This is a genomic window from Microbulbifer sp. A4B17 (assembly GCF_003076275.1).
Classification (GTDB): Bacteria; Pseudomonadota; Gammaproteobacteria; order Pseudomonadales; family Cellvibrionaceae; genus Microbulbifer.
On record NZ_CP029064.1, the window covers coordinates 3,343,841 to 3,459,183 of the forward strand.

90 protein-coding genes and 4 tRNA genes (2 of these 94 running past the window's edge) are annotated in these 115,343 nt (G+C 48.2%); 35 read left to right on the forward strand and 59 right to left on the reverse strand.

The features are described from left to right. Together BTJ40_RS14785 and BTJ40_RS14790 are read right to left on the reverse strand one after the other, a co-directional pair. Positions 1-472, reverse strand: partial view of a hypothetical protein gene (locus BTJ40_RS14785; RefSeq protein WP_108733815.1) — the start only. The gene continues 635 nt to the left of window position 1, outside the view; 472 of the gene's 1,107 nt are visible here — the first part of the coding sequence; the start codon lies at positions 470-472; its stop codon lies off the left edge, out of view. 212 nt (positions 473-684) lie between these two features. After that, positions 685-1,389: an alpha/beta hydrolase family protein gene (locus BTJ40_RS14790; protein ID WP_108733816.1), complete on the reverse strand. Its 705-nt coding sequence runs from the start codon at positions 1,387-1,389 to the stop codon at positions 685-687. A gap of 1,071 nt (positions 1,390-2,460) precedes the next feature. Between BTJ40_RS14790 and BTJ40_RS14795 the strand changes: the two genes are divergently transcribed. Then, on the forward strand, positions 2,461-4,038 hold the full coding sequence (locus BTJ40_RS14795) for an NAD(P)/FAD-dependent oxidoreductase (protein WP_108733817.1): 1,578 nt from the start codon (positions 2,461-2,463) through the stop codon (positions 4,036-4,038). A 2,135-nt stretch (positions 4,039-6,173) separates the two neighbouring features. Here BTJ40_RS14795 and BTJ40_RS14805 read toward each other — a convergent pair. Continuing rightward, the gene (locus BTJ40_RS14805) at positions 6,174-7,715 is read right to left on the reverse strand and encodes a hypothetical protein (protein ID WP_108733819.1); all 1,542 of its coding nucleotides are present in this window, start codon (positions 7,713-7,715) and stop codon (positions 6,174-6,176) included. Positions 7,716-8,304: 589 nt separating this feature from the next. On the opposite strand from BTJ40_RS14805, the gene BTJ40_RS14810 reads away from it, so the two are divergent. The 3 genes from BTJ40_RS14810 (at position 8,305) to BTJ40_RS14820 (ending at position 11,481) form a co-directional block, all read left to right on the forward strand. Continuing rightward, the gene (locus tag BTJ40_RS14810) at positions 8,305-8,820 is read left to right on the forward strand and encodes a hypothetical protein (RefSeq protein WP_157954097.1); all 516 of its coding nucleotides are present in this window, start codon (positions 8,305-8,307) and stop codon (positions 8,818-8,820) included. A 1,356-nt stretch (positions 8,821-10,176) separates the two neighbouring features. Continuing rightward, positions 10,177-11,154: a serine protease gene (locus tag BTJ40_RS14815; protein WP_108733821.1), complete on the forward strand. Its 978-nt coding sequence runs from the start codon at positions 10,177-10,179 to the stop codon at positions 11,152-11,154. 105 nt (positions 11,155-11,259) lie between these two features. Continuing rightward, positions 11,260-11,481, forward strand: coding sequence for a hypothetical protein (locus tag BTJ40_RS14820; protein ID WP_108733822.1), 222 nt, complete (start codon positions 11,260-11,262; stop codon positions 11,479-11,481). Positions 11,482-11,691: 210 nt separating this feature from the next. Here BTJ40_RS14820 and BTJ40_RS14825 read toward each other — a convergent pair whose 3' ends face one another. From BTJ40_RS14825 to BTJ40_RS14840, 4 genes are all read right to left on the reverse strand, one after another. After that, complete coding sequence (locus BTJ40_RS14825) at positions 11,692-12,657, reverse strand: IS30 family transposase (RefSeq protein ID WP_108733823.1); 966 nt, start codon at positions 12,655-12,657, stop codon at positions 11,692-11,694. Positions 12,658-12,849: 192 nt separating this feature from the next. Beyond that, complete coding sequence (locus tag BTJ40_RS14830) at positions 12,850-14,172, reverse strand: phenylacetate--CoA ligase family protein (RefSeq protein WP_108733824.1); 1,323 nt, start codon at positions 14,170-14,172, stop codon at positions 12,850-12,852. Positions 14,173-14,191: 19 nt separating this feature from the next. Next, complete coding sequence (locus BTJ40_RS14835; protein ID WP_108733825.1) at positions 14,192-15,049, reverse strand: TauD/TfdA family dioxygenase; 858 nt, start codon at positions 15,047-15,049, stop codon at positions 14,192-14,194. Next, positions 15,046-16,467, reverse strand: coding sequence for an aromatic amino acid lyase (locus BTJ40_RS14840; RefSeq protein ID WP_157954098.1), 1,422 nt, complete (start codon positions 16,465-16,467; stop codon positions 15,046-15,048). Before BTJ40_RS14840 ends, BTJ40_RS14835 begins: the two co-directional genes overlap by 4 nt. 175 nt (positions 16,468-16,642) lie before the next feature. On the opposite strand from BTJ40_RS14840, the gene BTJ40_RS14845 reads away from it, so the two are divergent. Both BTJ40_RS14845 and BTJ40_RS14850 read left to right on the forward strand, forming a co-directional pair. Next, positions 16,643-17,506: a LysR family transcriptional regulator gene (locus BTJ40_RS14845; RefSeq protein WP_108733827.1), complete on the forward strand. Its 864-nt coding sequence runs from the start codon at positions 16,643-16,645 to the stop codon at positions 17,504-17,506. A gap of 525 nt (positions 17,507-18,031) precedes the next feature. After that, positions 18,032-18,304, forward strand: coding sequence for a hypothetical protein (locus tag BTJ40_RS14850; RefSeq protein WP_108733828.1), 273 nt, complete (start codon positions 18,032-18,034; stop codon positions 18,302-18,304). Positions 18,305-18,914: 610 nt separating this feature from the next. On the opposite strand, the gene BTJ40_RS14855 is transcribed toward BTJ40_RS14850, so the two are convergent. The 4 genes from BTJ40_RS14855 to BTJ40_RS14870 form a co-directional block, all read right to left on the reverse strand. Further along, positions 18,915-19,457, reverse strand: coding sequence for a hypothetical protein (locus tag BTJ40_RS14855; RefSeq protein WP_108733829.1), 543 nt, complete (start codon positions 19,455-19,457; stop codon positions 18,915-18,917). A 430-nt stretch (positions 19,458-19,887) separates the two neighbouring features. Beyond that, entirely contained in the window at positions 19,888-20,118 is a 231-nt protein-coding gene (locus BTJ40_RS14860) for a hypothetical protein (protein ID WP_157954100.1), read from the reverse strand. 908 nt (positions 20,119-21,026) lie between these two features. Next, positions 21,027-21,206: a carbon storage regulator CsrA gene (csrA, locus tag BTJ40_RS14865; protein ID WP_108733831.1), complete on the reverse strand. Its 180-nt coding sequence runs from the start codon at positions 21,204-21,206 to the stop codon at positions 21,027-21,029. A 1,353-nt stretch (positions 21,207-22,559) separates the two neighbouring features. Next, positions 22,560-23,183: a hypothetical protein gene (locus BTJ40_RS14870; RefSeq protein ID WP_108733832.1), complete on the reverse strand. Its 624-nt coding sequence runs from the start codon at positions 23,181-23,183 to the stop codon at positions 22,560-22,562. 486 nt (positions 23,184-23,669) lie between these two features. On the opposite strand from BTJ40_RS14870, the gene BTJ40_RS14875 reads away from it, so the two are divergent. Further along, positions 23,670-23,993 (forward strand): hypothetical protein, encoded by a 324-nt coding sequence (locus tag BTJ40_RS14875; RefSeq protein WP_108733833.1) that lies wholly within the window; start codon positions 23,670-23,672, stop codon positions 23,991-23,993. Positions 23,994-24,973: 980 nt separating this feature from the next. On the opposite strand, the gene drt3b is transcribed toward BTJ40_RS14875, so the two are convergent. The 13 genes from drt3b to uvrB all read right to left on the reverse strand — a co-directional run bounded on the left by drt3b (position 24,974) and on the right by uvrB (position 38,694). Then, positions 24,974-26,941 carry an antiviral reverse transcriptase Drt3b gene (drt3b, locus tag BTJ40_RS14880; protein ID WP_108733834.1) on the reverse strand — a complete coding sequence of 656 codons (1,968 nt, stop codon included), beginning with the start codon at positions 26,939-26,941 and terminating at the stop codon, positions 24,974-24,976. Next, positions 26,934-28,175, reverse strand: a complete 1,242-nt coding sequence (drt3a, locus tag BTJ40_RS14885) for an antiviral reverse transcriptase Drt3a (RefSeq protein WP_108733835.1) — start codon at positions 28,173-28,175, stop codon at positions 26,934-26,936. Before drt3a ends, drt3b begins: the two co-directional genes overlap by 8 nt. Before the next feature lie 224 nt (positions 28,176-28,399). After that, positions 28,400-28,476: transfer RNA gene (locus BTJ40_RS14890), tRNA-Pro, on the reverse strand. 114 nt (positions 28,477-28,590) lie between these two features. After that, positions 28,591-28,959: a MerR family transcriptional regulator gene (locus BTJ40_RS14895; protein WP_108733836.1), complete on the reverse strand. Its 369-nt coding sequence runs from the start codon at positions 28,957-28,959 to the stop codon at positions 28,591-28,593. Continuing rightward, on the reverse strand, positions 28,940-29,245 hold the full coding sequence (ihfA, locus tag BTJ40_RS14900) for an integration host factor subunit alpha (RefSeq protein ID WP_108733837.1): 306 nt from the start codon (positions 29,243-29,245) through the stop codon (positions 28,940-28,942). Before ihfA ends, BTJ40_RS14895 begins: the two co-directional genes overlap by 20 nt. A gap of 129 nt (positions 29,246-29,374) precedes the next feature. Continuing rightward, positions 29,375-31,750 carry a phenylalanine--tRNA ligase subunit beta gene (gene pheT, locus BTJ40_RS14905; RefSeq protein ID WP_108733838.1) on the reverse strand — a complete coding sequence of 792 codons (2,376 nt, stop codon included), beginning with the start codon at positions 31,748-31,750 and terminating at the stop codon, positions 29,375-29,377. Positions 31,751-31,879: 129 nt separating this feature from the next. Then, on the reverse strand, positions 31,880-32,893 hold the full coding sequence (gene pheS, locus BTJ40_RS14910; protein WP_108733839.1) for a phenylalanine--tRNA ligase subunit alpha: 1,014 nt from the start codon (positions 32,891-32,893) through the stop codon (positions 31,880-31,882). Positions 32,894-33,086: 193 nt separating this feature from the next. Next, positions 33,087-33,446, reverse strand: coding sequence for a 50S ribosomal protein L20 (gene rplT, locus BTJ40_RS14915; protein WP_108733840.1), 360 nt, complete (start codon positions 33,444-33,446; stop codon positions 33,087-33,089). 36 nt (positions 33,447-33,482) lie between these two features. Next, positions 33,483-33,677: a 50S ribosomal protein L35 gene (gene rpmI, locus BTJ40_RS14920; RefSeq protein WP_020413351.1), complete on the reverse strand. Its 195-nt coding sequence runs from the start codon at positions 33,675-33,677 to the stop codon at positions 33,483-33,485. Positions 33,678-33,823: 146 nt separating this feature from the next. After that, positions 33,824-34,363 (reverse strand): translation initiation factor IF-3, encoded by a 540-nt coding sequence (gene infC / locus BTJ40_RS14925; RefSeq protein WP_108733841.1) that lies wholly within the window; start codon positions 34,361-34,363, stop codon positions 33,824-33,826. A gap of 29 nt (positions 34,364-34,392) precedes the next feature. Further along, a complete protein-coding gene (thrS, locus tag BTJ40_RS14930) occupies positions 34,393-36,321 on the reverse strand; it encodes a threonine--tRNA ligase (RefSeq protein ID WP_108733842.1) in 1,929 nt (642 codons plus the stop codon). Positions 36,322-36,431: 110 nt separating this feature from the next. Continuing rightward, positions 36,432-36,508, reverse strand: a tRNA-Val gene (locus BTJ40_RS14935). A 176-nt stretch (positions 36,509-36,684) separates the two neighbouring features. Then, positions 36,685-38,694, reverse strand: a complete 2,010-nt coding sequence (gene uvrB, locus BTJ40_RS14940; protein ID WP_108733843.1) for an excinuclease ABC subunit UvrB — start codon at positions 38,692-38,694, stop codon at positions 36,685-36,687. Between the two features lie 240 nt (positions 38,695-38,934). Between uvrB and BTJ40_RS14945 the strand changes: the two genes are divergently transcribed. Further along, a tRNA-Asn gene (locus BTJ40_RS14945) sits at positions 38,935-39,010 on the forward strand. A 46-nt stretch (positions 39,011-39,056) separates the two neighbouring features. Then, a tRNA-Asn gene (locus tag BTJ40_RS14950) sits at positions 39,057-39,132 on the forward strand. A gap of 122 nt (positions 39,133-39,254) precedes the next feature. Here the strand turns inward: BTJ40_RS14950 and BTJ40_RS14955 are convergent. The 13 genes from BTJ40_RS14955 to gyrA all read right to left on the reverse strand — a co-directional run bounded on the left by BTJ40_RS14955 (position 39,255) and on the right by gyrA (position 55,565). Further along, complete coding sequence (locus tag BTJ40_RS14955) at positions 39,255-41,207, reverse strand: nucleoside-diphosphate sugar epimerase/dehydratase (RefSeq protein WP_108733844.1); 1,953 nt, start codon at positions 41,205-41,207, stop codon at positions 39,255-39,257. Positions 41,208-41,262: 55 nt separating this feature from the next. After that, entirely contained in the window at positions 41,263-42,144 is an 882-nt protein-coding gene (locus BTJ40_RS14960; RefSeq protein WP_238152222.1) for a glycosyltransferase family 4 protein, read from the reverse strand. Between the two features lie 348 nt (positions 42,145-42,492). Continuing rightward, positions 42,493-42,801, reverse strand: coding sequence for a helix-hairpin-helix domain-containing protein (locus BTJ40_RS14965; protein WP_108733846.1), 309 nt, complete (start codon positions 42,799-42,801; stop codon positions 42,493-42,495). Between the two features lie 140 nt (positions 42,802-42,941). Next, positions 42,942-43,661: an orotidine-5'-phosphate decarboxylase gene (pyrF, locus tag BTJ40_RS14970; RefSeq protein ID WP_108733847.1), complete on the reverse strand. Its 720-nt coding sequence runs from the start codon at positions 43,659-43,661 to the stop codon at positions 42,942-42,944. Positions 43,662-43,714: 53 nt separating this feature from the next. Then, positions 43,715-44,908, reverse strand: a complete 1,194-nt coding sequence (lapB, locus tag BTJ40_RS14975) for a lipopolysaccharide assembly protein LapB (protein ID WP_108733848.1) — start codon at positions 44,906-44,908, stop codon at positions 43,715-43,717. A gap of 1 nt (position 44,909) precedes the next feature. Continuing rightward, positions 44,910-45,218 (reverse strand): lipopolysaccharide assembly protein LapA domain-containing protein, encoded by a 309-nt coding sequence (locus BTJ40_RS14980; RefSeq protein ID WP_238152018.1) that lies wholly within the window; start codon positions 45,216-45,218, stop codon positions 44,910-44,912. A 95-nt stretch (positions 45,219-45,313) separates the two neighbouring features. Further along, positions 45,314-45,622: an integration host factor subunit beta gene (gene ihfB, locus BTJ40_RS14985; protein WP_108733849.1), complete on the reverse strand. Its 309-nt coding sequence runs from the start codon at positions 45,620-45,622 to the stop codon at positions 45,314-45,316. A 141-nt stretch (positions 45,623-45,763) separates the two neighbouring features. After that, a complete protein-coding gene (rpsA, locus tag BTJ40_RS14990; protein ID WP_108733850.1) occupies positions 45,764-47,443 on the reverse strand; it encodes a 30S ribosomal protein S1 in 1,680 nt (559 codons plus the stop codon). A gap of 168 nt (positions 47,444-47,611) precedes the next feature. Beyond that, a complete protein-coding gene (gene cmk / locus BTJ40_RS14995) occupies positions 47,612-48,301 on the reverse strand; it encodes a (d)CMP kinase (protein WP_108733851.1) in 690 nt (229 codons plus the stop codon). A gap of 74 nt (positions 48,302-48,375) precedes the next feature. After that, positions 48,376-50,607, reverse strand: coding sequence for a bifunctional prephenate dehydrogenase/3-phosphoshikimate 1-carboxyvinyltransferase (locus BTJ40_RS15000; RefSeq protein WP_108733852.1), 2,232 nt, complete (start codon positions 50,605-50,607; stop codon positions 48,376-48,378). Continuing rightward, positions 50,607-51,710: a prephenate dehydratase gene (pheA, locus tag BTJ40_RS15005; RefSeq protein ID WP_108733853.1), complete on the reverse strand. Its 1,104-nt coding sequence runs from the start codon at positions 51,708-51,710 to the stop codon at positions 50,607-50,609. Before pheA ends, BTJ40_RS15000 begins: the two co-directional genes overlap by 1 nt. Before the next feature lie 46 nt (positions 51,711-51,756). Then, positions 51,757-52,836 (reverse strand): 3-phosphoserine/phosphohydroxythreonine transaminase, encoded by a 1,080-nt coding sequence (gene serC, locus BTJ40_RS15010; protein ID WP_108733854.1) that lies wholly within the window; start codon positions 52,834-52,836, stop codon positions 51,757-51,759. A gap of 167 nt (positions 52,837-53,003) precedes the next feature. Beyond that, the gene (gyrA, locus tag BTJ40_RS15015) at positions 53,004-55,565 is read right to left on the reverse strand and encodes a DNA gyrase subunit A (RefSeq protein ID WP_108733855.1); all 2,562 of its coding nucleotides are present in this window, start codon (positions 55,563-55,565) and stop codon (positions 53,004-53,006) included. 192 nt (positions 55,566-55,757) lie between these two features. Here gyrA and BTJ40_RS15020 point away from each other — a divergent pair, with 192 nt between their 5' ends. From BTJ40_RS15020 to BTJ40_RS15035, 4 genes are all read left to right on the forward strand, one after another. Next, entirely contained in the window at positions 55,758-57,083 is a 1,326-nt protein-coding gene (locus BTJ40_RS15020) for a TRZ/ATZ family hydrolase (RefSeq protein ID WP_108733856.1), read from the forward strand. Between the two features lie 66 nt (positions 57,084-57,149). After that, the gene (gene ubiG / locus BTJ40_RS15025; protein WP_108733857.1) at positions 57,150-57,851 is read left to right on the forward strand and encodes a bifunctional 2-polyprenyl-6-hydroxyphenol methylase/3-demethylubiquinol 3-O-methyltransferase UbiG; all 702 of its coding nucleotides are present in this window, start codon (positions 57,150-57,152) and stop codon (positions 57,849-57,851) included. A 12-nt stretch (positions 57,852-57,863) separates the two neighbouring features. After that, positions 57,864-58,523 carry an HAD family hydrolase gene (locus tag BTJ40_RS15030; RefSeq protein ID WP_108733858.1) on the forward strand — a complete coding sequence of 220 codons (660 nt, stop codon included), beginning with the start codon at positions 57,864-57,866 and terminating at the stop codon, positions 58,521-58,523. A 51-nt stretch (positions 58,524-58,574) separates the two neighbouring features. After that, the gene (locus BTJ40_RS15035) at positions 58,575-59,333 is read left to right on the forward strand and encodes a YciK family oxidoreductase (RefSeq protein WP_108733859.1); all 759 of its coding nucleotides are present in this window, start codon (positions 58,575-58,577) and stop codon (positions 59,331-59,333) included. An 82-nt stretch (positions 59,334-59,415) separates the two neighbouring features. Here BTJ40_RS15035 and BTJ40_RS15040 read toward each other — a convergent pair whose 3' ends face one another. Further along, entirely contained in the window at positions 59,416-59,724 is a 309-nt protein-coding gene (locus BTJ40_RS15040) for a hypothetical protein (RefSeq protein ID WP_108733860.1), read from the reverse strand. Between the two features lie 280 nt (positions 59,725-60,004). Here BTJ40_RS15040 and BTJ40_RS15045 point away from each other — a divergent pair, with 280 nt between their 5' ends. From BTJ40_RS15045 to BTJ40_RS15055, 3 genes are all read left to right on the forward strand, one after another. Further along, positions 60,005-60,427: a hypothetical protein gene (locus BTJ40_RS15045; protein ID WP_108733861.1), complete on the forward strand. Its 423-nt coding sequence runs from the start codon at positions 60,005-60,007 to the stop codon at positions 60,425-60,427. A 192-nt stretch (positions 60,428-60,619) separates the two neighbouring features. Beyond that, positions 60,620-61,768 (forward strand): RNA polymerase sigma factor RpoD/SigA, encoded by a 1,149-nt coding sequence (locus BTJ40_RS15050; RefSeq protein WP_108733862.1) that lies wholly within the window; start codon positions 60,620-60,622, stop codon positions 61,766-61,768. A gap of 99 nt (positions 61,769-61,867) precedes the next feature. Continuing rightward, entirely contained in the window at positions 61,868-62,452 is a 585-nt protein-coding gene (locus BTJ40_RS15055; RefSeq protein ID WP_108733863.1) for an acyloxyacyl hydrolase, read from the forward strand. Between the two features lie 56 nt (positions 62,453-62,508). On the opposite strand, the gene BTJ40_RS15060 is transcribed toward BTJ40_RS15055, so the two are convergent. Then, entirely contained in the window at positions 62,509-63,606 is a 1,098-nt protein-coding gene (locus BTJ40_RS15060; protein ID WP_108733864.1) for a glycosyltransferase, read from the reverse strand. 178 nt (positions 63,607-63,784) lie between these two features. Between BTJ40_RS15060 and BTJ40_RS15065 the strand changes: the two genes are divergently transcribed. Continuing rightward, complete coding sequence (locus BTJ40_RS15065) at positions 63,785-64,675, forward strand: TraB/GumN family protein (protein ID WP_108733865.1); 891 nt, start codon at positions 63,785-63,787, stop codon at positions 64,673-64,675. 139 nt (positions 64,676-64,814) lie between these two features. Then, positions 64,815-66,089, forward strand: coding sequence for an OprO/OprP family phosphate-selective porin (locus BTJ40_RS15070; protein ID WP_108733866.1), 1,275 nt, complete (start codon positions 64,815-64,817; stop codon positions 66,087-66,089). Between the two features lie 52 nt (positions 66,090-66,141). Here the strand turns inward: BTJ40_RS15070 and BTJ40_RS15075 are convergent, their stop codons facing one another. Then, positions 66,142-69,699: an indolepyruvate ferredoxin oxidoreductase family protein gene (locus tag BTJ40_RS15075; RefSeq protein ID WP_108733867.1), complete on the reverse strand. Its 3,558-nt coding sequence runs from the start codon at positions 69,697-69,699 to the stop codon at positions 66,142-66,144. Positions 69,700-69,976: 277 nt separating this feature from the next. On the opposite strand from BTJ40_RS15075, the gene BTJ40_RS15080 reads away from it, so the two are divergent. After that, entirely contained in the window at positions 69,977-70,447 is a 471-nt protein-coding gene (locus BTJ40_RS15080) for an Lrp/AsnC family transcriptional regulator (protein ID WP_020413378.1), read from the forward strand. A gap of 63 nt (positions 70,448-70,510) precedes the next feature. Here the strand turns inward: BTJ40_RS15080 and BTJ40_RS15085 are convergent, their stop codons facing one another. Together BTJ40_RS15085 and BTJ40_RS15095 are read right to left on the reverse strand one after the other, a co-directional pair. Continuing rightward, complete coding sequence (locus BTJ40_RS15085; protein ID WP_108733868.1) at positions 70,511-71,026, reverse strand: shikimate kinase; 516 nt, start codon at positions 71,024-71,026, stop codon at positions 70,511-70,513. Positions 71,027-71,327: 301 nt separating this feature from the next. After that, the gene (locus BTJ40_RS15095; protein ID WP_108733870.1) at positions 71,328-72,050 is read right to left on the reverse strand and encodes a DapH/DapD/GlmU-related protein; all 723 of its coding nucleotides are present in this window, start codon (positions 72,048-72,050) and stop codon (positions 71,328-71,330) included. A 116-nt stretch (positions 72,051-72,166) separates the two neighbouring features. On the opposite strand from BTJ40_RS15095, the gene BTJ40_RS15100 reads away from it, so the two are divergent. Further along, positions 72,167-72,784 carry a class I SAM-dependent methyltransferase gene (locus tag BTJ40_RS15100; protein WP_108733871.1) on the forward strand — a complete coding sequence of 206 codons (618 nt, stop codon included), beginning with the start codon at positions 72,167-72,169 and terminating at the stop codon, positions 72,782-72,784. Here the strand turns inward: BTJ40_RS15100 and BTJ40_RS15105 are convergent. From BTJ40_RS15105 to BTJ40_RS15140, 8 genes are all read right to left on the reverse strand, one after another. Then, positions 72,713-73,825, reverse strand: coding sequence for a prenyltransferase/squalene oxidase repeat-containing protein (locus BTJ40_RS15105; RefSeq protein ID WP_108733872.1), 1,113 nt, complete (start codon positions 73,823-73,825; stop codon positions 72,713-72,715). The genes BTJ40_RS15100 and BTJ40_RS15105 overlap by 72 nt on opposite strands. Beyond that, entirely contained in the window at positions 73,822-74,583 is a 762-nt protein-coding gene (locus BTJ40_RS15110; protein ID WP_108733873.1) for a class I SAM-dependent methyltransferase, read from the reverse strand. The genes BTJ40_RS15105 and BTJ40_RS15110 overlap by 4 nt, the downstream gene beginning before the upstream one ends. Continuing rightward, positions 74,583-75,926, reverse strand: a complete 1,344-nt coding sequence (locus BTJ40_RS15115; RefSeq protein ID WP_108735286.1) for a glycosyltransferase family 4 protein — start codon at positions 75,924-75,926, stop codon at positions 74,583-74,585. The genes BTJ40_RS15110 and BTJ40_RS15115 overlap by 1 nt, the downstream gene beginning before the upstream one ends. Before the next feature lie 469 nt (positions 75,927-76,395). Continuing rightward, complete coding sequence (locus tag BTJ40_RS15120; RefSeq protein WP_108733874.1) at positions 76,396-77,781, reverse strand: glutamine synthetase family protein; 1,386 nt, start codon at positions 77,779-77,781, stop codon at positions 76,396-76,398. Between the two features lie 117 nt (positions 77,782-77,898). Then, positions 77,899-79,248 carry an aspartate aminotransferase family protein gene (locus BTJ40_RS15125; RefSeq protein ID WP_108733875.1) on the reverse strand — a complete coding sequence of 450 codons (1,350 nt, stop codon included), beginning with the start codon at positions 79,246-79,248 and terminating at the stop codon, positions 77,899-77,901. A 229-nt stretch (positions 79,249-79,477) separates the two neighbouring features. Then, positions 79,478-80,143 carry a GntR family transcriptional regulator gene (locus tag BTJ40_RS15130; protein WP_108733876.1) on the reverse strand — a complete coding sequence of 222 codons (666 nt, stop codon included), beginning with the start codon at positions 80,141-80,143 and terminating at the stop codon, positions 79,478-79,480. A 2-nt stretch (positions 80,144-80,145) separates the two neighbouring features. Further along, the gene (locus BTJ40_RS15135) at positions 80,146-81,249 is read right to left on the reverse strand and encodes a hypothetical protein (RefSeq protein ID WP_108733877.1); all 1,104 of its coding nucleotides are present in this window, start codon (positions 81,247-81,249) and stop codon (positions 80,146-80,148) included. A gap of 56 nt (positions 81,250-81,305) precedes the next feature. Then, positions 81,306-81,746 (reverse strand): VOC family protein, encoded by a 441-nt coding sequence (locus tag BTJ40_RS15140; RefSeq protein ID WP_108733878.1) that lies wholly within the window; start codon positions 81,744-81,746, stop codon positions 81,306-81,308. A 75-nt stretch (positions 81,747-81,821) separates the two neighbouring features. Between BTJ40_RS15140 and BTJ40_RS15145 the strand changes: the two genes are divergently transcribed. Further along, complete coding sequence (locus tag BTJ40_RS15145; protein WP_108733879.1) at positions 81,822-82,988, forward strand: aminotransferase class V-fold PLP-dependent enzyme; 1,167 nt, start codon at positions 81,822-81,824, stop codon at positions 82,986-82,988. A 161-nt stretch (positions 82,989-83,149) separates the two neighbouring features. Next, positions 83,150-83,860 carry an SIMPL domain-containing protein gene (locus BTJ40_RS15150; RefSeq protein WP_108733880.1) on the forward strand — a complete coding sequence of 237 codons (711 nt, stop codon included), beginning with the start codon at positions 83,150-83,152 and terminating at the stop codon, positions 83,858-83,860. Positions 83,861-84,076: 216 nt separating this feature from the next. Here the strand turns inward: BTJ40_RS15150 and BTJ40_RS15155 are convergent, their stop codons facing one another. Further along, positions 84,077-85,441: an amidohydrolase family protein gene (locus tag BTJ40_RS15155; protein ID WP_108733881.1), complete on the reverse strand. Its 1,365-nt coding sequence runs from the start codon at positions 85,439-85,441 to the stop codon at positions 84,077-84,079. 90 nt (positions 85,442-85,531) lie between these two features. On the opposite strand from BTJ40_RS15155, the gene BTJ40_RS15160 reads away from it, so the two are divergent. Further along, positions 85,532-86,143 carry a glutathione S-transferase family protein gene (locus tag BTJ40_RS15160; RefSeq protein WP_108733882.1) on the forward strand — a complete coding sequence of 204 codons (612 nt, stop codon included), beginning with the start codon at positions 85,532-85,534 and terminating at the stop codon, positions 86,141-86,143. A gap of 42 nt (positions 86,144-86,185) precedes the next feature. On the opposite strand, the gene BTJ40_RS15165 is transcribed toward BTJ40_RS15160, so the two are convergent. After that, the gene (locus BTJ40_RS15165) at positions 86,186-89,002 is read right to left on the reverse strand and encodes a pitrilysin family protein (RefSeq protein WP_108733883.1); all 2,817 of its coding nucleotides are present in this window, start codon (positions 89,000-89,002) and stop codon (positions 86,186-86,188) included. A 218-nt stretch (positions 89,003-89,220) separates the two neighbouring features. Continuing rightward, positions 89,221-90,309: a Glu/Leu/Phe/Val dehydrogenase dimerization domain-containing protein gene (locus BTJ40_RS15170; protein ID WP_108733884.1), complete on the reverse strand. Its 1,089-nt coding sequence runs from the start codon at positions 90,307-90,309 to the stop codon at positions 89,221-89,223. A gap of 529 nt (positions 90,310-90,838) precedes the next feature. Between BTJ40_RS15170 and BTJ40_RS15175 the strand changes: the two genes are divergently transcribed. The 3 genes from BTJ40_RS15175 (at position 90,839) to BTJ40_RS15185 (ending at position 95,372) form a co-directional block, all read left to right on the forward strand. Next, positions 90,839-92,806 carry a VacB/RNase II family 3'-5' exoribonuclease gene (locus tag BTJ40_RS15175; protein ID WP_108733885.1) on the forward strand — a complete coding sequence of 656 codons (1,968 nt, stop codon included), beginning with the start codon at positions 90,839-90,841 and terminating at the stop codon, positions 92,804-92,806. Positions 92,807-92,929: 123 nt separating this feature from the next. After that, positions 92,930-94,402 carry an aminoacyl-histidine dipeptidase gene (locus tag BTJ40_RS15180; RefSeq protein WP_108733886.1) on the forward strand — a complete coding sequence of 491 codons (1,473 nt, stop codon included), beginning with the start codon at positions 92,930-92,932 and terminating at the stop codon, positions 94,400-94,402. A gap of 172 nt (positions 94,403-94,574) precedes the next feature. Then, complete coding sequence (locus BTJ40_RS15185) at positions 94,575-95,372, forward strand: class I SAM-dependent methyltransferase (RefSeq protein ID WP_108733887.1); 798 nt, start codon at positions 94,575-94,577, stop codon at positions 95,370-95,372. On the opposite strand, the gene BTJ40_RS15190 is transcribed toward BTJ40_RS15185, so the two are convergent. Genes BTJ40_RS15190 through BTJ40_RS15200 form a run of 3 tightly spaced genes read right to left on the reverse strand, consistent with a single transcriptional unit; the run spans position 95,365 to position 98,259 of the window. Beyond that, on the reverse strand, positions 95,365-96,264 hold the full coding sequence (locus BTJ40_RS15190) for a polysaccharide deacetylase family protein (RefSeq protein ID WP_108733888.1): 900 nt from the start codon (positions 96,262-96,264) through the stop codon (positions 95,365-95,367). The genes BTJ40_RS15185 and BTJ40_RS15190 overlap by 8 nt on opposite strands. Further along, positions 96,264-97,148, reverse strand: coding sequence for a GNAT family N-acetyltransferase (locus BTJ40_RS15195; RefSeq protein ID WP_108733889.1), 885 nt, complete (start codon positions 97,146-97,148; stop codon positions 96,264-96,266). The genes BTJ40_RS15190 and BTJ40_RS15195 overlap by 1 nt, the downstream gene beginning before the upstream one ends. Before the next feature lie 31 nt (positions 97,149-97,179). Continuing rightward, positions 97,180-98,259 carry a linear amide C-N hydrolase gene (locus BTJ40_RS15200; protein WP_238152019.1) on the reverse strand — a complete coding sequence of 360 codons (1,080 nt, stop codon included), beginning with the start codon at positions 98,257-98,259 and terminating at the stop codon, positions 97,180-97,182. A 355-nt stretch (positions 98,260-98,614) separates the two neighbouring features. Between BTJ40_RS15200 and BTJ40_RS15205 the strand changes: the two genes are divergently transcribed. The 7 genes from BTJ40_RS15205 to rdgC all read left to right on the forward strand — a co-directional run bounded on the left by BTJ40_RS15205 (position 98,615) and on the right by rdgC (position 106,640). Continuing rightward, a complete protein-coding gene (locus tag BTJ40_RS15205) occupies positions 98,615-99,013 on the forward strand; it encodes a VOC family protein (RefSeq protein WP_108733890.1) in 399 nt (132 codons plus the stop codon). Positions 99,014-99,445: 432 nt separating this feature from the next. Then, positions 99,446-100,540, forward strand: a complete 1,095-nt coding sequence (locus tag BTJ40_RS15210) for a hypothetical protein (RefSeq protein WP_157954102.1) — start codon at positions 99,446-99,448, stop codon at positions 100,538-100,540. A gap of 114 nt (positions 100,541-100,654) precedes the next feature. Then, positions 100,655-101,155 carry a hypothetical protein gene (locus BTJ40_RS15215; protein ID WP_108733892.1) on the forward strand — a complete coding sequence of 167 codons (501 nt, stop codon included), beginning with the start codon at positions 100,655-100,657 and terminating at the stop codon, positions 101,153-101,155. Between the two features lie 10 nt (positions 101,156-101,165). Next, positions 101,166-101,504, forward strand: a complete 339-nt coding sequence (locus BTJ40_RS15220) for a hypothetical protein (RefSeq protein ID WP_108733893.1) — start codon at positions 101,166-101,168, stop codon at positions 101,502-101,504. Positions 101,505-101,805: 301 nt separating this feature from the next. Then, positions 101,806-104,163 carry a TonB-dependent receptor domain-containing protein gene (locus tag BTJ40_RS15225; RefSeq protein WP_108733894.1) on the forward strand — a complete coding sequence of 786 codons (2,358 nt, stop codon included), beginning with the start codon at positions 101,806-101,808 and terminating at the stop codon, positions 104,161-104,163. A 172-nt stretch (positions 104,164-104,335) separates the two neighbouring features. Next, positions 104,336-105,460 (forward strand): alkaline phosphatase family protein, encoded by a 1,125-nt coding sequence (locus BTJ40_RS15230; protein ID WP_108733895.1) that lies wholly within the window; start codon positions 104,336-104,338, stop codon positions 105,458-105,460. Positions 105,461-105,647: 187 nt separating this feature from the next. After that, a complete protein-coding gene (gene rdgC / locus BTJ40_RS15235; RefSeq protein ID WP_108733896.1) occupies positions 105,648-106,640 on the forward strand; it encodes a recombination-associated protein RdgC in 993 nt (330 codons plus the stop codon). Between the two features lie 60 nt (positions 106,641-106,700). Here the strand turns inward: rdgC and gndA are convergent, their stop codons facing one another. After that, on the reverse strand, positions 106,701-108,221 hold the full coding sequence (gndA, locus tag BTJ40_RS15240; RefSeq protein WP_108733897.1) for an NADP-dependent phosphogluconate dehydrogenase: 1,521 nt from the start codon (positions 108,219-108,221) through the stop codon (positions 106,701-106,703). A gap of 1,219 nt (positions 108,222-109,440) precedes the next feature. Here gndA and BTJ40_RS15245 point away from each other — a divergent pair. Beyond that, positions 109,441-109,923: a hypothetical protein gene (locus tag BTJ40_RS15245; protein WP_108733898.1), complete on the forward strand. Its 483-nt coding sequence runs from the start codon at positions 109,441-109,443 to the stop codon at positions 109,921-109,923. 267 nt (positions 109,924-110,190) lie between these two features. Here the strand turns inward: BTJ40_RS15245 and BTJ40_RS15250 are convergent, their stop codons facing one another. Both BTJ40_RS15250 and BTJ40_RS15255 read right to left on the reverse strand, forming a co-directional pair. After that, positions 110,191-113,178, reverse strand: a complete 2,988-nt coding sequence (locus tag BTJ40_RS15250; protein WP_238152020.1) for a TonB-dependent receptor — start codon at positions 113,176-113,178, stop codon at positions 110,191-110,193. 320 nt (positions 113,179-113,498) lie between these two features. After that, positions 113,499-114,014, reverse strand: coding sequence for an RNA polymerase sigma factor (locus tag BTJ40_RS15255; protein ID WP_108733900.1), 516 nt, complete (start codon positions 114,012-114,014; stop codon positions 113,499-113,501). A 1,021-nt stretch (positions 114,015-115,035) separates the two neighbouring features. On the opposite strand from BTJ40_RS15255, the gene BTJ40_RS15260 reads away from it, so the two are divergent. After that, positions 115,036-115,343, forward strand: the 5' end (the start) of a protein-coding gene (locus tag BTJ40_RS15260; RefSeq protein ID WP_108733901.1) for an alpha/beta hydrolase-fold protein. Its footprint extends 319 nt past the window's final position; the window shows 308 of its 627 coding nt (coding positions 1-308); the start codon lies at positions 115,036-115,038; its stop codon lies off the right edge, out of view.

A 115,343-nucleotide genomic window follows, 5' to 3' on the forward strand; every position in this document is an offset into this window, starting at 1 on the left:
CAATGGGTTCGACATTATAATGTACCGAAATTTCCAGCAAAATAGCTTCAAGCAGATTACCAAGTATATTGGAACCACCCATACCACTATTGAACCAGTCTGATGTATTCCTTCCAGAACTAATATACCAAGGGGCTCCACCAACATAACCGCGACGAATCTGGCCGGACTTAAGGATTTGGGCAAACCTACCTCTTGGCTTAGCTGGAAATGGCGTTACCTCCGGATTCGGCAGGCAATCTGCTTGATTCACTATGTATTCCTTTGCATCAACGACACCTGAAACAGGCTCATCGAATCCAAGTATTATTTCCCTGTATTTACCACTCTCAACTACCCTAACCCATGCAGCATCAAATGCATCCACCAGCTGATCATAGCCAGAATTCTTATATCTCTGATCAGCTTTAACTTGACTAATAGATAGTAATGCAACTATAAAAACAGACTTTACTAAAGTAATTTTTTTCATATCTACCCCATTAAACTTTTCTTTAAGAAATTATTATTGAGTTGACTTATCAAGTTTAAAGCAAACTTTACATCGCCAATATCTCAAATACTCTATAGGGAAACACAACCAAGGATTCAATAATCAACAAAAAGACGACAACTACTATCACCAACCTCCGAAGGCTCTATTACGAAGAGCCAGGAAAGCTCACTTGAAGGAATATAAAATGATCATATTAAAGAAATTAAAATTTTCGCCAAATCCTTAGGCATATCTATCATCACATCATGTCCACATGGTAAAGAAAATACCCGCCAACTCTTTTCCTCATGAAAGCACTTAAAAAATGGCTTCCCAATACCGGGGCTCCAACCAGTAGCGTAAATATATATGTATCGATGAATCAACTTCCAATTATCTTTCAATGAAACTGGCTGTTCAAAGCTTCTAAATGGATGATCAACACATCGTCTATCCACCCATGTTTGATTTTCAATACTGACCCCAAACGCCTCTGCCGACCCCGGTGGTACTCGACTCCCACCCTCACCTTGAGCGCTTTTTCGTAATCCAGTTGCAATCTTTGTAGGTAATAGGTCTAGCGCACTCTGGCCATTAGCTGGCACTAAGGCATCAAGATAAACAAGTGAGTGGATCTGGTCTGGCACCTTATCTGCAACACCTGTAATCACCACTCCGCCATAACTATGGCCACACAAGATGATATCGCTGAGTTCTTCACAATAGATAACCCCCAGAACGTCTTGGATATGCGTATCCAGATCGATCTTTTCGTCAAATAAATGTGCCCTCTCCCCCAACCCTGTTAAGGTGGGAGTAAAAACCTCATGGCCAGCCCGTCGCAATACCGCTGCAACCCGCTTCCAGCACCAACCTCCCTGCCAGGCTCCGTGAACCAGAACAAATGTAGTCATATTGCTATCACCTATAAGCCAGACTCCTAATTGTATAAATTATCGCCTATTTTGATTTCCTCAAGTATATAAATTGGTAAACTGTTTCCACCAATGGGACCATTGACTTGGAGTTACAGCAACCAGGCCAATTATCCCAACCCCAAAAATTCCATTAAAAAGTGAGTCAAGCATGGGGGATTTACTCCCCCCCTTCAATTTAATGGGTCTTCTATTTTCCAATCCCATCATTATGGTACTGATGATACGTAATCCAACTGTTAAAGTAGGATAGTGACGCCAATATAGTTACTAACTACCAGCAACAGGCAAGTACAGACCTGATCATCACTTAGTCACCCCCTATCTTCACCACGGTATTGGATATCCTGGATACCGGATATCTACATCATAGAGTTGTTACAGCCTGCAGGAAGTGCAATATTTACGATGTAGATGAGAAATGCCAGGCCTGCTTGTCCACCCGCCCCAGCCCAAATAAAAACCATAAAAGGTCTTTTTCGAAGACGGCATAAACCAGATATGTTTCCAGATTGACACATACAAAATGAAAGAATATATAGCTACTTACAAGGAATGGTCAGCATAGTTCATGTTTCTAAGAGCGGCATAATGTTATTTTCCAGAGAGCGCTGGAATAAGCTGACGGTGATATGTTGAGGTATTTGCAGATTATACAACTTCAACTTCGAAAGTAAGGAATCGAACAGGAGCTTTTTCAGTAAAGAGTAAATTAATGCTTCAATATCTAGGTCCACTATATAGGATATTCGAGTTGTTCCATTATTATTGATGGGCTCTTATAAAAATAATCTCTCTAGAACACCCTCCCGTTTCATACTTAAAGTAAATAAACACTTAGTCCTTCTCCAAACATTATCTGTATAATTAAGTTTACCTACCCAATAACAACCAGCACAGGTATCTAACCTCACTTTAGCCTTATATTATGAAGTCCGCAGATACCATATAAGGCTATAAAATATACGATTAAACCATTTATAAACCCTTTATTTTTTGGTATTTTTTTGTAAATATCCATATTGATCCTTATCCACATAGAGAATAATAATGAAGGATTTTTTGATTATTGGTGGTGGCCATAACGGCCTGGTCTGTGCTTGCTATTTGGCAAAAGCTGGAAAGAAAGTAACGATCCTTGAACGCCGGTCTATCGTTGGTGGCGCTGCGGTTACTGAAGAGTTCCACCCCGGCTTCCGAAACTCCGTCGCAAGCTATACTGTGAGCCTGCTCAACCCGAAAATCATCGAAGAGCTTCACCTTCGTGAGCATGGCCTGGAAATCAAGTTACGACCACAATCTAACTTTTTCCCACTTTCCGGTAGTGAAAGCCTCTCCTTCCATAAGAATCTCGTAAATACACAAGCTGAAGTCGCCCGCTTTTCCGAAAGGGATGCAGCAACCTTGCCTGACTTTTATGCCATGCTGGAAACTGTAGCGGATATTTTACGCGAGGAGCTGCTGCGCTCTCCACCTAATGTGGGTGGTGGCTTAGTGGACCTGGTTCGCGCTGGCGGCTTTGGCTTAAGGGCTAAAAAGCTGAGTATGGCATCGCGCCGTGATGCATTGGATTTGTTCTCTAAGAGTGCTACCAACGTGCTGGATGCCTGGTTTGAAAATGATCATGTCAAAGCTGCTTTTGCCTTCGATTCTATTGTCGGCAACTATGCCTCTCCAAACACCCCCGGCTCCGCCTATGTATTATTACACCATGTATTTGGCGAAGTTAATGGCGAGAAAGGCGCTTGGGGCCATGCTATGGGCGGTATGGGTGCTATCACCCAAGCCATGCGTAAAGAGGCGGAGCATCTCGGGGTCACTATTCACACAGATGCAGAGGTTATAGAGATCTTGGTGGATAGCGGTCGTGCTAGCGGAGTGCAGCTCAGTGACGGGAGAACAATTGCCACTGACAAAGTAATTGCCAATATCGGCCCCAAACTACTCTATTCGCGAATGATAGATGAGCAACATCTAGAGCCGGAGTTCCGTCGCCGTGTACGTGGCTTCAGGGTGGGCTCCGGTACTTTCCGTATGAATGTGGCACTATCTGAACTGCCAGATTTCATCTGCAAACCAGGAACTCACTTACAGCCGCATCACCAGTCCGGAATAGTCATTGGCCCCACAATGAAATACCTGGAGCAAGCCTATGTGGATGCGACACAACGCGGCTGGTCAAAGAATCCCATTGTGGAGATATTGATTCCCTCCACCATCGACTCTTCTCTTGCCCCCGAAGGCCAACATGTCGCCAGCCTATTCTGTCAGCAATTTTCCCCAGAACTGCCAGAAAATAAGTGTTGGGACGACTATCGTGAGCAAGCAGCGCAAACCATCATTGAGACAGTCACCGACTATGCCCCCAATTTTCGTGACTCCATCATCGCCCAACAAATTCATTCGCCGTTAGATTTAGAGCGCAAGTTTGGCTTAATAGGGGGCGATATCTTTCATGGTGCTCTAGGACTGGACCAACTGTGGAGTAACCGCCCCTTTATGGGCTTTGCGGATTATCGTACACCGATTAAGGATTTATATCTTTGTGGTTCCGGTAGTCATCCAGGAGGTGGAGTAACTGGAGTGCCTGGGCATAATGCTGCAATGGAAATTCTGAGAGATAAATAAGACTAGCCGCTAAAATACAGGATCTTATTAACCCTATGCTCAGCTTTTTCTCACCTTCAGATAGAGGACCGAGATAAAAGTAGAACCGGAAGTGATCCTCTAATACAAGTAGGATCAATGTCCCCCAAATTTGAGAACCTGACTTACTATATGTTGACAATATCGGTCCACAATCTAAAGAAATTGTAGAGGTTCATGCTCGCATAATTATTGGAATAAATTGTTCATAGATCGCATGGTATAAAAAGGTAGGTGCTCGGAGCGAACCAGAATTAACCACTGATAATTGAGTTCTTAATATAGTCCATACAAAAACTCAATTTATAGAATTTAAGCCCTTTTAAAAGTAGCGCACATATCCACAATACCAAAACTGAAAAGTGTGGCAAAATTGCATATACAAACAGGAAAAATTATATGGTTACTGTGATCTTCGGGGGCTCAGCTTTTCAGTGAATAAAATCAGGTCACGTGGAGAACTGCCGTCCAACAGCCACTTTGAAAGCAGCTTCATCAGTTATCTTATCTACATTTGGGGTTAAACCTGCGGCATTAAAGCAGAGCTGGCACCGTACAAACGCCATATAGTCTAGGCCAGCGCCAGTAACTACCGTACACCTGTGGGTATCACCTCTCTAACTTTGTGGGTTTCCTTACCAAGCCACTAATTAGCTCAACAACCTCGGCCATAATGGCAGCATCATAGCCGAGGTATTATAAATGACTAGTTAACTACCAGGGCGAATGATGCCTCTACTATTGCTTCCATGTAAAGTGAATCACTCCAACTCCATCAAGCTTTGTTATAGATAACTATTTCTGGACAACAAGTTAAGTTTTTCTTACCGTTTTGCAGGCGCTGCTCCATCATTGTTTTGCTGGGGATGCTCCAAGTTTTAGTGAGTCATCAAGTAATGGCTAATGTCTCGGATTGCTTCTGCGATTGAGGTGTAACCGAGAGAGAGGATTTACTCACTCTTCAGACTCCGAAACAGTCTTTTCGTTGGTGTATTCTCCCAGTAACTTCCATGTCGATTCATACTCTGGGCCATCCGGTAGAGCCACAGCTGTTGATGGAACTGATGACCGGCATACTGACTACCTTGATCCGAGTGAAACATAACTCAATCGGGCTTTCTTCGCTGCTCCCAAGCCATTTCCAATACTTTTATAGTTAATTCTGTATATGATTACCCTGAGAGAGCCAATCCAACGACACGGCGAGCATTCAAATCTATAACGGTAGCTAGGTAACACCAGCTTGAACCAACCCCAATATAGGTAATATCGCTGCATATAATTTGATTGAATTTCTCTACATTAAACTGGTGGTAAAGCTTATTTGATACATCTAGGTGCTCTACGATTGCTCTCTTATACCTATGAGCATCAAGTTGCTTACACACCAAGTCCGCCTTACACATGAGTCTTCGGACTTTAAAGCGTCCGGTTGATATCCCCTGCTCATAAAGTAAACCTACGATTAAACGGCTAACTGAAGAAATAGCTGTATTTGAATAGTTCAATGACTTTGAAGCGAAGCTCTACTATGGGCACATCAATGGATGTCTCAGTTTATCTGGCGAACATACTGCTTCAGTAATTGAATGGCCCTGATCTACTACCAAGAAAGCAGTAACTAATTTAAATCCAGAAGAAAAGGATCGACGTTGTCTACTCCTTGAACATCTCTATTTTTAATGGCAACTTTACCACCTAAATTGGTATCCGAGTTTAGTAGACCACTACAGCCTATATCAAAAGCACTTTTAAAACATAGATAAGGGAGGGTGGCATACTCAGCGGCAATGGATCTATTGATATTCTACAGGATGAAGTAAATCTCTTAATAGAGTAATTAAGGAAACCACCGACAGACCCACTTTTTAAAAGCCTATTAAATTCTTCAAAATGTTCTAAATTCTATGAGCACAGTGAAGTTATAGATTTAATTATATGATTAGAAAATAATTATGAGAGCCAAACCAAGGGTTAAAAACTATATAATTTGATGTAAGAGATGGGGCCGCCATATGAACAACAGCCCCACGTAAATATAGTAACCCAGCAAAGGGATATATAAATACCTATCAAATATATACGATTTAATTATTTTAATTTACTAAATCCAAGAGTCAAAGAGTACTCCAGACAAGCTCTCCATTTATAAATTTAAAGTGCTGCCCCCCATTAGGGTTAAACTCAGGAATAGTATACTCTGTAGGCGAATTCTTAGGACATCCATACTCTTCCAATTCGTCAGAATCTACACCAAAACCCGAAATAAGATCACAGGCAGAAAAGAAAGCATTTAACATTGACCACTGAGTATACGGCTTCTGTCCACCAAAAACTGGCAGCAAAGTACTATCACCCTCCGATAGCCCATAGATACCACCTAACCCCACTGAAAATTCATAAGGAGATAAGTTCTCGTATGTAACAGCAGCTACGACAGCACAAGAATTATTAGCTTCAATCCTCATTTCATTTTCACCAATAAATGAACCATCGTACACATGTGAAAATGAACCGGTTACCTCACCTTGAAATCTCCATTTATACTCAAACCCGCTCCACCCTTTGTCATAAAGCTCAACTGTAGCAGGTCTTCCATTAAGGCCAAGAACAATACCGGACGTTTCATTAACTACATTTTCTGCGATAAAATACCCAGAACCATACTCCTCGCCTTTCCTATAGTTAAGAATATCAACAGATTTGTCTATTTCTAAAGCGTCCATGATTGTATTTTCTTGCAAGCTGCTCTTTAAGCGATCAGTATCAATCGGGCTAATCGCAACTTCACCATCCGAAAAAACATATCCCTCTTCAGTGGAGTACACTATATGGTCATTCTCAATCGAGATAAAAAAAGTTATATCTGAACTTGAAATGGGAATGTAAGTAGATTCCTCTGAAACAACAACTACCTGTGAAATCTTTCCATTGCTTTCAGAGTATAAATTTTCGACTTCAGATCCTGTTAGCAAGTAATCTGTATCGGGGGAATAGTATAACTCCCCATCAGCCATGGTTAACAACCCACCATTATATGAGCTAACCGCCTCTACAGTCTTAGAGGAAGTCTCAATAAACTCTGCTCCAGACCAGCTTATTATATCTGCTATAGATTCAAATGAATAAATATCTCCTTCAGTTGTTTGGGAAATAACTTTACCATTAACAGAACCGATAAAAATCAACCCACCGTGATTAAAAGAAAATACAATGCCTGATGAATCAAAAACATCAATACTAGTACCACCAAAAGAACTTCTTTTCTGAACTATTACCTTTTCCTCATCCTCAACCTCTACAACATATGGTTTTTCAGAAAAGTCATCGAAGCTTCCTACATTACCTAATGATACAGTACTACCGCCACCAGCCATATTTAATCCATCAGGACTATAATATACATCACCATTTTTTAGTACTGAAACGATCCCAGTCTCACCCAAAGAAGACATTCCATATAAATATTCGCCTGGCCCCAACATCTGTACAGAACCCGCCCCACGCAAATATTGAGGGGCAGCGGAGAAGTTAACGCCGCAATTATTTACACTACCAAGAACGCCGCCATTATACTCAGCCAATACTTGATCGTAAGTTGTAGCCTTAACTCCAGACGCTAAGAAAGGGAGCAAAATAGTGAGGAGTGATTTTTTCATATTAAATTATATTTACCATTTTGACTTAGGATATCCTTACCTAAGGGTAAGAGTCGTAAAGAAGTAAAATAACTGGTGTAAAAACCGACAGGTTAAATGAATGTAGCTATTTTTATTTCTACTTTTAGTATAACCTTATACTGATAGATTAAGGAAGCAAAATTTTAACTTGAATTTTCTTCCCTCAAATAGACACTCCAACAAATACGTCATCAACTATATTACGAATGTTAGATACATCAGGGTGGACCGTGTAAAAAGTCCAAGGAAGAATCATAAAACCAAAAAAACTGAATGGTACAGAGATGTTGCATCCAAGACTTAGCTTGAATGATCGAACAAAAAGAGAGAATTCCTCTATGGCTATATCAGCCTGATATCAGTAATAGTAAATGTAATCAGGGACACCTATCAGCAATACCGCTTCTCGCTCCACCTCCATTCAGCATTTACATAGCCAATACAGCCTGTAAAAATATCTTGTAATAGAAAATATGCTGAATTTGTTATGCTCTCCGCCCAATGTCAGCGATTACTTCGTGGACTTGGTTCACGCTGGTGGCTTTGGCTTAGGGCTAAAAAGCTGAGAATGGCATCGCACAGTGATGCACTGGACCTACTCACCGAGAGTGCTAGCAACGTGTTGGATGTCTGCTTTAAAGAGGTTATAGAAATCATGGTGGACGGCGGATGTGCTAGCGGAGTACAGCTAAGTGACGGGAGGACAATTGCCACTAACAAAGTAATTGCCAATATCAGCCCCAAACTATTCTACTCGAGGATGATTGATGAACATCTAGAGCCAGTGTTCCGTCGCCGCGTACGCGGATTCAGGGTGGGTCCCGGTACTTTCTCTATGAATGTGGCACTATCTGAACTGCCAGACTTCACCTGCAAACCAGGAACTCACTTACAGTCGCATCACCAGTCTGGAATAGTCACTGGTCCCACAATGAAATACCTGGAGCAAGTCTATGTGGATGCGACACAACACGGCTGGTCATGGAATCCCATTGTGGAGATATTGATCCCCTGCACCATCGACCCTTCTCTTGCCCCCGACGGCCAACATGTCACCAGCCTATTCTGTCAGCAGTTTTCGTAACGCCATCATCGCCCAACAAATTCATTCACCGTTAGATTTAAAGCGTAAGTTTGGCTTAATGGGGGGCGATATCTTTCATGGTGCCCTAGGACTGGACTAACTGTGGAGTAACCGCCCCTTTTTGGGATTTGCGGATTATCGTACACCGATTAAGGATTTATATCTTTGTGGTTTCGGTAGTCATCCAGGAGGTGGAGTAACTGGCGTGCCTGGGCATAAAACTGCAATGGAAATTCTGAGAGACAAATAAAAGTGGCCTGTGGAGTGCAGGCTCCTTTTCGCTCTACTACCAATCATTCTAACTTCCGACGAAGTCACTTATCCCAAAGAAGCCGCTAATTTAGAACATCCTATTGAAAAATAGTTAATTTACTTGTGAAGGCTCAAAATTTTTAAATATGTCTATGAAGAAGTAAACTTAATGGTTTGGAGTGAGCTTGAAGTGTCTATTGGACTCAGTAGAAATAACGGAAAGGCTTTCGTACAGAAAAATAAGTGCCAGGCATACGCACTGCAGGATTTCCAAGACACTCTCAGCCTCACGTCAAACCAAATTTCAAGTATTTTCTCAATAAGCTAATCTAAATATCAGAGCACCTATCCCGAACACTTCATCAGCCCCTTCGACGCTACTGATATTTAAGCGCCAAACAATTATTTCCCTTGAGGAAGGTTATCTATCTAGTGTGCAGCGGCATAAAAACCTTCATCTAGATTACAATTTCTTTACTTTTATACTCATCAAGGTCTTTCACGATCTTAAGGAGCACCTACCCTGCTGCTAATTTAGAAAACAATATCTCCATGAATGTTTATTTAGCTTGTTGCTATGGACACTGTATTTATTACACAATCATTCTTCCTTTAAGCAATCAATGAAATCGCATGCAACAATAAAACGAATAATAAATAGCATTCATCCGCGGGGCGAATTAGATAGGTGAAATAATTTCTCCTACAAATCGATTGATTTCACATTTATATCTAAACAGAAATGACTTACATAAATTTGATGTAAAATTTTCACCATAAATGCTTTAGATTACGTATAAAAGTGCATTAAAAAAGAGTTACTTACAAATTTATTCGAAAAAATATCTTTATTTATCCACTTGATATTTTAACAAATATTGTTAGGAGAGAAACATTCAACACTTAAAGCGCTAAATTTAAATGTTCAGGAAAATACTCAGCTTTTCCCTCACATGAAAACTGGCGCTGGTTAGCTTCTAATTTACAATTATCGAGTTGTAAACATGCACGGCAGTACTATATTATGCGCCCGCACAAAAATTAAGTGCAAAAACAAAAATGGTCGTACCACTACTTAAACCTATTAATTTAGAGGGATCAGATATGAACAAAAGTCATATTTTTCTTTCATTGGTAGTGCTCTCAGGGGCATCCCATGCAGCCCCCCTTTACAACTTTGTTGAGATAGACCAAACCGCAAGTTTTATAAGCGGTCATAATGTTGCAAAACAACCGGTAGTCAATGATGCTGCAGTAAGAAAAGAATATACGTTAATGGAACGCACCGCTTCTTTAAGTGCTGTTTCGGTTACTCCAGACGGTAGGCAATATATTGCAGAAGTAGATCAAGAATCCTTATCGCTATTGGAGCAAGCTATAGCAATTATTGAATCTCATGGTTTGGATTCAAGGATTTTTTCATCAAAAGGACAGGCGCCCACCATGATTCGTGGTGAGGAACAACTGCTCCCCACAGTTGTAATTGGTACCGACGATAGAGTTCAAATTACTAATACCGTGCAAAATCCTCACTGGTACAATGGCCGCATTGATGTAGGCTGTACCGGTACATTGATTACCGCAAAGCATGTGCTAACGGCAGGACATTGTGTTTCTGATGGCTCCGGCAACTGGTATAGTTCTCTTGATTTTACAGTGGCTCAATCTGGTAATTATGAGCCCTGGGGGAGTGAATCCTGGACAAATGCTGTGACTACCAGTGCTTGGCATAATAATTCAGATACGAACTATGACTATGCAATTATTGTGTTAGCGGAACCACCACACAATGGATATTCCGGATGGGGTGTCTATTCTGGCGGCACTCATAGTGTTACTGGATATCCAGGAGATAAGCCATTTGCTACTATGTGGACAGATTCCGGTAGCACGTCTTCAAGTACATACAGAGTGTGTTACACATTAGATACAGCTGGCGGTCAGAGTGGCAGTGGGATTAAAGACACGTCCAACAGTGTTCGCGGAATCCACACAACTGGATCATCCTCGCAAAACTGTGGAACGCGTATAACCAGCTCCGTCTATAACACTTTGCAGGATTGGATTGAGAATTACCCATAAAGTAAAATTACTTCACCCAAGCTTAGGATAAGGCGCCCTTGGGCGCCTTTTTTTAAAAGTATGAGAATGCTAATTTCTTTAATATTTTTTCTAAGTGCATGTGGAATGATGGCAGATGATGAACCCGAATGGCAGCGAATAATGGTGAGAGGCAGCCTAAATACACCTGATCCAGTTTTACAGGAAGTACAGCGTCTGGAAGAATTAGGAAAGGTAAAAGATGTGGTTATTCTTGAGTCCTATCCATTACAGATATGGTTTAGTTCCGATTTTGAGACAGCCCAGAAGCTGAAGTCCCTGTCAAATAAATATAGTTCATCTCGCTAGTTTTCTCTTTACCTACGCGCGAATGATAATTTTTTATAGGTTCGTGTTAATAGTAAAAGCCCGCCACAGCAGGTTATAGTTCCAAAACACCGAAATTAATCTAACGACCTTTCCTCCTTGTTATTCTAGCTCAGATTTTTTCCGACCATAGCAGTGCTCCACCAATCAAGGAATAATGAGCCTTGGTTTCAAGTAATAACTGCAATCCCCTTATGCCGCAAGCAGATCATCTTGCAGCCCCATAAATAACTCATTCGGCGACCTTCCACCCCGACTCGCTCTTGGCCTACTATTCAGGCGATCCATTACAAATTGAACTTGCTCATCTGTCACTTTATTAAAGTCGGTATCCTTTGGGAAATACTGTCGAATGAGGCCGTTAGTATTCTCATTGATTCCTCTCTCCCAGGATGAATATGGGTGAGCAAAATAAATATCAGCTTCTAAGCCTTCTGCAATCTGTTCATGACCAGCGAATTCAAGACCATTATCGAAGGTAATTGTTTTAATTTTATCTTTGAAGCTCATCATATGACTAACCGCTGCTTCAGTCAGCAAGTCTGATCGTTTACCTGTTAATCTAACAATAACAGTAAATAACGTCTTGCGTTCAACCATAGTCAGCAAAGCTCCGCCATGTCCCTTGCCTATAACGGTATCACCTTCCCAGTCACCTATCCGATTCATCCGGTCAACAACAGTTGGTCGATCATCTATGCTCACTCTGTTTTTGATCTTTCCGCGTCGATCATACTTACCGTAGCGCTTGCGATAGGGCTTTGATGCAATTCTAAGATGCTTGAATAAGTCTCCACCATTTGCCTGGTCTAAATAAATTAGTTGGTAGATCGTCTCATGATGTAACGATACACCCGTATGTCTCTTTAAATAGCTTGCAGCCTGCTGAGGACTTAATTCTTTCCGAGTTAGAGTGTCTATTTGTTGCCACACGCCATCAGTCACTTTCTGTGCTTTATACGCTTGCTGGCGTCTTAGTTCAGCAAGCTTATGTGCTTGCCCTGGGCGATATCCTCGCAAGCTTGCATTGCGCCGCAGCTCTCGGCTGATCGTCGAGGGATGCCTCTCTAACAATTTAGCTATTGCTTTCTGAGAATGTCCGGCTTTTCTTAGGCTGCTTCTTTCACAATGACTTTTAATACTTTTAAAATCTCCCATTTAATTCTATTCAAATACCATTCAAGGTAATGCTATTTTGTGATATCGGCATAGTGGGACAAGAATTACTTTCAACCCTCAATAGACCAGCTATAAAAATCTAGACATTAATACAACTCCCACAAGTACAATTAGCTAAACTAATAGGAGTCACCAGAACCAGTTACAAGCCTCGCTCGGCAGTCGAAATACCTATCTGCGATCAATAATTTTTTTTACTTTACCAGCTTTGTTACTTATTTCCCCAGGTTGCAAAATTTCTATATTGATTCTTGAGGCCGCTTCGAGCCCAAGGAAAATCATACGAAGGGTTACATCTGAACTGGTGAGATTGTTATAAAATTGTCGAGATAAATGATCTTTATCTCGCTTATCGACAGATTCTCTTGCTTCAATTTCAAATGCCAAATGATCATGTCCATCAACTTTTTCGATAATACAGTGGTAAAAGGAGCTAAGACCCGTGACGGCAGTGATAGCGTTTTCCAGCGCAATTGGATAGACATTGCCGCCATTGATTGTGAACATATTATCAATACGCCCCTTGATGGGACCCAAATAGGTTCCGGGGCGGCCGCATTCGCAAGGGCCTTTGTGCATTTCCACCAAATCATGTGTGTTATAGCGAATCAGTGGAAGGGCTTCACGCTGCAGAGCGGTTATAACTAACTCCCCAGCGACGCCATCTTCACATAGTTCTCCTGTATCGGGATCAATAACTTCTACATGAAAGAAATCTTCCCAAACATGTAAGTTATGGTGCTGGCATTCACTTGCTATTAGCCCAAGCTCAGTGTTTGCATACATATTAATCAACCTGGAGTTGAATAGCTTCTCATAGTGATCCCGAAAGTCTTCAGAGAATAGTTCACCTACCATAAATATATTGCGTATGTTTAAGGACGCTGGAGATATATCTTTTTCCACGCAGTGGCGTTCGAGCCTAGGTAATAAAGAGGGAAGGCAGACCATATAATCCAGCTGATACTTTTGCAGGCTCTGTAGCTGATGGTCTACCCCAAGAAATGAATCTGCAGGAATAGTGAGGCCAAATATTTCAGCGGCAGCATGACAAATCATACCACTGGGCCAAGGACCATAAGTCATTGCGCACAAACACTTATGGGACGGCTCGACACCTGTAAATAGGAAACTGCGTGCTTGTGAGATTATAGCATTATTAATATCTTTGCGGGTATAAGGTACGTGTTTGGGAGTACCAGTGCTACCCGATGTGTGGCAGTAGCGTATGATATCGTCAAAAGCCATACTCACTGTCGGCATAGGCTTTAAAAATATTTCTGAGCTTATAATCGGCAGTTGTTGTAAATCTTTATAGCTTTGAATTGCCTCTATATCAACTTTGTTTTGTTCAAGTAATTCACGATAGTAGTTAGACTTTGCAAAAGCCTCACTGAGAAGCCACCTGAGTTGATTATTTTTAAATGCCTGCTGTTCAGTTCTAGACTGACTATTTTGGTGCAAAAAATCTGCCAGTAGTTCACTATAGTTCATAAATACACTAGTAATCTATTTATAGATATTTAATTGGTCGTTCTGCAGAAAAATGCACACGGTGTAATTCCCGTCGTTGATTGTAGTCATTTACTGCATAGTGTAAGACTTGGTGATTATTCCAAAGCACTAGGGTGCCAGGGCGCCATTGCACTCGGCAATTAAACTCAGGTTTTTCGATGTGTTTAAATAGATAATCTAGCAGCCCCGAACTTTCATCAAGTGTCATACCCTCAAAATGCGAGGTGGTAGTCCGATTCAAGTAGAGAAAAGGCTTACCAGTTACAGGGTTTCTACAAACTGCCGGGTGTACTGCAGATTCCAGTGGCATTAATTTTAGTGCCCGCTCTATACCAGAGCTACTCTCACCTGAACTTTCCATTAACTTTGATATTGGTTGTTTCTTGAGCATTAGCTCTGTGGTATGTATCACATTGAGGGATTTAACTACTTGCTGCATTGCAGTTGAAAGGCTCTCATAAGCAAGTGTTGAACTTGTAAAAAGGGTATCGCCTCCTCTGTTGGGAATATCAATACCATACAAAGCTATACCTTTTACCGGCTTCGAATAATATCCCTGATCATGATGCCAGATCCCACCAGTATTTTTCTTTTCACCGATCTCTTTGATAATTCTAGCAACTTGTGGGTACTCCTCAGAGTGACCTTGAAAAAAGAAATAATTTTTTTGAAGTTCTCCAAATAAGCTGCAGAAGTTGACAAATGCTTGTGTATCCAGGTCCATATCCCTGATAACCAATAGCTCATGCTCATGCCATAGGTTTTGCAATGTTAGTCCTGTACCTTGATCTACATCCGCTAGCTCTTTTGCTTGAATCTCAATACCGAAATTACCAGTTAAATAGTTAAAATTCATAAAATGCTCTCGATCTCGGTTGTTGTAAATTGTGACCAGTTCGACAATTTTAATGCTTCGGGTAAACCACCCGTTGAGCGCATCATTGCGGCTCTAGCTGAACAAAAAGTTGCTGCGCGAACAATTTCTTTTAACGTATCCAGCTGATCGTTAACATTGTTAAGAGCGGCCATTCCACAGGGCACGAGGTCCTGATTATTGCCTTCACATGAGAAACTCATCTGACGCACCGGTGTCGACCTGGCCTTTATTTCCTGGAACAAAGCCGACGTTAACTGGTGAATTCCTTTACAGTGATTGAAAGATTCAACATTTAAATTATCTGGCAAACCTCCGTTAAGGCGATAATCCATTAAAATCAATATTTGTCGATCAAGCATTTCAGATAGACGATGGATGATTTCCAGCATAAATTCAGCGGAAGCTGCCAGTCCAATCGCATAAAAGAGTCCGCCATGCCAGGGACCAGACTCAAGAATTAGGGGGTTGTCAGCGACGGCTAGAGCTTCGGAACGAATTTTAGCTTCAGAGTAATCCAATAAATCAAGGCAGTGCCCAAGTATCTGAGGAGCACAGCGAACAGAATAACGAGCTTGTAACAAAGTTTTCTTGCCTTCGACAATCTTCGGCGATTTTAAATAGTCACGTCGTAGTTGTGTCAGCAGGTTACCTGCCCGAGCGTAGCTGGTGTGTACCTCCCCATAATGCAAACCTTCCGAGAAATGCTCATCTCCGGTGCCTATCGCCAGGGACATAAGCGCAACAGATTTAAAACAGTCCCTTAATACCTTTCTTAATTGATAATCATGTTCGATAGCCCATGAAGCCATCATGGCATTGGTATTTACCAGACCAATTACGTCGCGAGGGCCCTTTGGTCCATCCTCGAATAGAGGAGATATGGCATGGGCCATAGAAATTAAGTCACCACTGGCTCCCAAGCTACCTTTTCGGGGAACTCTGGGAAGAGCTTCACTGTTTGCCAGGTTAAGAAGTGCTTGATAAGTGGAAGGATGGATACCAGATAAGCCATGGGCCGTTTTCCGAGCTTGTAGTTTCAACGCGCGTCTGACGACAGACTTCGGCAGAGGAGTACCGATACCAACTTGTAAATATTCCAATAGGTTGACTTGGGTATTTTTCCATTGATTTGGATCTAGGGCATTTCGCTCATTCTCACCATAGCTAGTGTGTAGGCCATAAATGGGGTTATCAGTATCGTCGATCTGATCTTGAAGTAATGCATATGAGCGTTTAACTCTGGAAATATCTTTGTCACTTGCGAGAACTGGGTTGTGTAGATATCCCCACTCATACCAAGTCTGCAAAGGAAAAGTTAAAGCTAAACTAAAATTAGCTTCAGAGGATACTGCATTACTATTCGCTGCTACGGGATAGCTGAGAGATGGCGTAGACACTCTAACTCCAAAACTTTTTGAATAAATAGGGAGTAAAGAAATTAACATGAGTATAAAAACATGAAAAATAGAAGTCGGCGCTGGTTGCCATAGGCAATATCTATGGCAACCAAGAGTATGTCGATGTAGACTCGATAGCTGCTTTTAAATTAAGTCGCTAAATAAGTTAGGCTCTATGTTCCCACACGCTGATGAACTTAATTACTTTATTGAAGTTGCAAAAACAAAAAACATATCCAGGGCAGCAGAAAGATTGGGGATTAGGCAGCCGAGCCTGAGTGCTGCTATCAAGAGGCTGGAAAGACAGCTAGGTACTGAAATAATAATACGGGAAAAAACTGGTGTTCAACTTTCACGTGCCGGTCTTAGGCTATTAAAGAGCGCTCAGCAGCTATTAGATGATTGGGATGAGGTTAAGTATTCTGCGCTGCGAGAAAATAAAGAGGCCGTTGGCCATTTTACCATTGGATGTCACAGCTCGATTTCACTACATATGCTACCTGATAGCCTTCCTACTTTTATCGCACAAAACCCAGGTATTGAATTGAGCTTCCAGCATGCCCTTTCTCGCGAGATTGTAGAGGCCGTGATCAGCTGGAAAATTGATATCGGTATTGTCGTAAATCCTGTATCTCATCCTGATTTGGTAATCAAGCATCTTTGTCACGATATGGTTAGTTTTTGGCATAATCCTGAGAAAATTCAATCTAGAGACGTACTAATATATGATCCAGCATTGATGCAGACGAACTGGCTGCTAAAAACCATATCTGAAAGCAATAGATATAAACAATATATAAGGTCTTCAAGTCACGAGCTAATCACAAAAATGACATTAGAGGGGTTTGGGGTTGGTATTATTCCTGGTCGAGTTGCACAGACACATGGAAGAAATCAGCTCGAATGGGTAAGTAAAGACCAACCAGGCTTTAAAGATGAAATATGTCTAGTGTATCGGCGCGAGATAACTCATAGCATGGGTGCAAAGAAATTAATTGAAGAATTTAAACTTACCAACTATGAAAAAAATTTCTATTAGATACAATTGAAATAAAACTCAAAAACCATAAAATTATTAATAATATTTTGAACTGCAGAGCACTACTGGTTAATATCCATGCAACTTAAGCAGCCTTTCAATTGTAAAAATATCAAGAGCTTTATCCATTTAATACAAGAATAGTTTACGCTCGCGAGCGAGATATTCCCGAGATGATATTAATCATCCCAAGCCACAATCTCATTCAAATATTAGCTCCGCAGCATAAATACCACAATCAATCTTGCCTTTTTTACTCAGCTAAACATTACACATTTGTAGATACCTATAAATTTTCAGAAGAGCAATAAAACCAGATCTATAAAAAGATAAAATTAAAAACAATCACTCTATAGAGAAGTGGAACAATAAGCACTCAACAATATTCCAGCAATGTTCTACCAAACACTGAGATTTCAGGACACCCACTAAAGAAAAAGTTCAAGATATCCACTCATAGATACTGCTCTTCGCTTAAAAACAAAGTGTTACAAAGTCTGAGTGCAAATTTGAGGCCTAAAAAGCATGATGAATTTCAATAAAGCTAATCAACCGGCAAAGACATTAGTACTACATTATGCGAAACAGCTAAGATCTGAAATCGCGGAGTCGGTTGTTTCTGGAAACTCTAATTTAGGCAGTAAAGAAGAGGCAAAATCCCTGGCCTACTTTTTCTGGGAAATGACAGATCAAGCAGTTGATGACCAAAAGGAGTGCAAGATGGTTGAGGGCATTACTGACATTCAATCCTGGCTAGAAAAAGCGCTTCATATATTTAGAGGTTACTTTAAAAAATAAGGTTATCAGCAAGAGTGGTCAGAGGGCTATGATAACTACCATAGCGATTAGTACACGGTAAAAGATCTTGTCTGCCCCATTGCTTGACGCTATTACAGCGGTTCCAATACGTCACCTGAAATCAGATCTAGGGCAGTCTGGGGGCCAAATTGGAACTAATTGACCTCGATAACTGGCAAGGATCAATTGGCGGCGTCCTTCCTCTAGTCTTTGACCGCATGGGTACACCAAAAGGGCACTGGATCTACCTAGCTCCCCCTTGACTGAAGCTTTAAGCACTTGGCAGGCTGGATGGCATTGATTCAGCAGGTTAGCATACAGCAGATTGGTCTAGCGGCAGTGGGCTGCTGCCAATTACACGCCGAGCGGAAAGGTATATCTACCCCCACTTCAGTTAGATCACTATTAAAAAATGGCTGATTGGGGTGGATGGCACTTAGACCTAAGAAAAAGTAGAGCTATTGCTACCGACACTCCACCCATATTGCACAGATTCCGAATTTCCGCCAATCACTGGCTCTTCTTAAGTCACAACTTTGAAAACTGCTTCAAAGTTGCTATCAAGGGTACGTTACGCTTCTGGCACCCTTACATAGGAAAACTAATCAGATTATCTCCCTGCCTTAGCCAGGCTGGATTCAGCTAATGGGCCATAACCACAACCCCAATACTGTTCGCCAGTTTTCATACTTGTTTTCCAACAAGTTTCCTTATTTGGTGTTCTCATTAATAAAACCTGAATTTCAAAGGGAGGATCAACATCTAAGATCTCGTATGGCGGCGTTACGTACGAACCATCTTTGACCGCACGAACAATACTTAGCTTCCTATATTTTGTTTCCGGCTTCCAATCAAAGAATATTGTTCCTTCTGAAGTTTCAAATTCACAGTTCCAGTTTCGGTTAACAATACTCCTCTCTCCATCATATAGCTGCTTGTAAGAACAAACATATTTATTGTTAATTGGGTCAAAGTCATTTATAAAGTACTTAACGAAGACTCGATACCCCATATCATTCGGTAAAGCTCTTATTGAATGGACGTCGAAAGTATCGTTTCGTGCAATAACAGTATCTTCTTTTTCAATTTGCTTTACTTCAATTGATGCACATGAAATTAAAGCTAAACAAATCGCCAGCGCAGATATTCTCATAAATTATTCATCATATTTTTATAATGGCCACCGCATATGCAAGCAGCCTGTTGCAGGTCCCAAGTACATGAAATCTTTTGTCCACAATTTTTAGAAGCTGGGTTAATGGATCACATTACTTGTAAATTAAGCACCTATGCACTGGCTGCTCTTTTACAAAAGTAGTAAAGACACAGGGGCCGCCCGCCGCCCTTATTCCATCACACTTTTCCTCATGATACGTCGTTTCCTGCTCAACTTCATAAATTAAGCACTCTCTATTTGATACGCAGCCTGCCAAGAATAAGGAAGGCAAAAGAATTAGTTTTTTAATCATCTCATTAATAGTTAAGCTGTTTGAATTTCTAACGACGTGCACTCGATTAACGGCAACGCACTGTAGGCTGCCCGAGCGACACAGCCGCACAATTTTGCATATGAGTGTAAGGAATTACCATGTATTAAGCTTATGCGTTTGATTTGGAAATATCTCTAACTTCAGATTTTTCCATTCTTTTCCACGGTCAGTAGAGTTTTTCCTTAAATACGAGATGGCATTAAGGGGACCGAATGTATTAGCTACTGAGAACTGAATCTCTTCTTTATCACCGCAAGGCATGTAAAAATACATTCCTGCTATTTCTTGCTTGCCGCTCTTGGTAATACCTACGCTGCCATCCATTCGTGCAGAAATCCAGGGTTCATGAATACTGTCAACCATAGACTGGTAGATAAAACCAATCAGATGGTCGTCTTCCTATTCTTGCTTGTTCTGGTTTTCTACCATTGTTAAGTCATCGAAGGATAAAATAAAAAATTATTTTGAACCTTGTTCTTATTATAACGCTTAAGGTACTTGTGGTAAAACCATAACGAATCATCAGTTTTGGCTTTAGGTGCCTTTTCTTTCTTTTTTTAGCTTAGGTGCAGCCAATTTAACTTCACTGTATATCCAATTAATGAGAGCTCCCAGTAAATCAAGCTCGCCAAATTTGTCGAGGGAACATAGCTTACCTACGATGTGTTCAGTATCACCTATCACTAGCCTAATCTTTCAATGTAGAAATTTCTTATCTCAAAAAATCGTATGCAGTAGCACGTTGGATTGCTTTGACTTTTTTCTACTGGATTCATCGGCTATTTTGCTTCCGTAATCTGGCAGCCAATTTGGCTATCAGTTCACTTCGCTATATGACAAGGAGCGGTTGACGGTAAAGTTCCTCTAGCCATTGACAGTAGGGGTATTCCGAAAAGGAGCTGTATCTACCTAGATTACCCGTCAGACTGCAGCTTTAAACACTTGGCGAAATGACTGAAATTTATACAGCTGATTGATATACAGCAATGCTTGGGTTATGGGGCCGTCAGGCTTCTTTACCCTCCTTCACCCCGCTAACTAGCCACCTTCAGGGGCCAGTATGACGATATTGATCCGGCCATCTAACGCTCCACCAGCTTCGAAAGAGCCTTCTGTTACCAGTTCGAATTAGAGCCGTATATAGTCTGCTAGACAACGGCTCCAAAGTTCATACTTAGAACCCGCTTTCTCAACCTGTGAGAACCAAGAACCGCTCCACTCTCCTAGGATATTCAGACCTTCGCTCTCTTCTGCTTTTTGATCCGCACATAGATTTCTTCACGGTGGATGGGGAGTGATTTGGGTGCGCTTATGCCTATCTTCACTTGATTGCCTTTCACTTCCAGCACTGTGACTGAGACATTTGCTCCAATCCTTAGAAGTTCACCTGTCCGTCGCTTTAAGATCAACATACTTATTTTCCTTCAATGGTCAAAGTTTGGGCGCTTCCGGGGTGGGGAAGCTTGGGCTTAACGTTTGGAGGAAATATAGGGTGGTGCGCGGGGGCGGTAGGCAGAGAAGAGGAAAAGGCGGGCGCTAGGCTTCCAGAACTTGGGAACAGATCCCAAGCCGCTGAATGTACTCCACTTTATTGAAGACGAGCGGGTTTCTAGCGTATTATCCATATAGCCATTTTGATAGTGTAGTTATCAATTTGGTCAGCTGGCCCAGGGTGTTCCTAGCACCTTGGGTCAGCGCCTTTTGCTTACTCTTACGTCACGCTACCGTTCTCCTTTGAGGGGATGGGTCTTTTAGAAAACTCTTGGCCCTCTCGAAGTTTTCAAAATCTTTTATACTTCTGAAGCGTTTATAGTTGGCTCGCTCAATTACGGCCAAAATACCCAAAATATCTATCGATTTTACGCAGCTTTGAGATTGAAACAAACTGAATAAATTCCAATAGGATTATTTACGCGCCTATATTTTTGTTATTTTCAGCTGAGGAAATATCAATTAACCATTGGAAAACTCAATTCACATTAAAATTCACCCCATGCTTTTCTTAAAAGATTAAAGAGCAACATTCTCAATCACATGGCCAACTAAAGGCTAAACCGGGGAATGTGAAAGTCCACTAATGATTTAATTGGCTCATTAGTTTTATACTCGTATCCGCACCCCTTTGTTAAATACTGGAAGAGCGGGATTCCATTGTAGGGATAAATATTGAGTTCAGCGTAGAGTTACCATCTTGTAAGTCACCTCTCCACATTAGTGCTATCGCTTGGTTGTTTTGGGTTAAAACCAACCGTACAAGTAGCCGCTGGTAAGGTCATTTTAAATTCCAGGCTTAGCTATTCTTACCAGTATTGCCAAGACATTGAAGACTCTGATTACACTTGTACTTAACCGCGCATTCGCACGGTCGTATCTAGTGAGCAACCCAAAACTCTACTTTATTTATTGGTAGTGAGCGCTTGAAGGAATTTAAAGCACTCCCCTTTCCGTTGGAGCACTATTTGGAGCCATTGACTGGAGTGGCCGGTATTTAGATCCTTAAAAACGAGGTAGTATGTGCGGAATCACCCCTCCTATCCGAGAGACTTGATATCTCACCTCTCCACTGGCTATATAGCAACCGAATTTTGAAAGCGGATTTAAAGTCTGTAGCTGACTGCCAGCAGCTTCCTCTCAGCGTTCCTTATAATCTGGCCTAACCCCAAATCAGCCTTCCCAAAGCCTGAACGCCAATTTCTGGTATTCCACTTCCCTTGCCTCCAAATCAGAGATGAAGAGTCTACAGAAAGCTATTATGGCTATTTACATCAGAGCCACTGCCATCTGGGGCCATCAGGATAAAGCCTTAACCTTTGCCCTTGAATATGAGTACGACCGGTATAAGTATCTTGGCTCCCATCGACAGTCTCTCTAACAACAGTACCGCGAAAACGCTGATACCATTTGCCTGTATAATTATGATCTTGAAAATTTTTTAAGCGCAACTTACAGGTTTTTGACGAAATCCCAAAGTCCATTTCGGTTTCACTTAAGTCAACATTATTTTTTTCCAGTTCTTCTTTAAACTGCTCCATATAATCGCTAGTGGGCTGGTAGTGGCCACTGAAATTATTAATATGCTCTATTATTCCACCTACCACAGAGATATGCCCAGCCGCAGCAACTGGGCGCCCCGAAAGAAATGCTGAATGGTGCTGAATGTCACCATTTTTGTTACCACAAAAGATACGTCCATTTTTGTCCATAACAAATGCCCAAGATCCGCCAGGATTGGTATTAAGTTTTTCACCGCGCCAAAACAGAAGCCCATCTTGTATAGTAACCTGATATTTTTCTCGTTCAGCTTCACTCATATAGGGCACAACAACTCCACTAAAAGCATCTTTACTTAAACCGCTATCTTTTAGCATTCCAAGTTCTTTGTATGGCATGTTAGTTATCTCCTTTATAAATGCACTTAATAGATAGCCATCAATAATAGCTCGTAATATTGACAACTATTTCAAGAGTATTTCTATCTCCATTCGTAAGTTTGAATCCAATGTAAATCATTGAGTTTCCGGTTACATACGCAGGGCTTTTCTTTGTGGGAAAGATGCCCAACCCGAGAGAGATTATGAGCATCGGCGTCAGTGTATTGAGGGTAGGAAGCAAAAGCTAGCCGGTATCATTGCGCTCGATATTGGAGCCTATGCTGTAATAAGAAACCACTACTGTATTCTGCTCTATATCGACACAGAGCCGCCAAAATTTGGTCCGATACCGAGGTCATTACTCGCTGGCAAGCGTTTTTAGAACTTCCGTACTAACTCAACGCTATCTTCAAGGGTACACTCTCGATTCTAGCGAAATAGAAAAGCTCCATGAGCTTAAAGAATGGCCATAATGAATGACGTGCCACTAGAGGCCCATAAAGCATGATGAATTTCAATGAATACAATCAACCAGCGAAGACATTAGTTATGCATTACGCGAAACAACTAAACTCCGAAATCGCTCGATCAATTGTTTCTGGAAACTCCTATTTAGATAGTAAGGAGGAAGCAGAGTCTTTGGCTTACTTTTTCTGGGAAATGACAGATCAAGCGGTTGATGACGAAAAAGACTGCAAGATGATTGAGGGCATTTCAGATATTCAGTCTTGGCTAGAAAAAGCACTTCATATATTTAGAGGTTACTTCAAAAAGCAAGGCTATCAACAAGAGTGGTCAGAGGGCTATGACAAATACCATAGTGAGTAGAGCTTCACAACAAACTTCCGCCTAACTGCTATAAGGAGAGGTAGAGTCCCCACTATTGGAAGGGGGCATTCAAATCTCAAGCTTGCTTGGATAAGCGGGCTCTGTCAGGCTAAGTGGATTTAAACTCTATCCGAGTCAAAATTCCGGATGGGTCGAATTTCACTTCGATCCGACAGCGAGTAAACACAGCAGCTAATGGTAAGCAGCCCGACAATCTATTGCCGATGCTCGGTGATGAACGTAAAGCTGACTGCCCTTTCAACTGGATCACTATCTCGAACTGATTGACTGGAGTAGCCGACTACTCAATACACAGAAACGGGGAGCTATTAATAAAAATAACCCCAATTCTTCAACGGTTGGGGATACCAGTAAAACACTGGCTTTTTCTAAGCCGCAACTTTGAGAGCTGCCTTAAGAGCTTGGTGGGCTTGTCGGAATTGGTCCGGCAGGTCTGTACCCAGCAGAATAAGCGCTGGGTACATGGATTGCGAGACTGGCGACACTCCGTACCTATTTCTCAATTATTCACAAGCCCAACCTATCTGCGCTGAATCTCTATCTGTATTGGAGTTATTGTGTTATCTGCCGAATAGTGACGTACAAATTTTATTCATTTCCTGGCTTTTTTATTCTTGAGCTTATCTGCGGATGCCTAATGGGCCCATATGGCATAACTGACGCCCCTTCTCAAATCTTTGGGCGTCCAGGATTGCTGATTTAAAGAGAGTGTAATTACATTTGGAAAAAGAAAACAAGGAACTCAAGGCTAAGGTGTGTGCAGCATCCCCAGTGACTTCAATGGCTCAGCCGCTCTTCCACATCAACACATGCTGATCGCCACCAACATGCATTAATAGAAAGTATAAAAAGAGAGTTCAAATAAATGCAATGCTCGAGAATTCAAAGCAAATAATACATCGACCTCTCTAGTAGAGCCTGCTATTGCTCCCTGTTTCCGAAAAAGGAAAATATCACAGTCAGTAAGCCGATTTCAACTCTTTCTTTTCTAGGATGTTATACAAATCTACACCGGTCCACTTTACAAACCAATTTCTACTCACAAAGAGTTCGGCCTCACCTTCCTTTTCTCCTCGGGATAAACTCTCCAGGTTAAATTCATTTCTAAATTTTCTCAGAAGGTCCTGCCTATAGTTTGAATTTAAATAAGGGCATGAAATCATATCAAAAAACAAGTGGGCTGCATTAGAAGATACCCTTAATTTTGAAAAATCACGAAATATAGATTTCAAGGAAATGTATATCTTTTTCTTTAAAACAGAATAATCTTCGTAATTCTTTATATAAAATAAAATTGAAATAATATCAAAATAACTCAACTCCCTTTCGTTAAAAAAATTCTCATCCAAAAATTCCTTCGAAACCAAATACTCAACTCCAAGCTCCTCCATTGCAACTAAAATATTCAATTTCTCTAAAGGGATATGATTCTCCACGTAATCCGGAGAGCGAGCTCCGCTACTCTTTAAAAAATTCACACAATGTTCATACACCCTCTGCTTAATTGAGGGGGACTCTAACTGAAAATTCGCTTCAAAAAATCTAATGGAAAGAATAACTGTCTTTGTGAGAGGGTAAGAAGAGGAAACTAATGGTACTACCGAATACAGAAAAAAGGAAACATCAAGCAATGCGCTTACAGCCAGCCTATAATCTCTCGGCTTAACTTCATCTCGATTAGTTTCATATGATTCCACTAGACATTTTAAACGCTCAAATATTGAGGAGATCAAGTACTGAGCTACAGCCTCGTAACCAAACCCATAATCGGTACATAAAGATTTAACTCTATTAAGAAAATTTGAAGTTAAACTGGATAGGCGACGAATTGGCTTAGGGATAAATTTTACACCTTCATCTCCCCTTTCCACCATGAGAAAAGAGTTAAAAAAGTCGGTCAGAACATCTGACAAGCAAACCATTAATGCGGACCTTGAACTATAAAAAGGTCGCGTATATTCTATTGTTTTTGATTCATTTATAGTTAGCTTATATTTAGACAACTCCTCCACAAGATAACCTGACACGCAATCTTGCACTTTGGAATCAATGGAAAAAATAAAATAATCATCCACATATCTTTTTATGACATAATCTTTCCCTAAAAATATCCCACGATCTTGAAGGCAACTAACTACACTCCTGTCTACATCTTCAAGGATAACCTCAGCAAATATACGAGAAATCTCAGCGCCAATAGGAATACCGTTGGTTTCATCATAATTTGATTTCTGAATTAAACTATCAAATGAGCATCCAAACATATAGTTTTGACGAAACTTTTTTGCAAATTCTTTGCTTTTGGTTGCCCAGGAAATACTATGCGTGTAAATTGACCCAAAGCAATTTGTAATATCCATTGCTATCAGAAAGGGAAACTTCCTCTCTAGCCCAAGGTATTCTGATGATTTAATAAATTTATACAATCGATCATAGCCAGAATACGCAAAATATGATCCAACATATTTACTCAAGATATCATCCGCCAAAAAATCAACGCTATCACGTCGATATTTATTGAATTCATCCTGTTTATTTTTTATGAAAAATGTATTACCAACTTTTCTTGGAGATCTAATAGATGTTCGAGAATCGTGACAAAAATGAAGAATTAATCGATCATATTGAATATAGAAATCAGAATAAGCTTTCTGGCTTATTGGATGCACTAAAGATAGCGTCCTTAAAGATTCAGAGCTTTTATTGATTTTATACATGTAAGGTTGGGTCGAGGCTCGAGAGCAATCCCCCTCAAAAAAAGCTAAAACAATATCTTTATGAAAAGAACAATCTCCCTTGTCAGCCACCTTTATATTTTCATAAAACCCATCATTGGAAAATATTAATGGAGTTTCATATGGTGTAGTCTCGGTTATAAGTGGGCGAAATCTATCTTTTTTATTTATTTTAACTTTTAATCTAGACATGCTTCCAGCACCGAACAATTTTTTCTAGTTCTGAAGAGGAGTAACTATAAATAGCCTTAGAGTTAAAACCCCCCTTAAATGAATATTTAAGAATGGATCTCTTATCTTTCTGTGTTAGGACGGAACTTAAAGATTTTGAAATTTTTGTCCTATTCGCCAAAACAATAGCCTTAAGGAAAGAATCTAGGGCCTTTATGCTCTTAGAGTATCCTGGAGAAACCTCTCTATAATTGTAGTAAATTCCTGCTAGACGACTTATTTTTTTATCTGGATCATAAATAGCATAATTGCTGGCTAAGAACTTAATCCTACATTCTAAGAGAGAAAAATTTCTCGTCCTGAGATAATCCAAAAAAGCAAGTGAACAACGCGTTTTTATTTTCTTCACCTTTTTATCTGCGATATCAACAATAACTTTCCGAGGCTCACCTTTAGCTTGAGAGCCGTAAATTAGAAAGCTATACCCCAGATAGTCAAAGCTCTGGCCTCCTAAGTTCTGAGTCGAACTAGGTTTCACATAAGGAAGGTCAATTAATTTTGTTTTTGAGTTGTTAAGTACCAAATCCGGTGGAAGAAGAGATGAAATTTTCGAGGAAAACCAACCAATATCCTCCAGACTATCCGTAATTAAAACGATATCATCTACATAGCGGTTATAAAAAAATACATTAGGAAGGCTCCTCACCCGCTCGTCAAAATCATGCATAACAATCTCTGATAGAGTAGCACTCAACGCAAGCCCTCTTGGTAAACCTGGCACATCAGCAGCAACTAAAAAATCAAAAAATGACTTCGCTACTTTGTACGTAGGCCTAGAAACAGCCATATTCAATCGAAGACGCTCGAGTAGATTTTCTACATTGATACTTTCATAGAAGCTTTTAATATCTAACTTATAAACTCGGTATGAAACACTTTCCTCCAATACCAGCTTAAGTGTTGCTATGATTTGATTCCTATCAGACTGCTTTGCGTGTGTTAATTTTGATAAGTTTTGAGATACCTTCCTTAAAATCAAGTCTTCAGCAAGATCACTTAAAGTGAAAACGGCCTGCCTTCCGACAAACTGACTACTCAAAGAAATTGGAGCGCTAAATCCTTGCCTCGCCTTATCTACAGCTGAATCAATAATATCAATTTTAGATTGTCCTAGCAGGCGGTCACCATGCCTCACGAAATCTCGATATCTAAGCTGGTTCCAGATAGTAGCCCTATTAAAAGACTGGTCGAACATATGTCATCCTGCATATATGTGAGTTTTAGGCCGGCTACACATTCATGCACAGTTATCATCAAAGGTGCAACCTAGCCTACTTAATTTGGCGTGTTTTTGTACATTTTTAGCGATTGCACTTTACATAAGTAGGAGAGAGCAAGGGATAGCATTACCCTAATAACAGCCACAAAAAAACCCGCTAAAAAGCGGGTTTCTTGGCCGTTGCGATGCAACGATATGTATGGTCGGAGCGGCCGGATTTGAACCGACGACCACCACACCCCCAGTGTGGTGCGCTACCAGGCTGCGCTACGCTCCGATTTTGAAAAATCGCTCACTTCGCTAAGTGATTGATTTTTAAAGACATCGTGTCTCGATGTGGCGTGAATCATACCTGAGTGCGGCTGGATTGCAAGCCCAGGTTTACAGTTTTTTATAAATTATTTTTCCCCTCCAGCAGGGCCACCACGTCCTTTAGTTCTGCGATCACTTCGGGGAGTACTTGCTGTAGCTGTACCACCTCTGCCCGCTCGCTGCCGGTTTCGATCTGCTGGCGGGCTCCACCAATGGTATAGCCCTCTTCGTACAGGAGCGCACGAATCTGGCGGATCATGATGACATCTTGGTGCTGGTAGTAACGGCGGTTGCCGCGACGTTTGACGGGTTTCAGCTGGGGGAATTCCTGCTCCCAGTAACGCAGGACATGGGGTTTAACGGCGCACAGTTCACTCACTTCACCAATGGTGAAATAGCGCTTACCGGGGATTGCAGGCAGCTGAGCGTTATTGCTCGGTTCCAGCATGCTCTTCTACTCGTGTCTTGAGTTTTTGCCCGGGTTTAAAAGTGACTACCCTGCGGGCCGAGATGGGGATTTCCTCGCCGGTCTTGGGGTTACGACCGGGACGCTGGCTTTTATCGCGCAGGTCGAAATTGCCAAAGCCGGAGAGCTTGACCTGCTCGTTACTTTCCAACGCATTGCGGATCTCCTCGAAGAAATATTCGACGATCTCTTTCGCTTCGCGCTTGTTAAAGCCCAGCTCTTCGTACAGTTTCTCGGCGAGCCCGGCCTTGGTCAGTGCCTCTGTCATTGGATCCTACCAATTGATTCAGAGGCGTCGACTCCAGATCGGAAGCGGCCCAAACCGCGGCGGCTTTCAACCCGGTAGCAGACGCTCTCGGGGTGCAATTCAGCCTGCACCCGAGAGCATCATGCTCTACTAGCGCAGACTAGCGTTATATTTTTCTTCTAGTTTTCCGACCACCGCATCTATAGCGGCATTGATTTCGTCGTCATTAAGGGTGCGTGACGAATGCTGAAACGTCAACCCCAAAGCGACACTTTTTCTATTTAAATCAATACCTTTGCCTTGGTAGACATCAAATATCTTGAGGTCCGTCAAGGTTTCACCTGCAACTTCGACAGCAGTTTCCACCAGGCTGGCGGCAGGAACCTCTGCGTCAATCAACAGGGCCAGATCGCGACGCACTTCCGGGAACTTGGACAGCGGGCGGAATGCGGGGGTTTTGCCCTCCCCGATCGCTTCCAAGCTCAGTTCAAATACGAACGCGGGCTTGGCCAGATCCAACTTCTTCTGCAACTGCGGGTGCAGGGCTCCGATAACCCCTACTTCGCGGTCGCCGCGCATAATCTTGGCGGTTTGGCCGGGGTGCAACGCGGGGTGCTGGCCAGCGACAAAGCGGAACTCATCGGCAACACCGGTGCGAGCCAACAGGGCCTCTACATCGGCTTTCACGTCGAAGAAGTCCACCGCGTCTTTGCTGCCAGTCCAGTTTTCTGCGTAACGGCTGCCGTAGGCAAGACCAGCAATCATTTGCTCCTGGTGCAGCTCGGCACCCGGCACAAAGCGCAGGCCGGTTTCAAACAGGCGCACGCGGTTTTGCTGGCGATTCAGGTTGTACTGCAACGCTTTACACAGGCCCGGCAGCAAGGTGGTGCGCATAACCGCCAGCTCGGCACTGATTGGGTTTTGCAGGGCCACCGGGTCGGCTTCCGGATCAAACAGCGCGGCGCTGTCGCTATCGATAAAGCTGAAAGTAATCGCTTCGTAGTAACCACGGCTCAGCAGGGTTTGTTCCAGGTTGTCCTGGGCAATGGTGCTTTCTGGGCGCGGGGCGATTTCCAGCTCGGCAGTAAAGCTTTCGCTGGGGATACGGTTGTAGCCGTATACACGGGCCAGCTCTTCCAGCAGGTCTGCTTCGATGGCGATATCGAAACGGAAGCTGGGGGCGAGGAAGGTCCAACCTTCGTCGTTCTGGTCGATTTTTTCCAGGCCCAGGCGGGTGAGGATATCGACGATTTCGTCATCGGCCAGCTTGATGCCCAGGCCTAACTCGACCTTGGCACGGCGCAGGGTAATGTGGCGCTCGGCGGGCATAATTTCAGTCAGCTCGCGCACGTGTACCGGGCCGGGTTCGCCGCCAACGATATCCAGCAGCAGCTGGGTAGCGCGCTCCACTGCTTTCTCTTGCAGGTGGTAGTCCACGCCGCGTTCGAAACGGTGGGAGGAGTCGGTGTGCAGGCCGTAAGAGCGAGCCTTGCCGGCAATGGCCAGCGGGCTGAAGAAGGCGCTCTCCAGGAAGATATGCTGGGTGCCTGCGGTCACGGAGGAATCCAGGCCACCCATAATACCGGCCATCGCCAGAGGTTTTTCCTCATCGGCAATTACCAGGGTGCCCTCTTTCAGTTTGACTTCCTGGCCGTCCAGCAGGGTCAGCTCTTCACCGGCTTCTGCCATACGCACTTTGATGCCGCCGGAGAGTTTCTCCAGGTCGAAGGCGTGCATGGGCTGGCCCAGTTCCAGCAGAACGTAGTTGGTAACGTCTACTACCGGGTCGATACTGCGCAGGCCGCTGCGACGCAGGCGCTCTTGCATCCACAGAGGCGTTACCGCTTTGATATCGATATTGCGAATCACACGACCTACGTAGCGCGGGCAGGCGGCTTCGGCCAGCAGGGATACGGGCATGCTCTCGTCGATCTGCTGGGGTACCGGAGCAACTTCCGGGCCCTGAACGGCGCAACGATTCAGTACGCCCACTTCGCGAGCAATACCGGCAACACCGAGGCAGTCGGAACGGTTCGGGGTGAGATCCACTTCGATGGTCTCATCGTCCAGCTGCAAGTATTCGCGCAGATCGGTACCGGTGGGTGCGTCTTCTGGCAACTCCCAGATACCGTCATTGTCTTCGCCCAGTTCCAGTTCGGTCTGTGCGCAGAGCATACCGAAGCTCTCTACACCACGGAGCTTGGCTTTCTTGATTTTAAAATCGCCCGGCAGCTTGGCGCCTACCAGGGCAAAAGGAATTTTGATTCCGGTGCGCGCATTGGGAGCACCGCACACAACCTGCATTTCACCGTCGGGGTGGCCTGCCACTTTACACACGCGCAGCTTGTCCGCATCCGGGTGCTGTTCACAGGCGACAATCTCACCGACAACCACTCCGGAGAAATCGCCCGCAACTTTTTCTATACCGTCCACTTCCAGGCCGGCCATGGTGATTTGATCGGCCAGTTCCTGCGTGGTGAGTTCCGGGTTTACCCATTCCCGCAACCAGGAGTTGCTGATTTTCATAGTTGATCTCTTTCTGTATTCCGTCAGCGCAACTTGGTGCGCATTTCGCCTGGGGCTATTTCGCCTCCCAGGCCTCCACAATTCGACTGCTGTTGCGAAGGGCCATTGCCATTCGCGCTGTCACTTGGCCTAGAACTGTTTCAAGAAGCGCAGATCGTTATCGAAGAACAAGCGCAGGTCGTTGACGCCGTAGCGCAGCATGGCGAGGCGCTCGATACCGATACCGAAGGCAAAGCCGGAGTATTTTTCGCTGTCGATATCGCAGGCGGCGAAGACGTTCGGGTGCACCATGCCGCAGCCGAGAATTTCCAACCAGCCGGTGCCGGAACATACGCGGCAGCCTTCACCGGAACAGGCGGTACACTGGATGTCCGCTTCTGCGGAAGGCTCGGTGAACGGGAAGTAAGACGGACGGAAACGCACCGGTACTTCCGCTTCGAAGAAGGCGCGCAGGAATTGGTCGATGGTGCCTTTCAGGTGGGCGAAGCTGATGTTCTCGCCGATTACCAGGCCTTCTACCTGGTGGAACATGGGCGAGTGGGTGACATCGGAGTCGCAGCGGTATACGCGGCCCGGGCAGATAATACGCAGCGGTGGAGACTTTTTCTCCATGGTGCGGATCTGCACTGAGGAGGTGTGGGTTCTCAGTACGGTGGTGGGGTCCACGTAGAAGGTGTCGTGCATCGCGCGCGCGGGGTGGTGCGCGGGAATATTCAACGCTTCGAAGTTGTAGTAGTCCTGTTCGACTTCCGGGCCGTTCTCAACAGAGAAGCCAATGCTCGCAAAGAATTCTTCCACGCGCTTTAAGGTGCGCGTAATGGGGTGGGCATTGCCCTGCTCTTCGCCGCGCCCCGGCAGAGTGACATCAATGGTCTCTTCGGCCAACTTCGCATTGATGGCGGCCTGCTCCAGCATATTGCGGCGCGCATTAATTTTTTCCTGAACCTGCTGCTTGGCTTCGTTGATCTTGGCACCCGCCGCCGGACGCTCCTCAGCCGACAGTTTGCCAAGGCCTTTCAGCAGTGCCGTCAGCTGGCCCTTTTTGCCCAGGTAATCAACACGCACCTGATCCAGTGCGGCGAGGCCATCGGCCTTCTCCACCAGCTCCATAGCCTGCTCGGTGAGGGACTGCAAATCTTGCATCGAACTGTTCCCGTTTGAATCCAACTTCGATTAATTTTTTCTGCTTTGTTCGGCCGGTACTTTCTGTACCGGAGGGAATTTCCCCAGGCACCGCCACCGGTAAAAAATAGCGGAAACTCCATAAAAAAATAGGGAAGGGCCACTACAGCCCTTCCCTATTTTGAGTATTCAGTTTTACAACTGAAGTGACAGCTTACGCTGCCAGGGCTGCCTTAGCTTTTTCAACTACGGCAGCAAAAGCGACTTTATCGTAAACAGCCAGATCAGCCAGTACACGGCGATCCAGTGCGATGTCCGCTTTTTTCAGACCTGCGATCAGGCGGCTGTAGCTCAGGCCTTCAGCACGGGACTGGGCGTTAATACGAGTAATCCACAGAGCGCGGAAGTTACGCTTTTTAACGCGACGGTCACGGTATGCGTACTGACCAGCTTTAATTACTGCCTGCTTGGCAACGCGGAATACGCGTGAACGCGCACCGTAGTAACCTTTAGCCTGCTTCAGAATCTTCTTGTGACGACGACGCGCCTCTACACCACGTTTTACACGGGCCATACTTCTATCCTCTTAAACCTTTGCGATTTGGGCCAATTACTTGGCGCGCAGCATACGATCGACCAGTCCAGCATCAGACTTGTTCATAGTCTGGGTGCCACGCAGCTGACGCTTGCGCTTGGTGGTCATCTTGGTGAGGATGTGGCTCTTGTTAGCGTGCTTGTGCTTGTAGCCCGCAGCCGTCTTCTTGAAGCGCTTGGCAGCGCCACTGTGAGTCTTTGCTTTCGGCATTTTGTACTCCAAAGTTAATATTCGCCTGTAAAACAGGCACCTTTAGTAACTGCCGACAACCGAAGTTACCGGCACTGCGAGAGTGGGGAGGCAGCCGTCGCCCAACCACTTCTCAAAGGAGATCCCGGGAATGACTTCCCCAAACCTCACTTTTTCTTTTTGAGCGGAGCAATCACCATCAGCATTTGACGACCTTCCATTTTCGGTCGCTGCTCTACGGTGCCCAGCTCTTCAAGGTCCTTTTCGATGCGCTGCATCATTTCCATGCCCAGCTCTTGGTGAGCCATTTCGCGGCCACGGAAACGCAGGGATACTTTGGCCTTGTCACCCGCTTCCAGGAAGCGGGCCAGGTTGCGCAGCTTGATCTGGTAGTCACCGACATCGGTGCCCGGGCGGAATTTCATTTCCTTGATCTGCTGCTGCTTCTGCTTCTTCTTGGCGGCATTCTTAGCTTTTTTAGCTTCGAATACGTGCTTGCCGTAGTCCATGATCTTACAGACTATCGGCGTGGAGTCCGAGGCAATTTCAACGAGATCCAAGCTAGCTTTCTGTGCAGCTTCCAGCGCTTCATCCAGGGAGACAATGCCTACCTGTTCGCCATCAGCGCCTATCAGGCGGATTTCTGACGCTTCAATCTGATCGTTTATGCGGGCCTTTTTGGACCGTCCCTTAGTGTCTCGTTTAATAGCTATGGTCTCCCAGTTGCCAAGTGTTGTTATGCATTATCTTCTGTCAAACGACCGCGACGATTCACGTCTTGCTCGAGGATCTCGAGGAATGACTCATACGTCATTGTACCAAGATCTTCACCGCTACGGGTACGTACTGCCACGGTCTGACTTTCTACTTCCTTATCGCCAATTACCAATAGATAAGGAACACGCTGAAGCGTGTGCTCGCGGATTTTAAAGCCGATCTTCTCGTTTCTCAAGTCAGCTGTGGCGCGGTATTGCAGCTCACCCAAACGATCTTGCAAATTGCGACAATATTCGGCCTGGCGATCGGTGATATTCATGATCGCCACCTGCTGCGGCGCCAGCCAGGTGGGGAACGCGCCTTCGTAGTGCTCGATCAGGATTCCGATAAAGCGCTCGAAGGAACCCAAGGCTGCGCGGTGCAGCATTACCGGGGACTGGCGCGAGCCATCTTCCGCTACAAACTGGGCATCCAGGCGGCCCGGCATGGAGAAATCCACCTGAATAGTACCGCACTGCCATACACGGCCGAGACAGTCTTTCAGGGAGAATTCGATCTTCGGTCCGTAGAAAGCGCCTTCACCCGGCAGCTCTTCCCACGGCAGGCCAGCGGCATCCAGTGCGTCGGCCAGGGCTTTTTCAGCCTTATCCCAGCTCTCATCGGAACCTACGCGCTTCTCCGGGCGAGTGGAGAGACGGTAGATAACGTCCTGGAAGCCGAAATCCTTATAAACGGAGTGCAGCAGATCCATAAAGTCAGAAACTTCTGACTGGATCTGATCTTCGCTACAGAAGATATGACCATCATCCTGCACAAAGCCGCGCACGCGCATCAGACCGTGCAGGGAACCGGAGGGCTCACTGCGGTGACAGGAGCCAAACTCCGCCAGACGCAACGGCAGGTCGCGGTAGCTGCGCAGGCCCTGGTTGAATACCTGTACGTGACAAGGGCAGTTCATCGGTTTAATGGCGAACTGGCGCTCTTCACTGGTCAGGGTGAACATGTCATCGCCAAACTTATCGGCGTGACCGGACTTGCGCCACAGGCTGAAATCTACCAGCTGCGGAGTCTTGATTTCTTTGTAGCCAAATTCGCGCTGGCGGCGACGCATGTACTGCTCGATAGTGCTGTAAATGGTCCAGCCGTTCGGGTGCCAGAACACCATGCCGGGCGCCTCTTCCTGGATATGGAAAAGGTCAAATTTCTTCGCCAGCTTGCGGTGATCGCGCTTTTCTGCCTCTTCGATGCGACGCAGGTAAGCTTTCAGTTCTTTTTTGTTGGCCCAGGCAGTGCCGTAAACACGGGTCAACATTTCATTGTTGGAGTCACCGCGCCAGTAGGCACCGGCCACTTTGGTCAGTTTGAACGCTTTCAATCTGCCGGTGGAGGGCACGTGGGGACCGCGACACAGGTCTTCAAAGTCGCCCTGGCGGTAGAGAGAAATATCTTCATCGCTGGGGATGCTGTCGATAATCTCAGCCTTGTACTCTTCACCCATCTCGCGGAAATATTTCACCGCTTCTTTGCGCGGCATCAGGCGGCGACTGACAGTGATGTCTTCTTTGGCCAGCACTTCCATACGCTCTTCGATCTTCTCGAGATCTTCTGGCGTAAACTGGCGCTCGTAGGCGAAGTCGTAATAGAAACCGTTTTCGATAACCGGGCCAATGGTGACCTGGGCTGTGGGGTACAGCTGTTTAACTGCTTGTGCCAGCAAGTGCGCCGTGGAGTGACGGATCACTTCCAGGCCTTCGGGCTGACGATCAGTAATAATTGCCAGATTTACGTCGGTATCAATAACGTAACTGGTATCGACTTCCTTGCCGTCTACAACGCCAGCAAGTGCGGCTTTTGCCAAACCTGGGCCGATATCAGCGGCTACATCGTGTACGGAAACCGGAGCAGAAAATTCTCGACGGGAACCATCGGGGAGAGTAACAACGGGCATTGTTTATCCTTTGTTCTCAGTGGCGATCCCTACCAAAGACCGCATGAAACTATCCATGAATTTATTCATGGAACTCTTGATCGGGATGGGCAATCCATCCTTTTGAAAGGTGGTAGACCCGGGCGGATTTGAACCGCCGACCTCTGCCATGTCAAGGCAGCGCTCTAACCAACTGAGCTACGGGTCTAAAGCTCTACAGCGGGGGAACCCTGTGCTGTGAAGAGCGCGAACTTTAGCACCGCTTTTCAGTGTTTTCAACAACTTACTGAACTTTTGTGTGAAATTTTTTAAGAGCGACCAAGCACCAACAAGGCAGTGCGGGACTATCAAAATGTAGATCCAAGTCCCGCCCTTCAGCAAGGATTATTCCACACCTTTTAAGTGGGTAATCTCATCGCGCAATTTTGCCGCTGCTTCAAATTCCAGGTTCTTCGCATGCTGGTACATTTGCTCTTCCAGCTCGGCAATTCGGGCCCAGCGCTGCTTATCGGTAAGGGCCTCGACATCCACCTTGTATTCACCTTTACCCTCGGCAACTTTGCGACGCCCTTTCTTCGGCACGCCGGGGGCCACTGCTCCCTCCAGAATATCCGCCACACTTTTGCGGATACCTTTGGGGGTAATGCCGTGCTCCTCGTTAAAGGCCAACTGCTTCTCGCGGCGGCGATGAGTCTCTTCGAGTGCACGCTCCATGGAACCGGTGACTTTGTCCGCGTAGAGAATCGCCCTCCCCTCCAGGTTTCGCGCAGCCCGCCCAATGGTCTGGATCAGCGAGCGATCGGAACGAAGGAAGCCCTCTTTATCGGCATCGAAAATTGCCACCAAGGCAACTTCCGGCATATCCAGGCCTTCTCGCAGCAAGTTAATACCAACTAGCACGTCAAACTCTCCGATACGCAGGTCCCGGATAATCTCTACTCGCTCGACGGTATCAATATCGGAGTGTAAGTAGCGGACACGAACGCCACTTTCGGAGAGGTATTCAGTCAGGTCTTCCGCCATCCGCTTGGTCAATACGGTAATCAGCACTCGCTGGTCAGCATCTACGCAACGGTGAATTTCAGACAGGGCATCATCTACCTGGGTCAATGCTGGGCGAACTTCAACTTCCGGGTCCACCAGACCGGTCGGGCGAACCACCTGCTCGACCACCTGCCCCGCATTCTCTTGCTCATAGGCCCCCGGGGTTGCGGACACAAAAACCGTCTGGGGTGCCAACCCCTCCCACTCTTCAAACTTGAGAGGACGATTGTCCAGGGCCGATGGCAGACGAAAGCCATACTCCACCAAAGTTTCCTTGCGCGACCGGTCTCCACGATACATACCGCCGATTTGCGGCACTGTCACGTGACTCTCATCGATAAATAACAGTGCATCACTGGGCAGGTAATCAAAAAGCGTGGGCGGCGGCTGACCAATACCGCGACCGGAGAGGTAGCGGGAATAGTTCTCTACGCCATTGCAGTAGCCAAGCTCCTGCATCATCTCCACATCGTAGCGGGTACGCTGATCTAGCCGCTGCGCTTCGACCAGCTTGTTGTTACCACGCAGTTGCTCCAGGCGCCCTCGCAGCTCATCTTTGATTTCATCGATAGCGCTGACGATCGTCTCTCGCGGCGTCACATAGTGACTCTTGGGAAAGATGGTCACCCGGGGCACCTTCTTAAGCTGCTCTCCGGTAAGGGGGTCAAACAGGGTGATCTCTTCGATTTCTTCATCAAAAAGAGACAGGCGCACCGCTTCCAAATCGGAGTCTGCCGGGTAGATATCGATAATATCGCCACGCACCCGGTAAGTAGCGCGACGGAAATCTGCATCGTTGCGGGTGTATTGCAGTTCTGCCAGACGCCTGAGGATAGTGCGCTGGTCAACGAGATCACCGCGATCCAGATGCAGCACCATCTTCAAATATTTGTCGGGGTCACCCAAACCGTAAATTGCCGAAACTGTGGCAACCACAACCACGTCGCGCCGCTCAATAAGTGCCTTGGTGGCCGAGAGGCGCATCTGCTCAATGTGCTCGTTTACAGATGCATCTTTTTCGATAAAGGTGTCCGAAGAGGGGACGTAAGCTTCCGGCTGGTAGTAGTCGTAGTAAGAGACAAAATACTCCACCGCATTCTTGGGGAAAAACTCTTTAAACTCCCCGTAGAGCTGAGCGGCCAGCGTTTTATTGTGAGCCATCACAATGGCCGGCCGCTGCAGGCGCTCAATAATATTCGCCATAGTGAAGGTCTTACCCGAACCGGTAACACCCAGCAGCGTTTGATGGCTCAGGCCATCATCAATCCCCTCTGACAACTGCTCTATCGCCAGCGGCTGATCGCCCGCTGGCTGATACTTGGATTCCACCTTAAAAGGTCGCGACTCCATACACTTCCCCCAACCGCTTAATCATTCATGCAACATCGGATTGTAGGCTCTCGTCATACGGCCCACAATTACAAGAGAATAGCGTCCTACCTTCCCCAACTCAGGCCAGCGGCATTTTGCGCGCGGCCAAAAAAATAATTTCCTGACAAATCAATTAGTTAAAGATCAAAAAAGGGGTTGACCTGGTCGGAAGTGCTCTATAATATACGCGCCATCTCAACGGCACTGCCGAAAAGATATTCCGCCTTAGCTCAGTTGGTAGAGCAAATGACTGTTAATCATTGGGTCGCTGGTTCGAGCCCAGCAGGCGGAGCCAAATTTCAAAGCGCAGCTTAATTTGCGCTCTATAAATTAGATTAAATTCCGCCTTAGCTCAGTTGGTAGAGCAAATGACTGTTAATCATTGGGTCGCTGGTTCGAGCCCAGCAGGCGGAGCCAAACAAAAGCCCGGATAGATCTCATCTATCCGGGCTTTTTCTTTTTCTGAATATTTTTTTCAACCCACATCGAGGCTGTCAATTAGCGGCCAGCCATGTTGGGCGACCGCCAAGAATAGCCTCCTAGCGCGAACTGGCCTCCCCAGTCAAAGGCAACACCTCAACAGTCGCTCGACCTTTAGCTTTGTGTGCCTGCCCTTGCCTCGACCAGACAACATCGACCAACCCCTGCTTGGGTGAGTAGCCTTTTACTGCCCGGCAAAGAATCCTGCGGACCTGCTCGCAATCATGAGAGCCGCACGCATCCCTAAGATCCGAAACCAGGAGCTGCAAAGCCTCACTATCGAGACGCTCCTCTTCAGCGCGCATAATCATTGGGTGATCTGTGCCCAGCACGTTATCCCCCAGTAGCAGCTCTTCGTACAGCTTCTCCCCCGGTCGCAACCCAGTCAGCTGAATCTCAATATCACCATCAGGGTTTTCTTCATCCCTTACCGTATGCCCCATCAGACGAATCAAGCGCTCAGCCAGATCATAGATGCGTACCGGCTCGCCCATATCGAGTACAAATACATCCCCATTGCGCCCCATACTGCCGGCTTGCAATACCAGCTGGGCCGCCTCCGGAATCGTCATAAAGTAGCGAGTTACTTTAGAGTGGGTCACTGTAACCGGGCCACCGGCATTAATTTGATCAGTAAACAGCGGAATTACGGAACCGGAAGAACCGATCACATTGCCAAACCTGACCATGCAAACGCGCATCCTGTTAAAGCGGCGACCAAAATCCTGACAAATCAGCTCAGCAAATCTTTTAGTGGCCCCCATAACATTGGTTGGCCGGACAGCCTTATCAGTGGAGATAAGCACAAACTGCTCAACCCCATGCTGCTCAGCAGCCTCAAGTACGGAGAGCGTACCCAAGACATTATTGTCAGCACCAATAACCACATTCTGCTCAACCAGGGGTACATGCTTGTAAGCAGCCGCATGGTAAATCGTATTCACGGAGAAACCTTGGATAATTTCCGCCATGCGCTCAGTGTTACGCACATCACCGAGCAGGGCTGTCACCTCAAACTGAACACCATCATCCTGGTGTTGCTGTCGCAACTCACGCTCTATCTGATAGAGAGCGTATTCCGAGGATTCAACAACAACCAGCCTGGCGGGCTTCCACTGCGATATCTGCCTGCACAACTCTGACCCGATAGACCCACCGGCACCAGTGACCAAAACCACTTTACCGCTGATGGAACCAGAAACGAGTTCCCGCTGCGGCTCAACAGGAGCCCGCCCCAGAATATTCTCGTAGGTCTGCGAAACATTCTCCGCGCGCCCCACCCCATCGAGCAACTCCTCCACACCGGGAATCGCCTTTACTACCAAGCCGCGCTCCCTTAACGCCCTGGTTATCTCCCTGCGGCGTCGCCTGGCCACCCCTGGCATTGCAAGGATTACCTCTGCAATATCTTTACCTGCAACAACTTCTAATATATCTGCAGGGTTATAAACGAACAGCCCATCGATAAAGGTCTTTTGTTTGGAGGCGTTATCATCAAAAAAGGCAACAGGCTTATACAGTTGCCCGTGAACCAACGCCTTGTACATTTGCAAGCCCGCTGTACCGGCACCATAAATTGCCACTCGGGTTTTATGAATTTCCAGTGCGGTCTGATAATAAAGGCGAACCAGCCAGCGGGACCCACCCACGGCAATAAAGGCAAAACACCAGTAGATAACAGGGACAGAGCGGGGAATACCTGCCGTAGTCAGGTAAGAAAAGAAAGCCAACATTACAGCAGAAAGAGTCACCCCTTGCAGTACCGCAATAATAGCTTTTTGCCCCATGTAGCGGATAATCGTCCGGTATAAGCCGAGCCGAAGAAAAATAAAGCTGGTCGCAGCCAGTGTAAATGCCAAACAGGCAAACGTTCGCCACTCAAGAAATTGCGCAAAACCATTGAGCCGAATTGCCATAGCCAGGAGAAAGGCCAAACTTAACATCAGCATATCAAATGCTAACATCAGCACCGGCTTATGGATTCTCTTTACACTTCGCCAAACTCTTGTCACACGACTCCCCGGAATCGACCTACACAAACAAAAAGTTACCCATCAGCCAGGCAACTCAGACCTTCGCAAATACGGCAGCTGCAAGCGCCAATAAAGAGAAGAATATCATTGCGCCCAATTGCAGAACGAGTGCCTTCTTCACTCCAGCTCGAATTGCATACCTTTGGTAAAAGTGCTCGCGATGAGGCTCCCACCAGCGCTGACCACTCACCATTCTTTTCAACAGCGTATAAGTAGCATCCAGCCAGAAAGGTGCAAATATAACCACTGGCATCCAAAGCTCAAACGCTCCTCGCTGCCAGCCAAATAAACTGACTGCAACCACCGCCAAACCTATACCTGTCGAGCCGGCATCACCTAAAAAAATCTTCGCCGAAGGCCAATTGAAAACCAGAAAAACTGACGCACAAACAGCCACTAAAGCGCAGAGCCAAGCCAGCTCCATATCTCCATTTAAAGCACAGATCACTCCAAGAGAGGAAAAACCGACAAGAGTCATTGATCCCGCCAAGCCATCCATTCCATCCATAAAATTGTAGAGATTAACAACCCAGGCCCCAGCCAGGATAAATATCGGGTAAAGCCACCACTCCAGCCTTTCCGGCAATGCAAATAGCAGTAAAGCTACAGCCAGAAGATGGGCCGAAAAGCGAAAGTGTATAGGCACATCCCTAAGGTCATCCAGCGCAGATACCCCTAACAGCAACACAAATGCTGCCAATACTAACGGAGATAAATCAAGCGGACCTGCAACTACCGCAACCAAACAGCCAAGAAGAAAAGCCCACCCACCAGTACGAGGTACTGGCACCGAGTGCATTGAACGGTTATTTGGCACATCGAGCGCAAAATTGCGCATTCTCACGATAAACATTGATGTAGAGCCATAACTTGCTGCCACAGCCAGCAATAGCGGAATCACCCACTCCCAAGCCACACTACTCAACTAACCAACCCTTTATCACTTCTGTGCAAGCCAACCTCTCCAACCATACTTTACAAACAGCAGCCCCTAAATGACCGCCTCTTTTACCTCAATACAGACCAAAGCTCTACGCAACCGATCAATCTGCCCAGATAGGCCAACAACTGAGAGGAAATCAGAATCGGAGATAGAGCAGGGGAAATTGCGGAGGTTTTTGTCCGATGCAATCTGAGCCATACACCTTTAAAGGGCAGTAGTTGAGCAATACCAAGGGAACTCATCTATCACGACTCTCTTGCTAGTCAGCTAAAACCCCGACTGGAGGCGGTAAAGAGCCTACCAATCGGGACCTGTAAACTTCTAGAGCCGAATTATGCCCCTGTTTTTATCCAGGGTTGCCGCGCCTATACCTTTAACATTCAGCAACTGTTCTACAGAGGTGAACGGGCCATGTTCTTCGCGATACTCAATAATCAACTGCGCACGCGCCTCACCAATACCATCCAGCTTATCGGCAAGCTCAGCAGCTGAGGCACTGTTGACATTGACTGACAACATCACCTCTTTGGTATCAATACTTTCTGGCTCCCCCGCGTATATAGAAGGGCTCAGAAAGAGCGAAAAAACTAATGCAAAAACAACAGAAAACAATCGGTAGGTCAATTTCATGGCTCACTCCCAGTGAATTATCAGTTTCACTTTGGGACTGCAATACCTCCCCCAAGCAACGCCATGATATCAACCAGCGACTTTCTGTCGGCTCAGGCCTAATTACACATCATTACAAGTTACGAAGCAAGACAACCATCCTAACCTGCCATTTCAACCAGGATTGACTTCAAGGCTGAGAGAGGCTCAGGTGCAGCAGTAATAGGTCGACCAATGACCAGAAAGTCGGAGCCCTGTGTCAGCGCTTCAGCAGGCGTCAACGTACGCCGCTGGTCGCCGGCATCAGAGCCCGCAGGGCGAATTCCTGGCGTTACCAAAGAAAAACCCGGGCCACACTCACTGCGCAACACTTGAGCTTCACGAGCAGAGCAGACCACTCCGTCAAGCCCGCAGGATTGAGCTTGGGAAGCCAGGTGCAGCACCTGCTTCTCAAGCGGGGCGGCCACACCAGTAGCAGCCAACTCATCAGCAGTTGTACTGGTAAGTACAGTGACTGCGATCAGCAGGGGCTTGTCCGCACCAAATTCCTGCAAAGCCTCAACAGCGGCTGACATCATCCGCTCACCACCGCTTGCGTGCACGTTAACCATCCAAACACCCAGCTTCGCAGCAGCTTTCACCGCCTTCGCAACAGTATTCGGAATATCGTGAAATTTAAGGTCCAAAAACACTTCGAACCCCCGGTCAACCAGGGTTTTCACCAGATCGGGCCCTGCTGCAGTAAACAGCTCTTTACCGACCTTCACCCGACATAGCGACGGATCAAGCTGATCCGCCATAGCCAGTGCAGACTCAGCATTGTCGTAATCCAGAGCAACGATAACCGGAGAAGAAACTTTAGACTGCAAGAAATACCTCATTCATTTTTAAAACTGCCCCGACCATCAATGGGCCAGGTATGGCAGCAGCTAAATTACTCACCCTCAATCCCCTTAACGGAGCGCACTGAGTCCCAGTGTTTGCAGCTCGGGCACAACCAGTGCAACTGGTTGCCTGAAAACCCGCAATTACTACAGCGATAATGAGGGCGACTCGCTATTAGCTGATCAATTAATGTTTTGAGCAGGGAGAGATTTTCCCTCGCCCTGCCCTCGGTGCTATCTATATGGAGATCGAGAAAACGCCCCAAACCCCGCAAAGAAGGTCGCAGAGCCAACTGCTTCCCCATAAAAGCAGCAGCTGCGGCCTCGCTATCCTGCTTTTGGATACGCTCAGTCAAGGCAATTAATACGCTGTTAGAGGGGTACTCCCTCAACAGGGATTCAAGATAGCGATCCAACCCCTTGCCATCCCCTAAATCCCCGTAACAGGTGATCAACAACTCCAGAATTTCAGGGATATAGTCCGGGCTCTGCTTGGGAATTCGCTGCAATACCTTAATGGCCTCTTTAGGCTTACCGAGCAAATATTCCAGGCGCCCCCACAACAGACTCGCCCTTACAGAATTGCGCTCATAACTCAAGGCAGAGTCGATATGCTTTCTCGCGCTGAGATAATCCTTCGCCGCCATCGATTCTTCTGCCAGCTCACAGCAAAAGTGCGCCTGAACCGGCGCCCAGTCAGCTGATAGGCGCTTGAACCTTCGGCCATGGAGAAGATTTACTGCATGTATGGCTTTAGCCCACTCCCTCTCATCCCGATAAACTTCAATCAGGCGCTCCAGGCTAATAGCCTTCAACTCCTGAGAGGTCTCGACCAGCTCCTGCAGCAATCGCTCAGCTCTATCCAGCCAGCCAGCAGAAATATAATCGCAGGCGAGTTCAAACTGGGCTTTATTTTGACTAACCCTGGATAAGCTTGGGCGACCAAGCAGGTTCTGATGAACCCGAATTGCCTGATCGTACTCACCCCTTCTCCGTAACAAGCTTCCCAATGCAAGATGGGTATCAAAAGTAGCCTGGCTAACTTCAAGGGAATCAATAAACTTATCGATAGTATCGTCGTGGCGCTCACTCAACAGGTAATTCAAACCCTGAGCATAAGAGCGCACCAGCGCATGCTCTTGCTCGCTATAATCTGCCACTTTCTTTTTGGCACTGCCCCGACCCAGCACCCAGCCAATCGCGATTGCCGCAAGCAGGAAAAAGAAATAGGTAAAATCGAGCAAATCAGTCTCCAGAAACCTTGCGATGGGCGGAGTGTAATTCCCGCTCCATTTTCTTCAACTGCTTCTCGAGCGACCGCACCTGGCGGCGCTTGGCATAAACGGGCTGCAGGCTAACGACAAAACCCAGCAACAACCCCAGCAACAAAAAGCCAATCAACCAAAAGCCAACACTGCCCGCTGGCAATTGATAACCCACAATATTGGGCGCAATAGTTTCTGGGTTGGCAACCGCGAAATAGATCCCCAATGCGATACAAAGCAGGGCAACAACCCCATAGACAATGCGTGTCAGCCAACGCAAAAATGACAAGGGAACCTCCACGTTCCACAAAATAACTTTATCGATCAGCGACGAAGCTTACCCCCCGCAAAACAACTGCTAAACAGCAGTGTTCGGGAGTCTAATCATACTTCGATCCCTGCTTCATCGTGCATACTTCGATTCACTCTGTCGCGCAACTCTTTGCCGGGCTTAAAATGGGGAACATACTTTCCCGCAAGAGCAACTGCATCCCCAGTTTTGGGGTTCCGGCCTGTACGAGGGGCCCGGTAGTGAAGAGAAAAACTACCAAAACCACGTATCTCTATACGCTCACCCTGGGATAGAGCATCTGACATGGTGTCAAGCACCACTTTTACCGCCAGCTCTACATCCTTAACTGGCAGCTGATCCAACCTCAACGCAATCCTTTCGATCAGTTCGGACTTGGTCATGCGCTCCGCAACCTTTGTAAGTCATTGATTATTCTGGAGTAGAGCACTAATCATCTAATAGAAAGCCGGACTGGGCAACCCCAGTCCGGCTTTCGGGTCGCTCCAAATGGTCCATTTGGAGCTATGAACACTCAAAGACGATTAGTCTTTGTTATTCATTTGAGCCTTGATCAAGTCACCGATAGTAGCGGGCTGAACTTGTTCAGACTGCTTCTTGCTGTGATCCTTGATGGCTTGTTTCTCGTCGTCCTGATCTTTGGCTTTGATAGACAGGCTGATCACGCGGTTCTTGCGATCCACGCTGGTGATCTTAGCTTCTACTTCTTCGCCTTCTTTCAGAACGTTGCGAGCATCTTCAACCTTGTCGCGGCTGATTTCAGAAGCGCGCAGTACGCCTTCTACCTCGTCCGCCAGGGTGATTACTGCTTGCTTAGCGTCAACTTCCTTAACAGTACCTACAACGATGCTGCCGCGATCGCTGGTGGTAACGTAATCGGAGAACGGATCGGACTCCAACTGCTTGACGCCCAGAGAGATGCGCTCACGCTCGGAATCGATACCCAGGATAACAGTCTCGATTTCGTCGCCTTTCTTGAACTTGCGAACAGCTTCTTCGCCAGCTTCGTTCCAGGAGATGTCGGACAGGTGAACCAGACCGTCGATGCTGCCGTCGAGACCGATGAAGATACCGAAGTCAGTGATGGACTTGATCTTACCGGAGATCTTGTCGCCCTTAGCGAATTTACGCGCGAAAGCATCCCACGGATTTTCCTGGCACTGCTTGATACCCAGGGAGATACGACGACGCTCTTCGTCGATATCCAGGATCATCACCTCTACCTCGTCGCCAACCTGGACAACTTTGGACGGGTGGATGTTCTTGTTGGTCCAATCCATTTCGGAAACGTGTACCAGACCTTCCACACCTTCTTCCAGCTCGGCAAAGCAGCCGTAGTCGGTCAGGTTGGTTACAACCGCCTTCACGCGGCTGTTCTCTGGGTAACGCTGCTTGATGGATACCCAAGGATCTTCGCCCAACTGCTTCAGGCCCAGGGATACACGGCTGCGCTCGCGGTCGAACTTCAGTACTTTTACTTCAATCTCGTCGCCAACGTTCACGATCTCGCTCGGATGCTTGATGCGCTTCCAGGCCATATCGGTGATGTGCAGCAGGCCGTCGATGCCGCCCAGGTCTACGAAAGCACCGTAGTCGGTCAGGTTCTTCACGATACCCTTGACGCTCATGCCTTCCTGCAGGCTTTCCAGCAGAGCTTCACGCTCTTCGGAGGTGGCAGCTTCCATAACGGCGCGGCGGGAAACAACTACGTTGTTGCGCTTGGAGTCCAGCTTGATAACTTTGAACTCGAGCTCTTTACCTTCCAGGTGCGCGGTGTCGCGAACCGGACGAACGTCAACCAGAGAGCCGGGCAGGAACGCACGGATATTGGCAACATCAACAGTAAAGCCACCTTTAACCTTACCGCTGATAACACCCTTAACCACTTCGTCAGCTGCGTGAGCTGCGTCGAGGATTTTCCAGGCTTCAGCGCGCTTGGCTTTTTCGCGGGACAGACGGGTTTCACCGAAACCGTCTTCTACAGCTTCCAGGGCAACCTGTACTTCGTCGCCCACCTGCAGCTCAACTTCACCTTTATCGTTGGCGAATTGTGCAGCAGGGATAACGCCTTCAGACTTCAGGCCCGCGTGAACGGTAACCCAGTCTTTATCTACGTCGATTACAACACCAGTAACAATTGCGCCCGGTGCCATTTCAACGCTTTTCAGGCTCTCTTCAAATAGATCAGCAAAGCTCTCGCTCATTACATTACCTATAGTGCTGGGTCCAGCCGTTGGTAACTGTTAAGTCTAGTCAACCGCCAGCCGCGACCCCAACCGCGCTGCCAGCACGCGGGTCGGATTACGATAACGGCCGGGCGATTCTGGCTGATCCCGGCCGCTGTCGTTAGAAAACTAATTACTGCCCGAACTTCAGGGTGAAATACGGTCCTGAACCAAATCGAGCACTTTTCGGAGGACTTCATCGATACTCACCCCCGTACTATCCAGCTCAACCGCATCCTCAGCGGGAGCCAGGGGGGAGGCTTTTCTGTTCATATCCTGTGCATCTCGGGCACGGATGTCCTCCAGCAGGTCGCGGAGGCTAACAGAAACCCCCTTCTCCTGCAACTGAGCGAAACGCCTGTTAGCGCGCTCCTCAGCGCTGGCGGTTAGGTAAACCTTGACCGGAGCGTCGGGAAACACGGTAGTGCCCATATCCCGGCCATCGGCAACCAAGCCGGGGGCCTGGCGGAAGTCCCGCTGGCGCTGCAGCAGCGCTGCCCGCACTCCGGGAATTGCCGCGACCTTGGAAGCGGCCATGCTTACCCGCTCCATACGGATATCTGCGGTGACGTCACTCTCTTCCAGCCACACCTGCAACTGACCGGCACTCACGATAAAGCGCACATCGAGGTCTTTCGCCAATTCGGTCAGCAGCTTGTCATTGGAGAGATCAACTTCCTTATTAAGTGCGGCCAAAGCTGCAGCCCGATAAAGGGCCCCGGAGTCCAACAAGGAAAAGCTCAGGCGATCAGCCAAAAGCTTTGCAATGGTCCCCTTGCCCGAACCACTGGGACCATCAATGGTAACTACTGGTGGCAACCCGTTTGTATCACTCATATTATCTATACAACTCAACATCTCTGGCGGATGCACTCAAGCGAACCACAACCGCCCAAACCTGAATGCCCGTATCACGCCAACTGCAACTTGAGACCCGCGCCCGTTGCCAGTTCGGCAAAGTTCGGGAATGAGGTCGCCACATTGGCGCAGTGAAGGATGCGGATTGTATCCTTTGCGCGTAGCGATGACACTGCAAACGCCATAGCAATGCGGTGATCCCCCAGGCTATCGACGGTGCCACCAGAAAATACCGCACCCTCTTTACAGCCCTGGATCACGATACCGTCCGGTGTTGGCTCAGCTTTTACCCCAAGTGCAATTAAGCCATTTGCCATTGCCTGAATCCGGTCACTTTCCTTGACCCGCAACTCCTCCGCACCAGTCAGGACGGTCTCACCTTCTGCACAAGCTGCCGCAACAAACAATGCGGGAAACTCATCAATCGCCAGGGGCACCTGATCCTCAGGGATGCGAATTCCCTTCAAGGGCGCATAGCGAACGCGAATATCCGCCACCGGCTCACCCCCCACTTCGCGCATATTCAGCAATTCAACATTGCCACCCATTGCACGGAGGATATTGATAACCCCATCTCGGGTCGGGTTGATTCCCACATGCTCCAGCACGATATCGGAACCGGGAGAAATGGCTGCAGCAACCATAAAGAATGCGGCTGAAGAAATATCGGCAGGCACATCGATGCGACAGGATTTCAGTGAGCCGCCGCCCGCCAGTTTAGCCTGAGCACCATCCCGCTCCACCTTATAACCAAAGCCCTGCAACATGCGCTCTGTATGATCTCTTGTGGGCGCCGGCTCAACGGTAGACGTTTGACCCTCACTATAGAGCCCAGCCAGCAATACCGCTGATTTCACCTGAGCACTGGCCATCGGCAGCGGGTAATCGATCCCTTTCAACGCACTACCACCCTTAATTAAAAGCGGCGGACGGCCTTCCGGGCCAGTCTCAATATTTGCACCCATCTCACGCAGAGGATTAGCCACGCGATTCATCGGGCGCTTTGACAGGGATTCATCGCCAGTGAGTGTTACGTCGAAGTCCTGTCCGGCAAGCAATCCAGCCAACAGGCGCATGGAGGTCCCGGAGTTACCGAGATATAGCGGTCCGGGCGGTGCCTGCAAGCCATTAAGGCCCACACCATGAATTACAACCCGACCATTGTCCGGCCCCTCAATCACGACCCCCATATCGCGGAAAGCCTGCAGGGTTGCCAGTGCATCCTCACCCTCCAGGAAACCCTCAACTTCTGTAACTCCCTCGGCCAGGGAGCCCAGCATAATTGAGCGGTGCGACATGGATTTGTCCCCCGGCACCCTGAGCTTGCCATTTACAGCCTCGCCCGGCTGCACGATAAAAGTAATCTCTTGTTCTTGCATAGATTCCGAATACGCTTGTTTTGCCAACATTTTGGTAAAGTGATCCCGTGCCGCTTTGGCACGGGTAAAAACCCCCATCAGGGCAGCGCTATCACCTGAGGCAATAGCGTCGCGCAGGGAAGAAAGGTTGAGGCTGTATAGGTCGATGGCCTTTAAGATGGCATCCCGATTGGCGAGCATAATATCTCGCCACATGACCGGGTCACTGGAAGCGATACGGGTAAAATCACGGAAGCCCCCCGCCGCATAGCGGAAAATATTTTCGTTTTCCGCATCGTGGGCCAAAGTGTCCACAAGACTAAAAGCGATGACATGGGGAAGATGGCTCGTAGCAGCCAGAACCTCGTCGTGCTCCTCCACTGACATTGTCAGGGGCTCAGCTCCCACGGCCTGCCATGCTCGCTCCACAAGCTGCAAATGAGCAGCCCCTGTATTCGCAAGCGGCGTCAGGATAATGCGGTGATCCCTATAGAGATCATCTCTCGCCGCGGTAACGCCACTCTTTTCAGAACCAGCGATTGGGTGCCCTGGCACCAAAAAATCTGGAGCACTCCCCCACACTTTTTCTGCCGCTGTCACCACGCTACCTTTTACGCTGGCACCATCTGTCACAGTGACTCCCGCCGGCAGGTGTTCTTTCAGCTGCGCGAATACAGGCTCAATCGCCAGTGTCGGCACAGCCACAAACACCAGATCGCCCGGCTCCAGCTGCGGCAATACCAGCTCGAGACTGGTGCTGGCCCGATCAACAATACCGAGCGCCCTGGCTTCATCGCAGACACTCTCCTCCAGAGCAACCCCGATAACCTCTCTGCAAGCCCTTGCAGCTTTTAGCGCAAGGGCAAAACTCCCCCCAATTAAGCCGATCCCAACAACCAGCAGTCGGCCAATTTGAGCCTGTGCCATCACAGCACTCCGCGAGGATAGGAGCCCAGCACTTTCAAGTCTGAAGCGCAGTCACCAACTTCTTTTAATGCCTCGGCAATTCCCTGGGTATCGCGGTGTCCACTGAAATCGATAAAGAACACATAAGTCCAGTTGCCAGACTGCGATGGCCGCGTCTCTACCCGAGTCAAATCGACACTGTAGCGACGGAACGGCTCCAAAAGGTCATGCAGAGCACCTGGCTCATTGCGCATTGATACCATCAATGAGGTCTTATCATCCCCACTCGCAGGTACTTGCTGGGTACCAATAATCAGGAAGCGGGTGGAATTATCCGGGCGATCTTCTATTTTCTCCGACAACACTTTCAGCCCGTAGAGCTCTGCTGCCATATCGCCGGCTATCGCCGCAGCATTCCACTCACCCTTAACGCGCTTGGCCGCATCCGCATTACTGGCAACCGCCACACGCTCCACATTGGGATAATGGGCATCAAGCCACTTGCGGCACTGCGCCAGGCTCTGCGCATGGGAATAAATACGAGTGATTGACTCTGGGCGCGTTACATCTGAGATCATCAAGTGATGATGGATACGCAGCTCCACCTCACCGCAGATACTCAGGTTGGAGTGCATAAAGTTGTCCAGGGTGTGGTTGATCACCCCTTCGGTAGAGTTTTCTACCGGCACAACACCATAACTGACGGCACCAGCTTCTACCTCACGGAAAACCTCATCAATTGCCGCCAGTGGCCGGCTCTGGGCAGAATTGCCGAAGTGCTTTAATGCCGCCTGCTGGGTAAAGGTACCCTCAGGGCCCAGGTAGGCTACTTTGACGGGCTCTTCCAAGGCTAGGCAGGCCGACATAATTTCGCGAAACAGTCGCGCCATTTCTTCATCAGTCAGCGGACCGTTATTGCGCTCCATAGCCTTGCGCAGCACTTGTGCCTCACGCTCTGGCCGATAATAGAGAGCATCTTCGCCTGTGGCCTTCTTGACCTCTGCAACCTCCAGGGCGCAGCGAGCCCGCTCACTGATTAAGCGAGCAATCTCGCCATCAATACTGTCGATCTGATTGCGCAGCTCCAGCAGGCGCTGGTCGCCACTTACAGTTTCCTCTGCCATTTGTTTATCTACTTTCTCTAGAAATCATCAATATTGAATTAACCATCTAAGCCTTACGCGCTTCAAAATCCGCCATAAATGCCACAAGCGCTTCCACTGCCTCCATAGGAACGGCGTTATACAGCGACGCGCGCATACCACCCACAGAGCGGTGCCCCTTTAAGCTCAACAAACCTGCTTCTTCTGACTCAATCAAAAACTGCTTATCCAGGCGGTCGTCAGCCAACACAAAGGGCACATTCATGCGGGAGCGACTCCCGTACTCAACCGGACTGGAGAAAAAGTCACTGCTGTCGAGGAAGTCGTACAGCATTTTGGATTTAGCATCGGCCTGCTTCGCCATCGCATCAACACCCCCCTGACCTTTCAACCACTGGAAGACAAGACCAGATAAGTACCAAGCGAAAGTAGGTGGCGTGTTATCCATAGAGCCCGCTTCTGCCGCCACCTTCCAGCTCAAACTGCGAGGAATATTTTCCAGTGAGCGATCGAGTAAATCATCCCGAATCAAGGCTACAGCGATACCTGAGGGGCCAATATTTTTCTGCGCACCGGCATAGATAACGCCGAACTTTTCCACCTCAACCGGTTGAGACAAAATAGTTGAGGACATATCCGCCACTAGCGGGCACTCCACTTCCGGCACATAGCCAAACTCAACACCGCCAATCGTCTCGTTGGGGGTATAGTGGAAATAAGCCGCATCCCCACTCGACTGCCAGCTGCCTGCTGCAGGTGCATAGCTGAAGTTGCGATCCTCACTGGATGCGACCACATTTACCTCGCCGTAGCGACGAGCTTCTTTGATCGCCTTGGCCGCCCAACTACCGGAATGAATAAATTCAGCTTTAGTAGAGCCGGCACCGAGAAGATTCCAGGGCACTGCACTGAACTGCCCAGTTGCCCCACCCTGAAGAAACAATACTTTGTAGTTGCTCGGCACACTGAGCAGATCGCGGAGATCCTGTTCGGCCCGCTCAGCTACCTCAACAAACTCTGGAGAACGGTGGCTGACCTCCATTACAGAGCAACCGAGCCCTTGCCAATCGAGCAATTCCCTTTGCGCCTGCTCCAGTACGGGCTGCGGCAAAGCGGCAGGGCCTGCACAGAAATTAAACTTCCTCATGAGCTGATTTCCACAATACAAAAAAGGTTTCAAATACAACTAGATGTGTCTACGCACAAACTGCCATTCAGGGGGATAGATATCGCGCCTTTAGCGTTTTTCGTGGGAGCCAAAGGCAAGAAAGGCCGCGATAAACGCAGCCTTTCTTAGTGGTCTGGAGCGGTGGGTCACTCTTCCCCACCGTTTTCTTCACCGTCATCTTCGGTCTCTTCAATGCGACCGAGACCAACCAGCTTCTCGCCAGTCTTCAGGCGAATCACTCGCACCCCCTGCGTGTTGCGCCCAAGTACAGACACTTCATCAACACGGGTACGCACCAGAGTGCCCTGGTCGGAGATCAACATCATCTCCTCACCTGGGTGCACCTGACAGGCCCCAACCAAGGCACCGTTACGTTCACTTTCCGCGATCGCAATAACACCCTGGGTACCGCGTCCCTTGGTGGGGAATTCGCTGATAGCTGTGCGCTTACCGTAACCATTCTCAGTAGCCATCATCACAGAGCCACCCTCTTCAGGGATAACCATAGCGATAACCTGCTGACCTTCCTGCATGCGAATACCGCGAACACCACGGGAAACACGACCCATAGAGCGCACATTGGACTCGGAGAAGCGCGCTGCTTTACCGGCGCTGGTAAACAGCGCTACATCGCGCTCACCATCGGTAATCGCAGTGGCTACCAGGCGATCGCCCTCCTCCAATTCAATTGCACGCAAACCAACACTGCGGGGGCGGGCAAAAGCGGTGAGGGGGGTTTTCTTCACGGTGCCATTGGCAGTGGTGAAGAAGATAAAGTGATTTTCGTCGTACTCGGACACCGGCATCATGCTGCTGATACGCTCACCCTCTTCCAAGGGCAGCATATTAACCATTGGGCGACCACGGGAGGCTCGGCCAGCGGTGGGCACTTCGTAGACTTTCAGCCAGTACACCTTGCCCTTATTGGAGAAGCACAGAAGGGTGTCATGGGAGTTGGCGATCAACAGGTGTTCGACGAAGTCCTCGTCTTTCACCTGGGTCGCGGATTTACCCATACCACCACGGCGCTGGGCCTGATAATCGGTCAGCGGCTGGCTCTTGGCGTAACCACCGTGGGAGATAGTTACTACCTTATCTTCCGGGGTAATCAGGTCTTCAACGGTCAGATCCTGGCGAGACGCAACGATATCGGTACGACGCTCATCGTTAAAGTCTTTTGACAGCTGTTCCAGTTCTTCGCGGATCACTTCCATCAGTCGCTCGAAGCTGCCGAGGATATGCAGGTATTCTGCAATCTGCTCCAGTCGATCCTGGTATTCTGCCAACAGCTTGTCGTGCTCCATGCCCGTCAGGCGGTGCAGGCGCAATTCGAGAATTGCCTGAGCCTGGGCCGGGGACAAGTAGTAAGAGTCGTCGCGCAGACCAAATTCTTGCGGCAGATCATCTGGACGGCAGGCATCAGCACCAGCCCGTTCCAGGAACTGCTGTACATTACCCACAGGCCAGCCTTTAGCCAGCAACGCCTCGCGGGCATCTGCCGGCGTGGCGGAAGATTTGATCAGCTCAATTACCGGATCAATATTGGCGATGGCAATCGCCAGACCTTCCAGAATATGGCCGCGCTCGCGGGCTTTGCGCAACAGGTAAACCGTACGACGGGTAACGACTTCCTGGCGGTGGCGAATAAAGTGCTCGAGCAGCTCTTTGAGGTTCAATACCTTGGGCTGGCCATCGACCAGGGCCACCATATTGATACCGAAGACGCTTTCCAGCTGGGTCTGGGAATAGAGGTTATTCAGAACCACATCACCCAGCTCTCCCCGCTTAAGCTCAATCACTACGCGTAAGCCGTCTTTGTCGGACTCATCGCGCAGCTCAGAGATACCCTCGATCTTTTTCTCTTTCACCAGCTCAGCAATACGCTCGATCAAGCGCGCCTTATTCAGCTGGAAGGGGATCTCAGTAATGATGATGGTTTCGCGATTGGTCTTGTCATCGCGGATCACATCTGCTTTGGCACGCACATAAATGCGCCCACGGCCAGTGCGGTAGGCCAGCAGGATACCGGCGCGGCCATTGATGATGGCGCCCGTGGGGAAGTCCGGCCCGGGGATGTACTCCATCAGGTCGTCGACGGTCAACTCGGAATTATTGATCAGAGCCAGACAAGCCTTGATCACCTCACCCAGATTATGGGGAGGGATATTGGTGGCCATGCCCACCGCAATACCGGAGGAACCATTGACCAAGAGGTTCGGCACACGGGAAGGCAATACCTCCGGCATTTGCTCAGAACCATCGTAGTTATCGACAAAATTAACAGTTTCTTTATCGAGGTCGGACAGCAGCTCGTGGGCCAACTTATCCATACGAATCTCGGTGTATCGCATGGCAGCTGGACTGTCACCATCGATAGAGCCGAAGTTACCCTGGCCATCTACCAAGGTGTAACGCATAGAAAACGGCTGCGCCATACGCACAATAGTGTCGTAGACCGCAGTGTCTCCGTGCGGGTGATATTTACCGATTACATCACCAACGACACGCGCTGATTTCTTGTAAGGTTTATTCCAGTCGTTTTTAAGCTCGCTCATCGCGTAGAGCACGCGGCGGTGTACCGGCTTGAGGCCATCGCGTACATCCGGCAGTGCGCGCCCGACAATCACGCTCATGGCATAGTCGAGATAAGACTGCTTGAGTTCTTCTTCGATATTAATCGGAGAGATTTCTTTGGCTAATTCGCCCATGGCTTACGGCGTTCCTTTTATAGCGCGGGCGTACGTACTGTGCCCGGGATAAGCGGGCGATTCTACCATAGTTTGAGATGTTTGGAGCTGCAGGACTCGGAGATATACAACTGCGGCGCAAACCATAGTTGTCGCCCTCAATGACTGCAGCTACAGTAAAACACCCCCACAGCAGCCACCAGATATCTCTCCATGCAACAAGCTGTCGATACCCTGATCCACGCGCGCTGGATCATACCCGTCGTACCCGACAAAAAAGTGTACGAAAATTGTTCGCTCGCAATAGAGAAGGGCAAAATCTCTGCCCTGGTACCCACAGCTGAGGCCTCAATTCGTTTTAAGGCAAAAGATGAAGTTGACCTGGGGCAACACGCACTGATTCCAGGGTTAATTAATACTCACAACCATGCGCCCATGACACTATTGCGCGGCTACGCTGATGACCGCCCCCTTAAAGAGTGGCTGGAGCAGCACATCTGGCCGACAGAGCAACGCTGGGTAGGTCCGCAATTTGTAGCTGACGGCAGCCGGCAAGCGATTGCCGAGATGCTGCGCTCTGGTACAACCACTTTTTCTGATCAGTACTTCTTTCCGGAAGCCGTCGCCATTGCTGCGCGGGAGAGCGGAATCAGGGCCCATATTGCCTTCCCCGTGCTGGATGCCCCAACCCCCTGGAGCCGCAATAGCGATGAGGCCCTGCACAAAGGATTGGCGTTACGCGATGATTACCGAGCGCACGATCGAATTGAAGTGGTATTTGCACCCCACGCCCCCTATACCGTGGGGGATAAAACACTGGAAAAAATTGCAGTCTGCTCTGCTGAAGCGCAAATCCCCATGCAAATGCACCTCCACGAGACCCACGCTGAAGTTGAAAGCGCCCTGAACGCTACTGGAGAGCGGCCCACCGAGCGGCTATTCCGCCTTGGGCTGCTGGGGCCGCAGACACTTTGTGTACATATGGTGGCCACTAACCAACGAGACATTGAGCTAATGAGTTCAAGTGGCGCCCATGTTTCTCACTGCCCATCATCCAACCTCAAACTCGCCTCAGGCTTTTGCCCGACTTATGACATGCTGGAAGCCGGCATCAACGTATCCCTTGGCACCGATGGCGCTGCGAGCAATAACACCCAAGACCTGTTCTCCGAAGCCAACACAGCCGCACTACTGGCAAAAGCTGTTAGCGGGAACGCAACAGCCCTACCCGCGCATCAGACACTGAGCATGGCGACCATCAACGGAGCCAAAGCACTGGGAATTGAAGATATAACCGGAAGCCTGGAAGTAGGTAAAAGCGCAGACATTGCAGCTATCAATCTCGGCGGTCTAGAACAGCAGCCCTTGCATGACCCAGTGTCCCAGTTGATTTATGCCAACGGAGGACACAATGTCAGCGATGTCTGGGTTGCAGGGCGACAACTTTTAAAGGGGCGCCAGCTACAAACCTTAAACGAAACTGAGGTTATCCAGCGGGCGCAAATATGGCGTGATAGAATCAGCGGAAATTTACGCTAGATAACTGATTCCGGCCCAATCACTGAAAAATGCCGGTTACGAGCGACGGAGTTTGCAGAGAAGTTCATGAGCAATGTAGATCCCTCAGAAATCGCCAAATTTGAGCAACTTGCCAGCCGCTGGTGGGACAAGGAAGGCGAGTTCAAACCCCTACACGAAATCAATCCACTGCGTGCAAATTACATTGACGGGTATGCTCCGGTTGCCGGTAAGAAGCTCCTCGATGTGGGCTGCGGTGGTGGCATCCTGGCAGAAGCCATGGCACAGAGGGGAGCCGATGTCACTGGCATCGATCTAGGGGAGGCCCCACTCAATGTCGCCAAACTTCATGCTCTCGAAAGTGGCGTCAGCGTCAATTATCGCAAAGTGGCAGTAGAGGAACTGGCAGAAGAAGCGCCCGAGAGCTTTGATATTGTCACCTGTTTGGAGATGCTTGAGCATGTACCAGACCCCTCTTCTGTCATTCGCGCCTGTGCAAAACTGGTAAAACCCGGTGGCAAACTATTTTTCTCCACGATCAACCGCACCCCTAAAGGGTGGCTGTTTGCCGTAGTTGGGGCAGAATATGTCCTACGCTTACTGCCCAAGGGCACTCATGAATACAGTAAGTTTATTCGCCCCTCAGAAATGGGCGCCTGGCTGCGCGATGAGTCCCTGGAAGCGTGCGATATAACCGGTATGACTTATAACCCGGTTACCCGCAGCTACAAATTGAATCCCCGGGATGTCGACGTCAATTATTTGATGTATGCCAGCAAACCAGAATAAGTGAACTGCAAAATGAAAGCTGTTTTATTTGACCTCGATGGTACCCTGCTTGATACAGCGCCAGATTTTATTGTTGTATTAAATCAACTGCGCCAACAGGAGCAACTGCCCCCGCTCCCCGACGAGACAATCCGCGGGACTGTTTCCAATGGTTCCAGGGCACTGGTTACACTGGGGTTTAACAAAGAAGAAAATGATCCCGCGTTTCCCGGGCTGCTGCAAAGATTACTGGACCTCTACCTTGCACACCTCGCAGAGAAGACAACGACCTTTCCCGGCATCGAAAGCCTGCTAGACAACCTAGTTGACAACAACCTTCCATGGGGGATTGTCACCAACAAACCGGAGGCATTTACCACTCCGCTCATGGAGGCATTTACACACCTGCCCCCAGCCTCCGCAATTGTTTGCCCAGACCATGTCAGTAAGTCCAAGCCGGACCCCGAGCCCCTATTTTTAGCCTGTAGCCAAATTGGGTGTGCTCCTGCCGAAGCAATTTATATCGGTGACCACAAGCGCGATATCATAGCGGGACAAAAGGCCGGCATGCCCACCATCGCCTGCGGATATGGCTACATTGATTCCGCAGACAACCCCGCTAACTGGGGAGCAGACCACCTGGTAAATTCCGCCAACGAAATTTGGCCCCTCCTAGAACAACACTATTTTTAAACTTGAAGTAACGCCGGGCACCCAGGCCTGGTGAAAGTATCGGGATATTTCATGTCAGACTTTGTCGGCGACTACCAAGCGCCCTCCGACCTTTTAAAGAGCAAAATTATTCTTGTCACCGGTGCCGGAGACGGCATAGGCAAAACTGCAGCTAAGACTTTTGCTGCTCACGGCGCAACGGTAATTTTGCTTGGCCGTACAACCCCCAAATTAGAAACGGTCTATGACGAAATTGAGACTGCCGGTGGACCACAACCAGCCATTTTCCCCATGGACCTCGCCGCGGCCAAAATAGAAGATTTTGAAAACCTCGCCGAAGCTATTCGCACCGAGTTCGGCCGCCTGGATGGACTCTTACACAATGCCGGCCTACTCGGGCAACGCACCCCTGTCGGGAATTACAATTTCAACACCTGGCAACAGGTAATGCAGGTCAATGTCAATGCTGCATTCGGCCTAACAAAAGCAATGCTGCCCCTGCTGGAGGAGTCGGAAGCGGGGTCTATTGTTTTTACAAGTTCCAGCGTGGGGGTCAAAGGGAGAGCCTACTGGGGAGCCTATTCCGTATCAAAGTTCGCTACTGAAGGGTTAATGCAGGTACTTGCTGATGAACTCGAAGGGGTTTCCAATACTCGCGTGAACACCCTAAACCCCGGAGCAACCCGAACAACAATGCGAGCAACCGCCTACCCGGCGGAAAACCCGCAGTCAGTGACCTCCGCAGAAGATATCATGCCCACCTATCTGTACTTGATGGGCGATGAAAGCAGAACCGTGAGCGGAAAGCACTTCAGCGCACAAAAGAAATAAACACTCTGATCTTTGGGTCAGGCCTGGAGTTGCAATCTCGAGGCTCTGCCCATTAAAGCACTATATAAATTGGGCCCAGCAGCTATTCGCCAAAACCCTTTTCATCACCATCGTTACCGCCCGCCCCCTCGCCTGGTGGTGGCATATGCTCTGGCGCATCGGCAAATACATCTCCATCAAATTCCAACATATCCGAGTCATCAAACAATTCTATATCCTGGGAGTCTCCCGAATACTGGCTGTAATCTACGGACTGCTCATCACGCTCACTAAATACAACTCCTACGGCATGGGCCACAGACCGATCAGACACAAGGAGGTTTATTCCCTCGCAAGATACATACCCAATCACAACAGCAAACAGTGCTACCGGTTTTAGCAACCCCTTCATTTTTCCGCCCCTGGATAGTTTAGTTTTATTTATTAGCTCAGACTGATAGTTTTTAGCAATTTAATCAGTAATTAGTCATCATTCCTGGCACCACCACCTGCACATTAACCTACTTGTATCAACCTTTGAGGCAGCGTCCTGCTCAACCTGTGCTATTACGCAAATTCTTTCATGTTGGAAAGCCGAAAAGTGTGAGCCTTTTCCCAAATTTATTTGTTCACATCGATCATGTCAGGCAGAATAAAAGTCATAATTAGCAAATAAGTCGACAACCTGAACCATGAAAGCATTTATTGTATTTGCCCTACTGACACTTTTTGCCCCATTAGCATTCTCAAGCTCCCTCAAGGACCAAATAAAATCCTGCTCCGAGATCAAGCCAGTAGATGGTCGACTCGCATGCTATGACCAGTTAGCCAACTCACTTGATCAACATGCAATTAAAGAGTTTGGCCAAGAGCAGAAACGTATATCCGAAGAAGCTCCCGAGCAAATCGAAGCGAAAATTGTCGCCATTAAAATGGCAGCTCACGATAAACGCCTTATCACTCTTGATAACGGCCAGCTGTGGAAACAAAGTGATTCAAGAGGGGTTAACTGGAAAATCGGCGACGCAGTAGTTCTAGAACGAGCCCTATTCGGTTCCTTCTTTATGGTGCCGTCTGACGGCGGCCACAAGCTCCGCGTAAAACGTATAAAGTAACACCTGCTCAATCCAGCATCCGGCAGGTGGGGATATATCCTTGCCCGCCGCCCCTCCACTACTTTGCAGTCACATCTAGCCGAGGCGCTTTCAACAACACTCTTCTATAGTGAGAAAGGAATAGGCGCCATTAGCGCCTTGAGAGACTAAACAGCGTGTAGTACTTACACAGCCAACAGAAGGTTTAAGCACTTGTCCCGAGAACATTTTTACTCAAGGGATGAAGAATGGCTGAAGGATACAGGCGAACCACTCTCTGACTCCTGCCAGGGTGCTAACGAGACCGACCCACAGGTCGCGCAAGACCCTGATGTGGAAGAGATTCACGCAACGGGCGACTCCCTCTCCGAGAGCGGCACCACCCCAATGCAGAGCTACCTCAAGCACCTGTACAGGCTTGAGCTTTTAACTCCGGAGGAAGAGCACAGCACCACTTGCCTATTACGCGACCTGGAGGAAAAGCTGATTTCCACCCTCCAGGAAAGCGGTACCGAACTGGTCCAGCTGCGTAGCGAGGGTGTAGAGCAACGGGGCAGCACTGGCGCCTACGACCACGGATTAATCATTGCCCACACAGAAGCACTTCTCTCATGCGAGTATTTGGATAGACGCAATCGCAGCAGATTAACCGGGCTATTACAGCGGTTTCAAAAACAGCGCAAAAAACTGATCCAGTGCAACCTTCGCCTGGTTATTGCTATTGCGAAACGCTTTCGCAACCCATCTGTTCCCTTTATCGATTTAATACAAGAGGGCAATGTTGGGCTAATGAAAGCAATTGAGCGCTTCAAGCCTCAAATGGGATACCGTTTTTCCACCTATGCCTATTGGTGGATTCAACAAGAAATTCAGCTGGCCCTTCGCCGCAATGAAGATCTCGTCCGACAACCTGCCAACGTCCAGGATGACCTGAGGGCAATTTACAGGGCCATTGGCGAAGTCCGCGCCCTAGGGCAACCTGCATCCGATGACAACCTGGCCCGCCATACGGGACTGGACATCGAGAGAATTCAAAGCCTGTTAAAACTACCAGGACCCACCGGATCACTGGATGACCCAGTAGCAGATGACCAGAGCAGTACCAGACTGGACTACGCACCTGCAGATGAGCTTTACAATACGGACGAGCTGGTAACCAACCAGGAGCTGGCTCAGCGCCTCCGAGAAGCTGTTTCCCGCCTTCCCGCAAGACAAAGGACAGTCCTTAATCTGAGGTACGGATTAATTTCTGACAAAGACTGCTCTTTTCGAGTTATTGGTGAGCAATTAGGGCTTAGCCAGGAACGGGCACGACAACTACATTCTGACGCACTCCGGCAACTGAAACGGCAGTGGCGATAAGAAAGGAAGAAGCCGATGGCAAGCCTTCTTTTTGAACTTGCCATCGAACCCTTTCCCACTAGTCTTTAAAACAGCTCTATCAGTAATTACTGCGAAGTTATGCGCAAATCAGTGGCCTTTAACGAAAAATACAGCACTTATAAATACTGTGCCTATTTTTTTGCCGGCGGACTCCTTCTGGCTCCTCTGACCTATGCGGAGTCCGAGTTTATTGCAAGTGCCGGCAAAGGATTAGGAAATGAATTGATGCAGTTTCGATCAATCTCGGCCGCGGAAATGGCCGGATTTAGCTACTCCCACCTACTGTCTTCTTTTAGTATTGGTAATAACTCCCTTCAATGGTGGGGACAAGGCAGTTACTCCCGTATGCGAACCGAGCACCAAAGTGAAAACCAGCAGCAAAATATTTTTGAAATAAAACCTATTCTGCGCTGGTATCCCCGCAGTGAACTACAGGGCGGATTTGCCGAAGCTGGTGCGGGCGCATCTTATTTGAGCCAAAAGAACTTCGGTGATATCGAGCTAAGTACCAAACTCAATTTCGCCCTGCATTTTGCTTTTGGGTACCGCTTTTCCAGAGGCCACGTTTTATCTTTACGCTACAGCCACTTTTCTAATGCCAGAACCAACAGGCCAAACCCTGGTTTTGATTTTGCCTCATTAAATGGGCACTTTAACTTTTAGCCGCTAAACCATTAAATATTTTTCTGGATATTCGCACAATTGAACACAGGCTTTAATCAATTTAAAAGACCCTGAAAAAAAACTACAGTTTTATCCGCGGCAACCGCATAGCTAAAATCTTGTGAATTCAAAGTGCTTGGCCGGCTAACAAGATTTAAACTCAATTCGACCAGAGCCGTCATGTCACCCCGCCGCACTAAACCATCGGGAAAATATTTCTGTAAAACCTCCCCCGCACAGCCATCGGAATAGGCAATTACCGGACGCCCCATCGCCAGCGCTTCTTTGGAGTACTTTCCACTTTCATCCCCCTCTTTGGCAAGATGAAAAACTAACTGGGAAGTTGCATACAGCTCACGCATATCGCGGCGCTCACCAAGGAAAGTAACCCTACCTCCAAGATTCAAGTCCTGCGCAAGCGCTTCCAGTTTTTTCAGGTAGCGCAAATCATTATCTGCCAGGCGCCCTACGATCACTCCATGGATATCATCTCTTTGTGCAGCAGCCTGTGCAAACATATGTAGAAATGCTTCCTGCCCGTCACTTGCAGAGATAACCCCCGGCATCAACCACCAGTTTTTTCCCTCCAACTGGGGGTAGCTATTTAAAAGCTTTAATTGCCACTGGCTTGCCACAGGTTTTTCATTATCAAACTCGCGAATATTGATGCCGCGATAAATAATCTCTATCGACTTTTCAGTAAATCGAGTGGAGGACTTCTTCAGGTGCTCCGCAATCCCCTGTGAAGTTGCGATAATCCCATCACCACAGGCCACACCTTTATTGAAGTAGCTGTTTGACAAATATTGATCCACCAAAGGCACCAGCTTGGGGCGGCTACCTGCTGGTTCGCGCTTTAGAGCCCGCCAAGTAAGAAAGGCGGTTGAACGGCCATAAGTATGAACAATATCCGGTTGTAACTCCGCCAGAATTCTACGCAGGCGAGATTTATGGCGTAGAGACCACACTGACTCACTGATTTTGGGGAAGTTGACATGCTCGCTGCCATGAAGACGAAACCGTGCCTCCAGTGGCCCGCCGGCAGAAATCACCAGTGACTCGTGGCCTCTCTTGACCAACTCATTTGCAAACTCAAGCGCTAGAGTTGCCGTGACCCCAAGCTCTAAACTGGGCAAAAACTGTACAACCTTCAATTTGACTTCCGTGGCAGTAAACCAAAAGGTCTATTTTGACTCCATGCCGGAAATTTTCCCAGCCTGTCGTCACTAATTCACAATCCAGAGACTCTATTTCCTGAACTCGATAGCTCCCCATGGCAGCTGAAAGCGTTAGTGATAGTATTCCCAGAGGCAAACCACTCAGGACCTGACAATGCTTCACCGACAAATAAGTTTCTTGCTCACCTTTACACTGCTTCTACTCACTGCAGGGGCTTCAGCTGCCGAGACTGATAAAGGCATCTTCTGGAAAGCAACCAAAGATGATAAGACTGTTTATTTATTAGGCTCTGTGCACTTGGCAACAGAGGATTTTTACCCTCTTCGCCCACAAATTGAACAAGCCTATGCCGAAAGTGATGCAATTGCCGTCGAAGCCGATATCCTCGCCGCCGAAGGTGACAGCCTGTTACAGCAACGGATCTTGATGGAGTCTGTCTACCAGGGCGAGCGCACACTGAAGGACGAATTACCACCCGAGCTGTATAGCCAACTGAAGTCCTGGATGCAAAAGAGAAATATGCCCGAAGCTATGTTTATTCGGCAGCGCCCCGCCATTGCCATGATCTCTATAAGCATGATGGAGATGCAGGCCCACGGCCTCAATCCTGAGCTCGGTATTGATAGGCACTTCCTGCTAAAAGCCAAAAAAGATGACAGACCCATCCTGGAATTAGAAGGAGTACTACAACAATTCCAATTGCTAAATGGCCTGGATAACCCAGCATTGCTCTTCCAGCAAACCCTTGAGCAAATTGGAAATATTCCATCTTTTTTACCCAAGCTCACCGGCGCATGGAAGCGAGGTGATGAGGAAGCACTAAACCGCCTCATTATCCTCGACGGCTTGACTGAAAACCCTGAATATAAACCTCTTTACGACACGCTATTCTTTAAGCGTAATGAAAAGATGGCCGAAAAAATTGCCATGAAGGGACCGAATTACCAATCCTTATTTGTTATTGTCGGCGCTGGCCACTTGGTTGGCGATCGTAGCGTTATTGAATTCTTAGGCGACAGAGGCTACAAGTTAGAGCGTCTTTAATTCACCGTTTTGCCAATAATCTTCGGCGCAGACATTCTGCGCCCTCTCTAATACCCTCCTGCGCCCCAACCTTTTCTATTGCTAAACTCGAATAGCACTTTTTCCGTGGCCAATGACAACTCTCAACAAGAGGCGTCCAATGAAATGTTGGGGAGCATACTGTGTCATTTCAATTCTTTTATTTAACTTTCAGGTCATTGCTGATGAAGCCGAAACAAAAGGTGGGCTGAAAATCGTATCCGACGATGGGAACTTCTCCGCACAGCTTGGCGGAAGAATTCACTTCGATACTTATATTTTTGATAAAGACCTGGAAGACCCTGTCAACACAACAGACTTTCGCCGAGTTCGCCTAACAATGAAAGGCAAACTTTGGAAGTGGGATTACAAGCTCGAACGGGACTTTGCCAGTGATGGAGCAGGAGGCCTTCGCGACGTATACCTGGCAACTCAGTTTTACAACGGGAAACTCACCATCGGTAATTTCAAGCCAAGCCGCTCAATTAATGAACTTACCAGTTCCAATGACTTGGTGCTGATGGAGCGAGCATTCACTTCAGCCGCAGGAATATACAGTGGGCGGGGCCGACAACAAGGAATAGGTTGGCATACACATTGGTGTTGTTACACCCTCGGCCTAAACCTGATGAATCTCCGCGAACCGGGCGACCCGAGAAATTCAGGGTTTGGTACTGCTGCACGATTGACTTGGGCCCCAATAAACGCCCCCTTATCAACTGTGCATCTAGGTATATCTCGAAGTTACGAGAAAGCCAATCAAGACACTCCCGATATTATTGCTGAAGTTGCCTATGCAGGACGACGTGGCCCAGAGCAACTTATAGCTATCACCCCTGGCGGATCATCTAACTTCTTTGGTGAGTTCGGCGATGATGAGTTTTTTCTGGGAGACGCCGGGGGACGGGTCAACATTACCGGCTTCGAGTTAGCAGCGACTTACGGCCCTCTATTTGCACAGGCCGAGTATGCATACGGTCACTTTACAGGGAAGATATATCTCTCTGAATTGACGTATGAGGAGTTTTTCGGTTTACCACCGAGCTTTTTTTGCGATCTGTTAACCGGGTGCTTTATAGGCGGTCAGGATGTCCACGCCTGGTACATTATGGGGAGCTGGGCAATTACCGGGCAACATAAAGCCTACGATTCCAAGAAAGGGACATTCAAGTCAATAAAACCATCCCCCCCAGAGGGGGCCTGGGAAGTTGCCGCAAGATACACGACAATAGAGAATCGGGATTTCCACCAGCTGCGGGCCAGCAATTTCACATTTGGGGTCAACTATTATTTCAACCCGAAAGTCCGAGTTATGATGAATATCACTCTAGGTGACGACGACTTTACTGGAGATCAAACCAATCAATTCGCCGTGCGTTTACAAGGGGTTTGGTAGAACTTATCGAGCAGCTTAAGGAAACCCTCAAGCCACTCATTCAAACCGATTATTACCCCACTTGCTGTGCCCTGGCAGGGTCAAAAACCTCAACTTCCGCTGAAAGCTCTATGTCCCTGACCGGGTTTTCAAAACGGTTTAATGCGATATCCCGTTGCTGCTTTGCTTTCTCAACATTGGCCTCTTTTACTGGACCGTAGCCTCGAATGGTATCTGGATATTGAAGCAGCTCGACTGCGGCAGCATGATTCTGCGAATCCAATTGATCCAAAACCTTCTTAACCAACTCTTCATATTCAGATATCAGCTGCCTCTCCATTTTGCGCTCTGCGGTATATCCAAAGATATCAAGCGCCGATCCGCGCAAGAACTTCAACTTCGCCAGAGCACCAAATGCCTTATACATCCAACCGCCAAATTTCATTTTGCGGGGACGCCCCAAGCCTTTGTCGAACCGTGCCAACAGCGGGGGAGCCAAATTGAACTCAAGAGTAAAATCACCACTGAAATTTTCTTTCAGTGATTCGATAAATCGGCTATCGGTGTACAGGCGGGCCACCTCGTATTCATCCTTGTAGGCCAGTAACTTCGCGTAATTCCGCGCAACGACCTCAGCCAACTGTAGATTGCCGGGCACTTTTAAAATCTCGGCAGATTTCACAGTGTCTACCAGACTGCGGTAACGGTCGGCGAGATCTGCATTCTGATAACCGGTAAGGTGCTCCACCCGATGAGCAACTAACGCTTCGAGGGTTTTCGGTACCTCCACCGCAGCTTTCTCAGGGGTGAGCAGCTTATCCAACGCTTTTCGATTTTCTGCTGCTAAACGTCCTGCAGCAAATCCCTGCAAGTTACCCTCCACAGCTACACCATTTATTCGAATAGCTTCAAGCAAAGAGGCTTCAGTCAGCGGAATCAGCCCTTTCTGCCAGGCATATCCAAGCATAAAGATATTTGCGGTGAGAGTATCCCCCAAAGCGGACTTGGTCAGGCGATGCGCCTCTACAGAGCTAATTTCATTTACCGCTCTGCTGACTGTGTCTAAGACTGCCTGGGGTGAATGCACGTCTTCACGCCCGAGAACTGTTGCCGCCGTCGGGCTCAAATGTGTATTCACAACCGCACGGCTGTGTGACTCGTCCAGTTTAACAAGACAGGCCGCGACATTACCCGCAGCAATCAAGTCACAGGCCATCAGGGCATTGGCGCGACCGTCAGAAATACGCACCGCCTGCAAAGCCTGGGGATCAGCCGCAAAGCGAATATGTGAATAAACCGCCCCCCCCTTCTGCGCCAACCCCGTTTGGTCAAGTGTGCTGCATGCCTTGCCTTCAATATGTGCAGCCATCGCTAGCAGCGCACCAATGGTCACAACACCGGTACCGCCAACGCCAGTGACCAGGAAATTATAAGGTTGTTGTAATTCCGGCAGCTGAGGCGAAGGCAACTTGGCAGCTTCAGTTCGCAACACATCGCCGACCCCAGCCCCCTTGGCAATCTTGCCGCCTTTTACCGTTACGAATGAGGGACAGAAACCGTTGACACAGGACATGTCCTGGTTACAGCCGGTTTGGTTAACCCGCCGCTTATCCCCCAGTGCCGTCTCCACTTTCTCCACGGCGATACAGCTCGACTGCTGGACACAATCCCCGCAGCCCTCACAGACCAGCTCATTGATAAATGGGCGCCCTTCAGCTTTTGGAAGCAATCCGCGCTTGCGCTTGCGACGCAGTTCGGTGGCACAGGTCTGGTCATAAATAATGACTGTACAGCCTTCGACTTCGCGCAGCTCATTCATTACGACAGGGAGGTAATCCCGGTGATGTATTTCAACTTCACTGGGAAAGGAAAGTGCACCTTTATATTTGCCCGGGTTATCCATCACCAGAACAACTTTCTGCACCCCTTCCGCCAAAACCTGACGGCAGATCATATCCGGCGCCAACTCCCCATCGTGGGGCTGGCCACCGGTCATGGCAACCGCATCGTTAAACAGAATTTTGTAGGTGATATTGACTTTGGCGGCCACTGAGGCGCGAATAGCCAGAATGCCGGAATGGAAGTAGGTGCCATCCCCCAGGTTTACAAAGACATGTTTTTCACTGGTAAACGGCGCCTGCCCTACCCAGTTAACACCCTCGGCACCCATCTGGGTGAAGGTATAAGTTTCCCGATCAAGCCACTGGGCCATATAGTGGCAGCCAATACCCGCCAGGGCCCGGCTTCCCTCTGGCACCTTGGTGGAACGGTTGTGGGGACAGCCGGCACAGAACATAGGCAGGCGCGACACACTTGAGCCCACCTGCTGGGAAATCCGTTCAGCCAGTGCATTGAGGCGCATCAAGCGGTGCTTACCGCCCTCATCCAACTTGCCCTCCCCCAGAACAAAGCCCAATACCTGGGCGATAATCGCCGGAGACAGTTCGCCATAAGCCGGCATCAGCGGTTGGTCACTATCATCCACTTTGCCGAGAATACGCGGAAAATTCGGGTCCTTAACGTGGACGTTATACAGCTCCTCTTTCAGCTGCACTTCCATCAGACTTCGCTTTTCTTCGAGCACCAGCAGCGTATCCAGGCCTCGGGCAAACTCCTGGATACCCGGCACATCCAACGGGTAGGTCATACCCACCTTGAGGATTCGAATCCCGAGCTGCTTGGCCTTTTGCTCATCGATACCCATATCTTCGAAGGCCTGCATCAAATCCAGGTGGGCCTTACCGGTAGTGACGATGCCGAGGCTCGCCTCAGGGTTTTCCAATATCACCTTGTTGAGTTTATTGGCGCGGGCAAAGGCCAAAGCTGCGGGACGCTTGTAGCGCCACAGGCGCTCTTCCTGTTCGAGGGGGTTATCCTGCTTGCGTATATTCAAGCCACCCTCCGGACGCTCAATATCCGGGTAGTGAAACTTAACCCGCTCCGGATCCACTTCTACAGTTGCAGAGCTGTCCATATTTTCTGCCAGGGTGATCATTGCCACCCAGCAACCGCTAAAACGCGACAGCTCCAGTCCGTAGTGGCCATAATCCAGTACTTCCTGCACGGTTGCAGGGTTAAGTACCGGGATATGCATATCGACAAAGGCAAATTCAGATTGCCCGGGATAGGACGATGATTTACAGCCGTGATCATCACCGGCAACAATCAGCGCACCACCTTTGGGAGAAGAGCCCGCCGCGTTGGCGTGTCGAAACGCATCACAGGATCGGTCGACACCCGGCGTCTTGCCATACCAAATACCACAGACACCATCTACTTCTGCGCCCTGAAACAGCCCCACTTGTTGGGAGCCCCACACCGCTGTCGCCGCCAGCTCTTCGTTCACCCCGGGCTGAAAGCGGATATTGTGCTCATCGAGCAGTTTTTTTGCTCTGGATAGCTGCAGGTCATATCCACCCAGGGGTGACCCCCGATAACCGGAGATAAAAGTCGCGGTGTTGTGACCGCGATCCCGGTCCATTCGCATCTGGTCTATGGGTAAGCGCACAAGGGCCTGGATACCTGAGAGGAGCACGCGGCCCTTGAGCATGGTGTAGCGGTCGTCCAGTGAAACCTGTTTTTTTACCTGGGAATCCGCAGTACCTAGAGGACTGGTTACTTTTTCAGTCATACACCTACTTCCGGTTAATTATTCTTCTCGAAACCCGGTCCGAGTTATTAGTCATTATTCTTCCGAATAGCCCGTTTTCTGTGGCCAGGAGCGCCTGTTTTTATATCTGCCGCAAAGTCCCGGAGCGGCTGGAGGCACCCTGCACCTATCCCGAAACGGTTTAGTCAGGTCATACTAGTTCGTTAAGCGCAATAGAGCATTGCTTTATTCACGCAAATATGCGTAAATTTGTGATAGAAGTTTCGATTGATATAAATTTTATAGGATAGGAGTCTTTATGAAGCGTTCGACAGACCTGGATGATTTTGACCGTAAGATTCTGCGAGCGCTGCAGGAGAATGCAGATTACTCCATGGCAGAGCTGGGCGACAAAGTCGGTCTTTCGCACACTCCCTGCTGGCGCAGAATCAAGCGATTGGAAGCCGAAGGCATTATCCGTGGCCGTGTTACTCTGTTAGACCCTCGAAAACTGGATTTGGGTGTTACCGTATACTGTTACGTTACCATTCACAATCACGATGAGGAATCCCTGAATAACTTTGAATCAGCCGTTCAGGATGTCCAGGAGGTGGTAGAGTGCTATTCAACCAGCGGGGACAAAGACTATGTCTTGCGCGTGGTAGTGGATAGCGTGGAGCACTATGAGCAACTACTGAAGCGCTCCCTGGTGCATCTGCCAAACGTGGCATCAGTCAACTCCACCTTTGCCCTCAAGCAGGTTAAGTACACCACCCAGCTGCCACTTTAAGCCAAAAGTGTGAAAAGTAAAGCCCCTTGCCTCAAGGCTCGGGGCTTACTGCAAAGATAGCAACTACCCGGCAAACTCCCGCAGCTCTTTGAGCAAGTGGTCAAGCGCTTCCTGCAGAGACTTGCCATCACAATCAATTGTGATTTCTGCATACTGCCTGTAGAGGGCCTGCCGCTCTTCAAATAAACTCGCGAAAGACTGCCCGGGTGCCTTGGCGATGCCACGGCTCTCATAATTGTGAATACGCCGGCGCAGCTCCTCGGCTGAACACTGGAGAAACACCACCAGGCCCTGGTTGCGCAGGTTCTCCATACCCTTTTCGCTATAAACTGCACTGCCTCCAGTGGCAATAACATCATTGGGAAGAATAGCCTCAGCTAAAACCTCCCCTTCAATAGCGCGGAGGTTTAGATAGTCACTTTCCGCCATGATTTGCTGCAAAGTCTTGCCCTCCCTGGACTGGATCAGAACATCAGTATCTGTAAAACCCAGTGCCAGCTCCTTTGCCAACAACACCCCCAGCGTACTTTTACCGGCGCCGGGCATTCCAATCAGGACAATACTTTTTCTATTTTTCATTTCATTAATACTTCCACATCCAGGGAGCCTATGAACAATTCCGTAATATCTCTGCGGAACTTGAAGGCTGCAGAGGTTAGGTGCAGCTCGCCGCGAATGGCCTTAGTCCTTTGCAAGAGCTGCAACGCAGTAACTGTGGCCCTCAAAGCCCGCCCCACGGGGCTTTCAGAGCGATCCACACTCCGCATTGCGACTTCTTGAAAGGCCTGGACACTCCTACAAAGCCGCGCCTTGATTGTGAACCACTCTGAAAGCCAGAGGCATCACGGAATTATTCAGGGGCTCCCTAGCACTTACACATTCAATCGCCACGGCGGGGAAAAAATACCGAGCGCAACCAGCCCAATAAGGTATTGCCACCTAACATCATCTTATCCAATTCATCCAGATTATGCGCCTGGCGAAAAGCATCGGCAAATAATGCCTCGCGGGTAATCATTCGCCGCTTGGGATTAATTGATTTAATGGGTTTTGCCGGATTACCGGCGACAACCGTATTTGCAGGAACATCCTTAGTGACAATGCTGCCGGCTCCCACTACAGAATTATCACCGATAGTGACACCCTTACAGATGGTTGCACCATCTCCGATCCAAACATTGTTACCCAAGCGCACAGGGGAAGTACAACGGAAGGGCCGCGTACGATTGTAGAGCCCATGCCAATCGGAATCTGAAATATACACATTTGCAGCGATCATACAGGCATCACCAATCTCAATAGATTGAGCTGCAGAAATACGCACCCCCGGAGAAATCAGTACAAAATTACCAATGGTAATAGACGCCTCAGCACCCTTATGCCCAAATGTGGTAAATCGGATACATTTCTCGTCATTAGAGATTAAATGGGGGTAATTTCCGAGCCGCACATTTCCGCCAAAAACATAGACAGAACCCGGGTCCATCACTTCTGGCTCAATCCCAACAGCATCGAATTGCGGCAAAAGAAAATACTCCGTTCGCCACTTGCGCCAATGCAATTGCAATCGCTTGAGCCAATAGGGCCTGTGATCCTTACGCATATTTTAATTTCTACTTATTTTCCCTGGGGCTTAAGGAGCCCTGAATAAAAACCCAATTGCTTTTGTATTAGCGGCAGTTTAGTGTTTCGGCCACGAAGAATAGCAAGCGTTTACCCATGTCTCTAAAACTACCTATTGATATTCGAGCAATTAAAGGATTCCTCGCTGCCCATGAAGGGGAAGCTCTCTACCACCTGGCAGCTGAAGCCAGCTCCCTGGGGCCCTGTCTTGAGGTGGGCAGCTACTGCGGTAAATCATCAATTTACCTGGCCAGCGCCTGTAAACTGACCGATAACGTCCTGTTCGCTGTGGACCACCATCGCGGCTCTGAGGAGCACCAGCCCGGAGAGGAGTACCACGATCCCGAGCTGTTTGATGGCCAGGCCAATTTAATGGACAGTTTCCGCACTTTCCGCGCGAATATTCGCGCAGCTGAATTGGATGACTGGGTTGTTCCCGTCGTCGCCCCCTCCGCAACAGCTGCACGCTGCTGGAATACCCCTTTGGGTCTCGTATTTATTGACGGCGGCCACTCTCTGGAAGCAGCCATGACCGATTATCGCAGCTGGTCCCGCCATATCGTGCCCGGCGGCTACCTGGCTATCCACGATATTTTCCCGGACCCCGCCGATGGCGGCCAGGCGCCCTACGATATTTACAAGCTAGCCCTGGCTTCCGCTCAATTCGAGCTTGTCGAAACTGTCGACACCCTGGGAATCCTGCGCCGTATTTGAGGGCAGGCACACCGATGTAAACAAACCGCTCGCTGGCGTTAATCTGGCGAGCGCATCGGCAGCCAGAAGCATGGCTCCAACGGTCCAGGTAGTTTTCTCCTCCGGCCAGATAGCCTCATCCCGATAGACATAACCGGTCCAATAGCCCCCGTCGTTATCCTGCCAGCGGTGCAAGCCTCGATACAAAATTTCCGCCCGCGAACGCTGCCCAGCAGCTATCAGGGACATGGTGAGTTCGCAGGACTCAGCTACCGTCACCCAGGGCTCATCGCTGACGCAGCGACAACCCAAACCGGCCACGACAAACTCATCCCAGCGTTGCTGAAGACGCAGCTGCGCCGCCTCACCAGAAAAAGCACCAGTTAATACTGGATAAAACCAGTCCATTGAAAAGCGCGCCTTGCTTTCCCAGGTGCGATCAAAGCGCTCCGGTTTATTGCGCAGCGCATCGCCCAGAGCTTCCCGGGCAAGTATCCATTGGGGGCGAGCAACCCCTAGCTGGTGGGCAATATTAATTGCGCATTCCAGACTTTTATAAATGGAAGAGCAACCGGTGATCAGGGCGTCTTCCATAGGGGCACCCTCTGAATCTACCGCCCAGTGAATTTCGCCAAATTCCGTTTGCAAGCGTAATACAAACTCGATTGCACGCTCCACCATCGGCCAATAGCGCTGTAAAAACAGTGTATCTCTACTAATCAGAAAGTACTGCCAAATTCCTGTTGCCACATAGGCAACAAAATTGGTTTCACGGCGCTCTCGGTTGTCAATGTCGCCATCTTTATAAGCAGCCCACCAGCTGCCGTCCTCCAACTGTATCTCAGCCAACCAGCAATAAGCGTTGTCAGCGGCACTGAACTCTCCAGCAATAGCGAGTCCCATAGCGGCCTCGACATGATCCCAGGGATCGGCATAACCCCCTTTGAACCAGGGAATTGAGCCATCGGGGAGCTGCTGGGAGAGAATGTAGGCGGCGCTATCCTGGATAAATCCTTCTGGGAACAGGCCTGAAGCTTTTGTCGGCACAGAAACTTTACTCATGCTTCAGCTCCCTCAGGCAGGGAGAGGGGCGTATCTACTCGTTGTGTCGAACCGGCAGGTTTCGCAAAGTAGAGAGCAATGCTTTTTCCCAACAGCGGGTTTAATAGTTTTTCGAGAACCTGTGTAAAGGCCGGCTTCTTCATCAGGTCCCATACCAACAAGCGGTGATAGGCGGAGACCAAACGGGAATTGGGCTTGTCCCAAAACAAGCACTTTAACCACCAGTAAGGTGCATGTAATGCATGGGCCTTATGCCGGGCAAAATAGTGGTGTCCCAGCTTTTCAATATCCTCTCGCAGCTCGCGCTCGCGGAATATTCGGACATGCCCCCCCTCAACCTGATGGTATTCATCGCTGAGTTTCCAGCACACCCACTCGGGAAAGAAGGCCGGTACTGTCGCGGCAAAAATACCGGAGGGTTTTAAAACCCGATCAATCTCAGCCAGGACAGACTTGTAGTCGGGGATATGCTCAAGTACCTCTGAGCAAATAACCACATCAAAACTCCCATCGGCAAATGGTAGTTGCAAGCCATTGGCAACTCCGAACTGCAAGCGACCTTTTGAATGCTCGGGGGAGCGGAAAGGTTCTGCTCGCTCACTGGCAGTGCGCACATCATCAAAACACAGGTCAATGCCGTAAACATCAACCTCATCGGTGATCATCAAATGAATGGAATGGCGCCCTTCGCCGCACCCCAGGTCGAGGACTTTTTGGCCCGGGCGAAGGTTTAAGTGCTGGGGATCTACGGTAATCATTAAGCGGCCTCCGCACTGCGCATATTCGGAGTTTCTATTTCATGATTACTGGGTTGCTCCGCCAGGGAATGTCCGAGAATTTCCCGATAATATTTCACCAAACTCTCTGCAGCAATTTTCCAGGAAAACTTATTCTCAATGCGCTGACGACCTTTCTCGCTGAGCTCTTTGCGCAGCGCTTCACTGGATAAAACCTGGCGCAGAGCATTGGCCAAAGCCTCGTGATTGCCTGCAGGAACCACGATTCCTGCATCCCCAACCACTTCGGGCAATGCACCTCCATCACTGGATACTACTGGGGCACCACATGCCATTGCCTCCCCGGCAGGCAAACCAAAACCTTCGTAGAGCGATGGGCAAACTACTGCTGTAGCCCTGCGGTAATTATCGACCAGTTCTTCGTTAGAGATCCCCGAGACAAACTTAACTTTATCTTGAAGATCCAGATCGTGAAGCAAGCGTTCCGTGGCGCCGCCTTCGCGTAATTTGCCAACCACCAACAACTCTATGTTTTCATATTCCTGTCGCAATTCCGCCAACGCCTGTAATAAAAAGCGCAGACCTTTGAGCGGCTGGTCTGCCGATGCGGTAGTCATAATTCGCAGAGGCAAGCGCTTATTCTCGCCCCCAGGGTTAAATAATTCGGTATCAATACCGTTGTAAATTAGGTGAATCTGTTCGGGAGCTACGCCAAACTGCTCAATGATATCCCGCTCAGATTGCCTGGAAACTGTCACGATATGGCGAAGTTTCCGCGATACCTTGATCTGCATATTCAAAAAATTATGCCAGCGACGTACCAGCAAACGAAAACGCCAATCGGGGGCGGCATCTAATGCCAGTTGACGATCCCGGGTAATGGGGTGATGAATTGTCGCGACAACAGGCAATCCATTTTTCTCGATATCCAGCAAGCCGTAACAGAGTGATTGGTTATCGTGAACAATGTCGTATTGTTTGCCGTGCTTGCGCAGGTATTTATTTACCCGACGGCCAAACGTATAAGGCTCGGCAAAACCGCCGGTAAGCTTACTCCACCATTCAAAAAAATCCGCCCACGACAGCAAGTGACGAGGCTTCAAGGCCCGTGCTGGACGCTCAACTTCATAGAGGTTCAACCCTGGCATTTTGATGAGTTTTACGCGTTCATCGAGTTCTGGGTAGGGCTGGCCAGAAATAACATCCACGGAGTGACCGGCATCAACCAGTGCTTTACTCAGGTAGCGCAGGTAGATGCCCTGACCACCACTGTGTGGATTGCTGCGATACCCCAAAAGGCATATTTTTAGTGGCTGCGTCTCGCCAGCCGTTGGACCGTCTGCACAATTTCCCAAGGCGGTCATAGTTTCCCCATCTGCAATATTCTTATACCCCATAACATTATCCGCTCTCGCACAGACATTCTGCGAATGCCAACGTCTAAGAGACGACCGTCTGGGGTGCCTCGCTGGTAAAGCGGAAGAATACACTGGCGGAGAAATGACTGCTAGGCGGAAGCGGTCCACACTCTTGGTATCCTAGCCCAAGGGTGTGACCGCAAGCCAAAATAGCGACAACACGGCAGAGCGCCTTAACCGATAGACACAAGTTATGATCAGGAGGAATAGGAACAGGAAGGGAAAAAACAGATCGGGAATAAAAAATGCCCGCCAAATGGCGGGCCAGATTTCTCGAACACACTTTCAGGAGGAGAGTTTCAAGCACATTACGCACTTAAATTTAGGTATAGCAGAGGAATTACCTCCTCTGACTCTCCTGTCGTAAAAGCCGTTCACTAAAACGGCAATCGGCGTTAAAGCACACCGCCAATGTTTATACCCGATGCAAATAGCTCTGGTATTCAACATCGGTAACCCGGGCAGCTATCTCCGCCTGCTCCTGTCGTTTCAACAGGGAGAACAATTCCACAAAGCGGGGATCGAGATACTCACGCCACAATGGGCTATTCTCAAATTGCTCCAGAGCACCGCTCCAGGTATTGATGAGTTTCTCACTCTTTACCTGATATGCATCACCTTCCACAGGCGCCGGCGGTTCCATCTGCTTCTCAATGCCATGGCATACGCCAGTGAGAATCGCAGCCAACACCAAGTAGGGATTCACATCCGCCCCAGCAATGCGATGCTCAATACGCCGCGCCACAGGATCACTGGCAGGCACTCGCAAAGTTGTAGTGCGATTATCGTAGCCCCAGCAGAGATTCAGCGGTGCGTGAGAGCTCTCCTGGAAGCGGCGGTAGGAGTTGCTGTGAGGTGCGAAAAACGCCATCGCATCATTGGCAGTAACCAGCATTCCAGCTGCGGCATAACGCAGTAAATCGGAGCCAGTGTCAGAACCGTCGTCAAAAACGTTCTTGCCATTGGCGTCGATCAAACTCATATGCACGTGCATTCCATTACCCGCCTGATCCCCAAAGGGCTTGGCCATGGTACTCACACGGAAGCCGTGACTGCGTGCCACACCTTTGAGCAAGCGTTTAAACAACAATGTTTGATCGGCCACTTTAACGGGGTCGGCACTGTGCAACAGGTTGATTTCAAACTGTCCGGGCGCACATTCAGACAATACCGAATCTGCAGGAATCCCCTGCTCTTCACAGGCAGCCCGCACATCAGCAAAGAAGTGCCGCTGCGCATTGAGTTCAGAAAGATCGTAAACGTCAGTGGACGGTACCAGCTCAGCATCGTTGTCGCTAACCGGGCGCGGGCGCGCCAAGTGATCCACCTCATCACGGAGGAGGTAGAATTCCAGCTCGGTAGCACACACTGCGGTATAACCCAACTTGCCAAGGCGCTCTACCACGCGCTGCAACTGGCTGCGGGGATCGGCGTAGAGAGTGGAACCATCCGCCTCGTGAAGTTGCATGTGCAACTGGCCAGTGGATTCACGATGCCATGGTGCATGGGCAATCGGGGATACGGGCAAACAAACGCCATCGCTGTCTCCACTGGCAAAGACCAGCGGGCTATCTTCAATATCCCGCCCCCAGATATCGAGGCTGACTGCACTGCGCGGCATTTGCAGGCTACCCTTGAGCAATTTCTCGGCAGCTTCTGCCGGCAACCATTTCCCTCGCGGCACACCATTGATATCGAACATAAAGCCTTCAATCCACTTTAAGTCCGGGTGCTCTGCCAGGAATTTTTGCGACCGCGCCAACAGGTCAGGCTGGGCGGTGAATTCTTTTTCTTGAGACATAAGGTGCCTGGGATGATCCAATCCAAACGCAGAGGCAGCCCGGTTCCCCCTCTTCCATTCATACAATGAAAAACGGAATCCCCGACCACCCCTTCAACAGAGTATCTTGCCGCTATGTTACGCCAGTGCTTTAGCAGTGTCGTCCAGGGCGCGGTGTGCTTTTTCTACCAGCTCATCAACCTGCTCAGTGGTCATAATCAGCGGTGGTGCGATAACCATGGCATCGCCAACGGCGCGCATAACCAAACCGTGCTTGATACTCAGGTCACGACATACCGCACCAGCGGTGCAATCATCGTCAAAACGAGCACGGCTGGCCTTATCTTTTACCAGCTCCAAGGCGCCGACCATACCCAGGCTACGGGTTTCACCAACGATCGGATGCTCTGCCAGTTCAGACCAACGCTTGGACAAGTAGGGGCCAGTTACATCGCGAACATTCTCAATAATCTTCTCGTTGCGCAGAATATTGATAGTCGCCAAGCCTGCCATACAGGCAGCCGGGTGCGCAGAATAGGTGTAGCCGTGGGTAAATTCACCGCCTTTGTTTTTAACCACCTCCGCAACACGATCACTCACCATGGTTCCGCCCAAAGGGAAGTAACCGTTGGTTACCGCTTTGGCGAAGGTCATCAGGTCAGGCTTCATACCGTAGTAGTCAGCACCGAACCATTCACCGGTACGACCGAAACCAAATATCACTTCGTCCATTACCAATAGGATGTCGTACTGATCCAATACTCTCTTAACTTCTGGCCAGTAGGTTTCTGGCGGTATAATTACGCCACCAGCACCTTGGATTGGCTCGGCAATAAACGCCGCAACATTGTCTGGGCCCAGCTCCTGGATTTTCTCATCCAGGCTGCGAGCAGCTTGGATACCAAATTCCTCCGGAGACATATCGCCGCCCTCACCGAACCAGTAGGGTTGCTGTACGTACTCAATGTAGTCCAGCGGCTGGAACTGCTTGTGCATACCGCTCATACCACCCAGGCTGGCGCCGGCGATGGTGGAGCCGTGGTAACCGTTCTTGCGGGAAATCACGATGCGCTTCTCGGGCTTATCCTGGATATCCCAGTAGCGACGGATCAGCCGCAGGTTAGTATCGTTGGCCTCTGAACCGGAGCCTGTAAAGAACACATTGTTCATATGCGCCGGGGTCACTTCCGCCAGGGCATCGGCAAGTTCAATCGAAGGCACAGTGGTGCACTGGAAGAAGCTGTTATAGAAAGGCAGTGTATTCAGCTGCTCGTAAATAGCATTGCTGATTTCTTTGCGGCTGTAGCCGAGATTACAGCACCAGAGTCCCGACATTCCGTCGAGCATTTTGTTACCATCAATATCGGTGATATAAGCGCCCTCAGCGCTGGTAATCACACGAGTACCCTGCTTACCGAGATCGTGAAAATCAGTAAACGGGTGTAACAGGTGCTCACGGTCGTGTTGCTGCAGCTCAGTCTTGTTCATATTTCTCTCCTGGCTTTCACAGGCCTTGCTAAGCGCCCACCAATCGGGCTCAAAAGGCCAAATCGTTACCACTAATTTGTGATCACATTCTAGTGGGGCCATCAACAGGAGCGCAAGGTCTATCTGCCCTTGCTAAAAACATAAGGTCGATTTGTACCGTTGCGGGGGAGAAAAAAGTGGGAACTATCTGGTCATAAGTACCTGGATAGCTGGAAATGGCAGAGAGCTGCTACAGCAGCTCCTCTGCGGAGATTGAGCCGAGCCCCTCTTCAATATCCTGCTGAATAGCTTTGCGCACCTTCAGCACGTCGTTGCTGGCAATGGCTTCGAGCAGGTCCTGGTGCCTGTCGGGCAGCTCCTGAACACCGAAACGCTGGAAAACCAGGTGCTGGAGGGGAGCAGTCTGCAGCCACAGACTCTCAATCAGGGACAGGATGATATGGGGTTGCCCCAGACGGTAGAGAGTGAAGTGAAACTCCAGATTGGTGGTTACATAGCGCTCGATATCTTTCTGGACAAGCGCTTCTGTTACGCGCTCATCCAACTCCCGCAATTGCGCTAAATCAGCATCTCCCACCAGTGGCAGGGCCTGTTCCGCGGCCTGGCACTCCAAGGCGACTCGAGCAGCGCAGATCTCTGCCAACTTTTCCGGGGTCATTGTCGGCACCTTGACCCGCCGGGTATCGGACAACTCCAGAGCCCGCTCAGAGGTCAGGCGGCGCAACGCCTCTCGAACCGGCATCGGACTGCAATTGAGATCCGAAGCCAGGCCCCGGATCGTAATCGCCCTGCCCGGCAAAAACTTGCCCCGAAGAATGGCATCACGCACCTGAAAATAAACCCGCTCCTGGGTTGTACGGTACTCTTCCTGTGGACTGTTAAATTCCTGCACCATACTTAAGCGGCCCTGACCTGCTCCAACATGTGGGGCACATCCTCGGCACCCACCTCAATTAAATGCTCCACCGCCTGACCACTTTGCCAGATCTCATAAAAATCATCTGCAACCCTCCGGCTGAGGTCGACCACCCGCCCCCAGTACTTCAAACGGTCTTCACGATCGAGCTTGTAGAAATCATTGCGGTCCGGGATTTTGCCATAGGGCAAGGAGGCAACGAATTTGGGCGAAGGAGCCACAACCAGAGTGGATTGCATGGCATCTCCGCGAACCCGTCGCCAGGAAAGCCCTTTATCAAACCAGCCAGGCACCATATAAGGGAAAAAGTGCGGGTAAAGCACTAATCCCTGGGGATGACGGAAGCGCAAATCAAAGTGGTAGTCGGTGATACCACCATCTCGATAATTGCCTTCGGGGGCCCCCTTGGGTGTCTGCACCCCTGTCATCACCAGAGGGATACAGCCACTGGCCAACACTGCAGCACAGGTATTCTGCTCCGTTAGCGGAATGTTTTCGGTACTCAAGTTTTGGAAATGAATACCCGCTGACTTTTGCGAATGAAAAACCATCCGCTCCCAAAAAGCGCTCAGGCTATTGCGGGATACGGCATTTGCCATTGCTGAGGCAAGTAGTGCCGGTGCCAGCAACGCCTTATTTTCACTGGCCAGAGGTCCCCTGCCCCTGACCGCCACAAAATGGCTGTGCCAGATAGGGTTTTCCACTACCTCGCGAGCGCCATCAGTCCCCAATACCGCCTGCAGCATCTTGCGACCACCGGCGGTAATTTCCTCGGGAGAGGGCTTTTCGGAATAAGTCTGGTAAATGTAGTGATGCTCTAATCGCTCAAGTGCTGACAGTGGCTCTGCCATTGCGTAACACATATTGCGAAAACTGCCGATAGATGAACCCAGGGTGACGATTGGTTCGTTCCGTTCCTTGAAGAACTCCCCCATCAACACACGATCCAATTGGCTAATCACCAGCCACTTGGGGCCACCGGAAGCGCCGACCAGCGTTGAGAACTGTCTCTGGGACAGCCCCTCTTCACGTATGCGCCGCGCAGCCGTCTCTCCGGCCAGTAGAATACAACTGGTATTTTTCACTCACTTTCTCTTTTTCTTGGCCGTCAGAACTTATCTCAGGCTGCAACTATCCCGGACTACCACTCACCCTGGTTTTCCATAGACATCCAGGGCTCCTGAGGAGGGAGCGGCTCTCCACTTTGCAGCAACTCAATGGAAATCCCATCCGGAGAGCGAAGAAATGCCATATGACCGTCTCTCGGAGGCCTGTTGATAATCACTCCCTGATCCATCATTCGTTGGCAGGCCGCATAAATATCATTCACCCGATAAGCCAGGTGACCAAAATTTCGCCCGCCAGTGTAACTTTCCGGATCCCAATTGTAAGTGAGTTCCAGTGTCGGAGCCTTGTTCTCCCTGGCTGCTTCAAGGTCCTCGGGTGCTGCAAGGTATACCAGGGTGAAACGCCCTTTATCGTAATCATTTCGATTAACAACCTGCAGGCCCAACTTTTCACAGTAAAACGCCAAAGATTCATCCAGATTGGTTACGCGAACCATGGTGTGTAAGTACTTCACCCTCTACTCCTTCTTGTTGCCAAGCTCTACAATCAGCCCATAACAAATAAATCGGCTTTTTAAAGCTAAACGCATATGTATAAAAAATTCTATCGCGAGTTCCTCCAGGCGCCCAGTGGCAGCCCCTCTTCAATGCTGCACATGGCCTGTCACTCCCATCACTACTGGCCCGATGTTACCCTGGATGCAGTGCAGCAGTACTGGCGTGATGCAGCTCTGCTGGCCGATGAAAAATGGGGACCAATTTTTGAGGAGAAGATACCCTCATGGCAAGCGGTGATCGCAAAATCCCTCAACTTGCCCAGGGCAGATTTGATCGCAATCGCTCCAAACACCCATGAATTAGTGTACCGACTGCTGAGTTCATTCGATCCCAACAAGCCACTGCGAATCCTCACTACGGATGGTGAGTTCTATAGTTTTACCCGCCAACTACAGCGGCTGGAAGAACTTCCCCAAGTGGAGGTAACGAGGATTGCCAAGGAGCCCTTTGCCACACTGGCAGAGCGGTTCGAAACCGAACTGCACAGAAATGAATACCAGCTGGCCTATGCCAGCCTGGTATTTTTTGATTCCGGCGTGGTATTTCCCCAACTGCTGGACATCGCTGCACAAAAGCCGCAAGACACCCAGTTCGTAATCGATGGATATCACGGATTCTTCGCCCGCCCGATCAATCTTTCAACCGTTGCCGACAAGATTTTTTTTACAGCAGGATCTTACAAGTATCTCGGCGCCGGCGAAGGCCTGTGCTTTATGACTATTCCCGAGAACTGCACAATGCGGCCACTTAATACAGGCTGGTTCGCAGAAATGGCGGAGCTGGAAAATCGCTCGGGGAAAGTCGGCTATAGCGATAATTGGCTGCGCTTTGCAGGTGCGACCATGGATTATTCAACGCTCTATAAAGCCCTGGCTATTTTTGATTTATTCCATCGCGAAGGTATTACCATAGAGAAAATACACCGCTATGTTCTCGATGCGCAAACCCGCTTCTTGGACAGTATGGACAAATCAGACCATCCCATCTTGAATCGCAGTAACTTGATTTATCACGATCTGGAACAAGGTCACGGCCACTTTTTCACATTTGACTGTTCTCAGCCCGAAATCTCACAAAGGGTTCAGGAAGAGCTCAAGGCTCGAGCCGTTCTGTGTGACCGCCGACAACAGTTTCTCAGGCTGGGATTCGCCATCTATCACGATAAAGATGAAACTTATCAGCAAGTATTTAACTCTTAAGGGCTTTAAAGCTAAGAGAGCAGTGTAATTTATACAGCCACTGTTAGGGCATGTTTTACGTAGACAAGGCACAATAGCTCAGCAGCGGTTCAGATTCCATTTATAAAATAATGGCGTCATTTTCTTCGCAACAACCAGCACTCAATGGATAAGGAAGCGTTATGAAAGCAGTAAAAATTTCAATTATTTGCCTACTCGCCCTACTCGCCACCGCCTGTGGCAGCGAACACGCATCGGAAGACCGGGGGACCATGGTATCCATCGCTGCTCGGGGAGAAGCCAGCCAAGTTCCCGATATCGCAAAAATTTCTGTAGGTGTGGTAACCGAATCAGAAGACAGCAAGCAGGCAATGCGCGATAACGCCAACCAAATGGAGTCTTTGATGGATGCGATCAAGAAGTCAGGTATCAATAAAAAAGATATCCAAACCACCGGCGTCAACCTTTCTCCACGATACCAATACCAACAGAACAAGAGACCCCGAATTACCGGTTACACCGCAAGAAACACCGTAAGCGTAAAAATTCGTAAATTGGATGAACTCGGCAAGGTCTTGGACAACCTCACTGCGGCAGGTGCCAACCAGATCAACGGACCGAGCTTTGAAATTGGTGAGCCCGCCCCAGTTCAAGCTGAAGCGCGAGAGAAAGCCCTCAAGGACGCTCATGAGCGTGCAGAAATGTATGCCAAGGCGCTGGGTACAAAAGTACACCGAATTGTCAGCATTTCAGAAACTGGCAGTGGCGGTATGCCTCGCCCAATGTACCGCGCCGAAATGGCAACGATGAAAGACAGCGCTTCCACCCCCATCTCACCGGGAGAAACAACTCTCACTGTAAATCTGGATCTGGTTTACGAGCTTGAGGACTAATACGCTTTTTTTGTAGTAGCTCCCCACTTACCAAAAGGGGAAAGAAGAGAAACCAATGCGCTCGGGACCTTATAGGGCTTGGATTCCACTTACGAGCCTGCAGGGGTGTATTCACATCGCGTATCGAGTGCGGTGTATTCTTTCTGCAACAACGGTCTCTTCAGCAGTGAAACAGCAAGAACGCCCCGCTGTTTCACTGCCTCTCCTCTGTAGCAGCTAGCCGCTAATCTCTTGCTCCAGAAACACTTCATCCTGAAGCTCGCTGGGCTCTTTGTAAATCACGCCTTCTTTCATAACAAACAGAACCCGCTGCATTTCCGAAATATCTTCCAGAGGGTTGCCGGCCACGGCGATAATATCGGCTATCTTCCCCTCACTGATGCTGCCAAGTTCATCCTGCATCTGTAACAATTGAGCGGCATTCCAAGTAGCTGAGCGCAGAGCATCTGCCGGGCTCATTCCACCCTGAACCATCAATAAAAACTCACGGGCATTATCGCCATGGCGGGTGACGCCAGTGTCAGTTCCAAATGCAATCTTCACCCCACGCTTGTGAGCACGACTAAAAGTATCCTGCATCAAAGGGCCCATAGTCGCGGCCTTTGGGCGCACCAGGTCCGGCAGAAAGCCTTCAATCGCCGATTTTTCTGTCACCCACTCACCAGCCATTAGAGTCGGCACAAACCAGGTATTGTTGCGACGCATAAGGTCCATCACTTCATTATCCATATAGGTGCCGTGTTCAATGGAATCCACTCCAGCACGAATTGCACGGATCATTCCCTCTTTACCGTGGGCATGCACCGCTACCGTGAAACCATAGTCCCTCGCAGCCTCGACAATTGCCTCCAGTTCATCTTGCATAAATTGCGGATTTTGACCGCTCTTAGCCACACTCAAAACTCCGCCAGTCGCGGTTATCTTGATCAGGTCTGCGCCGTCTTTATAACGCTGGCGAATTGCTTTCCGTGCGCTGATCGGTCCATCAATGACTCCATCGACGGGCCCCGGATCCCCCATCAAATCCTGTCTGAGCCCATTGGTAGGATCGGCATGCCCGCCGGTGGTTGCGATTGTCTTGCCCGCCGTATAAATACGCGGGCCTTCAACCAATCCATTATTAATCGCTCTGCGTAAGCTCACAGTCACATTGTCGTGATCACCGAGATTTCGAATCGTGGTAAATCCAGCCTGCAAAGTGCGGCGAGCAGCGTCAACGCCGCGCAAAGTAAAATCTGCAGGATTCCAACTGAACGACTCCATGTAAGCACGCGGACCAAACTCGTAAGTGAGATGGCTGTGCATATCCATCAAACCCGGCAATACCGTATATTCTCGCAAGTCGATCAAGCGCTCCCGATCGTGCTTGGCAAATCCCTTCTGCACCGAATCAACCCGACCATCGACAATATGAATGGTGCGATCTTCCAATAATTTTCCATTACTGCTATCAAACAATTTACCGGCGTAAATGGCGATACTCTCGGCGCTCGCCTGAAAACTGAAAAGTCCGGCAAATACCGACAAAGCGACGGCAGCAGCACGGTTGACAAAGTAGCTTCGGTTGGTCTTTGTTGTCATTGTCGTCCCCAGTAGATCTCTTTTAGATTCACAACGTCCTTTACCAAGATCGCACAATCTACGCAATTACCCAGGCGAGAGGAAGCCTCTATGAAAATCTATGAATTCGCAACAGCGCCAAATTGTCGACGTGTTCGCATGTTTATGGCGGAAAAGGGGTTAGACGCAGAATATGTCGGAGTAGATATTACTAAAGGGGAAAATCTTAGCTCAGAATTTCGCAGCAAAGATATTAACAAAAAAGTACCTGTGATGGAGTTGGATGACGGCACTTACATCGCTGAATCAGTGGCCATCCAGCGTTACTTTGAGGAGCTACATCCAGAGCCACCACTCTTCGGCCGCAGCCCCAAAGAAAAAGCACTGGTGGAAATGTGGAATCGCCGTGCCGACTTCAATCTTATGTTTCCTGTCGGGATGTGTTTCCAGCACGTTTCCGGCTTCTTTAAGGACCGCATGAATGTCTACCCTGACTTCGGTGAGGACTCAGGTAAGCGAGCTCTTAAGTTTATGGACGCTCTCGACAATCACTTTTCCGATCACGAATATTTGGTTGGTGATTACTTTTCAGTAGCAGATATCAGCATGGTTTGCAGCCTGGATTTCGGCAAAGTGCAAAATCTGCGGCCAGATCCATCAAAGCACTCTCACCTTATCCGCTGGCGTGAGCAGCTGAAAGAGCGCCCCAGCTTTAAAGCTTGATTCCCGCTACCCCGCCCTGACAGGGCGGGGTCATAATTTAAATCAATCTTTAGTGGGCAGTACCTCAACGGGACCTATATCCAACGCCTCAACTTCACCTTTGATCTTACTGAGATCCCCAACAATTACCCAGGTAAATTGCTCTGGCGCAAGATACTCCTTGGCTGATGCCTCCACTTTTTCCTTGTTCAGAGCTGAAACCCGCTGGGGATATTCGGCGATGTATTCCTCCGGCAGCCCCTTCTCCACTTGCCAATTTATACTGGAGAGTAACTGTCCCTTGGTCTGGAATCGTGCACTTTGCTTTAGGACTTCGTCATTCTGATAGTCCTCTAACTCTTTCTCCGTGATTGGTCGATCACCCAGGTAATCCTCATATTCCTTTACTAACTCTTTGATAGCTGGAGCCGTTTTATCAGTTTGCACTGGAGCAAAGAGGATATAAGGACGCTGACCTTCAGTATCCAGGGAAACCGCACGAGCGCCATAAGACCAGTGCTTATTCTCACGGAGATTCATATTGACCCGGGAGGTAAATTTTCCGGCAATAATATTTGCCATTGCATCGAAAGCTTCGGCACCCTGAGGTTGCCATGGCGGCATCAGCAGGCCCGCCATAATGTAACTCTGTTGTGCACCAGGGCGATCCAGTAAATAGACTCGAGCCTTTTCCGGGCGAGGTACTTTGGCAACTTCAATTTTGGGAAGCTCCGCTTTTGGGGCGGTCCATTTACCAAGAGTTTCATTCAGAAGTGGCTCAATTTCCTTTTCGGTAACATCCCCCACGATGGTCAGGGTTGCGTTATCCGGACGTACCCAGGTTTTCTGGAAATTAACCAGGTCTTCACGGGTTATAGACTTAATACCCTCAGGTGTGCCCGACCCTGTTAAGGGGGAACCATAGGGGTGATTTTCTCCAAACAATAGCGGCGGTAATTCACGCATGGCCAAGCCCTGCGGCTGAGCCTTTTCCTGCGCAATAGCATCCAATCGATTGGATTTCACCCGCTCCAGGTCAGACTCCGGGAAACGAGGTTCAGTGACTACCTTTTCAAATAGCTCCAGTGAAGGCTCCAGCTGGGTCTTAAGGGCGCTCATGCTGATATTGTTATAATCGAGGCTACTGCCACCGCCAATGCTCACACCCAATTCTTCTGCGCGAGAACTAAACTCCAGACTATCCAAATTACCTGCACCTTCGTTGAGCATTTGAGCTGCTACCGAAGCCAGGCCAGGTTTGTTTTTATCTGTGGAGGCCCCGCTGCGAAACTGCAGGTTCATCAATACTACCGGGGTATCGTGGCGCTCAGCTAAAACAACCTTCAGTCCATTTTTCAGTGTAAATTCTTTTTGTTTTGGCAGCTCCAGTTCTACGTTTTTATCCACTTCTGGCAACTTGCTGCGATCAGCGCCCTCTGTTGCTGCCGTAAACTTTTGTTTAGGCTCCATAATTAAGGTGTAGGAATCTTCTTTTAACCACTGCTGAGCCACCTCTTGAACTTCGAGAGCCGACACATTTGCATAATCTTCTATACCTTCAATTAATGCCCCAGGATCTCCAAAGTAAAATTCCGATTGGGCAAGAATGTCGCTCTTCCCCCCAAAACCACCGGTTTTCTCCAGCCCTTTTACCAGTCCGGCAAACTCACTCTGCTTAACCCGGCGCAACTCCTCCGCGCTCACACCATTTGTTGCAAATTGCTTTAATTCTTCATTCAGTAAATTTTCGACTTTCTCTACAGACTGCCCCGGCTTCACATCGACAATAATCATCAGTTGTCCCGCGAGCTGGCGGCCATAGTAAAAAGCACTGACACTGGTCGCCACTTGTTCATCGCGAACCAGGCGGCGATAGAGAAGAGAATTTTTCCTATTGGCCAGAAGTGAGGTCATCAATTCCAGCGCATCTTCCACTTCGCTGCCCACTGCAGGAACATTCCAAACCTTGTAAATCCGGGTTTGGGGCACCTGGTCGTAAACCACCTCCCGCTTTTTCACCTGGGTGGGCAGTTCCCAGTTTTTTATTCGCGGCTGCACACCGGTACTCGGAATATCTGCAAAATACTTGCGTGCCTTGGCCATGGCATCTTTGACGGTGACATCCCCCGCAATTACCAGAATCGCATTTGCGGGTTGATAATGGTCCTCAAACCATTTCTTTACATCCTCAAGGCTCGCGTTATCCAAGTCTTCCATCGAGCCAATCGGTGTCCACGAATAGGGATGCCCTTTGGGAAAAGTACTCTTGGCAATAATATCGAACGCTTTACCGTAAGGGGCATTTTCCCCTTGACGCTTTTCATTTTTTACAACGCCGCGCTGCTCATCAAGAACCTCTTGGGTGATCGCCCCTTTAAAGTGTCCCATTCGATCTGACTCCATCCACAGAGCCATATCCAGAGCGCCCTTGGGCACAGTGACAAAATAATTTGTGCGGTCATTACTGGTAGTGCCATTCATATCGGTAGCGCCGGAGCGTTGGAAGGGTTCGAAATACTCTCCGGGAAAGTTTTCACTACCGTTAAACATCAAGTGCTCAAATAAATGAGCAAAACCGGTCTTGCCCTCCGGCTCATCTTTTGAACCCACTTTGTACCAAATATTGGTTGAAACAACGGGTGCCTTGTGGTCTTCGTGGACAATTACGGTCAAACCGTTGGGCAGCACTTCTTTGTGAAAAGGAATTTCCAACTTCGGTGGCGGGACATACGCCCCTTGGTCTGACGCCGCAGCCTTACTGCTGGCCGCAGCTTCCCGGTCCACCGAAAGCGCGTGAGGCGTATCATCGGTAGACTTTCCGCAAGCGGTTAGGCCAGTAATAGCGATGGCAACGCTGATAAGTAGCGGACGCAAGTCCATATTGTCACTCCCTTTAAATAAAGCGCAATTTCAGGATGGCAAGTTTAGGTCAGCTTTTCTCCAAAGTGTCAGCAAAACCCTCCGCCAACCGTAATTTAGCAAGTATCCGAGGCAAAAAAATGGGCACCGAAGTGCCCAAATCAATACATCACAGAGAGAAGCGAGATGACAATCGCCCAAGGAATCAGGTCATCAGCTCTACTCCCGCGCTGAACGCGTTACGCTGCCACAGTGCCAGACTTGTCTTCAGATTCGCCCACCACTGAGTGATGGCCAAAGCGCTCCTCGGCAACTCGGTCCGCCACGTGGGCAGTGGTTTGTCCGGTTTCATCAGCACGCTCGAAAACTTCTTTCATCGTGTTGCCGATCTCTTCAATATGAGCACGGACTTCAGCAGCGTCGTAATCACCTTTCTGCTGGTAGTAAACATCAATAATACCGCCAGCATTAATGACGTAGTCTGGCGCGTACAGGATACCTTTCTCGCGAAGTACCTCAGCATGGCGCTCTTCCGCCAACTGGTTGTTGGCTGCACCGGCAATTGCCTGAACCTTCAGGCGGCCAATGGTGTCATCGTTGAGAATTGCACCCATCGCACATGGGGCAAACAAGTCTACGTCCAGGTCAAAAATCTCGTCTGCAGTCACTGCAATAGCACCTAATTCGGTAACTGCACGATCAATGTTGTCTTGGAAAATATCGGTGACAAAGAGTTCCGCACCGGCATCCTTCAAAAGCTTGCCCAAACGGAAACCAACATTGCCAACTCCCTGAATGGAAACTTTCAGGCCGGTCAGATCTGTCTTGCCCCAGCGGTGCTCTACCGCAGCCTTGAGGCCAACAAACACTCCGTAAGCGGTCGAGGGGGACGGATCACCGCCGTATTCGGAGCCTGCAAACAGGCCGGAGACAAACTCAGTTGTCTCACCGATAACACTCATATCTGACACACTAGTGCCAGAATCTTCAGCGGTAATGTAGCGACCACCCAGGGTATTGATAAACTCACCCATTGCACGGAGCAATTCAGGAGTCTTTTCCTTGCGCGGATCACCAATGATTACAGATTTGCCGCCGCCCAGCTTGAGGCCAGCCATAGCAGACTTGTAAGTCATACCTCGGGAAAGGCGAAGAACGTCATTCAGGGCCTCGCCATCATCGGCGTAGGGCCACATTCGACAGCCACCCAGTGAAGGACCCAAATTCGTATTGTGTACCGCGATAATGGCCTTCAAGCCACTCTTTGCATCTTGGTAAAACGCCACTTGTTCGTGTTTATCGTAGGCGGAATGGGAAAAAATACTCATTAACTGTTCCTCTCCGGAAGGCCGGTTCTACAGCTGGGGAACAACCACAGCCCTTATCTGTTTTTATCTGGAATAAGATTATATCCAGCTCCCACAGACAAAGTTTGCATATTTTGCACACATGAGCATTGTAATAGCTAAAATATCATACCAGGCAGTAATTTTTAGGATATTTATCTATATTGGAATAACTCGGGCTACCCGGTCATCAAACCGGGCGGCTGCCTCAACATCTTTATTTCACTGCTGTCTGAAGGCCGTGACCAGGCCATCCTCGATCGCTGGCGACACGCCCATAAATTTCCTATAACTGACGCCGGGAAGAAAAGCATTGCCCCACTGGCTTTCCCAACCATTAAATACCTATAACACCTTCAGCAGCCTTCCTTAACATGCCTACTTTTTCGAAAATTTTTGAAAGTCTCTTAGCGCCGACATCTAAGATCATTTCCACCGCCTAACCTCGGTACATCCTCTGTCCATGGTCTGGTAGAATCCGCGCCCAAATCGATCCATAGAGATAAACTCGATGCTGAATGCCGACGCTCTGAAACAACTTTCGCAACTGAAAACAGATATTCGCTCCAGTAAGGAATTTGCCGAGGGCCGGGTTCGCGGCAGTAACGGCAAGTTTGGCTTCGTTGAGTTGGATGACGGAAGGGAAGCCTTCCTGCCTCCCAATGAAATGGAGCGCGTATTCCCCGGTGACCGGGTTCGAGTAAGTCTCTCCGAAGAGAACAAGGGTAAGCTCGCGGCGGAACTCGATGCATTGCTCGACAGCCAGCTCGACTACCTTGTTGGCCAGTATGTACAGCGCGGCCAGGGCCACTTTATCCAACCCACACAAAACGGCCTGTCTCGCTGGATTTTTCTCCCCCCAAAAGCCCGCGGCAAGGCCCAGCCGGGAGAATTTATTGCCTGTAAAGTAAACCGCCATCCGTTTAAAGACGGCAGAGCTCAGGCCAAAGTGGAAACGGTGATCGGCAAGCCTGATATGCCTGGCATTGAGCACGCCTATGTTGTAGCCCAGTTCAAGCTGCCAGAACAATTTGGTACCGGTGCCCAAAAGCAGGCGGACACTATTGCGGAAAGACTCTCAAAAGTTACCAGTGAGCGCACCGATCTCTCCAAACTGGGCTTCGCAACTATCGATGCAGAAACTACTCGCGATATGGACGACGCCCTGGCAGTAAGCAGCCGTGACGGTGGCTGGACCCTACATATTGCTATCGCTGACCCGTCTTCGGTTATCGATGAAAACAGCCCCCTGGATAAAGAGGCGTTTAATCGCGCCCACAGCCAGTATCTGCCAGGGGAAACCCTGCCTATGCTGCCGCGCAACCTGTGTGAGAACCTCTTCTCCCTGGTCCCCGGCGAGTTGCGCCCAGCCCTGGTTATCCATATCGATATCGACAGCGATGGCACCATTGGCAATAGCCGCTATGAATTTGCCGCTATTCGCTCCCAGCACAAACTGAGCTATGAACAAGTCAGCCGCTTTATTGAGGGTGACGACTCCGCCGTGCCCCAGGAGCAACAGGACAGTCTGCGTAATTTGGCAGCGGTCTATGAAGCCCGCGCCGCCTACCGTGCCAGTCACTCACTGGCAATGGAAGATCGCCCGGACTACGAAATCCTCTTGAACGACCAGCGCAAAATTGAACATATCGAAAAGCAGGAACGCAATATCGCCCAGCGAATGGTCGAGGAAGCGATGCTCGCCACCAATATCAGCATGGGTGGCAAACTTGCCAAAATTGAGCAGGGCTGTTTCTCTGTTCACCTGGGCTTTCGCGAAGAGCGCATGGGAGAAGTTCGCAGTCTGCTGAAAGAACTGCTGCCTGAGCATGCAGAGGCCGATCTGGGGCAGCTGGAGCATTACCTTTCGCTGGTTAAGCACCTGGAAAACCATGAAGAGCCGCAGATGAAGAACCTGCTCGCCGTGCTCAAGCGTATGCTGCGCCCGGGCCAGCTCGATAACAAGGTGGGGGCACACCTGGGACTGGGCCTTGAGGCCTACGCCACCGTCACCTCTCCTATTCGCAAGTACAACGACCTGCACAACCACCGCGTTCTGCGTGCTGCTGCGCTGGGAGAGAAAGCCTCCACCCTGGCCGATGATAAAATTGAATCCCTGCAGGAAAGCCTGATTCGTGGTCGCCAGGCCAACCGAGCCCTGGAGCAATGGCTCTACGCTCAGTTTATCGAGAAGAAAGTTGGCCAGGAATTTACAGGGAAAATCACACTGGTAAACGGCGCAGGCATCGGCGTGCGACTCGACGACTTTGGTATTGACGGCTTTGTGCGCATGAATGGCGATAAGAAGAATCTACCCGCCTTCGATGGCAAGCACCTGGTTCTTACGCACAATGAAAAACGCTTCCACCTAGAACAGGAAGTTTCAGTTAAAGTAGCGTCTGTCGATGTAGACAAACGACGCATAGCCTTTGAACTGAACGCTGAAAAAACTGAAGCTGCCGACGCGGCCCAGAAATAAATTCCTGCACATTTACCCAAGCCCGGCACTCGCCGGGCTTTCCTGCCGGGGGCCAAAGCCCACCACCTTTGATCGGCAGCTAACATCAAGCTCCGGCACCAATAGAATAAATCGAGGCCACTCATGAGCAATATTGCTGAATTGAACCCAACTCCACTGTGGGCACACTTTGCCAAGCTCTGTGAAATTCCACGCCCGTCCAAACATGAAGACCGCGTAGTGGAGCATATCGTTAGCTTCGCTAAAGCACGCGACCTAAGCGTTCAGCTGGATGAAATCGGCAATATTGTGATCAAGAAGCCGGCCACTCCAGGTATGGAAAACCGCAAGACACTGGCCCTGCAGAGCCATGTGGATATGGTGCCGCAGAAGAATGCCGACACTGAGCACGACTTTCTCACCGACTCAATCAAACCCTACGTGGATGGAGACTGGGTAACTGCGGAAGGCACCACGCTCGGCGCAGACAATGGTATCGGTGTTGCCGCAATCCTGGCCCTGATGGAATCTACTGATATTGCCCACCCCGCCCTGGAAGCCCTGCTGACAATTGATGAGGAAGCGGGCATGACCGGTGCCAAGAACCTTAAGCCTGGTTATTTTGAAGCCGACCTGCTCCTGAATCTGGATACTGAAGATGAAGGCGAGTTGTATATCGGCTGTGCCGGCGGTGTCGACGTCAATGTCAGCCTACCCTATACGCCAGAAGCGGTCCTACCCGATACCGAAGCAGTAAAACTCTCTGTTCGCGGCCTCCGTGGCGGGCATTCAGGCTTGGATATCGACAAAGGCCGAGGCAATGCCAACAAAATCGCAAACCGCATTATCCACGCCGCTCTAACCCAGGTCTCCGATCTGCGTATTGCCAGCCTGGATGGCGGTAGCCTGCGCAATGCGATTCCCCGCGAATCCTTCGCAACCCTGGTCGTGCCTTCAGTAGCGGTCGATAAAGTACAGGAAATTGTAAAAAGCGAAAGCGCTCAAATTGCCCGTGAACTGGACAACGAAGCGGCACTGGACATCACCCTGGAAGCTACCGAAACTCCAGCCAACACCCTGGACGCAGATAGCCAATTGACCCTTATTCGCGCAATCCGCTGCTGCCCCAATGGTGTTGAGCGAATGAGCACTGCTCTCGAAGGCATTGCTGAGTCATCCAACAACCTGGCCCGTGTTGTAACAATGGAGGAGAACGGTGAGCATCGAGTAAAAATCCAATGTCTTGTACGCAGCCTCTCTGACAGCGCCCGCGACCAACACGGCCTCAATGTCGCCGCCACCTTCCAGCTGGCAGGTGCGGAAACGACACTGGACAACGACTACCCTGGCTGGACACCAAATCCCGATTCACCGCTGCTGGCGATGATGAAGGATGTCTATAAAGATATGACTGGCGAGGAAGCTGAAGTAAAAGTCATTCACGCCGGCCTGGAGTGCGGATTGCTGGCCAAGCCCTACCCCAACTGGGATATGGTTTCCTTTGGCCCAACCATTCGCCGCGCTCACTCTCCTGAAGAGAAGGTGCATATCCAGAGTGTCGCCAATTTCTGGGATTACTTTATTAAAGTGGTCCAGGCAATCCCGGCCCGGGACTAACCGCCCAACCGGGCCTTGGGTTTCTCCGAGGCCCGACACTTTGCCCCCCATTCAGCCCCATCAATGAAAACGACACTCTGCGTGTCAGCCCTATTAAAACTGATTTTATCCTATCGTTAAGAAATCTCTGGACTATTTTGAGACTTATTACTTTCACCGTCGGTCGGAGAAGATGAATAAGGGTTATTCACTGGGCGCAAAGGACTCAGAGCAGAAACGCCTGTTACTGCAGAGAGAAATTTACGGAGATACTGAGGATATACATTTTCCTCCAGATTATCGGGTAGCAGAGTTTGGCTGTGGTGCAGGCGCTAATCTCTGGATTGCTCAAGAGGTATCCTTGGGCGGGTATATTGGGCTGGATATACAATCCGCCCAAGTAGACAAAGCCAAGCAGGCGGCGCAAAAATTAGGTCTTACTAATGCTGAATTTAAACTCTGCAATGCAGAGCAATCAGGGCTGGACGACTCATCCGTAGATGCAGCCTTTGCACGTTTAGTCCTGATACATCTTCCAACCCCAAAAACCATGCTGCAGGAAATGATCCGGATTGTACGTCCCGGCGGCAGGGTCATTATTCACGAGCCCTATGACGCGACCTATTACACCGGCCCCGACAAGTTCAATCTTATGAAGTGCTTCCGTGCGCGCAATGTGCTGGCCTACGACAATGGACGAGGATCTCCCGAAATAGCGGTTAATCTGTTCCCTTTATTATCATCTCTACAGGTCAGCAAAGTTGAGGTTTCCCCCTACGTGATCAATGCCAATGGCACTAAGGACAGAGAAAAGTGTAAACACTTATTAGAAAATCTTGTTGGACTCATCACACCTGTCTCGGACCAGTTAATTACCCAGGGTAAAATCACCCCTGAAGAGTGGAGGTCCGCGCAAAAAGAGGCCTGTGTTATTACCCCGCATACATTCCACACCCAGACACTCTGGAGAGCCTTGGCACAAGTTAACTAGAGTTTGAAAAAGTTGAAATCCAATGTTGCGCAATCTCTTTGCGGCGACAAATCCATATTGGCTCAAAACCCTGAATATATTTTAAGAACCTGTAAATTCCAATTGCCCTGGCCGGATGGCCACTGACCCTTCCGTGTAAACCGATAGTCATCAACTTGGGACATGCATTGCCCTCTCGCCAAAGCTGATCGAAAGCGCACTTGAGTAAGCAGAAGAAATCATCAGCTGTCGTGCAGCCACTGGGCAGCAAGTACTGAATATCGTTGTTTACCAAGGTGTAGGGAATTACTAATAACGGATCGTTCTTCTGCCCCCAGTATGGCAAATCATCACAGTAGGAATCTGACGTATATAGCAGCCCTTCAATTTTTCGCACCAGTGAACTGGTGTGAGGGCTCACCCGGCCCGTGTACCACCCAAAAGGCGGCCTCTTTGTTAATTGTTCGATTAACTTAACAGTGAGTTGAATATCGTGTTTCTCACGGCCTTTGGGAATATCTTTATAATCGATCCACCGGTACCCGTGTCCCGCTACCTCGTGGCCCGCATCAACCAAAGCCCGAGCCAAAACAGGGTTAAGCTCCAAGGCCTGACCAGTGGCAAAAACCGTTAATGGAACATTGAAAATATCAAAGATATCGAGAAGCCGCCAAACCCCGGCCCGGGATCCGTATTCATACATACTCTCCACACTGAAATCCCGTGTCCCAACTCGTGCAGGCCTCCCCGGGAGTTCATGCAGGTAAGATTCAGATTGAGTATCACCATTCAGCGTGGTCGATTCCGACCCTTCCTCCAAATTCAAAACAAACTGAACTGCAATACGGGCCTGGCCAGGCCAGTGGGGGTTGGGCGGGCGCCCAGCATATCCTTGCAAATTCCTTTCGTGCATTAACCAAGCTCAAATGTCGTCACGCCAAAAATGCGATCCTGCGCAATATCGGGCATTGGGCCCAGGTACATTCTTGCGCAACCGAAAACCTCCTCCATCCCATAGTGCTTCACAAGAGACATAGCCGCAATATTATTTTCCGGCACATCCAGAAATACAGGCCCTTCACCTGCAAATGGAATTAGTGCCTTCAGTAGCATATCTGCCACTTTATAGCTATTTGCAAATAAGGGACCGACTTTACATCCATTGCGGCAACGCCTAATCACACCATAGCCACAAAGGCTTCCAAACTGGACGTAACCCAAACTCAGCGCCTCAGCCTGTGAGACCCACGCTTCGAGAAATACCTGGCGAGCAGCAGGAAAACAGGTCCGGTCATATGCAATTAGCTGATCGAAAGAAACTTCACTGATTGGGACAACTTCATCCGGACGGCCCCTGTTTACATCTTCAAATACGGACGACTCTGTACGGTAGCGAAGGTTGCGATGAGAAAAAGTAAAACCACCTCTTGCATAGTAGTCCTGCATAGCAAACACCCCATCCAAACCAATACTCGCATCAGGCCTCAAGCGGGCCCTTAATCGGTCCCTTAATCGGTCCCTTCGAATATACCAAAGCTTATTACCAAAGCCGTGACCACGAAATTCAGGCCTGACAATAAAGAAGCCCATAAAACCAAAATCGTCTCCATAAACAGTAATTGCTCCACCACCAATCAGTTCACCCTTTACCTCAGCTGCAATATAGGCTTCAGGATCCGTTTTCCAGAAAATTTTCGCATCGTGCAACCCTGGGTTCCAGCCTTCAAGAGCGGCCCAGTCAACCAGAAGATCCAGTTCTTTTCGGGTCATCGCCCGAACAGTAAATGACTCATTCATTGGCTTTGAGCTCTCATTATTTTCGTGTTTATTAAAAATTTTTCGGTGCCAGGAATTTAAAGGGTTGTGAGGGACTTAACTTTGATGTCACCTCACCACCGATATCCATTGGGGTATCCAGTTTCATAGACATTACCTTGGCTCCAGGCTCAATAGAAACATTGGCCATATCCAGCCAAATGACCGATGGATTGATAACGGAATCAAAATAGTAGTGATTATTTTCCTGATCGATAACCGACCGCCAAAGTGTTGAGGCTATATTAGGTTTATCCGGGTCATCCATTCCCAGAGGTACACTGACAGCACGGATTTGGGAAAAGGCTGATGCCAGAGCCTTGCGATGCCCTTTATATTCTGGTGATGTTTTCAAGGCATAACTGGCCCTTACAAACCTGTCAGCTGCGCTAATTGTACCCGGTAAAAAGTTCTGACCTCCGATCAGGTCCCAGTATGCATTGATAGCCAACTGTTGATCATAGGGCGGAGAGTTAGTCATTACCTTATACTGTTTACCGTGATGGATCTTTAGCCTACCACTTAGATATTCAAATATCGCGGAGTCCCCACTGGGATCAGAGATAGCAATATGAGCACTTGCAGGGCTGCCGTCGGGGAGATCTGTACCTACCACAGTAAAAGGATCGCTCTCTATGCCTTTTACTGCCTCATCCACCGTAGCGTAGTTATCCAAAATATACTGCAACCATGCTCCAACAGAAATTATTGGCTTTGCCCGTTCCTCAGCATTTCCATAATCTGCCTCAGCCAAATATAAAAGATTGCCAACCAAACCCTTTTCATTGAGCCCATCGGATGTTGCCGCACCATAGATACTGATAACTATTGAGCCAAATCTCGATGTCCAGGTAATCGAGTTGGGCCCCAAGCCTCCATTTCGTTCCATCTCTCTGGGAAAAACCCAAAAGTCCATTGCCGCATCAGTATCGCTCCAATCCATACTGCGAGCCGTAATATAAGAGCTATCACCCGTCTTATAGAGTATTCGTGTACAAGCAACAGCGGAGAGAGACTCAAAAAAACACAGGGTAACAAATAACAAACCAGTAACAGTTTGCATTACATCTTCAAAAAATGAAGTCCTTTTCACTTTTCCAGCTCTCCTCTAAGGAAGGTCATTTATGGAATTTTTTATCGTTAATTACCGACTTCAACCATTGAAAGCGAAACTATCAAACAGGCAGATATAAAAGAAAAATACGTCATATCTCAAATACCTTCGACAAAATTGACGCAAGGATCTAAATCTGTCACTTATTTCTACCTACCCTCTTCAAACATTAAGTAGGTTTAGTAAACTTTTACCGCCAAAAAACAGGGTCACAGGAGCATTCATCTTCAGCACAAATATTTTAATCATAATAAATTTGAGTAAGCTCTCAACCAACCGCCACAAAACTGATAGTTCTCCATATAGAATAATATTGATCACTCACGGAGCCTCCATGAACTCAATTGGTAGACTGGTAATTCTGGTCAACAACTATGAAGAAGCGATTGCTTTCTACCGCGACAAACTTGGATTTGAAGTATTTATAGACTCAGAAGCAGCACCGCACCGATTTGTTCATATCCGCCTACCGTCACAAAAAGATATGGGCATATGGTTACTCCAAGCCACTTCCGACACCCAGCAGAAAAAAGTAGGGGCGCAAACTGCAGGGCAACCTTGTGCAGTGATTTACACGGACAACTTTGAAAAGGAATATAAAAACCTTGTGAATAATGGCGTTTACTTCAGTAAACCGCCTGTATCTGATGGAGGCGCCAAGTTTGCCCACTTTGAAGACCTCTATGGCAACGAATTTATTTTGGTTGAGCTCCAGGCAGAAAGCGTAGAGTAAATCTTAACCTGTCGCTGCTAGCATTCAAATTAAATGCGGCGGCAGATTTCACCACCCAATAGACTTCTTTCTTTAGCTACTCTGAAACAACTTCCGATAATCAAATAAGGGGGGAGAATTAATAAAAGATCCTTCTCCCCTAATCAATCACTCTTTGACCCTTTCATGTTTACATCTCCCTTTGTATCACATATAAATCGAATAACACTCACTCGATAAGTACCAAATATCCAATATCATTCGACCAGCACAGAACCAGCTATTGATTAAATTTTCGGCATCAGGGAATGTTGCGGCCAGCTACCAACTAACACGTACTCATATATGAGAAAATTCACTCACTAAAACCATTTCCACCAAAGTAAAGAACAAAGGCAGAGGCAGGCCTTGGCTAAAGACTTTGCCTCCAGGATAGAGCCAACTGGAATAACAATGAGAAGAAGCCTGATTATGCTGGTACCCGGACTGACAAGAGTCACCAGTACCGCCCAACTGTCAGAGTTCACCGAGGGATTAATCGCTGCAAGTGAACGTATGCCCCTCACTACAATCTCAGATCCTAGTGTACCCGCCGGAATCAATCGACTGAGAATTAGTGGCACACAGGAGCTTGATCTGGTTGAAGCTTACTGGAATGACCTGGTCCCCAGTATTACCCAGCAAAGCCTGAAAACCCGTCTTGCCCGAGGCTTCTCCCTGATCTGGTTCTGGCTGGCCAATCTTCATATCTGGAAAGGTGTCCTAAAACGGAAGTACCTGACATTCGGCCTAACCCTTTCTGCACTGGCTTTTATAGTCTGGTATCTTGGTACCATTATTTTGTTTGTCGAAGCTATTGAGCCCACCAGTGACAGTCCGTTTTACCCTGCAGTGCAGCAGCTCAAGCAAGGTGTTGAGTATATAGGGGGCTGGCGGATCTGGCTGATTGCCACCGCAGTGGTTGCTGTTATGCCGGTTTCCCTGCTGGTAGATATTTCTGATTTTTGTAAGCGCTATCTCACCAATGAGCCCGCGGCCAAGGGCAAGCCCGCGGTCCGCTTTGAAATTATCCGGCGGGTCAGAGAGCAGCTGGAGAACAGTATTAAACTGTACGATTACGATTCCGTAACTGTTGTAGGACACAGTTTTGGCAGTGTTGTCACGGTAGACCTTTTTGCCGATCTTCCACCAATTGGCAAACCTATCCGCATCCTTACCATGGGCTCCCTGATAGAGGTTCTAGGTAAGCAGGCGCCCTGGTTACAAGGTGAAGTAGAACAACTGTCACAAAGAGAAGATTTAATCGAATGGATTGATATCAAATCTCATTCAGACTGGTTTGCCAGTGGTTCCGCGGTCCCGGCGCGTCACCACTGCTATGAGAGAGTCATTGGGTCTTACGGAACATTTCCGGATAAGCTGGCAGCTCGAGTTCACTCCCGATATTTCGATAATCAGGAGGCCGTCCGTTTATTGCTTACTTACTTTGAAAAGCAAAATACTCACAGTATGTTACCGACTTCGGAAAAGGCATTGGAGCCGACCTAAATTGGGAACGATGTAACCCATTGGCAGTAGTTGTACATATAGTCTGGTCACCTTGACCTCGACCAAGAAAAATATATCTTGACTATTAAGAATGAAAATCACAAGGAAATAACGATGATAAAACGGCACCCAGGAACAACCTTTGTATTTCTAGCTTTACTAACAATATTGGTCAACGGCTGCTCACAAATAGCGCCGCGCTACGATGCCGCGCTCTATTCGGGTTTAACCACTGTTAACGTAGAAATAATGGAGTTTTTCTCCTCTGTTTCCAGCGGCACTGACAAAAACTCCTACTCAACAAGAGATAAGAAATATCATGCACTGATTGGCAAAGTGGATGCTCTGGCGATGCAATCGAAAACCCGCCCTGTACCTGAGAGCAAAATGCTCAGTAAGATCAACGAATACCTGGAATCCTCCGGAAAAGATATTAGCTTTGAGCAGGAGCCTCCCAGTGTCGCATCATTAGAGAAAATTTCAGAAAGCTTGAATATGATGCGCACGGAAGACGAAGATAAGGGGCTGAACACAACTGCCGTATCCCTATTCAAAAACGAAATCGTTATCTCCATGGACCAAGCACTTACCTATGAGTCTTTTCTGAACCGCTGAGGAAATCAACATGTCTATTGACGTTAATCAACTCGTTGCTGATATCAAAGGAGCCGCTTCCGCGGTAATCGATAGCGATATTTCTGAACTCAGGGGATTTTCCGATCGTCAATTATCCGCTATCGCCCAGCAAACCAAAATGATTGCCAAAGCAATTGCATCTGATGAAATATCTGGCGATCTCCAAGATTATTTTCTCGACTCCCTGGAGGACATGGCCAGGAACTTCGCCAACACTTTACGTGGACTCCTGTTAGTCACCATCGAGAAAGTCTGGAATGCAATCCTGGGAGTCCTCTGGGGAACAATTGAAGCTTGCACCGGCATTTCATTAAAAACCGCTATCTGATTCCCATTTAAGTAGGGCTGGGCCAACCCAGCCCAAATAACAAACACTCCAAATTCCTATACCTCCAGTCAAGATTACTCACTGGATCATCCCCACCACCAGGTACATTATTCGCTAGGCCACAAATTACTCAAGTTTCGGATACCTAGGAACCACCGGCCATTCACCAACAAGTAAAAAGAGTTTAACCCCCCTGTAAAGAATTATTCATCAAGACGCGTCAATGTACGCGCGCAAATAACCCAAGCCGCGAAATAGGCTGGTTAAAACTTGCTGAATCACTACAAACTGGGGTTTCCCGATGAATACCAAAAAGACCTACCTGGCAGCCGCCATTTCAGTGGCCACTGTAATGAGTGCCAGTCCTGTAACCGCTGAAGACCTCAGCAACGCACAAATTGAAGAAGTAATGGTGCAGGGCTCCGGTAGCACTTTTAACAGCAGCGAAGTATCTGAGGCGATGCGCAAGCAACAGTCCTCTATAACCAGCGTTAATGCTTTGATCGACAACCTCCCCGGTGTCTCAGTCAATGAAGGAGATACTTACGGCTTTGACGATTGGTCAACCAATGTCAGTATTCGTGGATTTACCAACAGTTTAGATGAACAGCAAATTGGCACCACCATTGATGGTATTCCCAATGGTGGTTCGAATTACGGTGGAGGCTCAAAAGCAAACCGCTTTGTTGACCCTGGTAATATCGGTTCAGTAGAAGTATCTCAGGGAACCTCAGATATCGCTTCACGTTCCCACGAAGCCCTGGGAGGCACCATTGATTATCGCACTGATGATCCTTTGGATACACAACGCAGTCGTATTGAACTCTCCGCAGGAGAATTTGATGCTCAACGCGTATATTTTCGCTACGACACTGGTATTTTTGCCGGGAACAGTAAAGCCTGGATCTCATACTCTAACCAGGAAGCGACCGACTGGATTACTGAAACCGCTGAGAATGAACGAGAGCACATCGCAGCAAAACTAGTGACCAACCTGGAAGCTGGTACTATCAAGGCCTACATATCCTACGACGATATCCACGAAGATAATTATCAACGAATCTATTCGGACGCCCAATTTGAAGAGTACCCTGAAAACGACTTCCTAACCGGCAACTGGTCCGGTATTCCCTATATCGATCAACTCTATCGACGTGGCTGGTCTACATTGCGAGAGAATCTACTGGCTTACACCCAATTAGATTTTGACCTGACAGACTCCTTCAATCTACAGGCCGGGCTCTATTATCACAGCAACGAAGGCCGTGGAGATTGGGTCCCCCCCTACCTGGTTGATATTATCGATGATGGCGACCAGGGCGAGTCTGAATTCCTCGGCGGCTCAACTGCCTATGGAGGCAGCCAGTCAGGCATCATTTATTTTGTTGATGCCAATGGCAATGCTCTTACTTACGATGAAACATGTACAGCATCAGTCACCAATATCTATGGCGATTCAGGACCAGCCTACAATCCAGATTGCTATGCAGAGGGTGCCATACCTGCGATGTCTTACCGGCACACTCATTATGAGAAAGAGCGTTCCGGACTGACTCTAGACTTTACATACGCTACCACCATCGCCGGGTTGGACAATGAAATACGAGGCGGCCTCTGGTATGAAGACTCCACTCGCGACGAACACCGTGATTGGCACAAAATAACTGACGCAACTCAGGGTGCCAGTTTCAATTCAACACCTTACTGGGTGCAATACGACCGCAGTTACCCCTCAACCAGCACAAAGTGGTATCTACAGAACTCCCTGACCATCGACACTCTCACTTTGACACTGGGCGCCAAGCAGTTCTTTGTCGATGTTGAAAGGGAAGATCTGTTTCAGGAGTCTTCCGATGCAAGTGTTGACTCTGACTCAGACATCCTGCTCTCCGCCGGTTTGATTTGGGAAACACCCCTGGAAGGTGCAGAGCTGTTCGCTGGTTACGCTGAAAACTTTAAGGCGATTGGAGACAGTGTATTAGAGCGGCCCGATTCAGATCTCGACAATATCGAACCGGAAACCTCAGAGACCACAGAACTCGGGCTTCGCTATACTGCCGATAATTTTTCGGCAACTGCCACTTACTTTCAAAATGATTTTGAAAACCGGATCATTTTCCTGGATAACAACACTGCCGCAGGTAATAACTATTTGATTGGTACCAATGGGACCTATTTTAATGCTGGCGGAATCGAATCTGATGGTCTGGAACTTTTCCTGGACTACGATCTATCAGAAACTCTAAACCTCTATACATCCTATACCCTGCTGGACACTACCTATATTGGCTCAGGAAACTCAGCGGTAGATGAAACTCAAGGAATAACGCCAGGGAATGACGTAGTCGGAATAGCTGATCAACTCTATGTGGTTGGCCTGGACTGGAACTCTGAAATATTTTACGGCGGTATCTCCAGTAAGTTTACCGGAGATCGCTTTGTCGACTTAAACAATAGCTGGATAGCTGACTCCTATGTAGTTGTCGATGCCTATCTGGGCATGAATCTGGGAGAATTTAGTCCGGCACTACGGGGAGCCAACCTGAACTTAGTGATAAATAATTTACTGGATGAGGATTACTTAGGCACTGTCGTTTCTGGCGGTGCCTGGATTGGTGCTCCACGGACAGCCTCACTCTCTGCAACCATTGGTTTCTAAGATTTTTTTGGCAACAGTACAATCGGCTGGAAATGCTAGCCGATTGTGCGTATGTTTAGTCAAGCAGTAGATTCAAAAATAAAGTGCAATAAATAATAAATATAGTCGAAAAATAATTTTGATTATTTGAGACAAATATAAATAATCCAAAAATATGCAAAGAGCTCTTTCAATGAACAGATTGACTACAGCAATCCTGGCCCTGTTTCTTTCCACTCAATCCCTTGCCGCAGACAACCTCATATTAGTCACTATCGACGGCTTGCGCTGGCAGGAAGTGTTCTCCGGTTATGACTCTGAACTTCTCAACCACGCAGAGTACACTGAAAATAAACAAGACCTTATCAATCACTTTCACGGCGATTCACTGACCGAAAAACGTCAAAAATTATTGCCTTTTATCTGGCAAGCGGTGGCTAAAGAAGGGGTTTTAATTGGCAATCGTGACAAAGGATCTAAAGCGCAAGTTACCAATGGTTGGTGGTTTTCCTACCCCGGTTACAATGAGATTTTAACCGGCTCCGCCGACCCCAAAATCAATAGTAACGACCCAATTCCAAATGCCAATACCACCTTTCTCGAGTGGCTAAACAGCAAGTCTGAGTACAAAGGCCGAGTCGCCGCATTCGGTAGCTGGGGAGTATTCTCCTCTATACTTAACCGTGATCGCAGTGGTATTTACATTAACGCCGGCCTGGAAGCTGCCGATTGGCCAAAGTTGAGCCAAAGAGCAGAGTTTCTCAACGATTTGCAGGGGCAACTGCCGGTTTTCTGGGAAAACGTGCGACCCGATGCATTTACCTATGGGTTTGCAAAAGAGTACCTAATTAGCAAAAAGCCCAAGGTAATGTACATTGCCCTGGGTGAAACCGACGATTTTGCCCACGATGAGGAATATCACCAGTATCTCCACTCCGCACATCGGAGCGACATGATACTCGCCAAACTCTGGCAGACACTTCAATCTCTTGATCAATACCGAGACAATACCAACCTACTCATTACCGTTGACCACGGGCGCGGCAACACCGCTGAATCCTGGCCCCACCACGCCAGTGGCCCAGCCCTTTCCCAATACTTCGGTAAAGAAGACCACCCCCACAAAGCGGGAATACCTGGCTCCAATGAGATCTGGATTGCCGCGCTGGGCCCAGACATTAAAGCTTTGGGAGAAGTATCCAAAGGGGAAGCGGTTTTTCAGGATCAGATAGCCGCAACCGCACTACAACTGCTCGGCCATAAGTCAGAAGAGTTTTCGCAGGATAGTGGCAAAGCAATAGACCGTATTCTCAAATAAGCCTTTGTTCAGCCGGGCCTGACAAGTTCGGCTGAACAAATTTTCACCACCTTGGGCCAGTAATATTCTGGAGCTTGATAACAGCTTAAAGAACCCCTCAATTTAGTGTTAACAGGCTCTAGCTGCCCCGCCCCGGTTTCCGCATAATGCAGGCCGCACTCGCAACTGAAAACAGATGGCCTGATGTATGTGGTTTAAAAACCTCCGTATTTATCGTTTGACGAAAGAATTTTCCCTGGATGCTGAAAAATTGAACGAATTGCTGGAGCCCCATGCATTTGTTCCCTGTGGCAGTCAGGACAGCACTCGCTATGGGTGGGTGCCTCCACTAGGGCGCCATAGCAGCCAGTTGGTACACGCAACTAATGGCTACCTAATGCTCTGTGCTAAAAAGCAAGAAAAAGTGATTCCTGCTGCGGTAGTCAATGAGAAAGTTGAAGAGCTGGCACAAGCTATTTCTGAAAAAGAAGCCAGGCAGGTAGGTCGCAAGGAGCGGCAAAACCTTAAAGACGAGATTCTCCTTGAAATGCGTCCCAAGGCATTCGCTCGCTCCCGTCTGCAATATGCTTATATTGCACCTCAGGATGGCTGGGTAGTGGTTGACGCCTCTTCTGCCTCCGCCGCCGAGGAACTGCTGGAGAACCTCCGCGAGGCTATCAGTAGCCTTGCCGTGGTACCGCTCTCCGCTAAGAACCCGCCACAGCAAACGATGACCCACTGGCTCAGTGCTCCTGAAGCCCCCCTTCAATTCGATTTTGGCCACGAATGTGAGTTGCGCGATCCCAAAGACAGCGGCAGTGTTATCCGCTGTAAAAACCAGGACCTCTGTGCCGAGGAAATTCACAATCATTTGGTGGCCGGGCTACAAGTGCACAAGCTGGGGCTGACCTGGCGCGGGGGCGTTGAATTCCTGGTAGATGATCAGCTATCCCTTAAGCGTATCAAGTTCAGTGACGAGCTTCTGGATAAAGCCGATAGTGCCGATGCAGAAAGTGCAGCCCAGCGATTTGATGCAGATTTTGCGGTGATGACTCTGGAGATCTCAGCCCTGATCAAGGACTTGCTTTCCGCCTTCGGTGGCGTAAACACCGAGTCGGCTAGCGTTGAGGAACTGGTGGCCAAAGCCAGCCGCCAAGAGGCGGAGGCCCTGGCCAAAGAGGTAGAAGAGGTCGTTCTTTAGGGAACTCACATAGTGATACGTACCTGAAAGGCACGTATCACTTCCTCCCTACCCCATCAATCAGATCTCAACCATTGGGCGGCCAGGTTCAGTCCACTGAACGTGATATTTACGCTGCTCAGGTTGGTCCACACGCGCAAAGGTATGGGCTCCAAAGAAATCCCGCTGTCCTTGCAGCAGGTTCGCCGGCAGCGACTCGGTGCGGAAGGCATCGTAGTAATTGAGCGCCGATGACAGGGCCGGTACCGGAATACCATTCAGAGTGGCGCTCGCCACCGCATGGCGCCAGTTGGCCTGGTGATCGGCAATCTGCTGAGTGAAGAAATCATCCAGCAGTAAGTTGGAAAGCTTGGAATCTCGATCGTAAGCATCGCTGATAGATTGCAGGAACACTGCTCGAATGATGCAGCCTGCACGCCAAATTCTGGCAATTTCAGAGAAGTTCAACTGCCATCCCTGCTCCCGCGCAGCCAGCTTCATCAAATCGAAGCCCTGGGCGTAAACACAGATTTTTGCGCAGTAGAGAGCGTCGTGCAGCTGTGCAATCACCTCTTCCCGTTGCTCTGGAGCCACTGGTGTCAACTCAGGCCCTTGCAGCTTCTTCGCTGCGCGGGTGCGCAATACCTTCCGGGTAGATAATGAACGGGCGTAAACTGCTTCGGCAATGCTCGGTGCAGGACAGCCCACTTCCAAGCTGCTCATGGCCGTCCACAGACCGGTACCTTTCTGCCCTGCGCGGTCGAGGATAACGTCTACCAGAGGCTGTTCTGTCACGGAGTCCAAGGTAGAAAGCACTTCCGCACTGATATTGATCAGATAGCTGTTCAGCGGACCCCGATTCCACTCCCGGAATACTTCGGCAATTTCCTCTGGGGCCATACCTAAAGACGTGCGCATTACATGGTATGCCTCACAGATCATCTGCATATCGGCATACTCAATACCGTTGTGCACCATCTTCACATAGTGGCCCGAGCCAATGGGACCAATATAAGCTGCACAGGGCTCCCCTTCGCGAACCGGGTTGCCCGGCTCAAAACGCTCGATCGGTTGGCCACTGGCTCTATCTACTTTAGCTGCAATAGCATGCCAAACGGGCTCTATGCGGCTCCAGGCATAACGGTCGCCGCTGGGCATCAGGGATGGCCCAAAACGAGCTCCCACTTCACCACCGGATACAGCCGTGGTAAAAAAGATCAACTTGCCTTCATAGCGCTTGGCCCGCTCAACGGAGTCGGTCCATAGGCTATTTCCGGTATCGACGACTATATCGTCAGCTTTTAAGCCTGCGTCAAGCAGCTTGCTGCACACATCGTCGACAGGATCTCCGGCCGGAACCGATAGAATAATCAAGTGCGGGGCTTTAACCTTTGCTAACAGCTCAGTGTAAGAGTTGCAGGCCTCAACACGAGCAGGCTGATCTCCACGCTCTTTCTTGTCCTGCTCCAGCAGCGCATTCAGCCGGTTGTGATCCAAGTCAAAGGCACAGACCCTATAGCCGTTGTCGGCCAAATTCAGGATCAGGTTTTTACCCATCACACCGGCGCCGATAAAGCCAATATCGCACTGTGAATCAGACATCAAGTTCTCCGTATAAAGATAGGGGTCTTTCAAGGGCGCGGAGTATAACAATATGAATCCGGAGCAGGGAGAGCAAAAACCAAACATAATAGCCCCTGAGCTCGGCAAATACAGTCTACAAGCTAGAAAGACCAGTAAAGGTTAATCCTTCACCAGTACATTCCACAGAACATTCGGCAGAGGCAATTTTGTCATTTGCTGCCATAAGGAAATGCTATAAGTCCATATTAGCGATCCTCCAGGTACTCCCTGTGTTTGATACTTTGTAGAAGACTTTACGAATTGGAGAAACCTGACGGCAGCATTGGCTAAGGTCGGCAGCAGTAATACCTATGGCGGTCATAACTCAAATCGTTAAACTTCCGGTACCTACCATAAATTAAAAAGAAAACAATGCGGCAATTGATGGGCTGACGCTATTCGGTGGTCCTTTTGCAGGACATCCACTATTGAATGTGGGTTTTTAACCTCTGTTCAACTTTCCAGGAATAAAAACGCAACTATTATTCTAAAGGATCTTCAAATGCAAACTCTCTGATAAGGCTCAGATGACTTTGCTAGTATATCCTATGGACCTAAATCAACGGTCAAATTTAAGAAAACTATTTTTTCTATCTCATGGCAGATCCCGTTTACACATAGTAAATATCACTATATCAATCCGGCCGCAATTCTATTTTTTTCAATTCCATAATCAGTAAAAGCAAGCTATTTTATAGATAATTTTGAAATAAACTTAATTCAAAGAGAGTGATAAATTAAAGAAATATAAAAGCCATACCTCAACTGCTCAGCAGCGAGAGTTAGCTTTTAACATATTCCTCCCTTTATTTCTCATATAACTTCAAAATGGTTTAAAAAGAATAAGTCTGAGCAGGAATAGCAATATCAAAAATATTACTATTGCAAGTAAACACTCCCCCCTTCACCACCCCCAATAAAAAAGACAAATAATAAATCGACTAAGCCGGTGGCTATAAAACAATAACTACAAATAATTTAACGTCTATTTGAGCAACAGCCCCCCCCCCAACAAACGTCCCAATTCGTCTTTATTAATGGAAGGTTTTGGAATTTAAGCTGGTCTTTTTATTGAAGACACTAAATTTCATTACCTCCCGCGATGATGAACTTTCAATAAGCGGCACATAACAATGCTTAAGCATTGAGTAATGCGCCTGCATCAATAATTAACAGTGATATAAGGAATACTATTATTATGAAAAAGATCCTTACCGCAGCTTCTGTCTGCCTAGCCTCTTTTGGGATAATCGGGCTCGCAAATGCAGAAACCTGGTCACCTCCAGGCGCTATCGGTCTCGCCAATGTTGGCAACCTCACAGTACAAAAAGGCATTTCACTAACCTGCTCACTTTCTGGCAGCGTAAATTCAACAGGAGCCGATGCCGAAGTAGGCAGCTTGGCGCTGTCAGGTGGATTCCTTAACATGTGTAATAGGGTGGTCTTTAATAACTTACCCTATGATCTGATAGGCAATGCCAACAATACCGTAACTTTAAAAAATGTATCGGTTAAGGCAGTAACCGGTGAGTGCTCCGGAGATCTAACAGGGTCATTCAATCAATCAAATGGAAGAATTACTTTCAGTAATGCACAAATTCCTAGTTCAGGGTCCGGCAGTGCGTGTGTAATCAATGGTGTAGTCTCAACTAACCCTCAATCCTCCTATACAGTCCCCTAAATCAACCTTGAATCCTTAGCAGCCCCAAATATCGCTGATAAAGCTAGCGGTATTTGGGGTCCAACCCTGATACATAAATTTTTATGCCCCTCTCAGTATTTGAAAATTTTCACTCATACTAACCCGGCAATTTAAAAATTGTAGAATTATATAAAATTCTCATAAACACATCTTACAAAAAAACAGTGAGTTGGCCATAAAGCTTTAATTCGCCAACTTACTGTTAAGTACCCATTCAAAAAAATACATCTTTTCATTAAATAAAATTTAAAATCCTTTACTGATATTAAATCCTACAATCCGTGGTTCTAGAGTAAAGACATTTGTTGTGAGACCTGAATCATCGCTATTGGTAAACATATCAGTGATAGGCGCATCATCAAAAATATTCTTCACGTAGAGCTGCATGTATAGATCGGAGTTAGGATTACTCAGTCCCACTGAAGCATTGAGATTACTCCAGGCCTTCAAACGGTCATAATCAGTATTGTAAACCCGTGCATAACTCTCCGATTGGCGATAGTAATCTGCCCTTAGAGTCAAGTCCCAATTCTCAACAGGAATGGTATGCTGAACTCCGAAATTTACGGTAAAGCGTGGCGCATTGGGCAGTTCATTGCCACTCAGGTCAGCGGCAAAACCACGCCCTCCATTTGGAGCATCCGTCAGTGGGTTGTAGGGGTCAACCCCATAATTTAAATCATGACGTAACCAGTCCTCAACCTCGATCTCTGGCGTAAATGAACCATACCGGGCAGAACCTGAACAAAGCGACCAAATAGCAAATATATCAGGTGCACTCATGACCGTCTCAACCAGATCTACCGGAGCAATACAATTGGATGGTACTTGGATACTTGGACGAACCAGCACCCAGTCTTCATTGCCCTGAGTACGATTCATTACATCAATAGATTCCTCTCCATCTGCAATTCGGGTTTTCAGGTATCCCAAATTCATATCCACCCGAGTTGCTCCTGTAAGTTGCCAGGCCAGTTCAAGCTCGAGCCCCATAGTCTCCGCATCAAAGTTTTCATTGAGGGAAATTCGATCAACTATCTGAGAGACCTGGTAGTCGGTATAGTCGTAGTAAAAGGCGTTAGCATTTAGTGATAAGCTACCATCAAATAAAATATTCTTAGTGCCAAATTCAATCGCATTTACAAATTCCGGTTCAAATGATTCCTCTAAAGACTGGAATTGTACTATTGCTGGATCAACCTCAGCCCGGGGCGGATTAGTACCACCACCCTTGTAGCCATGAGCAAAGGATACATAGAGCATGGTTTCATCCGTAAAGGGGTTTTCCGTTCGCCAGTCCAGAACCGCACGTCCTGTGTATTCTTTCCAATTTTGGGTAACTTGGTCACCTTCTGGATAGCCTCTATGCACAAGCCCCCCAGAGAGATTACCAGAGGAAACTTCACCAGTTACGGGGTCATAATAAGTACCTAACAGCAGCTGACTGGGTACTGGTGTAGAGCGCTTCCGATCATCAGTATAGCGAAGGCCGGTAGTAAGCTTTACGTCATCATTAATTTGCCAATACGCTTCACCAAATACGGCCCAGGAACGAACTTCTACTAAATTTCTGCTCAGAAAATAATTATGCCCCTCCTCATCAATATTCTCAATTGAGTTAGGGTCAACATACATACAATCCGCACCTATATTTCCCTCTGGATCAGTGCAGTTTTGAGTGTATAAAACAAAATTTTCATCGTAGTCAGAATTGTATAGATATTCCGCTAACATGCTGAATATATTATTAAATACAAAATAGTCATCCTGAGTTTTAAAATCCAGATAATTCGTACCCACGGAGAAATTCCAAGGCCCATCGAACGATGTCTGCAAACGGAATTCCTGGCTCCATTGTTTATTATCCGATCGACTGATATCCACCGCCAGCAATCCTTCTGAAGGCCCCAATTGCGGGTCGGTATAAATTCCCCCAGGGGTAGGCTCTAAATCCCCTCCATCATTAAAAATTGGATCTGAAACATAACGGTTATAGTCTTGAGAAGAGTAGTAATCATCCTTTGCATAAGTCGACTGAGAATAAAATGTGAGGGCGTCTGTCAGCTCCCATTCGAAGTTCAATTGCACCAAATCATTCTCTGCCCGAAATATCGGATCATAACTGGTCTCAATTTTTCTGAGATCGCGGGACTGAGTTGTATTTGCATAAGGATCGGTAAACCAATCGATTACAGGACCATAGGTTGAACCAATTAGCCCTGTAGCCAGGATGCTGGCAAAGCCTTGTGCATTGGGCGCACTGTAGGCCTCGTCACTATAAATCGAACTGGGCAAGCAACCCTGACTAAAGAAAACTGGTGTAAAACCTGTTAGTTCAGTGTCACCAATCTGAGTTAAACCCGGATCTTTAGTACAAAGCTGTTTGCCAGTACGCGAACGTTTATCATCTTCCTCAAAGTGCTGCCAAATAAGATTGGCACTAAAAGATTCACTCGGCTCCCACTCAAAAATTGCGCGAGTGGAGTAGAGGTCGCGGTCATTAACATCATTTCCGGTGTAAGTGTTGTAATCAAAACCATCGCGCTTGGTCATAGCCCCAGAGAGACGCAACCCCATGGTTTCCCCAATGGGTAAATTGAACATACCGCTAGCACGTTTTGAGTTATAGCTGCCTACCTCTGCCTTAATCTCTGAGGCAAATTCATCTTCAGGCATAATCGGCAGCATATTAACTACGCCGGCAGTCGCATTGCGACCATAAAGTGTACCCTGAGGACCACGTAATACCTCAACTCTCTGCACATCAAAAAATTCTTGCTCAAATAATCGATTACGAATCAAGGGGGTATTGTTGAAACTCACTGCTACCGCAGGATCAGAAGCAGCAGAAACTGCTTTTGTACCTATACCACGGATAGAGAAGTTGTAGGTACTGAAATTGGATTTAGAAAAATTGGCATTTGGGACGGCACGAAGCAGCTCTTCCCCCCGCTCAATTTTAAGGTCATCCATATTGTCACCACTAAGTGCAGATACTGCAATTGGTACATCCTGAATACTCTCCTCAATTTTTTGCGCAGTAACCGTCACCTCTTCAATCGCCTGGCTTGAACGGCCACTCTCTTCACTGTCCTGGGCAATGGTGACAGAAGGCGCCACTGCTATTGCCAGAGAGGCAATAACAGCACTGTACCAGGGAGTAATTTGGTTAAAATGCCCAGATCGATAAATCGCTTGTGCAATCAATGTTTTCTCTTTAGCAGGTTTCATCATCACACTACGTCTCTCTTTATTGTCAGTATTATTGGGTTATTGACCTGATATAGGCCTATTTCAGGTACAACAAAACCTAAGACGTATGGATTCAAGAAAGGGGGGGATAAAAAATGATATTTTTTATTTTACAGTTAAATCAGAACAACCAGCCTGATAAATGGCATCCAATAGTAGCTTCAACCAGAAGCAAATTCTCACTAGAGACGTTTACACCAGCCTCTGCTTAACGAAATTTGACTACAGAACTACTTACCATTTAAGGATCCATCCTCTGAAAGGCATCAGTGTGAAACTAATATCTGAGGGACTAAGCGACATCAAGGTGCCTCCTCCGCCACCCGCCTAACCTTAGCCAAAGCACGTTGTATCAGCTCTTTAACCGATTCTTTGGAAATACCCATCTGCTCTGCTATCGCTTGATAGGTCATTCCTTCAAAACGATGGAAACGAAATGCCGCTCCAGCCCTTGGTGGCAGCCCTAAAATAGCTTCCAGAACACGGGTATAAGCTTGCATTCCCATCACGGTCCGCTCGGGGCTGATCATATAAGGAATATCGGCCTTGTAATCAATTGAATCATGAAGTCCACCGCACCTCGATTTTTGATATCTACCATGGCTGATCAGAAGGTTCTTTGCCATGGCATAAATGTAAATTTTTGGATTCTTTATCCCCCCTCCATACTTAGTAATTCGAATATATAACTGGGTAAAAACTTCCTGCACCAAATCATCAACATCAGACAGGTTAACCCTGGAAGAAAAGTAACGCTTCAAATCCAACCCATATTCCCCGACCCACTGAGCTACATCATCCTGATAAGAATTTTCCATTTTCCTAATAAACCATCTCGCATGACCGATCGGTTTCACCAAGCTTCAGCTTCTGAATATTTTTTCACTACCACAACATGCCTTACAGGATACTCACTAAAGGCAATTAACAAAACAAGTAACCGATCAGTGATTTTCTGATCAAATTTTTTATCTTATTAAGCCAACCTTCTTTAAAACTCAAACACCACCCAGGATAAAATGCCGTAAGACTTTAGTTTTATTGGATTAAATCCTCCCCTTCAAATTTAGAGAACAGACAAAGAAAACATACGATAATCGACCGCCGTCAATCGCCGGAAAAAACCAACGCCTAAATCAAAAAACATAAGAAACTTTAAAGTAAGACTTGGAAGCAAAAGGTTAATCAAATCGTAGACTATTAACCTTCAAAAAGAGGAAAAATAAAAGAGTATCAGATGGCACACTCACACAAAGAATCACATTTCAGATAAAACCACTTTACGAAATACAAAAACAGAATTATTTACTTCTACTAAGCCCAGAATAATAAAGTATATTTTTACGATTCTGGAGATTCACAGAAAGATCCATACTCTTCACCTTATTGCAAAAAAAGTTATTAGCAATCCAGACAAATTTTATGCAAACAGTTTTCAATAAGTAATTATTTCGATATTCTCAGGCACTTTCCTGACTTTTTGTTCGTACCGACCTCATTGTAACCGGGTGGCAAACTGATACTTTAGTACTCCAAATAGCGCAGATCGCCCCATAAAATGTACGGGCATTCCTACACGGACCGTTTAACTAATAAGACTCACTGCTTCACTGTTCTGTGCACAGTACCTCTGCTTATACCTTTCGCTTCCAGTCAGTGGGGCCCGCTCATTTCAGCTTCCCCGCAGTAGCAGCCTTGAATCACAGGACCCAGCTGTCATCAAGTCTATTCATTATTCGTTAAACTACCGAGAAGTTACGCAAAGAACCCTTATTACTGATCCCCCTTGGTACTGATGGCAGATGTTGATTCAACCTTTCAGACGCAACCAAGCTTCCGATGGAGTTTGGCAAGCTTAAGGAATTCATTTTAGTCGGATTGTCATATTCAAAAAATCCCAGTGATCAAGTCAGCCATATTCGAAAATTTACCCACACCACTGATAACAATTGGAAACACTTGACAGGCAAATCAACGGAGCATGCAACTTTTCTCTATAAGGTTATTTTGCCTCACCTATCCAACAATTATCACCTGACTGATAGTGGACACACCTTTATAGGTCACTCTCTAGGTGGCCTACTGGGCACTTACATGCTACTCATCATGCCGACCAGCTTTAACCACTATGTTCGCAGCAGCCCATT

What these genes read in the sequence shown, in the direction of transcription:
- BTJ40_RS15110 (WP_108733873.1), bottom strand. Translation starts at nt 74,583, where the DNA reads ATGATTACCGTAGATCCCCAGCACTTAAACCTTCGCCCGGGCCAAAAA.
- BTJ40_RS14820 (WP_108733822.1), top strand. Translation starts at nt 11,260, where the DNA reads ATGATGGCAGATGATGAACCCGAATGGCAGCGAATAATGGTGAGAGGC.
- BTJ40_RS15195 (WP_108733889.1), bottom strand. Translation starts at nt 97,148, where the DNA reads ATGAATGAGTCATTTACTGTTCGGGCGATGACCCGAAAAGAACTGGAT.
- BTJ40_RS14875 (WP_108733833.1), top strand. Translation starts at nt 23,670, where the DNA reads ATGATGAATTTCAATGAATACAATCAACCAGCGAAGACATTAGTTATG.
- BTJ40_RS14895 (WP_108733836.1), bottom strand. Translation starts at nt 28,959, where the DNA reads ATGCTGGAACCGAGCAATAACGCTCAGCTGCCTGCAATCCCCGGTAAG.
- BTJ40_RS14870 (WP_108733832.1), bottom strand. Translation starts at nt 23,183, where the DNA reads ATGCCATACAAAGAACTTGGAATGCTAAAAGATAGCGGTTTAAGTAAA.
- BTJ40_RS14805 (WP_108733819.1), bottom strand. Translation starts at nt 7,715, where the DNA reads ATGAAAAAATCACTCCTCACTATTTTGCTCCCTTTCTTAGCGTCTGGA.
- ubiG (WP_108733857.1), top strand. Translation starts at nt 57,150, where the DNA reads ATGAGCAATGTAGATCCCTCAGAAATCGCCAAATTTGAGCAACTTGCC.
- BTJ40_RS15210 (WP_157954102.1), top strand. Translation starts at nt 99,446, where the DNA reads ATGAGAAGAAGCCTGATTATGCTGGTACCCGGACTGACAAGAGTCACC.
- BTJ40_RS15230 (WP_108733895.1), top strand. Translation starts at nt 104,336, where the DNA reads ATGAACAGATTGACTACAGCAATCCTGGCCCTGTTTCTTTCCACTCAA.
- BTJ40_RS15145 (WP_108733879.1), top strand. Translation starts at nt 81,822, where the DNA reads ATGTATAAAAAATTCTATCGCGAGTTCCTCCAGGCGCCCAGTGGCAGC.
- BTJ40_RS15085 (WP_108733868.1), bottom strand. Translation starts at nt 71,026, where the DNA reads ATGAAAAATAGAAAAAGTATTGTCCTGATTGGAATGCCCGGCGCCGGT.
- BTJ40_RS15035 (WP_108733859.1), top strand. Translation starts at nt 58,575, where the DNA reads ATGTCAGACTTTGTCGGCGACTACCAAGCGCCCTCCGACCTTTTAAAG.
- BTJ40_RS15070 (WP_108733866.1), top strand. Translation starts at nt 64,815, where the DNA reads ATGAAATGTTGGGGAGCATACTGTGTCATTTCAATTCTTTTATTTAAC.
- BTJ40_RS15065 (WP_108733865.1), top strand. Translation starts at nt 63,785, where the DNA reads ATGCTTCACCGACAAATAAGTTTCTTGCTCACCTTTACACTGCTTCTA.
- BTJ40_RS14860 (WP_157954100.1), bottom strand. Translation starts at nt 20,118, where the DNA reads ATGGATGGCAGCGTAGGTATTACCAAGAGCGGCAAGCAAGAAATAGCA.
- BTJ40_RS14795 (WP_108733817.1), top strand. Translation starts at nt 2,461, where the DNA reads ATGAAGGATTTTTTGATTATTGGTGGTGGCCATAACGGCCTGGTCTGT.
- BTJ40_RS15215 (WP_108733892.1), top strand. Translation starts at nt 100,655, where the DNA reads ATGATAAAACGGCACCCAGGAACAACCTTTGTATTTCTAGCTTTACTA.
- drt3a (WP_108733835.1), bottom strand. Translation starts at nt 28,175, where the DNA reads ATGTTCGACCAGTCTTTTAATAGGGCTACTATCTGGAACCAGCTTAGA.
- BTJ40_RS15040 (WP_108733860.1), bottom strand. Translation starts at nt 59,724, where the DNA reads ATGAAGGGGTTGCTAAAACCGGTAGCACTGTTTGCTGTTGTGATTGGG.
- rplT (WP_108733840.1), bottom strand. Translation starts at nt 33,446, where the DNA reads ATGGCCCGTGTAAAACGTGGTGTAGAGGCGCGTCGTCGTCACAAGAAG.
- thrS (WP_108733842.1), bottom strand. Translation starts at nt 36,321, where the DNA reads ATGCCCGTTGTTACTCTCCCCGATGGTTCCCGTCGAGAATTTTCTGCT.
- serC (WP_108733854.1), bottom strand. Translation starts at nt 52,836, where the DNA reads ATGAGGAAGTTTAATTTCTGTGCAGGCCCTGCCGCTTTGCCGCAGCCC.
- BTJ40_RS15245 (WP_108733898.1), top strand. Translation starts at nt 109,441, where the DNA reads ATGAAAAAGATCCTTACCGCAGCTTCTGTCTGCCTAGCCTCTTTTGGG.
- BTJ40_RS15075 (WP_108733867.1), bottom strand. Translation starts at nt 69,699, where the DNA reads ATGACTGAAAAAGTAACCAGTCCTCTAGGTACTGCGGATTCCCAGGTA.
- pheT (WP_108733838.1), bottom strand. Translation starts at nt 31,750, where the DNA reads ATGAAAATCAGCAACTCCTGGTTGCGGGAATGGGTAAACCCGGAACTC.
- BTJ40_RS15115 (WP_108735286.1), bottom strand. Translation starts at nt 75,926, where the DNA reads ATGACCGCCTTGGGAAATTGTGCAGACGGTCCAACGGCTGGCGAGACG.
- BTJ40_RS14790 (WP_108733816.1), bottom strand. Translation starts at nt 1,389, where the DNA reads ATGACTACATTTGTTCTGGTTCACGGAGCCTGGCAGGGAGGTTGGTGC.
- BTJ40_RS15190 (WP_108733888.1), bottom strand. Translation starts at nt 96,264, where the DNA reads ATGCACGAAAGGAATTTGCAAGGATATGCTGGGCGCCCGCCCAACCCC.
- BTJ40_RS15130 (WP_108733876.1), bottom strand. Translation starts at nt 80,143, where the DNA reads ATGGTGCAGGAATTTAACAGTCCACAGGAAGAGTACCGTACAACCCAG.
- ihfB (WP_108733849.1), bottom strand. Translation starts at nt 45,622, where the DNA reads ATGACCAAGTCCGAACTGATCGAAAGGATTGCGTTGAGGTTGGATCAG.
- BTJ40_RS14835 (WP_108733825.1), bottom strand. Translation starts at nt 15,049, where the DNA reads ATGAATTTTAACTATTTAACTGGTAATTTCGGTATTGAGATTCAAGCA.
- BTJ40_RS15080 (WP_020413378.1), top strand. Translation starts at nt 69,977, where the DNA reads ATGAAGCGTTCGACAGACCTGGATGATTTTGACCGTAAGATTCTGCGA.
- BTJ40_RS15120 (WP_108733874.1), bottom strand. Translation starts at nt 77,781, where the DNA reads ATGTCTCAAGAAAAAGAATTCACCGCCCAGCCTGACCTGTTGGCGCGG.
- csrA (WP_108733831.1), bottom strand. Translation starts at nt 21,206, where the DNA reads ATGTTGATCTTAAAGCGACGGACAGGTGAACTTCTAAGGATTGGAGCA.
- BTJ40_RS15255 (WP_108733900.1), bottom strand. Translation starts at nt 114,014, where the DNA reads ATGGAAAATTCTTATCAGGATGATGTAGCTCAGTGGGTCGGGGAATAT.
- rdgC (WP_108733896.1), top strand. Translation starts at nt 105,648, where the DNA reads ATGTGGTTTAAAAACCTCCGTATTTATCGTTTGACGAAAGAATTTTCC.
- rpsA (WP_108733850.1), bottom strand. Translation starts at nt 47,443, where the DNA reads ATGAGCGAGAGCTTTGCTGATCTATTTGAAGAGAGCCTGAAAAGCGTT.
- rpmI (WP_020413351.1), bottom strand. Translation starts at nt 33,677, where the DNA reads ATGCCGAAAGCAAAGACTCACAGTGGCGCTGCCAAGCGCTTCAAGAAG.
- BTJ40_RS15095 (WP_108733870.1), bottom strand. Translation starts at nt 72,050, where the DNA reads ATGCGTAAGGATCACAGGCCCTATTGGCTCAAGCGATTGCAATTGCAT.
- BTJ40_RS14810 (WP_157954097.1), top strand. Translation starts at nt 8,305, where the DNA reads ATGGCATCGCACAGTGATGCACTGGACCTACTCACCGAGAGTGCTAGC.
- BTJ40_RS15175 (WP_108733885.1), top strand. Translation starts at nt 90,839, where the DNA reads ATGCTGAATGCCGACGCTCTGAAACAACTTTCGCAACTGAAAACAGAT.
- drt3b (WP_108733834.1), bottom strand. Translation starts at nt 26,941, where the DNA reads ATGTCTAGATTAAAAGTTAAAATAAATAAAAAAGATAGATTTCGCCCA.
- BTJ40_RS14815 (WP_108733821.1), top strand. Translation starts at nt 10,177, where the DNA reads ATGAACAAAAGTCATATTTTTCTTTCATTGGTAGTGCTCTCAGGGGCA.
- BTJ40_RS14845 (WP_108733827.1), top strand. Translation starts at nt 16,643, where the DNA reads ATGTTCCCACACGCTGATGAACTTAATTACTTTATTGAAGTTGCAAAA.
- BTJ40_RS15220 (WP_108733893.1), top strand. Translation starts at nt 101,166, where the DNA reads ATGTCTATTGACGTTAATCAACTCGTTGCTGATATCAAAGGAGCCGCT.
- BTJ40_RS15225 (WP_108733894.1), top strand. Translation starts at nt 101,806, where the DNA reads ATGAATACCAAAAAGACCTACCTGGCAGCCGCCATTTCAGTGGCCACT.
- pheA (WP_108733853.1), bottom strand. Translation starts at nt 51,710, where the DNA reads ATGGCAGAGGAAACTGTAAGTGGCGACCAGCGCCTGCTGGAGCTGCGC.
- BTJ40_RS15250 (WP_238152020.1), bottom strand. Translation starts at nt 113,178, where the DNA reads ATGATGAAACCTGCTAAAGAGAAAACATTGATTGCACAAGCGATTTAT.
- BTJ40_RS15155 (WP_108733881.1), bottom strand. Translation starts at nt 85,441, where the DNA reads ATGACAACAAAGACCAACCGAAGCTACTTTGTCAACCGTGCTGCTGCC.
- BTJ40_RS15020 (WP_108733856.1), top strand. Translation starts at nt 55,758, where the DNA reads ATGCAACAAGCTGTCGATACCCTGATCCACGCGCGCTGGATCATACCC.
- BTJ40_RS15170 (WP_108733884.1), bottom strand. Translation starts at nt 90,309, where the DNA reads ATGAGTATTTTTTCCCATTCCGCCTACGATAAACACGAACAAGTGGCG.
- BTJ40_RS15125 (WP_108733875.1), bottom strand. Translation starts at nt 79,248, where the DNA reads ATGAACAAGACTGAGCTGCAGCAACACGACCGTGAGCACCTGTTACAC.
- ihfA (WP_108733837.1), bottom strand. Translation starts at nt 29,245, where the DNA reads ATGACAGAGGCACTGACCAAGGCCGGGCTCGCCGAGAAACTGTACGAA.
- uvrB (WP_108733843.1), bottom strand. Translation starts at nt 38,694, where the DNA reads ATGGAGTCGCGACCTTTTAAGGTGGAATCCAAGTATCAGCCAGCGGGC.
- BTJ40_RS14965 (WP_108733846.1), bottom strand. Translation starts at nt 42,801, where the DNA reads ATGAAATTGACCTACCGATTGTTTTCTGTTGTTTTTGCATTAGTTTTT.
- BTJ40_RS15180 (WP_108733886.1), top strand. Translation starts at nt 92,930, where the DNA reads ATGAGCAATATTGCTGAATTGAACCCAACTCCACTGTGGGCACACTTT.
- cmk (WP_108733851.1), bottom strand. Translation starts at nt 48,301, where the DNA reads ATGAGTGATACAAACGGGTTGCCACCAGTAGTTACCATTGATGGTCCC.
- BTJ40_RS14855 (WP_108733829.1), bottom strand. Translation starts at nt 19,457, where the DNA reads ATGAGAATATCTGCGCTGGCGATTTGTTTAGCTTTAATTTCATGTGCA.
- pyrF (WP_108733847.1), bottom strand. Translation starts at nt 43,661, where the DNA reads ATGAGGTATTTCTTGCAGTCTAAAGTTTCTTCTCCGGTTATCGTTGCT.
- BTJ40_RS15185 (WP_108733887.1), top strand. Translation starts at nt 94,575, where the DNA reads ATGAATAAGGGTTATTCACTGGGCGCAAAGGACTCAGAGCAGAAACGC.
- BTJ40_RS15055 (WP_108733863.1), top strand. Translation starts at nt 61,868, where the DNA reads ATGCGCAAATCAGTGGCCTTTAACGAAAAATACAGCACTTATAAATAC.
- BTJ40_RS15000 (WP_108733852.1), bottom strand. Translation starts at nt 50,607, where the DNA reads ATGGCACAGGCTCAAATTGGCCGACTGCTGGTTGTTGGGATCGGCTTA.
- BTJ40_RS15105 (WP_108733872.1), bottom strand. Translation starts at nt 73,825, where the DNA reads ATGAGTAAAGTTTCTGTGCCGACAAAAGCTTCAGGCCTGTTCCCAGAA.
- BTJ40_RS14825 (WP_108733823.1), bottom strand. Translation starts at nt 12,657, where the DNA reads ATGGGAGATTTTAAAAGTATTAAAAGTCATTGTGAAAGAAGCAGCCTA.
- BTJ40_RS15205 (WP_108733890.1), top strand. Translation starts at nt 98,615, where the DNA reads ATGAACTCAATTGGTAGACTGGTAATTCTGGTCAACAACTATGAAGAA.
- gyrA (WP_108733855.1), bottom strand. Translation starts at nt 55,565, where the DNA reads ATGGGCGAATTAGCCAAAGAAATCTCTCCGATTAATATCGAAGAAGAA.
- BTJ40_RS15150 (WP_108733880.1), top strand. Translation starts at nt 83,150, where the DNA reads ATGAAAGCAGTAAAAATTTCAATTATTTGCCTACTCGCCCTACTCGCC.
- BTJ40_RS15100 (WP_108733871.1), top strand. Translation starts at nt 72,167, where the DNA reads ATGTCTCTAAAACTACCTATTGATATTCGAGCAATTAAAGGATTCCTC.
- BTJ40_RS15165 (WP_108733883.1), bottom strand. Translation starts at nt 89,002, where the DNA reads ATGGACTTGCGTCCGCTACTTATCAGCGTTGCCATCGCTATTACTGGC.
- pheS (WP_108733839.1), bottom strand. Translation starts at nt 32,893, where the DNA reads ATGCAAGATTTGCAGTCCCTCACCGAGCAGGCTATGGAGCTGGTGGAG.
- BTJ40_RS15030 (WP_108733858.1), top strand. Translation starts at nt 57,864, where the DNA reads ATGAAAGCTGTTTTATTTGACCTCGATGGTACCCTGCTTGATACAGCG.
- gndA (WP_108733897.1), bottom strand. Translation starts at nt 108,221, where the DNA reads ATGTCTGATTCACAGTGCGATATTGGCTTTATCGGCGCCGGTGTGATG.
- BTJ40_RS14850 (WP_108733828.1), top strand. Translation starts at nt 18,032, where the DNA reads ATGATGAATTTCAATAAAGCTAATCAACCGGCAAAGACATTAGTACTA.
- BTJ40_RS15160 (WP_108733882.1), top strand. Translation starts at nt 85,532, where the DNA reads ATGAAAATCTATGAATTCGCAACAGCGCCAAATTGTCGACGTGTTCGC.
- BTJ40_RS15045 (WP_108733861.1), top strand. Translation starts at nt 60,005, where the DNA reads ATGAAAGCATTTATTGTATTTGCCCTACTGACACTTTTTGCCCCATTA.
- BTJ40_RS14830 (WP_108733824.1), bottom strand. Translation starts at nt 14,172, where the DNA reads ATGAACTATAGTGAACTACTGGCAGATTTTTTGCACCAAAATAGTCAG.